This is a genomic window from Streptomyces sp. NPDC006516 (assembly GCF_040611875.1).
Lineage (GTDB): Bacteria > Actinomycetota > Actinomycetes > Streptomycetales > Streptomycetaceae > Streptomyces.
Genome location: NZ_JBEXPD010000017.1, coordinates 57,672 through 139,488, shown reverse-complemented (window position 1 = coordinate 139,488; position 81,817 = coordinate 57,672). Strand labels below are relative to the sequence as shown.

Annotated in this window: 63 protein-coding genes (1 of these 63 running past the window's edge); 27 read left to right on the top strand and 36 right to left on the bottom strand. The window is 68.3% G+C overall.

What is annotated here, in order from left to right:
• Positions 1-189: 189 nt before the first annotated feature.
• The 3 genes from ABZY45_RS31830 to ngcE are packed head-to-tail and all read right to left on the bottom strand — an operon-like array spanning position 190 to position 3,528.
• On the bottom strand, positions 190-1,062 hold the full coding sequence (locus tag ABZY45_RS31830; protein WP_356745651.1) for a carbohydrate ABC transporter permease: 873 nt from the start codon (positions 1,060-1,062) through the stop codon (positions 190-192).
• Positions 1,059-2,114 carry a sugar ABC transporter permease gene (locus tag ABZY45_RS31825; RefSeq protein WP_356745649.1) on the bottom strand — a complete coding sequence of 352 codons (1,056 nt, stop codon included), beginning with the start codon at positions 2,112-2,114 and terminating at the stop codon, positions 1,059-1,061. Before ABZY45_RS31825 ends, ABZY45_RS31830 begins: the two co-directional genes overlap by 4 nt.
• A 7-nt stretch (positions 2,115-2,121) precedes the next feature.
• Positions 2,122-3,528 carry an N-acetylglucosamine/diacetylchitobiose ABC transporter substrate-binding protein gene (gene ngcE, locus ABZY45_RS31820; protein WP_356745647.1) on the bottom strand — a complete coding sequence of 469 codons (1,407 nt, stop codon included), beginning with the start codon at positions 3,526-3,528 and terminating at the stop codon, positions 2,122-2,124.
• Positions 3,529-4,319: 791 nt separating this feature from the next.
• Here ngcE and ABZY45_RS31815 point away from each other — a divergent pair.
• From ABZY45_RS31815 to ABZY45_RS31790, 6 genes are all read left to right on the top strand, one after another.
• Positions 4,320-8,168 (top strand): GH92 family glycosyl hydrolase, encoded by a 3,849-nt coding sequence (locus ABZY45_RS31815; protein WP_356745645.1) that lies wholly within the window; start codon positions 4,320-4,322, stop codon positions 8,166-8,168.
• Positions 8,169-8,363: 195 nt separating this feature from the next.
• Positions 8,364-8,648 (top strand): hypothetical protein, encoded by a 285-nt coding sequence (locus ABZY45_RS31810; protein ID WP_356745643.1) that lies wholly within the window; start codon positions 8,364-8,366, stop codon positions 8,646-8,648.
• A 239-nt stretch (positions 8,649-8,887) separates the two neighbouring features.
• Positions 8,888-9,601, top strand: coding sequence for a hypothetical protein (locus tag ABZY45_RS31805; RefSeq protein WP_356745641.1), 714 nt, complete (start codon positions 8,888-8,890; stop codon positions 9,599-9,601).
• A gap of 70 nt (positions 9,602-9,671) precedes the next feature.
• On the top strand, positions 9,672-10,310 hold the full coding sequence (locus ABZY45_RS31800; RefSeq protein WP_356745639.1) for a class F sortase: 639 nt from the start codon (positions 9,672-9,674) through the stop codon (positions 10,308-10,310).
• A gap of 139 nt (positions 10,311-10,449) precedes the next feature.
• Complete coding sequence (locus tag ABZY45_RS31795) at positions 10,450-11,295, top strand: helix-turn-helix transcriptional regulator (protein ID WP_356745637.1); 846 nt, start codon at positions 10,450-10,452, stop codon at positions 11,293-11,295.
• On the top strand, positions 11,279-11,485 hold the full coding sequence (locus tag ABZY45_RS31790) for a DUF397 domain-containing protein (RefSeq protein WP_356745635.1): 207 nt from the start codon (positions 11,279-11,281) through the stop codon (positions 11,483-11,485). The genes ABZY45_RS31795 and ABZY45_RS31790 overlap by 17 nt, the downstream gene beginning before the upstream one ends.
• Positions 11,486-11,491: 6 nt before the next feature.
• On the opposite strand, the gene ABZY45_RS31785 is transcribed toward ABZY45_RS31790, so the two are convergent.
• Entirely contained in the window at positions 11,492-12,115 is a 624-nt protein-coding gene (locus ABZY45_RS31785) for a histidine phosphatase family protein (protein WP_356745633.1), read from the bottom strand.
• 446 nt (positions 12,116-12,561) lie between these two features.
• Positions 12,562-14,796: an alpha-xylosidase gene (yicI, locus tag ABZY45_RS31780; protein ID WP_356745630.1), complete on the bottom strand. Its 2,235-nt coding sequence runs from the start codon at positions 14,794-14,796 to the stop codon at positions 12,562-12,564.
• A gap of 269 nt (positions 14,797-15,065) precedes the next feature.
• Here yicI and xylA point away from each other — a divergent pair, with 269 nt between their 5' ends.
• The 5 genes from xylA (at position 15,066) to ABZY45_RS31755 (ending at position 20,880) form a co-directional block, all read left to right on the top strand.
• Positions 15,066-16,235, top strand: coding sequence for a xylose isomerase (gene xylA / locus ABZY45_RS31775; RefSeq protein ID WP_356745628.1), 1,170 nt, complete (start codon positions 15,066-15,068; stop codon positions 16,233-16,235).
• Between the two features lie 148 nt (positions 16,236-16,383).
• On the top strand, positions 16,384-17,646 hold the full coding sequence (locus ABZY45_RS31770) for a sugar ABC transporter substrate-binding protein (protein WP_356745626.1): 1,263 nt from the start codon (positions 16,384-16,386) through the stop codon (positions 17,644-17,646).
• 11 nt (positions 17,647-17,657) lie between these two features.
• Positions 17,658-18,629 carry a sugar ABC transporter permease gene (locus ABZY45_RS31765; RefSeq protein ID WP_356745624.1) on the top strand — a complete coding sequence of 324 codons (972 nt, stop codon included), beginning with the start codon at positions 17,658-17,660 and terminating at the stop codon, positions 18,627-18,629.
• A gap of 5 nt (positions 18,630-18,634) precedes the next feature.
• A complete protein-coding gene (locus ABZY45_RS31760; RefSeq protein ID WP_356745622.1) occupies positions 18,635-19,492 on the top strand; it encodes a carbohydrate ABC transporter permease in 858 nt (285 codons plus the stop codon).
• Between the two features lie 8 nt (positions 19,493-19,500).
• Positions 19,501-20,880 (top strand): GH1 family beta-glucosidase, encoded by a 1,380-nt coding sequence (locus ABZY45_RS31755; RefSeq protein WP_356745620.1) that lies wholly within the window; start codon positions 19,501-19,503, stop codon positions 20,878-20,880.
• A 477-nt stretch (positions 20,881-21,357) separates the two neighbouring features.
• Here ABZY45_RS31755 and ABZY45_RS31750 read toward each other — a convergent pair whose 3' ends face one another.
• The 3 genes from ABZY45_RS31750 to acnA all read right to left on the bottom strand — a co-directional run bounded on the left by ABZY45_RS31750 (position 21,358) and on the right by acnA (position 26,925).
• Positions 21,358-22,752, bottom strand: a complete 1,395-nt coding sequence (locus tag ABZY45_RS31750; protein WP_356745618.1) for an alpha/beta hydrolase domain-containing protein — start codon at positions 22,750-22,752, stop codon at positions 21,358-21,360.
• Positions 22,753-22,909: 157 nt separating this feature from the next.
• Positions 22,910-24,139 (bottom strand): ROK family protein, encoded by a 1,230-nt coding sequence (locus ABZY45_RS31745; protein WP_356745616.1) that lies wholly within the window; start codon positions 24,137-24,139, stop codon positions 22,910-22,912.
• Positions 24,140-24,207: 68 nt separating this feature from the next.
• Positions 24,208-26,925 (bottom strand): aconitate hydratase AcnA, encoded by a 2,718-nt coding sequence (gene acnA, locus ABZY45_RS31740; protein WP_356745614.1) that lies wholly within the window; start codon positions 26,923-26,925, stop codon positions 24,208-24,210.
• Positions 26,926-27,327: 402 nt separating this feature from the next.
• Between acnA and ABZY45_RS31735 the strand changes: the two genes are divergently transcribed.
• The 5 genes from ABZY45_RS31735 (at position 27,328) to ABZY45_RS31715 (ending at position 31,986) form a co-directional block, all read left to right on the top strand.
• Positions 27,328-27,993: a GNAT family N-acetyltransferase gene (locus ABZY45_RS31735; protein ID WP_356745661.1), complete on the top strand. Its 666-nt coding sequence runs from the start codon at positions 27,328-27,330 to the stop codon at positions 27,991-27,993.
• A 180-nt stretch (positions 27,994-28,173) separates the two neighbouring features.
• Complete coding sequence (locus ABZY45_RS31730; RefSeq protein ID WP_327113347.1) at positions 28,174-28,374, top strand: DUF4236 domain-containing protein; 201 nt, start codon at positions 28,174-28,176, stop codon at positions 28,372-28,374.
• 150 nt (positions 28,375-28,524) lie between these two features.
• Positions 28,525-30,054 carry a UDP-N-acetylglucosamine 1-carboxyvinyltransferase gene (locus ABZY45_RS31725; RefSeq protein ID WP_356745612.1) on the top strand — a complete coding sequence of 510 codons (1,530 nt, stop codon included), beginning with the start codon at positions 28,525-28,527 and terminating at the stop codon, positions 30,052-30,054.
• 334 nt (positions 30,055-30,388) lie between these two features.
• Entirely contained in the window at positions 30,389-31,123 is a 735-nt protein-coding gene (locus tag ABZY45_RS31720) for a hypothetical protein (protein ID WP_356745610.1), read from the top strand.
• Between the two features lie 128 nt (positions 31,124-31,251).
• The gene (locus ABZY45_RS31715) at positions 31,252-31,986 is read left to right on the top strand and encodes an aminoglycoside phosphotransferase family protein (RefSeq protein ID WP_356745608.1); all 735 of its coding nucleotides are present in this window, start codon (positions 31,252-31,254) and stop codon (positions 31,984-31,986) included.
• A gap of 356 nt (positions 31,987-32,342) precedes the next feature.
• Here the strand turns inward: ABZY45_RS31715 and ABZY45_RS31710 are convergent, their stop codons facing one another.
• The 4 genes from ABZY45_RS31710 to ABZY45_RS31695 form a co-directional block, all read right to left on the bottom strand.
• Positions 32,343-33,614 carry an MFS transporter gene (locus ABZY45_RS31710; protein ID WP_356745606.1) on the bottom strand — a complete coding sequence of 424 codons (1,272 nt, stop codon included), beginning with the start codon at positions 33,612-33,614 and terminating at the stop codon, positions 32,343-32,345.
• Between the two features lie 168 nt (positions 33,615-33,782).
• The gene (locus ABZY45_RS31705; protein ID WP_356745659.1) at positions 33,783-34,124 is read right to left on the bottom strand and encodes a WhiB family transcriptional regulator; all 342 of its coding nucleotides are present in this window, start codon (positions 34,122-34,124) and stop codon (positions 33,783-33,785) included.
• A gap of 17 nt (positions 34,125-34,141) precedes the next feature.
• On the bottom strand, positions 34,142-34,642 hold the full coding sequence (locus ABZY45_RS31700) for a MaoC family dehydratase (protein WP_356745604.1): 501 nt from the start codon (positions 34,640-34,642) through the stop codon (positions 34,142-34,144).
• A gap of 1,008 nt (positions 34,643-35,650) precedes the next feature.
• The gene (locus tag ABZY45_RS31695) at positions 35,651-36,136 is read right to left on the bottom strand and encodes a DUF1269 domain-containing protein (protein ID WP_356745602.1); all 486 of its coding nucleotides are present in this window, start codon (positions 36,134-36,136) and stop codon (positions 35,651-35,653) included.
• Between the two features lie 676 nt (positions 36,137-36,812).
• On the opposite strand from ABZY45_RS31695, the gene ABZY45_RS31690 reads away from it, so the two are divergent.
• Entirely contained in the window at positions 36,813-38,555 is a 1,743-nt protein-coding gene (locus ABZY45_RS31690) for a pyruvate dehydrogenase (protein WP_356745600.1), read from the top strand.
• 346 nt (positions 38,556-38,901) lie between these two features.
• Positions 38,902-40,299, top strand: a complete 1,398-nt coding sequence (locus tag ABZY45_RS31685; RefSeq protein WP_356745598.1) for a CHASE3 domain-containing protein — start codon at positions 38,902-38,904, stop codon at positions 40,297-40,299.
• A gap of 140 nt (positions 40,300-40,439) precedes the next feature.
• Here ABZY45_RS31685 and ABZY45_RS31680 read toward each other — a convergent pair whose 3' ends face one another.
• Both ABZY45_RS31680 and ABZY45_RS31675 read right to left on the bottom strand, forming a co-directional pair.
• Positions 40,440-41,360, bottom strand: coding sequence for a transposase family protein (locus ABZY45_RS31680; protein ID WP_356745596.1), 921 nt, complete (start codon positions 41,358-41,360; stop codon positions 40,440-40,442).
• A 129-nt stretch (positions 41,361-41,489) separates the two neighbouring features.
• A complete protein-coding gene (locus ABZY45_RS31675; protein ID WP_356745594.1) occupies positions 41,490-42,260 on the bottom strand; it encodes a transposase in 771 nt (256 codons plus the stop codon).
• 471 nt (positions 42,261-42,731) lie between these two features.
• Here ABZY45_RS31675 and ABZY45_RS31670 point away from each other — a divergent pair, with 471 nt between their 5' ends.
• Positions 42,732-43,841 (top strand): helix-turn-helix domain-containing protein, encoded by a 1,110-nt coding sequence (locus ABZY45_RS31670; protein ID WP_356745592.1) that lies wholly within the window; start codon positions 42,732-42,734, stop codon positions 43,839-43,841.
• A gap of 316 nt (positions 43,842-44,157) precedes the next feature.
• Positions 44,158-44,538 carry a response regulator gene (locus ABZY45_RS31665; protein ID WP_356745590.1) on the top strand — a complete coding sequence of 127 codons (381 nt, stop codon included), beginning with the start codon at positions 44,158-44,160 and terminating at the stop codon, positions 44,536-44,538.
• Between the two features lie 55 nt (positions 44,539-44,593).
• Here ABZY45_RS31665 and ABZY45_RS31660 read toward each other — a convergent pair whose 3' ends face one another.
• The 11 genes from ABZY45_RS31660 to ABZY45_RS31610 form a co-directional block, all read right to left on the bottom strand.
• On the bottom strand, positions 44,594-45,259 hold the full coding sequence (locus tag ABZY45_RS31660; protein WP_356745588.1) for a response regulator transcription factor: 666 nt from the start codon (positions 45,257-45,259) through the stop codon (positions 44,594-44,596).
• A gap of 461 nt (positions 45,260-45,720) precedes the next feature.
• A complete protein-coding gene (locus ABZY45_RS31655) occupies positions 45,721-46,299 on the bottom strand; it encodes a DNA starvation/stationary phase protection protein (protein WP_356745586.1) in 579 nt (192 codons plus the stop codon).
• 277 nt (positions 46,300-46,576) lie between these two features.
• Complete coding sequence (locus ABZY45_RS31650) at positions 46,577-47,425, bottom strand: fumarylacetoacetate hydrolase family protein (protein ID WP_356745584.1); 849 nt, start codon at positions 47,423-47,425, stop codon at positions 46,577-46,579.
• Between the two features lie 48 nt (positions 47,426-47,473).
• A complete protein-coding gene (locus ABZY45_RS31645) occupies positions 47,474-50,401 on the bottom strand; it encodes an FAD-binding and (Fe-S)-binding domain-containing protein (RefSeq protein ID WP_356745582.1) in 2,928 nt (975 codons plus the stop codon).
• Between the two features lie 212 nt (positions 50,402-50,613).
• The gene (locus ABZY45_RS31640) at positions 50,614-51,465 is read right to left on the bottom strand and encodes an alpha/beta hydrolase (RefSeq protein ID WP_356745580.1); all 852 of its coding nucleotides are present in this window, start codon (positions 51,463-51,465) and stop codon (positions 50,614-50,616) included.
• A gap of 121 nt (positions 51,466-51,586) precedes the next feature.
• Complete coding sequence (locus ABZY45_RS31635) at positions 51,587-52,312, bottom strand: alpha/beta hydrolase (protein WP_356745657.1); 726 nt, start codon at positions 52,310-52,312, stop codon at positions 51,587-51,589.
• Positions 52,313-52,740: 428 nt separating this feature from the next.
• Positions 52,741-53,616, bottom strand: coding sequence for an alpha/beta hydrolase (locus ABZY45_RS31630; RefSeq protein ID WP_356745578.1), 876 nt, complete (start codon positions 53,614-53,616; stop codon positions 52,741-52,743).
• Positions 53,617-53,657: 41 nt separating this feature from the next.
• Positions 53,658-54,383 carry an alpha/beta hydrolase gene (locus tag ABZY45_RS31625; protein ID WP_356745576.1) on the bottom strand — a complete coding sequence of 242 codons (726 nt, stop codon included), beginning with the start codon at positions 54,381-54,383 and terminating at the stop codon, positions 53,658-53,660.
• Between the two features lie 250 nt (positions 54,384-54,633).
• Entirely contained in the window at positions 54,634-56,952 is a 2,319-nt protein-coding gene (locus tag ABZY45_RS31620) for a tetratricopeptide repeat protein (protein ID WP_356745574.1), read from the bottom strand.
• Between the two features lie 322 nt (positions 56,953-57,274).
• Complete coding sequence (locus tag ABZY45_RS31615; RefSeq protein WP_356745572.1) at positions 57,275-57,664, bottom strand: SsgA family sporulation/cell division regulator; 390 nt, start codon at positions 57,662-57,664, stop codon at positions 57,275-57,277.
• Between the two features lie 96 nt (positions 57,665-57,760).
• Complete coding sequence (locus tag ABZY45_RS31610) at positions 57,761-57,886, bottom strand: hypothetical protein (protein ID WP_356745570.1); 126 nt, start codon at positions 57,884-57,886, stop codon at positions 57,761-57,763.
• 254 nt (positions 57,887-58,140) lie between these two features.
• Between ABZY45_RS31610 and ABZY45_RS31605 the strand changes: the two genes are divergently transcribed.
• A complete protein-coding gene (locus ABZY45_RS31605; protein WP_356745568.1) occupies positions 58,141-59,136 on the top strand; it encodes a helix-turn-helix domain-containing protein in 996 nt (331 codons plus the stop codon).
• A 188-nt stretch (positions 59,137-59,324) separates the two neighbouring features.
• Here the strand turns inward: ABZY45_RS31605 and ABZY45_RS31600 are convergent, their stop codons facing one another.
• From ABZY45_RS31600 to ABZY45_RS31590, 3 genes are all read right to left on the bottom strand, one after another.
• A complete protein-coding gene (locus ABZY45_RS31600) occupies positions 59,325-59,678 on the bottom strand; it encodes a UBP-type zinc finger domain-containing protein (protein ID WP_356745566.1) in 354 nt (117 codons plus the stop codon).
• Positions 59,679-60,347: 669 nt separating this feature from the next.
• On the bottom strand, positions 60,348-62,693 hold the full coding sequence (locus tag ABZY45_RS31595) for a helix-turn-helix domain-containing protein (RefSeq protein WP_356745564.1): 2,346 nt from the start codon (positions 62,691-62,693) through the stop codon (positions 60,348-60,350).
• Positions 62,694-63,270: 577 nt separating this feature from the next.
• Positions 63,271-64,143 carry an alpha/beta hydrolase gene (locus tag ABZY45_RS31590; protein ID WP_356745562.1) on the bottom strand — a complete coding sequence of 291 codons (873 nt, stop codon included), beginning with the start codon at positions 64,141-64,143 and terminating at the stop codon, positions 63,271-63,273.
• Positions 64,144-64,929: 786 nt separating this feature from the next.
• On the opposite strand from ABZY45_RS31590, the gene ABZY45_RS31585 reads away from it, so the two are divergent.
• Positions 64,930-65,901 (top strand): alpha/beta hydrolase, encoded by a 972-nt coding sequence (locus ABZY45_RS31585; protein ID WP_356745560.1) that lies wholly within the window; start codon positions 64,930-64,932, stop codon positions 65,899-65,901.
• A gap of 406 nt (positions 65,902-66,307) precedes the next feature.
• Here the strand turns inward: ABZY45_RS31585 and ABZY45_RS31580 are convergent, their stop codons facing one another.
• The gene (locus ABZY45_RS31580) at positions 66,308-67,957 is read right to left on the bottom strand and encodes an MFS transporter (protein ID WP_356745558.1); all 1,650 of its coding nucleotides are present in this window, start codon (positions 67,955-67,957) and stop codon (positions 66,308-66,310) included.
• Positions 67,958-69,143: 1,186 nt separating this feature from the next.
• Positions 69,144-69,314, bottom strand: a complete 171-nt coding sequence (locus ABZY45_RS31575; protein ID WP_356745556.1) for a helix-turn-helix domain-containing protein — start codon at positions 69,312-69,314, stop codon at positions 69,144-69,146.
• Positions 69,315-69,998: 684 nt separating this feature from the next.
• Here ABZY45_RS31575 and ABZY45_RS31570 point away from each other — a divergent pair.
• Positions 69,999-71,072, top strand: coding sequence for a site-specific integrase (locus ABZY45_RS31570; protein WP_356745554.1), 1,074 nt, complete (start codon positions 69,999-70,001; stop codon positions 71,070-71,072).
• Between the two features lie 249 nt (positions 71,073-71,321).
• Here the strand turns inward: ABZY45_RS31570 and ABZY45_RS31565 are convergent, their stop codons facing one another.
• Genes ABZY45_RS31565 through ABZY45_RS31555 form a run of 3 tightly spaced genes read right to left on the bottom strand, consistent with a single transcriptional unit; the run spans position 71,322 to position 74,138 of the window.
• Positions 71,322-71,585 (bottom strand): acyl carrier protein, encoded by a 264-nt coding sequence (locus tag ABZY45_RS31565; RefSeq protein WP_356745552.1) that lies wholly within the window; start codon positions 71,583-71,585, stop codon positions 71,322-71,324.
• Between the two features lie 40 nt (positions 71,586-71,625).
• Positions 71,626-72,849: a ketosynthase chain-length factor gene (locus tag ABZY45_RS31560; RefSeq protein WP_356745550.1), complete on the bottom strand. Its 1,224-nt coding sequence runs from the start codon at positions 72,847-72,849 to the stop codon at positions 71,626-71,628.
• Positions 72,846-74,138, bottom strand: coding sequence for a beta-ketoacyl-[acyl-carrier-protein] synthase family protein (locus ABZY45_RS31555; RefSeq protein WP_356745548.1), 1,293 nt, complete (start codon positions 74,136-74,138; stop codon positions 72,846-72,848). Before ABZY45_RS31555 ends, ABZY45_RS31560 begins: the two co-directional genes overlap by 4 nt.
• Positions 74,139-74,903: 765 nt before the next feature.
• Here ABZY45_RS31555 and ABZY45_RS31550 point away from each other — a divergent pair.
• Both ABZY45_RS31550 and ABZY45_RS31545 read left to right on the top strand, forming a co-directional pair.
• Positions 74,904-76,970 carry a BTAD domain-containing putative transcriptional regulator gene (locus ABZY45_RS31550; RefSeq protein WP_356745546.1) on the top strand — a complete coding sequence of 689 codons (2,067 nt, stop codon included), beginning with the start codon at positions 74,904-74,906 and terminating at the stop codon, positions 76,968-76,970.
• A 120-nt stretch (positions 76,971-77,090) separates the two neighbouring features.
• Positions 77,091-77,465 (top strand): antibiotic biosynthesis monooxygenase family protein, encoded by a 375-nt coding sequence (locus ABZY45_RS31545; protein ID WP_356745655.1) that lies wholly within the window; start codon positions 77,091-77,093, stop codon positions 77,463-77,465.
• Positions 77,466-77,510: 45 nt separating this feature from the next.
• Here the strand turns inward: ABZY45_RS31545 and ABZY45_RS31540 are convergent, their stop codons facing one another.
• Positions 77,511-78,620, bottom strand: coding sequence for a DegT/DnrJ/EryC1/StrS family aminotransferase (locus ABZY45_RS31540; RefSeq protein ID WP_356745544.1), 1,110 nt, complete (start codon positions 78,618-78,620; stop codon positions 77,511-77,513).
• Between the two features lie 129 nt (positions 78,621-78,749).
• Between ABZY45_RS31540 and rfbA the strand changes: the two genes are divergently transcribed.
• Positions 78,750-79,631, top strand: coding sequence for a glucose-1-phosphate thymidylyltransferase RfbA (gene rfbA, locus ABZY45_RS31535; protein ID WP_356745542.1), 882 nt, complete (start codon positions 78,750-78,752; stop codon positions 79,629-79,631).
• Between the two features lie 30 nt (positions 79,632-79,661).
• On the opposite strand, the gene ABZY45_RS31530 is transcribed toward rfbA, so the two are convergent.
• Both ABZY45_RS31530 and ABZY45_RS31525 read right to left on the bottom strand, forming a co-directional pair.
• A complete protein-coding gene (locus ABZY45_RS31530; RefSeq protein WP_356745540.1) occupies positions 79,662-80,372 on the bottom strand; it encodes a class I SAM-dependent methyltransferase in 711 nt (236 codons plus the stop codon).
• 59 nt (positions 80,373-80,431) lie between these two features.
• The gene (locus tag ABZY45_RS31525; RefSeq protein ID WP_356745538.1) at positions 80,432-81,208 is read right to left on the bottom strand and encodes a cyclase family protein; all 777 of its coding nucleotides are present in this window, start codon (positions 81,206-81,208) and stop codon (positions 80,432-80,434) included.
• A gap of 177 nt (positions 81,209-81,385) precedes the next feature.
• Here ABZY45_RS31525 and ABZY45_RS31520 point away from each other — a divergent pair, with 177 nt between their 5' ends.
• A protein-coding gene (locus ABZY45_RS31520) for a nuclear transport factor 2 family protein (protein ID WP_356745536.1) crosses the window boundary here: on the top strand, positions 81,386-81,817 show its 5' portion. It continues 6 nt past the right edge of the window; the window shows 432 of its 438 coding nt (coding positions 1-432); it begins with the start codon at positions 81,386-81,388; its stop codon lies beyond the right edge, outside the window.

Genomic DNA, 81,817 nt, shown 5'->3' with positions numbered 1-81,817 from the left:
TTTGTTTTTCATTCGTGTGCTCTTCCGATATTAAAATCTGCTCCTGCCCCTTACACAGGGGTCGGGCCCCGGAGAGACGTCTCTCCGGGGCCCGACCCCTGTGTAAGCGGTGAAGCAGCGGTTACGTGATGGCGCCGGCCGGCGAACCGGCGAAGCGATCCGGCCGGCCGTACGGCGCGACGGTGGGCGTCAGCGGAAGGTGCCCTGTGACACCGAACCGGCAATCCGGCGCTGGAAGATGACGTACACGACCAGTACAGGCACCACCGTGACCACGATCGCCGCGAACAGCGCGCCGTAGTCGACGTCGTAGACCTGCGAGGACGCGTACGCGGCCATCCCCTGGGTCAGGACCCACATGTCCTGGTCGGTGTTGAGCGCCACCGGCAGCAGGAACTGGTTCCACAGCCCCAGGAAGTTGAAGATCGCCACCGCGGCCATGCCCGGACTGGCCATCGGCAGCATGACCTGGAAGAACGCCCGCCAGTCACCGGCACCGTCGATCAACGCGGCCTCGTAGACGTCATGCGGCAGTGACCGGAAGAACGAATAGAGGAAGAACATCGTAAACGGCAGCGCGAACGCGACGTAGGTGAGGATCAATCCCACACGCGTGTTCAGCAACCCGAAGTTCTGCAACTGGAAGAACAGCGGCACGATCGCCAGGAAGACCGGGAACGTCAGTCCGGCCAGCATCGTGTAGTAGATCAGCCGGCGCCCGGGGAACTGGAACCTGGCCAGGATGTAGGCGCACATCGCACCCAGCAACATCACCAGGAACAACGCAGAGACAACGACGATCACCGAATTCAGGAAATACTTCCCGATGTTCGCGTCGGTCCACGCGTTCGCGTAGTTCTCGACCCTCCAGTGGTCCGGGAGCGAGAACGGCGACGACAGGATCTCGCCGGTCGACTTGAACGACGACATCAGTACCCACAGCATGGGCACGATCACGACCACGGACCATATGACCAGCAAGACGTGCGAGATCGTGGCGAACCAGCGGTCGCTGCCTGCGGTGGCTCTGACCAGTTTCCGGTCGGCGGCTATGGCGCTCACTGAGCGGCTCCCTTGGCTCCAGCACGCCGAGCCTTGAACCCACGCGCATTCTCTTTGCCCTCGCCACCGCCGGTCAGGCGGAAGACGGTGAACACCAGCGCCGCGAACACCAGGGTGACGCCGGCGAGGACGACACCCATCGCGGTGGCGTATCCGAACTGCTGCTTCGCGAAGGCGACGTTGAACAGCCGCTGGCTGATCGTCAGGGTCGAGTTGGCCGGCCCGCCGTTCGGCAACAGTGCCTGTACGTAGACGAACGCGTCCAGCGCGGCGATGCCGAGATAGATGTACGCCGTCTGCACACTGTCCCGGATCGCCGGCAGGGTGATCGAGATCGTGGTCCGGAACCGTCCGGCCCCGTCGATCCTGGCCGCCTCGTACAGCTCGGCGGGAACTCCCTTGATCGCGGCGATGAAGAGCACCGCGTAGAACCCGACGAGTCCCCAGACGAAGACGAACATCAGGGACGGCATGGCGGTCGCGACCTCGCCCAGCCAGGCGAACGCCACGAAGCCGTCAAGACCGATCTTGGTGAGGAAGCCGTTGACCAGGCCGGCGTTCGGGTCGAACATCTGCGCCCAGATCAGGCCGACGATGATCGCTGGCACGACGTAGGGGAAGAACGAGATGACCCGGTAGAACGACGCACCCCGGATCCCCCGGACGGGGCCCTTACTGGGCCCGCCCAGCGTGATGGCCACCGCGACCCCGAGGGCGAGCGTCAACGTCACCAGCGGTACGACGGCCGCCAGCAGCACCACGTTGCGCAACGCCTTCAGGAAGATGTCGTCCTCGAACATCTTGATGAAGTTGTCCAGCCCGACGAAGTTGTAGTCCGGGCTGAAGCCGCGCCAGTCCGTCATCGCCCAATAGATCGCCTGGACGAACGGCATCAGGACGAAAAGGATGAAGACGGTCAGCGGGATACCGAGGAACGCGAGGAAGAACGTCACCCGGTCGAAGGTGAGTTTGCGGCGCCCGGGACGCCCGCCGCGAGCGGCCGACTTGAGCCGGCCGCTCGTGGGTTCGGGTTTGGTGATCGTGTCACTCATCGCGCTACTAGCTGACCTTGATCTTCTCGATGGAGTCGTCTTCCCGGATCTTGTCGGAGATCTTCTGCAGAGCGGAGGTCAGACCCTTGCCGTTGATGTCGCCGGCGAGGAACGAGTTCCACGGCACCAGCTGGTCGGTGTTCATGCCGTAGGCCTCGACGAACGTGTAGTTGAAGATGTTCTCGCCCGCGGCCTCGAGCATCGTCGTCTGCGAGACGAGGGCCGTGGAGCCGTAACCGTCGGCGGGCACGGTGCCCTTGACGATCGTCGGGGCCAGCTTCGTCTTGGAGAAGTTGGCGGCCGCCTTCTCGGACAGCATCGCCCGCAGGACCTCCTTGCCGCCGGCCGGGTTCTTGCCCTGCTTGGGAACGATGAACGGCTCGCCCGCGGCCGCACGGAGCGCCTCGTAGGGGATCTTCGGCTTGTCCGTGAGCGTCATCGCCGGAACACCGGTCATCTGGAAGTCGGCCTTGGTGGCATCCTTCATCTCGTTCTCGATCCAGCCACCGGACGGGTAGAGCAGCGCCTTCTGGTCGTTGCTCCAGATCGCCTGCGCCTTCTGGAACTGGGTGCCGGAGCCGCCGGGGACGAACATCTTCTCCTTGACCATGGTCTCCATGATCTTGATGACGCCCTGGACCGCCGGGTGCGACCAGCAGCCCTTCTCCAGGTTCCCCAGCGCGATCCGGACCTCGTCGCCGCCCTCCTTGATCGCCGAGTCGATCAGGAGCGTCCTGTAGTAGGTCGCCGCTTCCTTGCCGTGGACGAAGAGGTACTTGCCCTTCTTCTTCGCCGCCTGGCCGAGGTCGAGCGCCTCGTCCCACGTCTTCGGCGGGGTCCAGCCGTTCGCCTCGAACAGCGTCTTGGAGTACCAGACGCCGTACACCGTCATCACGTAGTTGAGCGCGACGAACTTGTCCTTGAACGTGCCGGGGTCCTTGACGCCGGGGTAGACGATGTCGGCGATCTTCTTGCCCTCGTAGGTGTTGGCCTCGAGGACATCGTCGAGCTCCTCGAGCTGGTCGACAATGCCCAGGAAGCCGATCTGGTCCTCACCGGAGTTGTCGATGAGGTCCGGCGGGTTGCCACCGACGAAGCGGGGCTGCAGCTCCGGGCCGATGTCGACGACCGGCTTGACGTCGACCTTGGTGCCGGCGATCTGGGCCCCGATGACCGTGTTGACGAACTCGACGTAGTCGGTGCCGTAGCCGCCGTCGAAGATGGCCGCCTCGACCTTGGAGTTCTTGGCGACACCGAACGGATTCTTGGCACCCTTCTTGCCCTTCGGGCCGCCGCCACCGTTGTCGTTGCTGGAGGGAGAGCCACACGCAACCGCGAACGAACCCATGGCTGCCGTCGCGATCGCCCCGCGCAGGAGCGTTCGCCTGTCAAGAGAGCCGGCACGAATGGTCATCTCTGCATCCTCACTGATCGATTGGATCTATACGGTTTTGCTGCGTGTTCGGCTGCCGGGCCGGGTTGGCCCCGTGCTTGCCGCACTTCTCTTTGAGCGCGTCCTGATGTGGGTCTCCGCCTGCGATGTCGGCGGAGATGCACATCGGGTCGTTCAGCCGTCGTCTCGGAGCCGCTCAGTGGCACCGATGGTGATCACCTGAGCGATGTCGGAAAAGCGGTCGCCGCAGCCGCGGTCCGAGCGACAGTCGCGCTCCGCTTGATCAGATCGCAATGGCCTACGCCGGGGGTGGATCCCATGCTCAAGTCCTCGCCTTCTCCAGGACTCAGGCGGTGTACCGGTCACCCGTCTTGAATTCGCCTAGACGAAGGGTCCCGCCACCGCAGTCGTTGCGCTTGAGTTGTGCGGATTGCTGGATTTCCAGATGCAGTGGGGAAGTTCCGGGCCCTGCGGCAGCGACCGCTTCTCGCGCCCGCAGATGTGCCCCTCCCCCGCGCCCGCGTGCCGTTGTGAAACGTTGGTGCAGACGCCGACAGGTATAGTCCACTCGCCGCCAACTGAGCAAGATCGAACGCATGGTTGAGCGGCAGTCTTTCCCGAGTTGAGACCTCACGAACACCTCGGCACGGAGTGCCTTCTCACGGAAACGCCGCTTTCCGCAATACGGTCGAATCACCAGGACCACCCCATGCAACACCCTTGACACATCCGGCCACTTGCCTCCCTACTGGAACCCGTATCCCACGATGACAACGTTGTCCTCAGCATGCCCCCCGGGAGGAATGGCTCGTATGCAGCCCCCACGTGGTCCCCAGCAAGGCTCGCGCCCCAGACACAGCCGGTCGGCCGCGGTGCTCGCGGCCTCTCTCGTGCTGGCCCTCGCAGCCCCCGCCACGGCAGTCGCCCAGTCCGCCGGTGCCCCGCAGAAGCCGTCCGGCGACACGTCGTTCAGCTCCTCCTTCGAGGCCGACGAGAAGCAGCCGGACTGGCGCAACACCGTCGAGGAAGGCCCTGACGGGAAGAAGCGGGCATCGGGTGTCGACGGCGGATTCTCCGCCGGAATTCCGGGCAATGTCACCGATCAGGTCACAGATGTCCGCGCCAGCGGCGAGAACACCGGCGGCGGCGAGGTCAAGGAGAACCTGGTCGACGTGGAGTCCGGCACCAAGTGGCTGGCCTTCGAGTCCTCCGGCTGGGTCGAGTTCGACCTCGCCGCGCCCGTCAAGGTCGTGACCTACGCCCTCACTTCGGCCAACGACCACGACGAACGGGACCCCAAGGACTGGACGCTGAAGGGGTCCACCGACGGGAAGTCCTGGACCGATCTGGACACGCGCACCGGCCAGACGTTCTCCGAGCGCTTCCAGACCAAGTCGTACGACTTCACGGCGGACACCGCCTACCAGCACTTCCGGCTGGAGATCACGAAGAACAACGGGGCGTCCGACGCGATCCAGCTCGCCGACGTCCAGTTCTCCGACGGTGACACCTCCACCCCCGCCCCGGACGACATGCGCTCCCAGCCCGACCGCGGCCCCTCGGGCTCCCCGACCGCCAAGCAGGGCGCGGGGTTCACCGGCAAGAAGGCCCTGCGGTACGCGGGTACGCACAAGCCGGACGGCCGGGCCTACTCGTACAACAAGGTCTTCGACGTCGACACCGCCGTCACCAAGGACACCCAGCTGTCCTACCTGGTCTACCCGCAGATGACCGAGACCGATCTGGACTACCCCGCGACGCACGTGGCGGTGGACCTGGCCTTCACCGACGGCACCTACCTGAGTCAGCTGAAGGCGACCGACAGCCACGGCGGGCTGCTGACCCCGCAGGGCCAGGCCGACGCCAAGCGGCTGTACGTGAACCAGTGGAACAAGGTCGCCTCCCGCATCGGGACGGTCGCGGCCGGCAAGACGGTCGACCGGATCCTGGTGGCGTACGACTCCCCCAAGGGCTCCTCGAAGTTCCAGGGGTGGATCGACGACGTCACGATCGCCCCGAAGGCCCCGGAGAAGCGCAAGGCGCACCTCTCGGACTACGCGTCCACGGTACGCGGCACGAACTCCAGCGGCGGTTTCTCCCGCGGCAACAACTTCCCCGCCACCGCGGTCCCGCACGGCTTCAACTTCTGGACGCCGGTGACCAACGCCGGTTCCACGAGCTGGATATACGACTACGCGCGCGGCAACAACGAGGACAACCTGCCCACGCTGCAGGCCTTCAGCGCCAGTCATGAGCCGAGCCCCTGGATGGGCGACCGCCAGACGTTCCAGATGATGCCGTCGGCTGCCTCCGGCACACCCGACGCCTCCCGCACGGCGCGTGCGCTGCCCTTCCGCCACGACAACGAGACGGCGACCCCGCACTACTACGGGGTGACGTTCGAGAACGGCCTGAAGGCCGAGATGACGCCCACCGACCACGCGGCGCGGATGCGGTTCGCCTATCCCGGTGACGACGCGAGCCTGGTCTTCGACAACGTCGACAACAGGGGCGGTCTCACCCTCGACCCGGAGACCGGTTCCTTCACCGGCTTCTCCGACGTGAAGAGCGGCGGCTCGACCGGAGCCACCCGGCTGTTCGTATACGGCGTCTTCGACGCTCCCGTCACCGACAGCGGAAAGCTGAAGGGCGGCGGCGGTGACGACGTGACCGGCTTCTTCCGCTTCGACGCGGGCAAGGACCGCACGGTGAACCTGCGGCTGGCCACCTCGCTCATCAGCGTCGACCAGGCGAAGAAGAACCTGGCGATGGAACTGCCGGAGAAGGCCTCCTTCGACAAGGTGCGGAAGAACGCGCAGAAGGCCTGGGACAAGATCCTCGGCAAGGTGGAGGTCGAGGGTGCGAACGCCGACCAGCTGACCACGCTCTACTCCAGCCTGTACCGGCTCTACCTCTACCCGAACTCGGGCTTCGAGCAGGTCGACGGGAAGAGCACCTACGCGAGCCCCTTCTCGGCCCAGACCGGGACCGACACCCCGACCCACACGGGCTCGAAGATCGTCCAGGGCGAGGTCTACGTCAACAACGGCTTCTGGGACACCTACCGGACGACCTGGCCGGCGTACTCCTTCCTCAGCCCGAAGCAGGCCGGGAGGATGGTGGACGGCTTCGTCCAGCAGTACAAGGACGGCGGCTGGATCTCCCGCTGGTCCTCCCCGGGCTACTCCGACCTGATGACCGGCACCAGCTCCGACGTGGCCTTCGCCGACGCGTACGTCAAGGGCGTCGACTTCGACGCCGAGGCGGCCTACGACGCGGCGGTGAAGAACGCCACGGTGGCCCCGCCGTCCTCCGGGGTCGGGCGCAAGGGCATGGAGACCTCGGTCTTCACCGGATATGCGAACACCTCGACCCACGAGGGTCTCTCCTGGTCGCTGGAGGGCTACCTCAACGACTACGGCATCGCGCAGATGGGCCAGGCCCTCTACGAGAAGACGAAGAAGCAGCGCTACAAGGAGGAGTCCGCGTACTTCCTCAACCGGGCGCAGAACTACGTCAAGCTCTTCGACGAGAAGGCCGGCTTCTTCCAGGGCAGGAAGGCGAACGGCGACTGGCGTCTTCCCTCCGGCCAGTACGACCCCCGTGTCTGGGGATACGACTACACGGAGACCAACGGCTGGGGCTACGCCTTCACCGCCCCGCAGGACAGCCGCGGCCTGGCCAACCTCTACGGCGGGCGTGACGGCCTGGCGAAGAAACTGGACACGTACTTCTCGACGCCGGAGACCGCCGGACCCGAGTTCGTGGGCTCCTACGGCGGCGTGATCCACGAGATGACCGAGGCGCGCGACGTGCGGATGGGCCAGTACGGCCACAGCAACCAGGTCGCGCACCACGCCACGTACATGTACGACGCCGCCTCGCAGCCCTGGAAGACCCAGGAGAAGGTCCGCGAGGTCCTCGGCCGGCTGTACACCGGCAGCGAGATCGGCCAGGGCTACCACGGCGACGAGGACAACGGCGAGCAGTCGGCCTGGTTCCTCTTCTCCTCGCTCGGCTTCTACCCGCTGGTCATGGGCAGCGGTGAGTACGCGATCGGCTCGCCGCTCTTCACGAAGACCACCGTGCACCTGGAGAACGGCCGCGACCTGGTCGTCAAGGCGCCGAAGAACAGCGCCACGAACATCTATGTCCAGGGCCTGAAGGTCAACGGCAAGAAGTGGGCGTCCACTTCGCTGCCGCACGACCTGCTCGCCAAGGGCGGCGTGCTGGAGTTCGACATGGGCTCCGAGCCCTCCTCGTGGGGCACCGGCAGGAACGCGGCCCCGGTCTCCATCACGCAGGACGACAAGGTGCCCGCACCGAAGGGCGACGTGCTCAAGGGTGACGGCGCGCTGTACGACAACACCTCCGCCACCTCGGCCGCGGTCGAGTCGGTGGACCTGCCGGCCGCCGAGGGCTCGAAGGCGGTCCAGTACACCCTGACCTCCGCCACGGCGGCGAAGGCTCCCACGGGCTGGGTGCTCCAGGGATCGGCGGACGGGAAGACCTGGAAGGACCTCGACAAGCGGTCCGGGCAGACGTTCGCCTGGGACAAGCAGACCCGGGTGTTCTCGGTGGCCGCACCGGGGGCGTACGCGCAGTACAGGCTGGTGAGCACGGAGGCGGCGACGCTGGCGGAGATCGAGTTGATCTCCTGACCGCCTGATCGAGTCACGGCGCCGGGGGCGGCCACCCGCATCAGCGGGGGCCGCCCCCGGTGGCGTAGTGCCCCGCATGCTCCATCGGACCCGGACGCGCATCACCGCCCGCGCGACGGGAGCGGCCGTGGCCCTGGCCGCCCTTCTCGCTCTCGCCACCGTCCTCGCGCCGGCCGGAAGCCCGCCGGCCACGCGGTGCGCGGTACGGGGGCGCCCCTCACCCTGGTCCGCACCGCGGACGGGAGCTTCGACGGGATCAACGGACGCATCGACCGCCAGGTTCCGGGCGCAGGGGGAACCGTGCGGACGTACAGCCCCTACGACCGGACCCCCGGCAACGACACCGCCGTGATTCCGGTCGACACCTCGCCCGCCGCGCTGTGGCGCGCCCTCTCCGGCCCGGTCGCCCGGACCGCGATCGCCGCAGCCGTGGCCGTGGCGGTCGTGCACCGGAGCCGTCGGCGGCGGCGCTCCGGCTGAGTCCCGCCCCTGCCCGGGGGCCGGGAAACGGGACGGACAGGCCCCGCCCCGCGCGCCACGTCTCACACGGTGGGCCATTCGTACGGTTCCCACCGGGGAATTGCCTGTCCGCTATGGGCTAGTCAGGGTACTTTTGCGGCCTTTTGCGGTGTCCCGGCACATCTTGGCGTGGATTCATGTCATCTCTTAGGCGATCAGGTGATCAGTACGACAATCATCTCGGCTTGAAGGAGCCCTTCATGCGCATTTCCGCTTCCCTCCGCTCCCGCAGTGTCCGCGTGGGCACCACGACGGCCGCTGTGGTCGCGGTCGCCGGTGCCACCCTGGCCGGGGCCCCCGCCGCCTACGCCCTGCCCGGTGACAGCGGCGACATCGAGATCAGCTCGGTCGGCTGGCACTCGCGCGGTGACCGCGACGGCGTCGAGGTCTGCAAGTTCGTGCTCAAGGCGAGCAACTTCGAGTCCTTCCCCTCCGTCCCCTGGACGATCACCGAGCAGCCCCCGACCGTTCCCCCGGGTGACACGCTGCTGGGCACCCTCCCCCTGGTGAACGGCCAGGCCCGCAGCCAGCAGTACCTGCTCCCGGAGGGCACGTACCAGCTGGTGTGGACCGTCCCGGCGGGCCCGAAGCAGCGGAGCTTCGAGGTCGACTGCTCCCCGAGGCCGGGCCAGGGCGGCAGCCGCGGTGACAGCAACGACCGTGGTGACAGCAACGACCGTGGTTCGGAGTCGGGTACCGAGAAGAGCAGTGAGAAGAAGTCCGACGCGATCTACGAGAAGCCGTCCGGAGCGGTGCCTGCGGGCGGCGGCGGCGTCCCGGACATGGAGAGCGTCAGCTCCGAGAGCGGCTCGAACATCGGGACCTCGGCCGCGCTGGTCGCCGGAGCCGCCGGTATCGCCGGCCTGATCATGGTCCGTCGCACCGCGCGCCGCCGTGCCCGCAACGAGGTATGACGCGCGCGGCCGACGGCGGCGACGGCGACGAGGACCCAGTCGCGCCTGCCGGCTCACGATCACCCTGTGCGTGACCTTCTCGCTGGTGACCGGCGTCGTGTGGGCGGTCTCGGACTCGTCCGAGGACGCCTCGTCGGTCGCCGCCGCCCGCGGCAGCGATGCCGCGGGCGGCGGGGCGCCCCCCTTCCGGAGAGCTCCGCACGCGCCGCAGAAGAAGGTGCCGGCCTCGCACGCACCGCTGGTGCACTCCCGTCCGCTGAAGGTAGCCATCCCGGCGATCTTCATCGAGGCTCCCGTCACCGGCCTCGCCCTCGACGGGAAGGGCCGGCTGGGCGCCCCGCCGCTGAGCAAGCCCAAACTGGTGGGGTGGTACCGCAAGGGCCCTTCCCCCGGGGAGGCGGGAACCTCGCTGCTCGTCGGGCACCGGGACACGGCGACGGGGCCGGCGATCTTCCTCAATCTCAACGCCCTGCGCCGCGGTGACACCGTGAAGGTCACCCGGGCGGACAAGCGGACCGCTGTCTTCACCGTCGACGAGGTGAAGACGTACACGAAGGACAAGTTCCCGGACGACAAGGTGTACGGGGCGACCGGCCGTCCTGAGCTCCGGCTCCTGACCTGTGGTGGACGCTTCGACAAGAAGGGCGGCTACTCGGCCAACGTCGTCGTCTTCGCCCATCTCACCTCGCTGAAGAAGAAGGCTGCCTGAACCGCACGACGCCGCACGAAGCCGCACGGAACCGGCCGGTACCTCGGGGGCGAGGTACCGGCCGTCCGCGTCGGCCCCGTGCGGGTGACTTCGGCGCAATCGCGGTATACGGGGGCGGGGTAACCACTACGTTCGGCCCATGCCACTTCCGAAGGACTTGGACCCGTACGCGAACCCGCGCGCCTTCTACGGTGCGGAGCTGCGCCGGCTGCGGGAGGCGGCGGGGCTGTCGCAGAACGAGCTGGGTGAGCGGGTGTTCTGCTCGGGCACGTACATCGGGCTCTTCGAGGCGGCCGAGCGACGCCCGCAGATGGAGATCTCACGGGCGTTGGACGAGTTGCTGGACAGCGGGGAACACCTCCAACGGCTGTGCCGGCTGGCCCGGACGTCGAAGGTGGCGGGGTACTTCGCGGACGCGGCCGAGCTCCAGCAACGCGCCGCCTCCATCGCGGAGTACTCGACCATGGTCGTTCCGGGCCTGCTCCAGACTGAGTCGTATGCGCGAGCGCTGACGCGTGCGGCTCATCCCTACGCCTCGCACGACGTCATCGACAGCCACGTGGGGACCAGGATGGAACGGGGAAAGCTGCTCGACTCCCCGAGCGCACCGGTTCTCTGGGTGATCCTTCACGAAGCGGCGCTCCGCGTCCCAGTGGGCGGGCCGGGCGTCATCGCCGAGCAGCTCGAACACCTTCGAACGCAGGGCAGCACCCGCCCGCGCGTGGTCGTTCAGGTGCTGCCGTTCTCGGCCGGGGCGAATCCCCTGTTGGACACGGCCGTGACACTGATGCACTTCTCCGACGCACCGCCCGTCGTCTACACAGAGGCGGCTTACAGCGGCCAACTCCTCGAAGAACCCGGGCTGGTGGAGCAAATCTCTTCCGCATACGATCTGGCCAGGGCTTCCGCTCTTTCTCCGGAAGCATCGCTGTCCCTCATCAAGTCGGCTGCGAAGGGCCATACGACAGATGCTCACCTCACGTGACCTGTGTTCGGTAACGTGGCGCAAGTCGTCCCACAGCAACGGCGACGGGGGAAACTGCGTCGAGATCGCCGACGGCTTCCCCGGCCTCGTCCCCGTGCGCGACAGCAAGACCCCAGGCGGCCCCGCGCTCACCTTCGCCACCGCCCACTGGACGCGGTTCGTCGAAGCGCTCAGGCAGGGCTCGCTCTGAGGTCCGTCAGGCGATGGCATCGAACAGCCTCTGCGGCAAGGCCATGTTGAGCGCCGTCACGACCGGCTTGTCGTGTTCCGTGCCGAGGCGGGAGACGGCGCCCGTGGCGAGCTGGAACAGTTCTCCGCTCGCGGGGGTCAGCCGCAGGTAGCGGGCGGTGAGTACGCGCAGGAAGTGCGAGTGGGCCACCAGGGCGATGTCCGCCTCCCCGAGGCGCGAGGCCGCCGCCCTTACCTCCGCGAGGATCCGGTCCGCGCGCGCACCCACCTCCTCCGGGCTCTCCCCCGGGTGCTCCTCGGGACCGGGCGCGACTCCGTCGGTCCAGAGGTTCCAGTCGGGACGGGTGCGGCGGATCTCGACGGTGGTCACGCCCTCGTACGCTCCGTAGTCCCACTCCCGCAGGTCAGGTGTCTCGCGGGGCGCGGTCAGGCCGGCCAGCTCGGCGGTGCGGCGGGCGCGGAGGTAGGGGCTGACGAGGGTGAGCCCGATCTCCCGCTCCGCGAGCAGCGGCACGAGAGCCCGGGCCTGACGCTCGCCCAGCTCGGTCAGGGGCAGGTCGGTCCAACTCGTGTGCTGCCCGGACCGGGACCACTCGGTCTCGCCGTGCCGGATCAGGATCAACTCGCCCATGGGTGCTTCCGCTCTGTGCGCCGTACTCGTACGTATGTGCCGCTGGTGCCAACCCGACGGCCCACGATCGCATTCCACCGGGCCCGGCACGGAGCGGCTCGCCCCGGGGTGGACTCCGTACGGCGGAGCGTCCTCCTGCCCCCCGTCGGTGCTGTACCGCGTGGTGCGGGCCCAGGCGACCGCGCGTCCTCCGCCGGCCCGCGACCTCGCGTCCGCCTCCTCCTTGGCCCGGGTGGCACCGTGGCCGCCCCCGTAGCGGTTGGTCGAGGAGTTGTACACGACGGCGCCGCAGCTGTTGCTGAAGGACGCGAGGATACGGCCCGGAGCGGCCCGGAGCCGAGGAGGGCGGCGGGGAACCGGACGACCCGGTACCGGACCGCCGCGGGGGGGCCGCGGGGGGGGCGGGTCCGGATGCCGGGCCGGGAGGGTCGGTGTGCGGGCCGCCGTCAGGCGGAGTCGCCGACGACCGTGACCGTGTACGGCCGGTCCGTGTCCGTCGTGACACGGACTTCTCCGCCCTCGCGGACCACCTCGTACGTCGCCGCCACCGCGCCCGTGTGGTCGGGGACGGTCACCGTGCGGGTGAAGTCACCGGTGCCCGCCGGTGCGAACACGCGGAGTTCGAGGCCGTCGAGCCACTCGCCGTCCGGGCGGGACTCGTCCGCGCCCAGCGCCAGGACCGCGCCCTGACGGACCAGCAGGGGCAGGCTGTCGAAGCCGTGGGTCTCGCGGCGCCAGGCGGGGCCCGTGACGGTATCGCCGGTCAGCAGGTGGGTCCAGGTGCCCTCGGGGACGTAGTACTCGACCTGGCCGTCCTCCGTGAAGACGGGGGCGACGAGGACGTCCGGGCCGAGCAGGTACTCGCGGTCCACCGTGCGGGCCGTCGGGTCCTGGGGGAACTCCAGCAGCAGCGGGCGCATCGTCGGGACGCCCGTGCGGTGGGCCTCGACGGCGGCGCCGTAGATGTACGGCATGAGGCGGTGCTTGAGCCGGGTGAACTGCCGGGCCACGTCGACCGCTTCGTCGCCGAACTCCCACGGCACGCGGTAGGACGAGGAGCCGTGCAGCCTGCTGTGCGAGGACAGCAGGCCGAAGGCCAGCCAGCGCTTGAAGACGGCTGGGTCGGGGGTGCCCTCGAAGCCGCCGATGTCGTGGCTCCAGAAGCCGAAGCCGGACAGGCTCAGCGACAGCCCGCCGCGCAGGGACTCCGCCATGGCTTCGAAGGAGGACCAGCAGTCGCCGCCCCAGTGGACCGGGTACTGCTGTCCGCCGGCCGTGGCCGAGCGGGCGAAGAGGACGGCCTCGCCCGCGCCGCGCTCCTTCTCCAGGAGCTCGAAGACGGCCTTGTTGTAGAGGTGCGTGTAGTAGTTGTGCATGCGCTCCGTGTCGGAGCCGTCGTGCCAGACGACCTCGGTCGGGATACGCTCGCCGAAGTCGGTCTTGAAGCCATCGACGCCCTGGTCCAGGAGCACCTTGAGCTTGCTCTGGAACCACGCCGTGGCCTCGGGGTCGGTGAAGTCGACCAGCGCCATGCCGGCCTGCCACTTGTCCCACTGCCAGACGTCGCCGTCCGGCGTCCGGACGAAGTACCCCTTCTCCGCGCCCTCTTCGTACAGCGGGCTCTTCTGCCCGATGTACGGGTTGATCCAGACGCAGATCTTCAGGCCCTTGGCCTTGAGCCTGGCGATCATGTCCTCCGGGTCGGGGAAGACCGCCGGGTCCCACTCGAAGTCGCACCACTGGTACTCGCGCATCCAGAAGCAGTCGAAGTGGAAGACGCTGAGGGGGATGCCGCGCTCGGCCATGCCGTCGACGAAGGAGTTGACCGTCGCCTCGTCGTAGGAAGTGGTGAACGAGGTGGTGAGCCAGAGGCCGAACGACCAGGCCGGCGGGAGTGCCGGGAGGCCGGTGAGGGAGGCGTACCGGGTCAGGACGTCCTTGGGCGTGGGGCCCGCGACGACGAAGTACTCGAGGGTCTGGTCCTCGACGCTGAACTGCACCTGGCCGACGGCCTCGGAGCCCACCTCGAAGGAGACCTTGCCGGGGTGGTTGACGAAGACGCCGTAGCCACGCGAGGAGAGGTAGAAGGGGACGTTCTTGTAGGCCTGTTCGCTGCTGGTGCCGCCGTCGGCCTGCCACATGTCGACGACCTGGCCGTTCTTCACGTACGGCGTGAAGCGCTCGCCGAGGCCGTGGACGGTCTCGCCGACGCCGAGGGCGAGCTGGGCGAACATGTGGTGGCTGCCGTCGACGGTGGCGAAGGCGCTGCCCTTGCGCCCGGCGGAGGTCAGGACCTGGCCGTCCGCGTCGAGGAATTCCAGCCCGAACGCGCCCTCGGTGGGCAGCCGCAGGGTGAGCGGGCCGCTGGTCAGTTCCGCGGCGGTGCCCTCCGTGCGGGTGGTGGCGGCGGACCGCGCGGAGGCGCCCGGCATCTCGAAGTCGGGACCCTTGCGGCGCTTGCCCGCGAGGTGCGTGAGGCGCACCGCGATGACGCCCTCGGCCGGGGCGTAGGCGTCAACGGTGATCAGCGGGGCGTTCAGCGTGTCGCCGCGACGCTCGACCCGCTTGACGGAGGCGTAGGCGGCGAGTCGGTCGTCGTCGAGGCGGACATCGCGGACTTCGGTGGCGTACGAGGCGTGCACACCTTCGCGCATCTGCCAGAAGCCGTCGGTGAACTTCATGGGGGTCCGTTCCTGTGGGTTCCTGATTTTGATCGTACACAAAACAAATATTTTTTCGAAGCGCTTCGACGATGCCTTCCGGGCCCGGAGTGCCGCCCCGCCAGGGCCGTCCGGACCCCTGCGAGAGGGGCGTGATGCCCCTATGTGACGTTGATGTCACAGGGATGGTCTAGAAAGAAACGCCAGGATGCCGTATTAGTACTGCCAGCCAACAAATCGGTCGGACGGCAGCGCAGCCGGCCCGGCCCATGTCGACAAGAGGCAACCCCATGTCGAACCGCTTCACCCCCACCCCCGCGGACAGGTTCACCTTCGGTCTGTGGACCGTGGGCTGGCGTGGCAACGACCCGTTCGGTGACGCGACGCGTCCCGCGCTGGACCCGGTCGAGTCGGTGGAGCGGCTCGCCGAGCTCGGTGCCCACGGTGTCACCTTCCACGACGACGACCTGATCCCCTTCGGGTCCGACGACGCCGAGCGGGCCCGGCTGATCGGCCGGTTCAAGGACGCCCTGGACCGCACCGGGATGAAGGTCCCGATGGCCACCACCAACCTGTTCACCCACCCGGTGTTCAAGGACGGCGGCTTCACCTCCAACGACCGCGACGTACGCCGCTTCGCGCTGCGCAAGGTCATCCGCAACATCGACCTGGCCGCCGAACTCGGCGCGAAGACCTACGTCGCCTGGGGCGGCCGCGAAGGAGCCGAGTCCGGCGGCGCCAAGGACGTCCGCGTCGCCCTGGACCGCATGAAGGAAGCCTTCGACCTGCTCGGCGACTACGTCACCGAACAGGGCTACGACCTGCGCTTCGCCATCGAGCCCAAGCCCAACGAGCCCCGCGGCGACATCCTCCTGCCCACCATCGGCCACGCCCTCGCCTTCATCGAGCGCCTGGAGCGCCCCGAGATGGTCGGCGTGAACCCGGAGACCGGCCACGAGCAGATGGCCGGACTCAACTTCCCCCACGGCATCGCCCAGGCCCTGTGGGCCGGCAAGCTCTTCCACATCGACCTCAACGGCCAGTCCGGCATCAAGTACGACCAGGACTTCCGCTTCGGCGCCGGAGACCTGCGCCAGGCGTTCTGGCTGGTGGACCTCCTGGAGTCCTCCGACTACGAAGGCTCCCTGCACTTCGACTTCAAGCCCGTACGCACCGACGGCATCGACGGCGTCTGGGAATCCGCGAAGAACTGCATGCGCAACTACCTCATCCTCAAGGAGCGCGCCCTCGCCTTCCGCGCCGACCCCGCCGTCCAGGAGGCCCTGACCGCCTCCCGCCTCGACGAACTCGCCCAGCCCACCGCCGACGACGGCCTCAAGGCCCTCCTCGCCGACAAGTCCGCCTACGAGGACTTCGACGCCACCGCCGCCGCCGAACGCTCCATGGCCTTCGAAGCCCTCGACCAGCTCGCCATGGAACACCTCCTCGGCGTCCGCTGACCCACCCCCCGGGGTGTCCGACGGCCCACCGCCGGACACCCCCGCACCGCCCCGCCGTGACACCGCCGGATCCGCGCAGGGGCTTGACGAGAACCCCGTGGGAGCGTTCCCATGGGCCCGGCCACCCTCTCACCGCAAGGGCACCACCGTGACAGAACCCTCCCCGGACGGGCGGATCCGACGCCGCAGCCGCCGCACCAGGCGGATCGTCGTCCCCCTCACCGTCGTCTCCGCGATCGTCGCAGGCACCGTGCTCTCGGGGTGCGGCCAGCAGCGGGACGAGGACGTCTACACCGTCATGAACTCCTCGACCGACGAGTCGTACCACCGCTGGGACGGCGACACGCTCGCGCGCTGCAGCAAGCAGCTCGGGGTCACCATCGAGCAGCAGAGCGTGCCCGCCGCACAGCTCATGACGAAGGCGCTGCGCATGGCCTCGTCGAAGTCGCTGCCGGACGTCCTCCAGCTGGACGCGTCGGAGATGCCGACGTTCGCCGAGGCCGGCGGGCTGATCCCGCTGAAGGACCTCGGTCTGACCACGACGGACATCCCCGAGGGGATCGTCGACTTCGGGTCGTTCGACGGGAAGTACTACGGGGCCGCGCGCACGGTGAACACCCTGGCGCTGTTCTACAACAAGGACACCCTCGACAAGGCCGGCCTGAAGGTGCCCACCACGTGGGCCGAGATGCAGTCGACCGCGAAGAAGCTGACCAAGGGCAAGCAGTACGGGCTGGCCCTGAGCGCGGGTGGCGCGGAGGACGGCGTCTTCCAGTTCACCCCGTTCATGTGGTCCAACGGTGGTGACGAATCCAAGCTCGACACCCCCGAGGTCGCCGAGGCCCTGGACTACTGGAAGGCCCTCCTCAAGGACGGCTCGCTCTCCAAGTCCACGGTCAACTGGACGCAGGCCGACGTGAACGACCAGTTCATGGCCGGCAACGCGGCCATGATGATCAACGGCCCGTGGCAGGTCGAGACCCTGAACGCCAAGAAGGGGCTCAACTGGGGCATCGCCGAGATCCCCGTGCCCGAGGCTGGCGACGACTCGGTCGGTCCGCTGGGCGGCGGTGTGCTGACCGTGCCCAACACCGGCGACACCGAGCGCGAGAAGATGGCCGCCAAGATCATCGGCTGCATGGCGGGCGAGCAGGAGCAGATCACCTACGCTCTGAACAGCTGGATGGTCCCCGCGAACACCAAGGCCGCCGCCGTGTGGCGCACGAAGGCCCCGGAGCTGGCGGCCCTGGCCGGACAGGTCTCGACGGCCCGCTCCCGCACCGCGAAGGTCGGCGCGCAGTGGTCGTCCGTGTCCCTGGCCCTGCAGAGCGCCTTCCAGTCCGCGCTCACCGGCGAGTCCAGCGAGGCCGCTCTGAAGCGTGCACAGCAGCAGGTCACGAGCGGGAACTGAGGTAACGAACCATGTCATCCACCACAGCCTCGGCCACCGCGCTGCCGGCCGACCCGACGGCCCCCGCGGCCGGCGCGGTCAAGAAGCCCGTGAACCCGCGGAGCGCCAAGCGGCGCAGGGTGCTCGCCCAGTGGGGGTTCATCGCCCCCGCCGTGATCTTCATGGCGCTGTTCTTCGGCTACCCGCTCGTCCGCAACATCGTCATGAGCTTCCAGGACTACTCGCCGTCCACCTTCTTCACCGGCGAGGCGCCGTTCAACGGCACGGACAACTGGAGCAACGTCTTCGAGGACGGGCTGTTCGGCAAGGCCCTGTGGCAGACGATCCTCTTCACCATCGGGTCGCTCGTCGGTCAGTTTTGCATCGGCCTGGCGCTCGCCGTCTTCTTCACCCGCCGCTTCCCGCTGAACGGCATCCTGCGCTCGCTGATCCTGCTGCCGTGGCTGGTCCCGATGGTCGTCTCCGGCATCGTGTGGCGGCGCATCTTCGACCAGGACACCGGTGTCCTCAACTCCTTCCTGGGCACCATCGGCCTCCCCGGTGACACGCCCTGGCTCACCAGCACGAGCATGGCGCTGATCTCGGTGATCCTGGTGAACATCTGGATCGGCATCCCGTTCAACATGGTGATCCTCTACGGCGGCCTCCAGGAGGTCCCCAAGGAGCTGAACGAGGCCGCGGCCCTCGACGGCGCGTCAGCCTGGCGTACGTTCCGCTCGGTCACCCTGCCCATGCTCAAGCCCGTCATCACCGTGGTGCTGGTGCTCGGCTTCATGTCGACGGTCAAGATCCTCGACCTGGTCCTCGCCCTCACCGACGGCGGCCCCGCCGACTCCACCCAGACGCTCGGCACGCTCACGTACCAGAACTCCTTCGTCCAGATGGACTTCGGGGCCGGTGCCGTGGTCGGCAACATCCTGATCCTGATCTCCGCCGTCTTCGCGGTGTTCTACCTGCGGGTCAACCGCAACGAGGGGAAGTGACCGGCATGGCGACCACCACCCAGATCCCCGCCGCCCCGGCTCCCGCAACCGTCCACCGGCCCAAGCGCCGCTGGGGTGCGACCGTCTTCGGCGTCGTCATCCTCGCGGTCATGCTGTTCCCGCTGTACTGGATGATCAACACCGCGCTGCAGCCCGACGCCAGCCTGGTGGACGTGGGACCGGTTCCGACCGGTATCGACTTCTCCGGCTTCACCTCGGCCATCACCGAGCAGGGCGGCAATCTGCTGACCTCGCTGGCCGTGGCGCTCGGCGCCGTGGCCATCTGCCTGGCGATCTCCGCGCCGGCGGCGTACGGCCTGGCGCAGTTCAAGCTGCGCGGCAGCAAGACGATCGTCTTCGGCACGCTGATCACCCAGATGGTGCCGGGCATCGTCATCGCGAACGCCCTGTACAGCGCGTACGTGGACCTCGGCCTGGTCAACTCCTACTTCGGCCTGATGCTGGCGGACGCGTCCCTGGGTATCCCGTTCGCGATCGTGCTGATGCGTTCGTTCATGGTGTCGATCCCCCGCGAGGTCATCGAGGCGGCCGAGGTCGACGGCGCGGGGCGCATCCGTACGTTCCTCCAGGTCGTCCTGCCGATGAGCCGCAACTCGCTGATCACCGCGGGCCTGTTCTCGTTCCTGTACGCGTGGAGCGACTTCATGTTCGCGCTCACGCTGAACACGACCGACGACGTCAAGCCGATCACCCTGGGCATCTACCAGTACATCGGCGCGCACGTCGGCGACTGGGGCTCGGTCATGGCCGCCTCGGTGCTGTCGGCGGTGCCGGCCGCCGTCCTTCTCGTCCTGTCCCAGAAGTACATCGCCGCCGGCATCACCGGTGGCTCGGTCAAGTAAGGGTTTCCATGAGTGACTTCCCCGTCTTCCCGCCCGGGTTCGTCTTCGGCGCGGCCACGGCGTCGTACCAGATCGAGGGCGCCGTCGAGGAGGACGGCCGCGGCCCGTCCATCTGGGACACCTACAGCCACCAGCCCGGCAGGACGGACGGCGGCGACACGGGTGACGTCGCCTGCGACCACTACCACCGCTACCCGGAGGACGTGGCCCTGCTGCGCGACCTGGGCGTGGAGTCCTACCGCTTCTCGATCGCCTGGTCCCGGATCCAGGCGACGGGCAGCGGGGCGGTCAACCCCAAGGGGCTCGACTTCTACTCCCGGCTCGTCGACTCGCTGCTGGAGGCGGGCATCGAGCCGGCCGCCACGCTCTACCACTGGGACCTGCCGCAGGCCCTGGAGGACAAGGGCGGCTGGCGTTCGCGTGAGACCGCCGAGCGCTTCGGCGAGTACACCGCCATCGTCGCGGAGCACCTGGGCGACCGTGTGCCGCGCTGGATCACCCTGAACGAGCCCTGGTGCAGCGCGTTCCTCGGCTACTCCGTGGGCCGGCACGCGCCCGGCGCGCAGGAGGGGCGCGGGGCGCTGGCCGCCGCCCACCACCTGCTGGTCGGTCACGGCCACGCGATGAACGCGCTGCGCGCGGCGGGCGTCCGCGAGGCGGGGATCACCCTCAACCTGGACCGCAACGTCCCGGCCACCGAGTCGGACGCCGACCTCGCCGCGGTCGTCCGCGCGGACACCCAGCACAACCTGGTGTGGACCGAGCCTCTCCTCGCGGGCCGCTACCCGGCCACCGAGGAGGAGACCTGGGGCGAGCTGATCACCGGCCAGGACTTCCGCCGCGAGGGCGACCTGGAACTGATCTCCCAGCCGATGGATTTCCTGGGCATCAACTACTACCGGCCGATCGTGGTCGCCGCCGCCCCGCACCGCGAGGCGGACCCGGCGCTGCGCGTGGCCACGGACAACCGGTACGCGGAGGGGAACTACCCCGACGTCCGCAAGACGGCGATGGGCTGGCCGGTCGTCCCGGAGTCCTTCACCGATCTGCTGACCGCGCTGAAGCAGACGTACGGCGATGCCCTGCCGCCGGTGCACATCACGGAGAACGGCTCGGCGGAGTTCGACAGCGTCGAGGCCGACGGTTCCATCCACGACGCGGACCGGGTGGAGTACCTGCGCACCCACCTGACGGCGCTGCGTGCGGCGATGGACGCGGGCGTGGACGTGCGCGGCTACTACGTGTGGTCGCTGCTGGACAACTTCGAGTGGGCGCTGGGTTATGCGAAGCGGTTCGGGATCATCCGGGTCGACTACGACACCCTGGAGCGCACCCCGAAGGACAGCTACCGCTGGTATCAGCAGCTGATCGCGGCCCACAAGGCCTGACCGGATCCGACGACGACCGGGGGCGTACGCGCGCAGGACGGCGCGTACGCCCCCGGTCGTGTGTGTACCGGCGGATCCGGTCCACCGGTCCGCCGTCCCGTTCGCGGCGATCCAGCCGAGACTCCTACCCTCGCGCCGTGCCGCCGAGTTCCTCCACCGCTACGGGGGGCGAACTGGTCTACGCAGGAGACGGGGACACTCCCCTGGTCGCCGCCGAGGGCGAGGCTCGGGACGCCGGACCGCTCGTCCGCCAGCCCAGCCGTGAGGCGTTCAGCCGCATGGTCGCCGACCCGGAGTACCAGGAGATCACTGAGCTGCGAACCCGGAGCCTGGGCGAGGCCGTCCTCCAGCCCGCCCTTCCCCGGGACCCGGCACAGCCGAGCCCCGGGCGGAGGCGGCGGACGGCCGCACGGCCCGATCGGCATGCTGTGTGCCCGGCCGGGGTCACGCGCTCCCACGGCCGGACGGACAGCAGCATCAGTCCCGGCCCACGTCCGAGGACACCGCGTCCCGCAGGTTCACGATCGCGTCGGCAGGCAGGAGGTGGCCCTCCCGCACGGCACGGGCGTCGGCTGCCGCGACCCGGGCCGCGTAGCCGGCGTGCGTCGGATACAGCTGGTCCAGCTGTGCCCCGCTGAAGGGCACATGGGTCCCGAACAACACGCAGAACGTCTCTCCCGTGTTGTCCCCGGTGTTCAGTGCGATGGGAACCCCGACCTGCGAGAGCCTGATTCCGCCCCGGGCCAGTCCGAGGGCGTCCCGGGCCTTGGTGCCGTCGGGGGCGAACTCCAGGGGCGGCGCGGCCGGCGGGAGCACACCGTGTTCGACCCAGCGCTCCAGGTGCGTGTAGGCGGCGGCGATCACGTGGTGCAACGGCACCTCGCTGTACGGCGGCCGGGCGCAGGAGAACGTCGGCGCCGCTCCCAGGTCACGGGTGAGCAGCGGTTCCCGGTAGGCCTGCCCGTACCGGCCGGAGTGCGCGGCCCCGGACACCTCCCAGCGTCGGTAGCCGTTGTCGTCCGCCCGCCGCAGGGGGGTGCGTACGTCGGTCTCCGAGAGCACGTGGAACACCGGCTCGCCACCCTTGCGGGTGGGTGCGGAGCCGACGACGAAGCCGTAGCCGTCGAACACCGGCGCTGTCCGGGGCAGCACCCTGTCGTAGTAGACCGTCATCCGGCCCGCCGACTGCGACGCCCCGATGCCGAGCAGCGTGCGTGCCCGGAGGGGGCCGAGTACCTTGCCGGTCCCCGCGCGCAGCGCTGCGGCCGCCTGCGCGTACACGTCGTAGGACATCTCGTCGGCCGTGAAGCGCCCCTGTCCCGTCACGTCGAGATGTCCGTAGCGGGCGGGGCTCCACCCGCGTAGGTGGTCCACGCCGACGCGCTGGGCAGACACGCCGACCCAGACGTATCCGGCGCGGGTGATCTGGTCAGGCGCCCAGAGGGCGTCCAGGTCGTAACCGCCGCTGACGTTCTGCCACTCCGTCAGCACCGTGCCGTTGAAACGCGCCGGGTTGCCCGGCCGCCGCACGATGATGCGGGTCGTGTACGGCACGTCGTCCGCGGCCTTTTCCCCGTCGGGGCCGTAGGCGTCCGCCCGCCCGGACAGGTAGAACTCCTCCTCCACGTAACCGGCCTCGGCGAGGCCTGGCGCGGAGAGCCAGGGATAGGTGCCGGCGATGTCGTCCGCCTTCGGGTCACCGGGCACGGAACCGGCGACCGGTCCGCTCACCCCCGGGACCGCCGTGCTGTCGCGGTGGGCCGCCGGGTCCGCCGCCCGGGCGGGGAGGGCCGTAGCCGTCGCGCCCGTGCCCAGAAGAATGGTGGCCAGGGAGACCACCGCCAGCCTTAAGGTTGTGCGCCACTTGGTCAAGAGCACGCCTCTCTGCCGCCGGCAGGCCGTCCGCCCGCCTCCCCACGACGGTGCCGGGGGGACCCGCGAGCGCGCACCGGCGAAACCACCGGCCTCGTGAATCGGCGCGGGAGACCTACGCGGCCGGGCCGGGTACGCGGGTAGGCGGTTCCACCGGTCAACGCACCGCGTGCGCCGCCGGGTTCTCCAGAACCTCGTGGACCACCCGGGCCGCCGCGCCGCGGGCCGCGTCGCCGGAGAGGGACGAGGCGCGCAGGCGGCTGCCGTTCTCGTGCCATCGGCCGGAGACGACCCGCGCGGTGAGCTGGGCGTCGGCGGACTCCTCCAGCCACGGCATCAGGGTGCGGTAGATCCCGCCGAGGACGACCGCCTCCGGGTCGAACAGGTTCACCGCGCCGGCCAGCACCACACCCAGCCGGTCCCCCGCGTCGCGCAGCGCCGTGACGGCCCGCCTGTCGCCGGACGCGGCCCGCTGCTCCAGCTCGGCGATGCCGCGTACGCCCGTGGCCGGGTCCATCCCGGCCGCACGCAGCAGGGCCGCGCGGCCCGCGTACTGCTCCAGGCAGCCGTGCGCCCCGCAGCGGCAGAGCGGGCCCTGGGGGTCGACGACCATGTGCCCGATCTCGCCCGCGAAACCGTGCGCTCCGCGCAGCATCTCGCCGTTCACGACGAGCGCGCCGCCGACGCCGATCTCACCGGTGAGATAGAGGAAGGTGCGTACGCCACCGAGCCCGCCGAACCAGAGCTCGGCCAGGGCTGCCAGGTTGGCTTCGTTGTCGGAGCCGACGGCCAGGGCACGCCCCGCCGGGCGGAGGGTGCTGAGTGCCTGCCCGAAGATCCCTTCGGCCGCGACCCTGCTCCAGCCGAGGTTCGGGGCCTGCCGGACGACACCACCGGAGACGAGGCCGGGCAGCGCCAGTTCGACTCCGACCACCCGGAGTTCCTGTTCCCGGGTGGAGGCGATGACGCGGTTGGTGAGCCGGGCGGCGTGGGCCAGCACCTCGGCGGCCGGGACGCCCCGGTGGTCGGTGTGCTCGGTGACCCGGACCCGGTCGGTGCCGGTGAGGTCGACGGCGCACACCGACACGTAGTCGATGTTGATCTCCACCCCGAGGCCCGCCGGCCCGGTCCGGGACAGCTTCAGCACGGTTCCGGGGCGCCCGGCCGAGCCGCTGGAGGTCTTGCCGGACTCGCTGAGGCAGTCCAGCGCGAGCAGCTCCTCCACGAGCGAGGAGACGGCGGCCCTGGTGAGGCCCACGAGGCTCGCCACCCGCGCACGGGTGACCTCGCCCTCGTCCCGGACGGTCCGCAGGACGAGGCTCAGGTTGTGACGCCGCACGGACTCGTGTCCGGCCTTGGCCGCCGGCGAGGCGAGGTTGTTCTTCATCTGACCTTCGAGCCTAACGGCGAAGGGCCGCACCCCGGGGGTGCGGCCCTCGCTCACTTCCTGGGTCCTTACTTGCGGATCAGGCTGCGGAGCACGTACTGCAGGATGCCGCCGTTGCGGTAGTAGTCCGCCTCACCGGGGGTGTCGATGCGGACGACGCCGTCGAACTCCACACCGGTGTCGGTGGTGACCTTGACGGTGCGCGGCGTGGTGCCGTCGTTCAGCTGGGTCACGCCGGAGAAGGAGAAGGTCTCCTCACCGGTCAGGCCGAGGGACTCGGCGGTCTGCCCCTCCGGGAACTGCAGCGGCAGGACGCCCATGCCGATGAGGTTCGAGCGGTGGATGCGCTCGTACGACTCGGCGATGACGGCCTTGACGCCCAGGAGCGCGGTGCCCTTGGCCGCCCAGTCACGGGACGAGCCGGAGCCGTACTCCTTGCCGGCCAGGATGACGAGCGGGGTGCCCGCGGCCTGGTAGTTCTGCGAGGCGTCGTAGATGAACGACACCGGGCCGTCCTGCTGCGTGAAGTCGCGGGTGTAGCCGCCCTCGGTGCCCGGCGCGATCTGGTTGCGCAGGCGGATGTTGGCGAACGTGCCGCGGATCATGACCTCGTGGTTACCACGGCGCGAGCCGTAGGAGTTGAAGTCACGGCGCTCGATGCCGTGCTCCGTGAGGTACTTGCCGGCCGGGGTGTCGCCCTTGATCGCACCGGCCGGGGAGATGTGGTCGGTGGTGACCGAGTCGCCGAGCTTGGCGAGCACCCGGGCGCCGGTGATGTCCTCGACCGGGGTCGTCTCCATCGTCATGCCCTCGAAGTACGGGGGCTTGCGCACGTAGGTGGACTCGGAGTCCCACTCGAAGGTGTTGCCGGTCGGGATCGACAGCGCCTGCCACTGGGCGTCGCCCGCGAAGACGTCCTGGTAGGACTTGTTGAACATGTCCTCGCCGATGGAGTTGGCGACGACGTCGTTGACCTCGGCCTCGGTCGGCCAGATGTCCTCGAGGTGGACGGGCTTGCCGTCCTGGTCGACGCCGAGGGCGTCCTTGGTGATGTCGACCTTCATCGAACCAGCGATGGCGTACGCGACGACCAGCGGCGGCGACGCCAGGTAGTTCATCTTGACGTCGGGGTTGATCCGGCCCTCGAAGTTACGGTTGCCGGAGAGCACCGAGGTGACGGCCAGGTCGTGGTCGTTGACGGCCTTGGAGACCTCGTCCGGCAGCGGGCCGGAGTTGCCGATGCAGGTGGTGCAGCCGTAGCCGACGAGGTTGAAGCCGACCTTGTCGAGGTAGGGGGTCAGGCCCGCCTTGTCGAAGTAGTCGGTGACGACCTTCGAGCCCGGGGCGAGGGTGGTCTTGACCCACGGCTTGCGGGTCAGGCCCTTCTCGACGGCCTTCTTCGCCACGAGCGCCGCGGCGACCATGACGTACGGGTTCGAGGTGTTGGTGCAGGAGGTGATCGCGGCGACCGTGACGGCGCCGTGGTCCAGCTCGTAGGTGGTGCCGTCCGGGGCGGTCACGGTGACCGGGTTCGACGGGACGCCGTTGGGCGAGACGGCCGGCGAGTCGGAGGCCGGGAAGGACTCCTTGCTCGCCTCCATGTCGTCGGTGACGTAGTTGCGTACGTCCTCGGCGAACTTCGCCTTGGCGTTCGCCAGGACGATGCGGTCCTGCGGGCGCTTGGGGCCGGCGATGGAGGGGACGACCGTGGAGAGGTCGAGCTCCAGCTTCTCGGAGAAGTCGGGCTCGGCGGCCGGGTCGAGCCAGAGGCCCTGCTCCTTGGCGTACGCCTCGACGAGCGCGACCTGCTGTGCGTCACGGCCGGTCAGGCGGAGGTACTTCAGCGTCTCGTCGTCGATCGGGAAGATCGCGGCGGTGGAGCCGAACTCGGGCGACATGTTGCCGATGGTGGCGCGGTTCGCGAGGGAGGTGGCGGCGACGCCCTCACCGTAGAACTCGACGAACTTGCCGACGACGCCGTGCTTGCGGAGCATCTCGGTGATGGTCAGCACGAGGTCGGTGGCGGTGGTGCCGGCCGGAAGCTCGCCGGTCAGCTTGAAGCCGACGACGCGCGGGATGAGCATGGAGACCGGCTGGCCGAGCATCGCGGCCTCGGCCTCGATGCCGCCGACGCCCCAGCCCAGCACGCCGAGGCCGTTGACCATGGTGGTGTGCGAGTCGGTGCCGACGAGGGTGTCGGGGTACGCCTGGCCGTTGCGGACCATGACCGTGCGGGCCAGGTGCTCGATGTTCACCTGGTGGACGATGCCGGTGCCCGGGGGGACGACCTTGAACTCGTCGAAGGCGGTCTGGCCCCAGCGCAGGAACTGGTAGCGCTCCTTGTTGCGGCCGTACTCCAGCTCGACGTTCTGGGCGAACGCGTCGTTGGTGCCGAACTTGTCGGCGATGACGGAGTGGTCGATGACCAGCTCGGCCGGGGCCAGCGGGTTGATCTTCGCCGGGTCGCCGCCGAGCTCCTTGACGGCCTCACGCATGGTGGCGAGGTCCACGACACAGGGAACGCCGGTGAAGTCCTGCATGATCACGCGGGCCGGCGTGAACTGGATCTCCTGGCTGGGCTGGGCCTGCGAGTCCCATCCGCCCAGCGCCCTGATGTGGTCGGCGGTGATGTTCGCGCCGTCCTCGGTGCGGAGCAGGTTCTCCAGCAGCACCTTCAGGCTGTAAGGGAGGCGCGCGGAGCCCTCGACCTTGTCCAGCTTGAAGATCTCGTACGACTCGTCGCCCACGCGCAGCGTGCTGCGGGCGTCGAAGCTGTTCGCCGACACGACAGTCTCCTTCTTCAATGTGCGCGTTCAACCGCGCCGCGCCTCATGTGCGGCCGGCGCCGCCTGCGGCCCCCACCATCCGCTAAGGTAAGGGTTAGTTAGGTAACCCTTACTGAGCGGCGGCTGCGGTGCGCCTCGGCAGATATCTCGATGTCGAGATAACTCTAGTACATCGCCGCCGCGCGGTCATGCCCGGGCGCCCGTGTCCGGCGCCACTCCGTGATGACGCACGGCCGCCCCCCCCCGGGCCGGACCGATCCGCCCGGCGACCGGGAGCCGGCGTATCGGTGGAGGCGCAGGACGCGTACGCGACCGAGCGTGACGAAAGGTCACCGCGCGCAGCGCTCCACGCCCGGTGCGGCAGCACAGACCGACGACGACCACCTCGCCCGGGAAGGCATCGTGCACTTCACCAACACCTCTGAGGCCGTACACGCGTGGGTCCACGGGTGGGCCCTCTCACGCGGCGCCGCCGAGCCGGTGCGGCAGCCGTGGGGCTTCACCGTGCGCCTCGGCCACCCCAGGCACACCACGAGTCACATCCTGCCCACCGCCGACGAGGCGACCGTGCGCGAGCTGACCGAGAGCACCACCGGGCCCGGCGTCCGGCTGAAGGCCTTCGTACCGGTGGAGTCCCTGGCGTCCTGGACGGCGCCCGGCTGGTCGCTCCCGGACCCGCCCGGCTTCCTCATGTCCACGACGCTGCACGCCCCTCGCACCCACACCCCGCCTCCCCTTCCCGGCGGCTACCGGCTCCGCACGTGGACCAGCTCCGGCGTCGTCCACGCGCGGGTGCACGCGTCCGACGGCACCACCGCCGCGCGCGGCCAGACCGCGGTCACCAGCGCCACCGCCGTCGTCGACAAGGTGGAGACCCACCCCGCACACCGGCGCCGCGGGCTCGGCCGGGTGATCATGCACACCCTTGCCGAAGCCGCCGCCACACGGGGCGCCACGGCGGGCCTCCTGGCGTCCACGACGGAGGGCCGCGCCTTGTACGCGTCGACGGGATGGCACGTGGCGGCGCCCCTGGCCAACGCACTGCGGGGACCGGACCCGGTCGGCTGACGCGCGGTCAGCGAGGCCCGGCGCACCGGCGAGCGCGTCCGTACGCGTTCCCGCGCACGCCCCCGCCGCTTCGGGATACCGCGGATTCCCGCGCACGCCCCGCCGCTTCGGACCACCACAAATTGCCGCGCATGCGCTCGCCGGTTCGGGATACCCGTACTTCTGACAGAGGAGGCACAGATGCCGCTCACATTCCGCAAGAGCTTTCAGATTCTCCCGGGCGTCCGGCTGAACATCAACCGACGCTCGTGGTCCGTCACGACGGGTGGACGGCACGGCCCGAAGCGGACCCACAGCAGCACCGGTCGACGCACCACGTCGATGGACCTGCCCGGCCCCTTCGGCTGGCGGAAGACGACGAAGCGCAGCCGCCGCAGCTGACTCACCCGATCGGCGGAACACCGCACGCCGGGCCGCCGGGTGCGCCTGATCCTCGAATCAGGCCTCCACCCGCGGCCCGGCACAGTGCTGTTACCCGACTCGCACACCCCCGGCACGATCTTCATCTCATATCTGAGATAGCGTGCAGGCATGGAAGACGACTACCTCGCACGTATCGGCAAGCTCATCCGTGACGCCCGTCAGCATCGTGGCTGGACACAGAGTCAGCTCGCCGAGGCGCTCGCCACGAGTCAGAGCGCCGTCAACCGTATCGAGCGCGGCAACCAGAACATCAGCCTTGAGATGATCGCCCGTATCGGTGAAGCCCTCGACAGCGAGATCGTGTCTCTCGGCTACTCCGGCCCCATGCATCTGCGGGTCGTCGGGGGACGCCGGCTCTCCGGCTCCATCGACGTCAAGACGAGCAAGAACGCCTGCGTCGCACTGCTCTGCGGCTCGCTGCTCAACAAGGGCCGTACCGTGCTGCGCCGGGTGGCGCGCATCGAGGAGGTCTTCCGTCTCCTGGAGGTCCTCAACTCCATCGGCGTGCGTACCCGCTGGATCAACGACGGCGTGGACCTGGAGATCCTGCCGCCCGCCGAGCTGGAGCTGGCAGCCATCGACGCGGACGCCGCACGCCGGACCCGCTCGATCATCATGTTCCTCGGCCCGCTGCTCCACCGCACGGACCGCTTCACCCTGCCGTACGCCGGCGGCTGCGACCTCGGCACGCGCACCATCGAGCCGCACATGATCGCGCTGCGCCGCTTCGGCCTGGAGATCGCCGCCACCGACGGGCTCTACCACGCGCAGGTCGACCGCCAGGTCCGCCCGGGGCGCCCCATCGTGCTGACCGAGCGCGGCGACACGGTGACCGAGAACGCCCTGCTGGCCGCCGCCCGGCACGACGGCACCACCGTCATCCGTAACGCCTCCTCCAACTACATGGTCCAGGACCTGTGCTTCTTCCTGGAGGCGCTCGGCGTTCGCGTCGACGGCGTGGGCACGACGACGCTCACGGTGCACGGCGTGCCGGAGATCGACGTGGACGTCGACTACTCCCCCTCCGAGGACCCGGTCGAGGCGATGAGCCTGCTCGCCGCCGCCGTGGTGACGGAGTCCGAGCTGACGATCCGCCGGGTCCCGATCGAGTTTCTGGAGATCGAGCTCGCGGTCCTGGAGGAGATGGGCGTCGACTGCGACCGCACGGCGGAGTACGCCGCGGACAACGGCCGCACCAGGCTGGTGGACCTGACGGTCCGTCCCTCCAAGCTCGAGGCGCCCATCGACAAGATCCACCCGATGCCCTTCCCGGGCCTGAACATCGACAACGTGCCGTTCTTCGCGGCGATCGCGGCCTCCGCGCACGGCCAGACCCTGATCCACGACTGGGTCTACGACAACCGCGCGATCTACCTCACCGACCTCAACCGCCTGGGCGGCCGGCTCCAGCTCCTGGACCCGCACCGCGTCCTGGTCGAGGGCCCCACCCGCTGGCGCGCCGCCGAGATGATGTGCCCGCCCGCGCTGCGGCCGGCGGTGGTGGTGCTGCTGGCCATGATGGCGGCGGAGGGCACGTCCGTGCTCCGCAACGTGTACGTGATCAACCGGGGGTACGAGGAGCTGGCGGAACGGCTGAACTCGGTGGGGGCGCAGATCGAGATCTTCCGGGACATCTGACGGTGGGGTGTTGTGCCCCTTGGAGCTAAGGGGCACAACACCGCACCATGCCATCTGACCTGCGAATACTTACCTTCACGGCCCTTCACTGATCACTGTTGCTTTTCAGCACCTTGTGCAACGCGTGTGCAAGGTGATCTTGCATGGTTGACGGTACGTCAGTTAAACCTGAGCGCCCGTCAGCCTTCACTGAAGGGTCTCCCCCGAAGTGGCCCCGCAACGTCCGAGGTCGGTCGTGTAACGCTGACCGCGTCCGGTCGGCCATCGGCACCCACATCGAGAACCCGGCAAGCCACCCGATCATGCAGCAGTCCCAACCGACCTGTTCGCCGCCGTGTCACGGCTGGGCATCGTGGTCGGCGCCTCTGCCTTCGACGCCTATCACCACGATGAAGCCTCAAAGACGTTCCGGTTCGCAGCAGACTGCGCCGAGGAGGCCGGCGAATGGCATCTGCGGGCCAAGACGTACTCGTTCCTCGCACGGCAAGCCGTGTGGATCGGGGCCCCCGACGACGGCCTTACGTACGCCGAGAAGGGGCTTGTGCGCTCCGACCGCCTGACGGCGTCCGAGCAGGCGATGCTTCACACGGCAAGGGCCAGGGCCTTCGGGAAGATGGGCAACGTCCGGAACACGATGGCGGCCGTCGGTGCCGCAGACGAGGCGTTCACTCGAACCCGGCCCAGCGAAGAATCGCCGTGGATGGCCTACTACGACGAGGCGCAGCACAACGGGGACACGGCTCACGCCCTCTTCGATCTCGCGATCCTCGCCGGGCAGGACCCGGGCCGGGCAGCGCGCCGATTCAACACAGCAGTGAAAGGACACACGGCCGCCTACAAGCGGTCACGTGCGATCTCGCGGACGAAGCTGGCCTCCCTGCTCATGGCCAAGGGAGACCCTCGCCAGGCGGCGGCGCTCGGCCACGACGCCTTGAACGAGGTAGGCCGACTCACCTCCCGGCGAGCCGCCGACGATCTGCGGCAGCTCGGCCAATTCGCCTCCAAGCATCGGACTGTCCAGGAGGCTTCAGCGTTGCGAGATCGGATCGCCGCTACGGTTTCCGCATGACTCCTTCGGCATCCGAATCTGCACGTCATGTCCTGAAGCAGGCTTGTTCGGCGGTCGGGTTGGACTCGCACGGAGCGGAGCCTCTCCGTCTGGCCGAGAACCAGATATGGCGGCTGCCTCGTCAGCGGGTGATCGTACGGATCGCCCGGGAGGGACCGAGCGCTGCGGCGGCCCGCGAGGTGCGCGTCGCACGCTGGCTCGCCCAGGAGAACGTCCCGGCCGTTCGCCTAGCCGACGTGGAGCAGCCGGTAGAGGCAGACGGGAGACCCGTCACCTTCTGGGCGGAACTGCCGCCGCAGCAGCACGGCTCGGTTGAGGATGTCGCTGAACTCCTCACGAGGCTCCACTCCCTGCCCCCGCCGGCGATCGAGCTGGGGTACCTCGATCCCTTCGTCCGGGTCGGCGAACGGCTGCACGCGGCCACCACGATCCGCGACGACGACAAGCCGTGGTTGCACGCCCTTCACCGCGACCTCCTAGCGGCCTGGGCCGAGCGGCCGGCCGGTCTCCCTGATCGGGCCGTGCACGGTGACGCCTGGCCCGGCAACATCGTCCGCACTGCCGATGGGGTCCTGATGATGGACCTGGAGCGCTTTTCTGTCGGGCCCCCGGAGTGGGACCTCGTGTCCACTGCAGTGCGCGCGAAGACCACGGGCGCCGTCAGCGCACGCGAGTACGACCGCTTCTGTGCGGTGCACGGGTACGACGTGACGGCGTGGGAGGGCTATCCCGTCCTCGCGCGCGCCCGTGAGCTGCGCATGGTGACGTACGCAGCGCAGCACGCAGCCAGCAACGCGGAGTGGAGAAGCCAGGCGCAGTACCAGATCGACTGTCTCCGCGGTCGATCCGGCCCGCGGCCGTAGCCGTGGAAGGGAATCCTCTGAGACGCCCATCCCCACGTCCAGGCCAGATCGAACACCGCGGCCGCCCCACACCCGACGGTCGGGACGGCGCTCCACCACAGACCACAGGCGCCGTCCGCGCCCACGAGCTTGCGCATCTGCTGGGTGCCTTGGACTGCGCGTGCTCAGAGCGTGGTGCGCGTCGCCGCTCGCTTCCTTGGCCACTGGCTGTCGGCGTTGCAGATACGACCGATTCAGCGGGCCACACCCCGTGAACCTCACGCCTCGCAGAAGGGTCTGATGCAGCGTTGGTGACAGGTTCAGTCACGCGGCCTGGAGAGCCGGTGCGGTCATGACGGTCTCGTATTCGACCGGGGTCACCCTGCCACCGTGTCCTGACTCACGACGCGCCGTTCGGACAGCAGACCGACCAGGGCCAGCAGAGCGAGAGCGATAACGCCGGCACCGTACTCCCGCGCCGTGATCAGCAGACCCCCGGCATGAACGACCAGGTAGCCGGCCACCACGGATGGCACTCCCATGCCGAGATAACACACGACGTACAACAGCGACAGGACACCTGAGCGTTCATGGGCGGCGGCCAGTGGCATCACCGTGCGGATACCGCCTTGGAATCCACTGCCGAAGCCGATACCGGCGACGGCCGAACCGAAGAAGAACAGCGCCGGGGAACCGCCCTCTATGGCGACCAGGGTTGTCGCGACGCCGACGACAAGAGTGCCGATCCCGATAAACATAACTGTGCGCGGCGGCGCCGAGTGCAGCACGAGAGTCGCAGCGGCGGCGACCCCGGCCAACACGAACAGAGCCAGCCCTCCGTAGACGGCTGATGTGGAGTGGGTCAAAGCGCGCACCAGGGACGGGCCCAGCGAAGCGTAGAACCCCGCCAGGGCCCAGACGGAGAACAAGATTGGTGCTGCGTTCAGGACGGCGCGCCGAACAGTCCTGGGCAACTTGATGACGGGCACCAGCGAAGCCAGCGCTCCAGGCTCGGGCGTCAATGTCTCATGCATCAGGACCACACCCACCGCCTGCACCGCCATGACGACCACCAGTGCGAGGTAGACCAGGTGCGTGGGTGCCGGCACGTACTGCACCAGGAAGGCTGAGGCCAGAGACCCGGTGGCCGTGCCCAGCCCAGGCGTGAAGGAGTTGGCGATGGCCCCGCGGGACCGGTCGATGTCCAGCATCCCGGCACCGACGGCACCCAGCGCGGCTCCTGCCGAGAGGCCTTGGACGATGCGGCCGATCAACAGTTCTGGCACACCGGGCGCGGTAGCGAAAAGCACCATCGCCCCCGCTTGCGCCGCGAGTGCCGCCAGCAGTACCGGTCGACGGCCGAGGTGGTCGGACAACCGCCCGAGCGTGAGCAGCGCGACCAGGACGGCAATCGCGTACACACCGAACACCACGGTGGTGGTCAGTGGGCTGAAATCCCATTGCGCCTGGTAGACGGCGTACAACGGTGTAGGAGCACTGGAGGCGGCCAGGAACGACACGACGATCGAGGCCAGCAGGTAGAACGCCACACGCGGGGGCAGCGCACTGAACCTCCCGGTGCCGTGCCGGGCAAGACCGGCCCCTCGCCCTGCCATGTCGTGATCCTGCTTGGTGGACTGTTTCCGCATGTGGCTTCCCGCATTAAGTAGACCGGTCTGTTTAATTCTGTGCCGCTCCAACACCGCCGTGGCCACGTTCCTTCCCTCGGCGGTACGCCCGCCATCGGTAGCTGGCGTGGGCTGCTCGTGACGGCGCCTCTGCTTCAGGAAGCGCGCCACCACGGCTTGCCTGCTGCTCTACTTTTGGTCCCGGCGCTCCCGCTCGGTGGTACCACCCCACACGCCGTACTGTTGGCGGAACGTTTCAGCGAAGGCCTGGCAGTCCGATCTCACCGGACAGGCAATGCACACAGCACGCGCACCGTCCTCCCTCCGCCTGCGCGCGTTTCCACGCTCTCGCGGAGGAGAGAAGAAGACTGAGCTCTTCATGCCTCGACAAGCCGCTTCGACTTGCCACTCCCAGGCGCGGAGAAGCGGTTTGGTCTGGGGTTTCACGATTCTCCCGTCCGGCCGCTCCCCGATCGAGGAGACGATAACCGAGTTCTGAACATGCGCCGCACATAATGGGGCACCGACCATGAAACAGCGCGTCGGCGTCAACGCTGCAAATAATATTTATACTGACCAGAGAGGACCAATTCCCCGTTCTGCTTGTGCATCGTTGCCCGCGCAGTGACAACGTTCTCCTCATTCTGCGATCGGAGATCAGTCACTATGAGCATCGGATGGAGGACGTCCCCCGCCCGCACCTCAGCCATGAATCTGAAAGACATCTCCAGGAAGCGGACGGCACCTTTTCCGAGGAGGTCTGGGAACAGGTCGGCTTCGGATACGCCGAACACCGGATCCTGCATGCCTGGAGATACCGGCATGGAGTCCGCGCGGCACCCGCCTCCTCCGCCGCCGCAGTGGGCCGAGTGACCGTCCGGAGGTGCCGCTGGGAAGAACTCGGCGTGAGAGCACGTCAGCCTGCGGCTTGGAGCTCTCAGAATGTCACCCACCCGGACATCGCCGAGTGCGTGAAGCAAAGTGGTCGGTTGGGCGTCGGCACCGAAGAGAACGTAAGACGGGGAACCGGATTTACTGTCGATCTTCATTCGATCCCTTTCAGCTTCGATGGCGGGCACGGACCGTTTTGAGTCTGGACCAGCGCCGCATCCCTCTTTCCCTCGCACAGCATCGCATTGCGTTTCTGCTCCACAAGTCGATACGTCGCACCCATCGCTCCTCGGCAGGACCACCAGAGACTCATGAGAGAAGTCGGAGAGGCCGGAATATGGCACGGTTTCGGGTCGATCCACCAGGAGATCGATTCCCATTCACCATGCAGCCTACCGACAGACCACTTTTTATTGTTGCCCGGAATGCACACCTCTTGCCCCTAGGGGAACTCAACCGGCTCGCACGCCAGGACCCCCCGCACTTTTCCGGCGGATCAGCACGCGGCGTCAGATGAAAATGGGCCGTTCCGCGCCCACAACGCCGAACGCCCCGTCCACGCCATCAGCGCTGTTCCTCCACCACGATCGCTATGAGGTTGTCTCACGTAGCGAGCTTCGCGAGTCTCTTGTCGCAGGTGAAGGTCCGCCGCGAGGCTGAGGAAGGCAAGGAAGTGGCTGCCTTTCTTCGCTGGCACGGGACGGTGAGGGGGCGGTAGTCGACAAGCCAGGAGATCGACCGCTCGATTTTCCAGCGGTGCCGGCCGAGGCGTTCGCCGGACTCGTTACCCGGCTGGGCGATGCGTGGGACGAGGTTGCGGCCGCGCAGCCGCCGCGCACCGCCGGTTCACCGTGTGGACCGAGTCGAGACCGTGGCGGCGGTTGTACCGGGGCGCTGACCGGGCCGAATCCGGTCGGTCGGGCCCCGGTCCTCGGACAGCACATGCAGTTGCTGCCTTTATTGCGCCCGCCGCTGGCCGTCGCGGTGTCCGGTGCAAACATGCACGACAGCCAGGCACTCACGATCCGCGCGGACAAGGCGTATCCTCCGCCGAATGCCTCCACTATGGGCAGGTGGCGACCATGCCTCTGACGAGGTCAGCACCTCCGGTCGACCGGCAGCCTCACCGCTGAGTGATCCGACCGGTCGGCTGGTCTGTCGGCGTGTCACCCTTCGAATAGTTCCCGCAGAGTGGCCTCCTGCTCCCTGTCGAGATTCGATCGGATCAACTCCGCGTGCTCCTCGGGCATGGCCTCCTTCACACGGTCCACCACCTCGCCCTCGGACAGCAGGAAGAGCGCTGACGTGCCCGGTGTCACTTGGGAGGTGACCGATTCGATGAAGTCGTCGTCGATGCCCACATCGGCCAACCTGCCACCCAGAGCACCGGCAGCGGCGCCGACGGCGGCTCCCAGAAGTGGCATGAGGAAGAGCAGACCGAAGAGCAGACCCCAGAAGGAGCCCGACAGAGCACCCATCCCTGTCAGGTCAGTGAGCTGCTTCGTCCTCGGTTTCCTGGCCCCTGCCGGCCAACTGACAGTGGCGGCGTCCACCACCTTGATCAGCTCCTGCTTCTGCAGGTCGAGCAATGCCCGTTCCACCTGCTGTGCGCTTTCGGGCGCGTTGAACTTCCAGACCGTCAACGTGGCCATGAGTGTGCCTTTCCGAAGTGTGGATTCAGACACCCAGTAAAGGCCCGGCGGAGCCCGTCCTGAGCCGCAGATCGCACACTGTGCAGTCTCGTGACACGCCTATGCACGGGAAGGAAAGAATCCCCCGCCACGACACGGAACCCGAGGGCCGGTCCACACCTCTGCACGGCCGCCCCTGAGGCGTCGCCGTCGTGATGCACCGGCTGTGTGAAAACCGGATCACCGTCTTCCCTCACTCTTCCATGAGGGAGTCATGCTTGACGATGCCCAAACCCTGGAGCTCTTCCGCTTCGCTGATCGGTGTAGGGACCGAATGGTGATGTTGATGATCTGCCCCCAACGAGATGAACATGCGGCATCTGGTGTGACCACGGCGTCGAGGCCTTCTGGACAGCCCCGCTCCCTCCGCCGGAGGAGCGCGTGCTGCGCGTGGCGATCCGCTGGCGGACGAACTTGACGCTCCACCGAGTCCGCCCTCGTTCGGCATCCCGCAGTCCGCGGCCGACCGCACCCCCGGCCGTCTCGGCCCGGGCTTCAGCGTCAAGCGGGCTCGATCGTCGCCAGGCTTGCAAGGTTGGTGCGTTCTGGGTTCTGAAGAAGTGCACTGACGGGACAGGCCCCTTGTGACCGCTCACTAATCTGACCCTTTCCATGGCCAATCAGCTGGAGGAAAGCAGTGACCAAGCAGAGCGTCGCCGCGCAGTATGTCGATCTTCTGGCCCGTGCGGGCGTGCGTCGCATGTACGGCGTGGTGGGGGACAGCCTGAACCCCGTGGTGGATGCCATGAGGCGGCATCGGTCTCTGGAGTGGGTACAGGTACGTCACGAGGAAGTGGCGGCGTTCGCCGCCGGCGCCGAAGCACAACTCACCGGGCGGCTTGCGGCCTGCGCCGGCTCCTGCGGGCCGGGCAACCTGCATCTGATCAACGGCCTGTACGACGCCCATCGGTCGATGGCGCCGGTCCTCGCCCTGGCCGCGCAGATACCCAGCGGTGAGATCGGTACCGGCTACTTCCAGGAGACCCACCCCGACCGGCTGTTCGCGGAATGCAGCCACTACTCGGAACTGATCTCCTCCCCCCGGCAGATGCCTCGTGTGGTGCAGACGGCGATCCAGCACGCGGTGGGCCGGCGCGGGGTGTCAGTGGTGGCCCTGTCCGGGGATGTCGCGGAGGATGACGCCCCTCCCGGCGGAGCCGAACTGACCGTGCAGACGGACCGGCCCTCGATCCGGCCTGCCGACCACGACCTGGCCCGGCTGAGGGAGATGGTGGACGCCGCCGGGAAGGTCACGCTGTTCTGCGGCCGGGGGGTGGCTGGTGCACACGCCGAGGTGATGGCCTTTGCGGAAAAGGTCAAGGCGCCTGTGGGTCACGCGCTCCGCGGGAAGGATCACATCCAGTACGACAACCCGTTCGACGTCGGCATGTCCGGTCTGCTGGGGTACGGCGCCGCCTACGAGGCAATGCATGAGTGTGACCTCCTGATCCTTCTGGGCACCGACTTTCCGTACTCGCATTTCCTTCCGCGGAACGTGAAGACGGTGCAGGTGGACATCCAGCCCGAACGACTCGGCCGACGGACGCAGTTGGAACTCGCCGTCTGGGGAGATGTACGCGAGACGCTGAGGTCCCTGACGCCGGTCGTGCAGGAGAAGCCGTCGCGGCGCTTCCTGGACCGGATGCTGCACAAGCACGCCCACGCTCTGGAGAAGGCGGTCGGCGCCTATACGCACAGCGTCGAGTCACTCACACCCGTCCACCCCGAGTACGTAGCATCGGTACTGGATGAGGAGGCCGCCGATGACGCGGTCTTCACCGTGGACACCGGTATGTGCTGTGTCTGGGCAGCCCGCTACCTCACCCCGAACGGCCGGCGCCGTGTACTGGGCTCCTTCGTACACGGTTCGATGGCGAACGCCATGCCGCAGGCGATCGGTGCCCAGTTCCTCGACCGGGGTCGGCAGGTCGTGTCCCTCTCGGGGGACGGCGGCTTCTCCATGCTGATGGGTGACTTCCTCACCGCGGTCCAGTACGACCTCCCCGTGAATGTCGTCGTCTTCAACAACTCTTCCCTGGGCATGGTCGATCTGGAGATGATGGTCGACGGCCTGCCCCCGCACGGTACCGGCTACCCCCACACCGACTACGCCGCCATCGCCATCGCCGCCGGAGCGCGCGGCATCCGCGTGGAGACTCCGGCCGAGGTACGCGGCGCTCTGCGCGAGGCGTTCGCTCACGACGGGCCGGCCCTTGTCGACGTGGTCACCGATCCGGACGCACTGGCCATCCCGCCCAGGACGACTGCCGGCCAGGTCAGCGGCTTCGCCCTGTCCGCAGGTCGCACCATACTCACAGGCGGAGTCGGGCGCATGGTTCACCTCGCTCGCACAAACCTTCGCAACATCCCTCGCCCCTGAGCACGATCCAGCACGATCTGTTCAGCCGGTACACGCACAGGAGGCCCCCGGGCCGGTCGCACCCGTGCACCGGTACGGAGGTGTCGTGCACATCGCACCGGGTCCCGACGGCCCCGGTACCGGTGTACTTCTCCATGGGGTGGGTGCGGCCCGCACCGTCTTCGTCAGCGATGGTCCTCGGACTACCGGGAGTGCGACAAACGGCAAAAGGTTATGAGCACTGCCATATCGGTTGATTAATCCCCGAAGGCCGCCCCACAGGGACACTATTCGGACATGTTTTCTTTCGTCCGCAGATGCGTTGCACACTCTGAGTGTCTCAATTCTTTCCATCGGCAGGCGGACCATGCGCGCAGGGCGGGAACACAGAGGTCGACTACTGGGGCTGACAAGCCTCACCATCGCGGCGAGTGGTCTGCTCGCTTTGCTCATCGGTGTCGGCTTCGCCGTACTCATGTGGGCCATCGCCGACTCGAACAGCTCCACCGCGGCCAGGCGCGCCTCCCGGTCCGCCCTGGTGGAAGCAGGATCCATGGAACAGCTACTCGTCGACCTGGAGACGGGGCAGCGTGGTTACGTCATCACCGAGCACGAAGATTTCCTCGCCCCATGGGTCGCGGCGCGCCACGCGCTGCCGGAGGAGAAGCGGCGGTTCACCGAGAACACCACCTCCGTCGAACAACGGCGTGCCGCCGAACAGATCGCCCAGGGGGTGCAGTCCTTTCTCGACAGCTACTCGATCCCCCTGGTCGACATGGTCCGGCGTGGCGACCCTGCCGCCTCCGGCCTGAAGGAGGCCTCCGAGGGCGAGGAGAGGGTCGTTGCACTGCGAGCAGAGTTCGATCGCTACGTCAAGGATGAGCGTGTTCAGTTGGCACAGCGTGAGGATGCCGCAGAAGCCAACAGCCAGCAGGCCGTGGTCGCCGCCGCCCTGGGGCTTGCAGTATCGATCGCGCTCGTAACCGTCTTTACGGTGCTCCAGCACCGCGCGGTAGTGCGGCCGGTGCGTGGGGCTGCGGCAGCGGCACGGGAACTGGCCGGCGGTGACCTGAGCGTGCGGGTGGCACCCAGCAAGGTGGCAGAGATCAGGACACTGGGCGCCTCCTTCAACCACATGGCCTCCTCCCTCCAGGACAGCCGCCGCCGCATCATGGAGAGCACCGAAGCCGTACACCGCCGGACCGCCAGGGATCTGCACGACGGGGCGCAGCAGCGCCTGGTGAGCCTGATAATCGGGCTCCGGCTGGCGCGGGAGCTGATACCCGCCACGGAAACTTCCGCGGTCGACCTGCTGGACCAGTCGATCGACAACGCCCAGACTGCGATCAACGAGCTGAGGGAACTCGCCTCGGGGATCTACCCGCTCGTGCTGACGGTGAAGGGCCTGGTCGCGGCTGTTCGGGATCTAGCGGCCCGGTGCCCGGTGGCGGTCGTTGTCGAGAGCAAGGATGAACGCAGGATCTCCCGGACGGTCGAGTCGAACGCGTACTTCGTAGTAGCCGAGGCTGTCACCAACGCGGTCAAGCACGCCCAGGCGTCCAGGATCGACATCTCCCTCGAGTTCGTCGACACGTTGAGGATCACCGTCTCCGACGATGGCATCGGCGGTGTGGACATGGTCAACGCAGGCAGCGGAATGATCGGCCTGGCAGACCGAGTGGCAGCCTTCGACGGCAAGCTGGCCATCGACTCTCCCCCCGGCGTCGGCAGTACTCTCCGGATCCGCATCCCGATTCCGGACTGACCGCCTCCCTGGCGGCGGCCGCTTGGGCCGGGGGCTGGACCGGACGTGACCGACCTCGTTCCAGAAGTTCGCCTTCCTGTCCTTGCCGGTCGGGCTCTTCGAGCGGTGAGACGTCGAAGAGGTCGGTGGGGCCTCGGTGCTCACGTCCGAGCCGAGATCAGGTCTGCGGTCTGCTGATGGGAGAGCAGGCCGGCGATGGCTTGGACGGTGTCGTCCATGTGCTCGCGGCGGCCGAGATGGCGGGCGAGGGCTCGCCAGTTCTTCAGGTGCGCGATGCCGTGCTCGACCCGGATGCGGCGTGAGCAGTGTGCTTTGCGCTGTCGCTCATGCATCTCCTCATACCAGTCAGGGGCGTTCTTCTTGAACTTGCGGTGAGGTGGTGTCACCACCCGGCCACCGGTCTGAGCGCCGAGCCCCTGGTAGCCAGCGTCGGCGAGAATCTCGACCGCCGGACCGTCGGCCAGGAGCTTGACCAGCCCTAACTCTCTAGCGTGGGTGATGTCCGCGCAGCTTCCGGGCGTGGTCGGGCTGCAGTACAGCAGCCGCCCCTCCTCGTCGGTGAAGACCATGGCCTTCACGGCGTTCTGCTTGTTCTTGCCGGAGATGAACTTGTCCCGGTCCTTGTGGCCGACGGCCGGGCGGCGGACTCGGATCTCGGTGCCGTCGATGATGCAGGCTTTCCCGGCTTGGCCTAGGTGGCCGACGACCTCGGCCAGGGTTCGCAGCCGCACGTCGGGGCTGATGGTGCATCCTCGCTCGGCAAGCAGGGGCCGCACCTCGCCGATGGCCCGGGTGACAGTCGAGCGGTCCACGCCGAACCAGCAGGCCAGCACATCATGAGTGACCCCGTGACGAAGGTGCACGAGCGTGGCCAGGAGCCGATCGACGAAGACCATACGGTACTTCGCACCAGCGCCCACAGCACGCTTCCGCGGCCGGGACGCAAGCCTGGCCTGGTGTCGCTCATGCCACAACGGCCCCACCTCGGCAACGAGTTCCGCGATCACAACGGCCGACAGGCCCGTGATCCTCCGGTCACTGATGATCGCTGTGCGCGACACGTTCCCCACCACACAACCATGATCGACGACCCAGAGGCCGACGTCCCACCGCTTACCGTGCACGACCTCGTAAAGGTTGTTGCAAAAGGGTGGGTGTGGGCAGGTCAGGGTGGCGGTTGACCTGCTGGTTCAGCCTGTCATGGCGAGGTTGTGCATGCTGGCGACGGCTTGGACCGCGTGGTGAAGGCCATCTCCTTTCTGGCGGCAGTCGCGGAGGATTTTCCAGTTCTTCATGCGGGCGAAGGTGTGCTCGACGCGGGCACGGACGCGTCGGTGTTCGGCGTTGTCCTTCTCCTGGCCGCGCAGGAGTGGGCGTCCGGCTCTTCTGCGGTGCGGGACGACCAGTCCGGTTCCCGGGTAGGCGCCGTCTGCGATGACCGTTGTCCCGGTCGCGATGGCGGGCAGGTCCGATTCTCGCCAGGCGTGGGCGTCAGCCTCGTTTTCGGGGACGGGGCGGGCCGAGGCGATCACCAAGCGGCTGTCCGCATCGATGATGACCTGCACGTTCGCCGAGAACCGATAGTTACGAGAGGACGCGGCGACCCTGCGGTCGCGGACCGGGACCAAGGTTCCGTCCAGGATCCACAACCGTTCGACATCCGCGACAGGCCGCGGCGCCGGCTCCAGCGCGAGAAGCGGCCGCAGGCGATGGATGACCCGGCAGACGGTGGCCGGTGAGCAGCCGAACAGCGGGGCGAGCTGGCGCATCGTGAGGTTGGTCCGGTAGTAGACGGCCACCAGGAGCACCCGGTCCGCCAGCGTCAGGCACCACGGGCGCCCTCCACCGGGACCGTTTCCTCCCCGCTCCCGTACCACCTTCACCAACTTCTCGAACCGGCCCATGCGCAAGCCGGTGAACGTCTCCACCCACAAAGGCTCAGCCCGCAACACCCCACCCATACAAGAGGAATGCCCTATCCCAGGCGTTCTGCAACAGCCTTTAGGGTGACGGCAGCCTCCGCCCACACCCGGCCGAGCCCGTCACGCGGCACACGTAAACCTAGGGTTGTCCCTACAGTCCCCGTAAGGCGCGCCCCGGACTCATCTCAGGTGAGCTTGACAGCCATCGGTCCCGGTGATGACAGATCCTGAGTCACGACCGAGGAAACCACACGTGCAGAAGCCGATGGCCAGGCCCCGGGAAGCCAGTTGCTTCCTTCCGCCCAAGCGCAGCTCGCTGACCGCAGCGTACGGCGCTCGGCCCGCCCCGGCCGCACGGTCCACGCTTCACTGGAGGCTGCCATGATCCGCGCCACTGACCTTCCGCCGGCCACGAACCCCACGCGGAAGCCGGGTATCCATGAAAACCACGCACCCGCACCGACAGCTCTGCGGGGGACCCGAAGACACACCGGCCGAGGAGCAGGAAACATGGCGTCGGAGGCCATGCCGCCAGGGACGGGGAGCGAGCTGAGGGGTCTTCTCTGCTCCACTGAGGCGGTGCCAGGGCACCGGAGAGCGGCCTACTGGCACGACGCCGTGTCGCGTGTGTTCCCCTCGGCCGACATCTCCGTCCCCGACGGTGAGTACCGGGGGGCCCTCAGACTGTCCCAGCTGGGTCCGGTGCTGGCCGTCACCGTGCAGGGCGACGCCATGCGCGTACGCCGGCCCGGTCGACCGGTTGCTTCCCACCGCGACGAGCCCCTGGTGGTCGTGGCCCCGGCCAAGGGCATCGTCGTCGTGGACCAAGGCGATGGAGGCACCCAAGTGCATCCCGGAGCGGCGGCATTCTGCGACATGGCCCGCCCGGTAGGCATCGACTTCTCCGACTCCCATCACGTGAGATTCCTCGTCGTGCCGCGCTGGCTCCTGAGCTTGACGGAAGACGAGCTACGGCGGCTCACCACGGCTCCCATCCATGCGGACACCCCGTCGGGTGCTCTCCTGTCGCCGCTGCTGACTCAACTGGTGGATGTCGCACCCGCCCTGCCCGCAAACACCGGTGCGACACTGGTGCACCATGTCGTCGACCTCATCGCCGTGTTGGCGGGCGAGCGGCTGCACCGGGCGGCGGATGAGATGCCGGAGGCCACGCGGCAGTTGCTGCCACGAATCCAGGAGCACATCTACCAGCACCTCGGGGACCCGGACCTGACTCCCGAATCGATAGCCCAGGCCCACCACATCTCCGTCCGCTACCTGCACAAGCTCTTCGAGCACGAGGACATCTCAGTCAGCCGATGGATCCAGCGCCGACGACTCCACGAGTGCCGCCGAGAACTGGCCCGCCGGACAACAGCGAGCCGGACCATCTCCGCGGTGGCCAGGCGATGGGGATTCACGAGCGCCGCCCACTTCAGCCGCGCGTTTCGAATGATGTACGGCATGTCCCCGGCCGAGTGGCGGCGGCTTGCCTGTCAGAACACGCCTGCGCGGTCCGCGCCCCGGACGTCTGCGGCGCACCGGGCCGGCGCCGGGCCGCTGTCCCGCAGTTCGGACCTCCGCCCGGCAGCGCTGCGCCCCGGCGCCACGGCAGCATGATCCGCGAGGCTGTTTTCCCCCGGCCCGGCCGGAGTGTCTCGGGGCGTCGATGATCACGACAAGAAGCAGCACTGTCCCGCACGGCCTGGGCGGCCGGCGTCGTAGGAGCACACCGGCCGCCGCCTCTTCCGCCACGCGCCCCCAAAAGGTGATCGGTGTGCCGCTGTACGTCACCTGCCCGTCGACGCTCGACGCAACTGAGCCTGAAGGGGTCCGGCAACGGCCATCCGATGCCTGCGGGCACCCACGACGAGGCCCCGTGCGCGGTGCTGGACAAAGTGTAGGGATCGCCCTATGGTCCGGCCACGGTAACGCTATGCATGCTGGGCTGATGTGCATCAACATCGTCATCGTCGACGACGACCCCGGGTTCCGGCGCATCGCCACGACACTGCTGATGGCGCGTGGCCTGCGCGTCGTGGCAGCGTCCGGCGACGGCGCCTCGGCCCTGGCCGCGGTGCGGGCGCATCGCCCACACGGTGTGCTGCTCGACCTGCACCTGCCTGACCTGGACGGTCTCAGTGTGGCTCGACAGCTGGCGGAGGAGGACGACCGGCCACGGGTGGTACTCACCTCCACCGACGACCTGCTCTGGTCATCGGAGGAGCTGGTGAGCGCGGGAATCGAGTCGTTCGTCGCCAAAGACAGGTTGTTCGATGCAGATCTGCGGGGGCTGTTCGCCTCCTCTGCGCCCTGACGCCCGGCCGAGGCAGTGACCTCGTCGGCACTCCCCCGCTGCGCTGCGTCCTTCGCTACTGCCCGAGGTAGCGCAGCACGGCCTGCACCCGCCGGTGCTGGCCGTCCCCCGCGGCAGTCTGGCTCAGCCCCAGCTTGAGAAAGATGCCGGTCACGTGCCGCTCCACGGCCGCGACGCTCACGAAGAGCTGCTTCGATATCCCCGTGTTCGAGTGACCTTCGGCCATCAACGCCAGGACCTGCCGCTCCTTGGGTGTCAGCGCGGCCAGCGGATCCTGTGGCCGTTTACGCCCCAGAAGTGCCGAGATCACATCCGGGTCGAGTGCCGAGTCCCGGGCCACCACCCGCTCGACGGCGTCGATGATGATCTGCGGGCTGGCCACCTTCTCCTTCAACAGGTAGCCAATCCCGCTCGGGTCGTCCCCGACCAGGTCAAGCGCGTAGGAAGCTTCAAGAAACTGGGACAGGACGATGACAGCGGTCTCCGGTCGCTCGGCGCGAATCTTCCGGACGGCCTCCAGACCGTCCGCTTCCAGATTCGGTGGCATCCGGATGTCGGTGATCACCACGTCAGGGAGGTGCTTCTGCGTGACGTGCACGAGGTCCACCGCGTTGTCGACGGCTGCCACCACGTCGATGCCCGCCTTGCGCAGGATGGTCGCGATACCTTCGCGCATGATCGGCTGGTCTTCTCCCAGCACCGCCCGCAGTGGTTGGCTCATGGCCGCATCTTAACTTGCGGACGGGTCCGGCCTGCCGACGAAACGAACGCGCGTACGAGCACGTCGGCGGTATCCGGGAGGACGTGCTCAGCCTTTCGCCGGCCCGGCGAAGGGGGTAGGCCCCGCGGGAACGCGGGCGTCGCGAGTTCGATGTCCCTGGGAATGCGGGATGTGCAGAAGGTGCCGTCGGGAGCATGGCTAACAGGACGCCGATGCGTTGGCGGGTGAGGCGAAGAAGAGCGAAAGCTCGCTCGGGCCAGGACAAAGCCGACCGCACAACCTGCAGTCAACCGTGCCTCGGCTGTGAGGTGCCCTTCTCGGCCACCGCCACGACGACCTCTCTCTGCCGGGAACCGCCGACCGCTCCTGACCGTGGGCTATGCCGTCGGTACAGGAGCGGTCGGCGGCCCCGCCGGGTGACAGCGGAGGTGGCTGTGGCCGTGGCGGGGCCACTCGTATGCTCAGACGCGCACCAGCGGAGTGTCGACCAGATGCTCGGCGAGGAACCATGCCTGGAGTTCACCGGTCCGGATGATCTGCGAAACCAGCAGGTCGTTGGTGCCGTCGTCACCCATCTCGTTGGCGCGAACGGCGGCATCGTGGGCCTCGATGAGGATCGTCTCGTGGGCCTCCAACAGACGGGAGAGCATCGCCGGGACCTCCTCGACGCCGTCCGGGGGCCGCGGGATCGACGTGATCTCAGCGACGTGCCGGGGGTCGCCCACCGCGACGCCGCCCAGGGACTGCACGCGCTCGGCGATGGTATCGATCAGCTCGAGCTGCTCGCCGGCGTGCTTGTCCAGCAGGAGGTGGAGCTGGTAGAAGGTCGCTCCGCGCATCAGCCAGTGGCTCTTCTTGTACAGGCCGTACAAGATCGAGGTGTCCGCCAAAGCCTTGTTCAGTCGCTGGCAGGAGTACATCCTGGCGTCATGGGACAAGCCGATGGGATACTGCCTGACCGTCCCGAACTCCTGGATCACCGTGCCCTTCTGGTGCAGCCTCGGCTGACTGCTGAGTGTGCGTTCTGTGCTGGTGGTCATGATGTGCCTCCTCCTGTGGTGCGGTTGTTCTGTGCTGACGCTAATCCGGGACGGTCCTCCCGGATTGCCCCGCGGTGCACGCTCATCGGTCCGTCAGCGCACACCCCGCCGCGGTGCGGGAAGACACACCTGGCGAAGACCTTCGCGATGCAGCTCCTGTCGAGAACAGGGACCGCTACCCGGACCCAGGCCGTAGAGGCGTGCTGGCCGAGGAGCTCATGTGTGTGAAGCCGGCTCGACGGACTTGGCGCGCCCTGCCCTCACCCGCACCGTGGGCTCATGCCGCAACAAACCGCTGTCGCAGTTCGCCGATGCCCTGGATCGCGCTGATGAGTTCGTCGCCGGGCCGCAGCCAGCGTGGCGGCGTGCGGCCGAAGCCGACACCTGCGGGCGTACCCGTGTAGATGACGTCGCCGGGCAGGAGCGTGAGCACCTCCGACAGTTTCGCGATGAGCTGTGGGACGGAGAAGATGAGCTGCCGGGTGGAGCCCCGCTGTACCTCTGCGCCGTTGACGCTGCAGGTGAGTTCGAGGGCGTCGGGGTCGACGAAGTCGTCCGGGGTGACGAGGAACGGGCCCATGGGCGAGAAGCCCGGGTAGGACTTGGCGAGGCCGAACTGGGGCGCCGGGCCACTCATCTGAAGGACTCGCTCCGACAAATCCTGTCCGACGGTCAGGCCGGCGACGTGGTCCCAGGCGTCGGCCTCTCGCACTCGGCGGGCCGCCTTGCCGATGACGGTGACCAGCTCCACCTCCCAGTCGGTGTGGCCACCCTCCGGCAGCACCACGTCGGAGAGCGGGCCGGTGATACTGCTGCAGAACTTGGTGAAGACCGGCGGCATGTCCTCGGGCTGGGTGAACCCCGCCTCGTCGACGTGCTCGCGGTAGTTCAGTCCGATGGCGAGGAGCTGGCGCGGAGCCGGGGCCGGGGCGCCGAGGTCGGCAGCGTCGTAGGGCCGGCCGGCATCCTTGAGATCGGCCTCCGAGGCCCAGGCCTTGAACTCTTCCCACTGCTCGTAGATCGCCTGCGGGTCGGCTGGGAAGCGATGATCGCTGGCATCGTGAACATCCACGGCACGCTCGCCCAGGACAAGCGTCAGTCGTCCGGACAGATTGGCGATTCGCATGAGGTTTCTCCTGTGCTGGCTTGTTACGGCAGGCGGGTGGCGCTGTGCTCAGTCGGGCCGGGTGACCCTTTCGAGGAGCAGCAGTACCGACTCGTAGGGGCGGCCCGTGACGTGCTCCATGCCGATTTCGCAGGTTCGGTTCGCCGAGAGGTAGGCGTCGTGGTCGCCCGCCAGGACCTCTTTGGCCTCATGTGCCGTGGCCGACTCCGCCAGCTCCTTGTGGAGCATGCCGCGGTCGCCGGCGAAGCCGCAGCATTCCGCGTAGACCGGGACAGTCACCTCGTGGGCCACGAAACGGGCCAGCTCGTCGAGCTGTTCCACGTCGCCGAGGTGTCGCATGGAACACGTCGGGTGGATGACCGCACTGTTGACCTTGCGAGCGGCGGTGAGATGAGGCAGGAGTTCACCGGCAGCCCAAACCAGTGAGTCGATCACGTCGAGCTTCTCGTGCTTGCGTCTGTTCTCCGGCGTCAGGTACGGGATGATCTCCTGTCCGATGCCAAGAGTGCAGGATGAGGCGTCGACCACGAGGGGCAGCCTGCCGCCGTCCGTCCATTCCCACGCCCGTTCGACGGTCTGGTTGGCCATGAACCTGTTGCCGTCGTCGTAGCCCTTGGAGTGCCAGATCGTGGCACAGCAGGAGCCGACGATGTCGGAGGGGACCCAGACGGGGCGGCCGGCCCGCGCGGAGAGCTTCACCACGGCGTCGGGCAGGGAGAGATGCTCTCCGCCCTCGGGTCCGGCGAATATCCGGTTGACGCAAGCTACGAAGTAAACGGCCACGGCTCCCTGTCGCCGGGTCAGCGGCAGGCCGGAAGAGGCGGGTCCGGGGATCGCGCTGATCCACTCCGGCACCAGGTCAGGGGTGACCGCCTTACGGGCCATGGTGGTAACACGGCTGAGTACGCCGTCCTTGACGTGTCCGGCGACGCCGAGCGCGGCGCGGACGGCCTTCTCCACGATCGCGAAGTGCTCGGCGACTCGCTCGGCGTTCCGCTCGGCGACGTCACCGTGCCTCTGTTGCCGGAACTGCTTCATCATGGCACCGGTGTCGATGCCCACCGGGCAGGCGATCTTGCACGTCGAGTCGCCGGCGCAGGTGTCGACGGCGTCGTAGCCGTACGACTCCAGCAGGCCGTCGGTGACGGGCGAGACGGCGGGCTGGCGCATCATCTCCCGTCGGAGCACGATGCGCTGCCGGGGCGTCGTCGTCAGATCACGGCTGGGACACACCGGTTCACAGAAGCCGCACTCGATGCAGGGATCGGCGACGGCTTCGATAGTCGGGATCGTCTTGAGGTGCTTCAGGTGAGCCCGAGGGTCCCGGTTCAGCACCACCCCCGGCGCGAGCACTCCGTGCGGGTCGAGGGCCTGCTTGACGCGCCACATGATCTCGGTGGCCTGGGGTCCCCACTCCGACTCAAGGAAGGGCGTCATGTTACGACCGGTGGCGTGCTCCGCCTTGAGGGAGCCGTCGAACCGGTCGACGACCATGGCACAGAACTCGTCCATGAACGCCGCGTAGCGCTCGACGTCTTCGGGCCGGGCCGCGTCGAAGGCGAGCAGGAAGTGCAGATTGCCGTGCGCCGCATGTCCGGCCACCGCTGCGTCGTAGCCGTAGCGCCGCTGCATCTCCAGCAGCGCCTCGCACGCCTCGGCCAGATGGGTGGGAGGAACGGCGAAGTCCTCGGTGATCAGCGTCGTCCCCGTAGGCCGGGCCTTGCCCACGGCTGTCATGAACGCTTCTCGGGCGTGCCAGTAGGTGCGCACGGTGCGTGGGTCGGAGACGAAGGCGTTCGAAACCGACGGTACCGGGGTCACCAGGTTGAGCCCCTCCGCCACTTCGGCGGCGGCGCACCGTTGGGCGAGGTGGTCCTCCTCGGCCGCGGCACGAAACTCGACCAGGAGCGCGGTGTTCTCCTGCGGAATGTCCCGCCAGTCCTCGGGTACGCCGTCCACCTCGGCACAGGCACGCAGGGTGTTGCCGTCCATCAGCTCGACGGCGCGCGCCCCCGCCCGGTTGAACTGCTGCACGGCGGCGGCAGCGGCAGGCAGGTCGGGGAAGAACAGCAGCGCCGTGTAGGTCTTCCGGTCCAGCGGGACAGTGTCGAAGACGGTCTCGGCGATGAAGCCCAGAGTGCCCTCGGAACCGACCATGAGACCCCGGAGGATGTCCACGGCGGTTGTACCGTCGAGGAAGGCGTCCAGCCGGTAGCCGCTGGTGTTCTTCAGCTCGTACTTGGCCCGTATGCGCTCGGCCAGCTCGGCGTCGCCCTCGATCTCCTCCTTGAGCGCGAGCAGAGTCGCGTGCAGCTCCGGTTCGGCGGCCCGCAAGCGCGTCTCGGCGTCCGGGCCGGCCGTGTCGATGACCGTTCCGGAGGGCAGGACCGCGGTCAGCGAGGACAGCAGGCGGTAGGAGTTGCGGGTGGTGCCGGCGGTCATGCCGGAGGCGTTGTTGGCCACGACGCCGCCGATGGAAGCCGCGATGGAGCTGGCGGGGTCGGGGCCCATGAGCCGACCATGCCGGGAAAGCGCGATGTTGGCCCGGCCGATGGTGGTGCCCGGTTTGATCCGCGCCTTGACACCGCCATCAATGACTTCCACTCCGGTCCAGTGACGGCGGACATCTACCAGGATGTCGTCTCCCTGTGCCTGTCCGTTCAGGGAAGTGCCGGCCGCGCGGAAGACCACGTGCCGACGGTTCTCCCGGGCGTAACGCAGCACGGTGGAGACATCGTCGATGTTCTCGGCGATGACCACGACACGGGGCACCAGGCGGTACGGGCTGGCGTCGGACGCATAACGCACCAGGTCGGAAATCTTGTGCAGGACCTTGTCCGTGCCCAGTTCTGCGAGCAGCGCGTCCCTCAACCCATCCGGCGTACCAGCCGCCTGGTCGTCGGCCACCCGGTCGACGGACGGTCCCTGCGCGGTGTGAGGGCGCAGCATTCCAGGCTTCGGTTCGAGCAGCGGCATGGATGTCCTCTTCCTCCCGGTTTCGTTGACTGGTGTTGTGGCCCCGGGCCGGTCGCGGCCCGGCGGGCGGCGCGGCCGGCCCGCGCGGAGCCGCCCGGGTGGCCGAAGCGGACTTCTCTGCACACCCGGATGCGGCGCGGCTCAAAACGGACGGTGCAGGCGCGGTGCCGCCGCCAGAGGGCACGTGCCGCTCCGGTCCCTCCGGTGGGTGGTCAGTGACCGACGGAAACGGCATACGCGGCCTTGTCCAGCAGGTCGGCGACGTCGCGCGGGTCGCTCACCGTGGCCGCGTGCGGTGCGTGAACGGTGACCGTGTGCGCCTTGGCGCGCGCGGCCATCCAGCGCTGCGCCTTCGGCGGGATGTTCCGGTCCTCGGTGGCGATGAGGTACCAGGTGGGCACCCTCTTCCAGGCCGCCGCGGTAGCCGGTTCGTTCAGCGCCGCCACGGTGATCGGGCGCTGCCCGACGGCCATCGTCCGAGCGGTGGCCTTATCGACGCCGGCCGCGAACTGCTGGGGGAACAGGTCCTGCCTGATGACCAGCTCTTCGCCCTGCCCGCCGCCGGGCAGGGGGTACTTCTGGACGACGGTGGTGTCGGCGAGCGAACTGCCCGGGTACTTGCCGCTCAGCTCGGCGGCGCTCTCGCCGACGTCCGGGACGAAGGCGGCGATGTACACCAGCCCCTTGACCTGGGCGGAACCGACCGCAGCTCGGCTGATGACGGAACCGCCGTAGGAGTGGCCCGCCAGCAGGACCGGACCTTCGATGCTGTCCAGGACGCTGCGCACGTAGGCGGCGTCGCCTGCCACGCTACGGAGCGGGTTCGGCGGAACCACGACGCGGTGGCCCTGACGCAGGAGTCGCTGGACTACGGGAGTCCAGCTGGAGGCATCGACGAAGGCGCCGTGCACCAGCACGATGGTGGGCAGTTTCTGCCTCTGCCCGGCCGCCTTGGAGGCCGAGGTCTCGGCGGAGGCCGAGTGGCCGATGCCCGTGATTCCGAAGGCGGCGGCGCCTGCCACCACGGACCGGGTCACGGTGCGACGCGAGATCGATGTGCTCATCGTTGTCTTTCTGCTCGGGGATGGCTCGCCCGCAAGCCATGCGGGCCGCTGTGGCACGGCTTGCGGGACACAGCGGACAGCTCGGGTTGTGGCAGGGAGCCGGGAGAGTCGCGGAAGGGAACTATGCGGAGATGGCCTTGATGGCTTCTTCGATGAAGGCGACGACCTTCTCGGGGTGGGCGAGCATGACGAGGTGGGAGGAGTCGACCTCGATGGTGGTCATACCGGCGCGCTCGTAACCGAAGCGCTCGACGTCAGGGTTGATGGTGTGGTCCGAGGACGACACCAGACCGAAGGACGGCTTCGTCCTCCAAGCCGCGACCGGAGCGACATCCGCGAACGCCTGCGCCGCCAGCGGACGCTGCGAGACCGCCAGCACCCTCGCCAACTCCGGATCGACATCCGCCGCGAAGATCGCCGGGAACCTGCCGACGTCCACCGACACATCCGTACCCGACGCATCCGCCCCCTCGACAGGGAACGGCGAATACACCAGCGCCGCCGCCAGATCCGAGTCCGGGAACCGCCCCTGCAGCTCCCCCAGACTCTCGCCCACCTCAAGGGCGTAACCCGACAGGTAGACCAACGCCTCGACGTTGTCCTCCACCCCCGCCACCGTGATCACGGCGCCACCGTACGAGTGACCCACCAGCACCACCGGGCCATCGATCTGACGCACCACCGAAGCCACATACGCCGCATCCCCGATCAGACTGCGATTAGGAACAGCCGGAGCGACAACCCTCAACCCACGGTTCAGCAACTCGGGAATGACAGCGGAAAAACTCGACGCGTCCGCAAACGCACCATGCACCAGAACAACGGTCGGCTTCTCAGAACGCGACATCATGGGGCTCATCTCTTTTGCTGTGTGGTGGACTTCAAAGAAACCGGAGGGCTTACTGAGGCACCAACGGCTCGGAAGTACTGATGACTTCCAGAGCGCCGGTCAGTCCGGAGCGGGCCCGGTCACCGGAGAGCGGCCCGCTGGTTGGTCAGTGTGGGCCCCTGTTCTCAGCTCCCGAGCCGCCTCCGGCAGCGGTCTCGGGGAGGTCAGCCCGTGGGTACGGAAAAGAACGTACTGGCCCCGCCGAAGGGCAACTTGCCTCTGGGCGTCCCGGACCTTGTCCGTGAGCGTTACGCCTCCCGGCGTTCGGATGGGAGGGCTGTGCGGGCATAGGAAAGGCGGCAGGGGGCGATACCGCCACCACTGCCGCCTTCCGGCGTTCCACGCCTGCTGATCCGGACCGACGGACAAGGAAACGTAACAGCCGATCAGCCGTTCCAGCCGTCCAGGAAAGCCAGGATCTCCGCGTTGACGACCTCGGGTTTCTCCTCCTGGCACAGATGCCCGCACTCAGGGATTGCCAGACCCCGGACATCACGGGCGATGCCCTTCCACACCTCCAGGACGTCGTAGGCCTTGCCGACCGCGCTGAAGTCCTTCCCCCACAGCGTCAGCACGGGACAGTCGATGAGCTGATCCTCGTCCGCACGGTCCTGGGCGACGTCCTGGCCGGCCGCACGGTAGTCCATGCACGAACCGCGGACCGCGCCCGGCTGTTGGTAGGCGCGCACGTAGACGTCGATCTCCTCGGCCGACAGCATGTCCGGGTCGTAGGACCAGCTCCGGTAGAAGTACGTGAGCCACGCTTCCTCGTTGCCCGCGATCAGCGCCTCGGGGAGGTCGGGAACCTGAAGGAAGGTGAAGAACCAGTAACCGGCACGAGCCATGGCGACGTCGTAGGTGTCCGCGATGACTCGCGTCGGGATGTTGTCCATCGCGATGAACCGGTCGATGCGGTCGCGATGGTCCTTCGCGAACCGCGTCCCCACACGCGCTCCCCGGTCATGACCGATCAACGCCACCTTGTCATGACCAAGATGGTCCATCAGGGCGACGATGTCCTGGGCCATGGTGCGCTTGTCGTAGCCCGACGCAGGCTTCTCCGTGTCACCGTAACCGCGAAGGTCCGGCGCGATGACCGTGTACTCCTGCGCCAGTACGGGGATCTGCTTCCGCCAGCCGTACCAGGTCTGCGGAAAACCGTGCAGCAGGTAGACCGGTGGCCCCTGGCCCGCACTGACCCAATGTTGGTTGATTCCGTTGAGCACCGCGGTGTGGTGCGTGACATCTATCGAAACAGTCATGCCGACTCTCACGTTCTGGAGAAAGGGGAGGCTGCCGGCCCTCAGGCGTCGATGGCCTTGATGGCTTGCTCGATGAAGGCGACGACCTTCTCGGGGTGGGCGAGCATGACGAGGTGGGAGGAGTCGACCTCGATGGTGGTCATACCGGCGCGCTCGTAACCGAAGCGCTCGACGTCAGGGTTGATGGTGTGGTCCGAGGACGACACCAGACCGAAGGACGGCTTCGTCCTCCAAGCCGCGACCGGAGCGACATCCGCGAACGCCTGCGCCGCCAGCGGACGCTGCGAGACCGCCAGCACCCTCGCCAACTCCGGATCGACATCCGCCGCGAAGATCGCCGGGAACCTGCCGACGTCCACCGACACATCCGTACCCGACGCATCCGCCCCCTCGACAGGGAACGGCGAATACACCAGCGCCGCCGCCAGATCCGAGTCCGGGAACCGCCCCTGCAGCTCCCCCAGACTCTCGCCCACCTCAAGGGCGTAACCCGACAGGTAGACCAACGCCTCGACGTTGTCCTCCACCCCCGCCACCGTGATCACGGCGCCACCGTACGAGTGACCCACCAGCACCACCGGGCCATCGATCTGACGCACCACCGAAGCCACATACGCCGCATCCCCGATCAGACTGCGATTAGGAACAGCCGGAGCGACAACCCTCAACCCACGGTTCAGCAACTCGGGAATGACAGCGGAAAAACTCGACGCGTCCGCAAACGCACCATGCACCAGAACAACGGTCGGCTTCTCAGAACGCGACATGACGATCCTTCGGTAAGAGCTCAGTAGCGGCATGCGGCCCGGTCGGGCTGAGGAGGGCAACGGCCGTCAGCCGGCTTCGCAGGGAAGGCCGGCGATACGGCAACGCAACCTCGTACGCGGCGATTCGAGCACGCTGCCCTAAGTCTGTGCACGATTTCGGGCTCGACTTGCCTTGGTGTGCATGCTCTCTGTTCCCTCCGCGCCCTCACCGCACCGCGTTCGCCACGGATCGCCCGGGTGAGGGGGAGCCTCAATCACCCCGCTCGTAGCGGTGCCGCACCGCCTTTGTGTTGAGGCGGGCGAGCCGCGCGCTCGCTTCGGCGAGACGTACCGGGTCCGCGTCGGAGCCGAGTGCGACGCATGCGCGGAATGCCTCATGCGCCTCCTCCTCGCGGCCCTGGGACAAAAGGACCTCGCCCAGGTGGAGAAGGTGAATGCTGCGGAGCGAAAGGTTCCCGAGAGCGTCGGAGAGACGCACTGCGCGCCGGATGTGCGTGACAGCGTCGTCCCACTTCTCCAACAGCGCATAACTTCTGCCGATCCCGGATTCGATGCTGATGCGTGCCGCCGCGGCGATGTGCGTTTCGATGAGATCGCCGGCGTCCTCCAGCATCGTGAGAGTCTGCTGATAGGCAGCAAGGGCGGCGGCTCCCTCGCCCTGCGACAGAAGGTTGCTGCAGCAGCCGTGCCGGGCCCAGAGGCTGCCGTGGTGATCGCCGGTCGAGGCGAACAGCGGCGTGGCACGGCCGTACTGTTCGGCGGCCTCCGCGAATCGTTCCATGCTCCGGTGCGCCCACCCCTGGTAGTAGTGAGCCCACGCCTGTTGCGGTACGTCGCCCTCCCGAAGCGCCGCCGCCAGCGCCTGGGAGGCCACGGGAAGACCAGCCTCGGGGCGGCTCTCGCACACGATGAGTGCCCAGGCGTAGTAGTTGAGATGAGTGGCACGCATGACCTCGTCGCCCAGGAGACCTGCGCTCCGGGCAGCCATGTCGTACACCTCGGGCCAATGGCCCCAGAAGACCCACTGGTCCGAGAACCAGTGCAGGGACTCCGCCACCTCCACCACCAGCGGGTGCTCGCCGGCCTGCGCCGCGGCGCGCAGAGCTGCCAGCCAGTTGGCCCCCTGGATCTGCAGCCATTGCCGGGCCAGTGCGGCGGAGGACAGGTCCACAAGCCCGCGCCAGTGGGCTGGTGGCGCCCCGTGGCCGGGCTCGAACCACCGGCCGGCAACAATGGTGGTCTCCAGCAGCCAGCGGTACAGGCCGCCCCTTACCCGCTCCGCCTCCTCATGCCCTTCCTCCGCTTCGAGGCGGCCGCTCGCGTACAGACGCAACAGATCGTGCAAGCGGAACCGGTCGCCTCGGGGGCCGAGCAGCCCGGCCTCGACCAGCTCCTCGAGGGTGTCCTCCGCCGACGGGAGGTCCTGTCCGAGAAGCTGCGCGGCGCAGGCCACCCCGGCATCCGGACCTGGCACGACGGACAGCCTTCTGAACAGCCGAGCCGCATCGGGAGTGAGCTGCCGGTACGACAGGTCGAAAGCGGCCGACACCTTCCTGCCTCCAGCGACCGGCGAGTCGAGGCGGTGCTCGTCCGAGGCGAGCCGGTCGGCCAGGCGGCGTACCGTCCAGCCGGTCCGGGTCGCCAGCCAGCTTCCGGCCACCCGCAGGGCCAGTGGTAGGTAGCCGCACAGGTGAGCCACCTCGCGCAGCGCGGACGCCTCCCGTGTGGCGCGCTCCTCGCCGATCGCGGTGGTGAGGAAGGCTACGGCCTCGTGCTGGGCCAACTCGCTCAGGCAGATCCGGTGCACGTTTCGCAGCCCGATGAGCACTCTCCGGCTCGTCACCACCACCATGCTCCGGCCGCGCTCCGGCAGCAATGGCTCCACTTGTTCTTCGTCACAGCCGTTGTCGAAGATCAGCAGGCAACGCCGCTCGGCAAGGAGGTCCTGGTAGAGCGCCGCGTGTCCCGTCGGGCCGGCCTTCACGAGCTCGCCGTCGGCGACGCGGAATGCCTTGAGGACACTTAGCATGAGTTCCGTCGCCGAGGCAGGGGTCTCGTCCATGCCACGTAGGTCCAGCACCATCTGGCCGTCGGGAAAGTGAGGTACCAACTTCGTGGCGGCGTGCAGAGCCAGGGCTGTCTTCCCCATGCCGGGTGGTCCGGCTACGGTGACCACCACTGGCTGCGACCCGTCGCGCGCCGAGCCGCCCCCTCCGGCGGGCGAAACCTCTTCCGCCGCCAATGCCGTCAGCGAGACCAGCTCGGGCAGACGTCCTACGAAGTCGTCGGTCCGCCGGGGAAAACTGTGGACGGGCATGGCCGAGGAGGCGGGTCCGCGTCCCCTGCGCGCCACCGTGAGAAGGCGGCCGCATTGTTCCGTGTCCAGGCCAAGGCCGGCGGCCAGAGCCGCCACCGTGCGCCGCCGCGGGGCGGCGCGCCGTCCGCGCTCCAAATCCCCAATGCCCCGGGCGCTCACTCCCGACAGGTCGGCAAGACCCTGGATGGTCAGGTGCGCGTCGAGCCGAAGCTGTCGCAGCAGCGCCCCGAATACCTCCCTCTCGCTGTTCACTTTGGCCGTTCCCTTCGTGGTCGGCCGTGGTCCGGCCTTCGAAGGACGATCTCAGTGGCACCGCGAGCGCTGATTCGAAGTACGCCGTAGACAGGGACCAGCGGCTTCGTCCCCCATTTTAGCTCTCCTGTTCTCCTCCTGTATCACGCGCGACGGTCAGCGTCTGGATCGGTCGGCCTCTCCCCCCGAAGGGGAAGAGCTGAGCGAAATACACCAGCTTGCTGACCGCGGCAATATCATCGCGACGAAAAAGTCGAGCACACAGCGGCGGAGAGACCGGTCGCGGTCTGTCTCCGCCCGAGCCTGGTCCTGCCGGGGCAGGTCAGTCGCTGCGGCCTGTGAGCTGCGCGAGTCCACTGTCGATGTCGACGTACGCGCCTTCCGTCCCTGGAGGCACCAACTCGCCGGTGGTCCGCAGGAAACGCGTGACCTCGGACGCCGGGAGCTCGACCAGAGCGGCACCGGCGCGGGTCCGCAGGACTATGCGCATGGTGTCCGGAAGGCAGCGGTGCCGGGGAAAGACGAGCACGTCTCCGACGCCGGCCGGCCGGCGCAGCCCCTCGGCCAGCAACTCACGCGCGAACACCCAGACCACCGGCCCGGCCATGGGCGCTCCCAAAGAGAGGTGGACGGCGTAAGGATCTGTCGGGTCGTAGCGCAGTTGGCTGGGCAGGGGAACCCTCCGGTCTTCCGAGGCACTGACGAAGGCCATGACATCGCACGTGACCGATGTAAGCGGTTGACTCATTGGGTCTCCCGAGAAGCAACTGATTGGTTATGTGCACTTCAGCCTAGAAACATGTGCACATCACTCCTTGTCGCTCAGCGCATCCACCATTGCTTCTAGAAGTACGGGCTTCGGCCACTTCGTCGGGGGAGCGAAGGTCGGCACCACGGTGACCCGACCGCCGTCGAGCGCCTTCATCTCCGCCACCGGCCGACGGGAAGACGACTACATTCCGGATTTCCCGCGCGCGCGTGCACCTTTCTGCCTATTAACTGCCTGGAGTCGGACATCTTGGCCAGCTTTGCTGGTCAGGGCGGAGAACCGGAGCACAAGCTGCTGTCCGGCTCCCTCAGCGGGGATCCTGTTCCCCGCTCCTGACACGTGGTGGTCATCCGCCCGGTCCGTGCGCAAGGCGGCTCGGCGGGCGGCCTTCCCCATGGCAGCGGTTCGAAAGGAGCCGGATGAGCCCGGTGCTGTTGACTTCCCAGATTCCCGAGGAACAGAGGCTCACTTCATGGCACAACGCGGTGGGCCGAGGGCTCGTGCCCGTGACGGTCGTGCCGCACAGTGCGGGGCCGTTCACCGGGCGGCTTTTCACCGATCATGTGGGTGCCTTGCGGGTCTCCACCGTCGAAGCTGACGCCCATCGCATCAGACGGACCAAGACCCATATCGCGCGGTCGCCGGAACCGCTGGTTGCCGTCGGCGCCCAGGTGACGGGCCGGACGGTACTTGTCCAGGCAGGACGCGAGGTCACGGCCGACCCAGGTGACCTCTTCGTCTACGACACTTCACGGCCGTATTTCCTCGAACGCCCGGAACGCTTCCGCGCCCACGTGATCCTCATCCCACGCCGCGCGCTGGACCTGTCGGACGAGTCGCTCGACAGTGCCATCGGCACCGCATTCGGCACCGAACAAGGGTGCGCCGCAGTCCTGCAGCCTGTCCTGACGACCGTGGTCTCCGCCGCTCACCAGTACTCGGCCACGGCTACAGGCGGGCTGGTCAACGGTCTTGTCGATCTCTTCTCCACCATGGTCACGGAACGACACGAGGGGCTGATCGAGGGCGATGGGACCACGCGCGATCATCTCGTGCGGCGCGTCCGGGAACACATCGACCAGAATCTGGGCGACCCCGCGCTGTCGCCGGAGTCCGTGGCGCGGGCGCAGGGGATCTCTGTGCGGTATCTGCACCGGCTCTTCGAGGACGAAGGCGTCACCGTCGGCCGGTTGATCCAACGGTGCCGACTGGAGAGGTGCGCGCTTGAGCTGGCCCATCGCAGCAGGACGGTGCCCACCGTGGCGGCCATCGCCCAACGCTGGGGCTTCGTCAATCCAGCTCACTTCAGTCGGGTGTTCCGGGGTGCCTACGGCCTCTCGCCCCGCGAATGGCGCAGCATGGGTCCGGAAGGCGGCGTGACAGCGGCCGCGGCAGGGAGACACGCGGGCGATTGACCGGGGCTCCCCCGCGCTGCGCGAGCGCCCTCCCGGCCCTCACCTTCTCCGGCGACGGAGAAGGCCGGTGCATACGCCCGGCACAGGTACAGCCGGCCAGCGGCCTCCCGCTGCACCTGTGCCGGGCGTGCGGCCTGCACGCCCGGGCGGTCGGCTCGCGTCCGCCGCTCAGCGCCGTGTGGGTGAGGTCAACCCCTCAGGCGTGTGGCCCAGTCAGCCGGTACGCGTCCGGCGGGACCGGGCACGGGCTGGTCGGCGGAGTGACTGTGCGGCGGGGCCAGCTGCGGCCCCTTCTCGTACAAGATGGACGTTTCGTAGTCCCAGAACCAGCTCTCCCCAGGTTCGAAGCTCTGGATGACCGGGTGGCCGCTCGTCCGGGCGTGCGCGGTCGCGTGCTGAGAAGGCGAGTCGTCACAGCAGCCGATGTGACCGCAGTTCGCGCAGCGCCGCAGGTGGAACCACCAGGATCCCGAGTCCTCGCACTCGACGCAGCCCGTGCCGCTGGGCGGGGCGTCCGTGTCGATCGCGTTCGGCTTGTTCATGGGGGCTCCGTAAGTTGTTGGCCGGCCCGGGAGAGCCGGGTCCGGCTGGTGGGGTCTGGCCTTCAGCGGCTGACAAGGAGTGGCCGCCCGGCTCTTGCGGTGCGTGGCTGCTGATTGAAATGTGCGCGCTTCGCGCGGTCGCTGATTGCCGAGATGGCAGCGAGGTGTTCCTCGGGCAAACGGCATGCTGTCGGGACCGAGGAGAGCGAATGCGCAAGCGACTGGCGAGGATCGACAATGACGAGTCGGCGATCCCTGACCGCGCTCGGCGAGCCACTTGCCCGTCATCGCTCTTGCCTGTCGGCAGGCGGCAGTGTTGTGGGCGCTACTGCGTGACGGACGGATCTTCACCTCCGCCCCTACGGTCACTCAAGCGGCTTGACTTCATCATGAGATTCCCTGTCTCGTCGGGCGGGGTGCCTTGGCATGGGCGGCGGGGGGCGCTGCTCAGGGTCGGCAGCCCGACCTCGCACCGCCGAGGGAGGTCACGGCAGGGCGCAGCGTCCGCTGCCCAAAGTCGCCAGCGGCGACGGTCTCGCGGGCCCCTTCGCCTCGGCACGGCCAAATGTAGGCACGGCCTGGCACGAGAGTTGCCTCGGAGCGCATCCGCTCATGACGTTCAGTGCAGAGTGACCGCAGCCGTATCTCTCAGGCGTCCCGCACAGAGGTCTAGAGCGGAACGGACTGCTCGGCCGGGAGGTGCTCCCTTTCCGCGTCGACTGCACCGATGGAGCCGAGATGCGCGGTGGCCTCGCGGACGACCTGCGGGTCGGCGTAGGGCCCCAGCGAGACAACGCGTGCGAATAGCTCCCGCGCTTCTGCCGTACGCCCCACGTCGAGCAGAATTCTGCCCATCGACGTGAGGTGGCGACTTTCGAGTCCTGTATTGCCGTTCTTCCGGCTCAGGTCCACCGACTTCCGCAGGGAGGAAATCGCCTCGCCTTTCCTCCCCAGTTCCTCGAATGCCACCGCCATACCCCCGTGGATTCCTGCCAGATAAGCCAGAACCGAATTCTCCTCCAGGCGGTCACCTTCTACATCGATGAAGGCGAGGGCATCTTGAAAAGCACGCAAGGATTCCTCGGCCCGACCGGATACCGAAAGGGCCTGTCCCATGCTGTTGAGGGTGGTCAGACTGCCCTGTATGTCACCGTCTTCCGCGAAGAGGTGGCTTGCCAAGGACAACTGGTCGACCGCTATGGCGTATTCGCCGAGCATTCTGTGGGCCCCTGCCTGGTAGACATACGCCCATGCTTGTTGGCTGACGTCACCTGCTCGTTCCGCGAGGGCGAGGGCCTGAGCGGAATGGACCAGGCTGTCCCGGCAGCGGCCTTCGCACGTCAGGCGCGCCCATGCCGAGTAATTGAGCTGGGTTGCCTGCTGGACGGCATTGCCCAGGGCTTTCGCACTGGAGGCGGCGGTGGCGAATATCTCGGGCCAATGGCCCCAGAATATCCACTGGTCCGAGAACCAGTGCAGGGACTCGGCAACCTCCACCACGACAGCGTGATCACCCGCCTTGGCGGCCCCGCGAAACGCGGCCAGCCAGTTTGCCCCCTCCGCCTGCAGCCACTCGCGTGCTTTCTCCGCAGATGACAGATCGACATCCTCACGCGATGTGCTGGACGGAGCCCCGTAGCCGGGCTCGAACCATCGACCGGCCACCACCGTGGTCCGAAGCAGCCACTCACACAGAGCAGTCCGGGCGTACTCGATGTCACCCGGGGCCTCCTCGGCCTGCAGTCTCTTCCCGGCGTAGAGCCGCAGCAGGTCGTGCAGGCGGTACCGGTCGCCCGCGACGCCCAGCAAGCCCGTTTCCACCAACTCCTCCAGGATGTCCTCCGCGTCGAAGAGATGCTGCCCCGACAACCGGGCGGCCCCGGCCGACGAGACGTCCGGGCCCGGGGTCACGGCGAGCAGCCGGAACAGGCGGGCGGCTTCGGCGGTGAGCTGCCGGTAGGAGAGGTCGAACGCCGTGGACACACGTGTGTCCCCGGCGGCGAGAACCTGCAGGCGGCCGTCGACGGGAGCGAGCCGCTCCGCCAGCCGCCGCACCGGCCATGTCCTGTGCGCGGCGAGCCAACTACCGGCCAGGCGAAGCGCTAGCGGCAGGTAACCGCAGTACTGGGCGACCTTCTCGAGTTCGCCGGCCTCGGTGGACGCGCGTTCTTCGTCGAGGAAGGTACTCAGCAGCGCCGTGGCCTCGCCCGGTTCGAACCCATCGAGGGGCAGACGGTGCACGCCCTCAAGGTCGGTCAGCATGCGCCTGCTCGTGACCACCACGATGCCGGTGCCCGAGCTCGGCAGCAGCGGACGCACCTGCGCCTCGTCGCGCGCATTGTCGAGTACAAGTACGAAACGTCGTTCCGCCAGGGTCTGCCGGTACAGCTCGATGTGGCCCTGTGCTCCGACGCGCACCAGTTCCTTGTCCGGGACCCGGAGGGCTCGCAGCACACCGGTCATCAGCTCGGCCGCGTGAGGTGCTTCCGCGTTCAGTCCCTGCATGTCGACCACTACCTGATCATCAGGGAAATGGTCCGCCATCCGACGGGCCGCGTGGAGCGCCAGGGTCGTTTTGCCCGCACCAGGAAGCCCGGAGACCGCCGCGATCACCGGCTGGGCACCCAGGCCGTCCGTCACCTGACCGCTGGACATCTCCTCCGCAAGCTGCACAAGCCGCGCCAGCTCCCGCTCTCTGCCGACGAACTCGGGCATGCGTCGCGGAACGGCCTGCACGCCGATGGGTGTGTACCCGTCGACACGGCCCTCGCGGGCCGCGGCGAAGAGAGGTCGGCTGTCGGGGCCGGATAGCCCCAGTCCTCCGGCGAGCGCGGCAAGGGTACGCGGTCGTGGTACCACCCGTCTTCCCCGCTCGAGGTCACCGATGGCACGGACACTCACGCCTGACGCCTCGGCCAGGCCCTCGATGGTGAGCGAAGCCTCCAGCCGCAGCCTGCGGAGCGTGGAGCCGAATTCCGGTTCGCCCCCAGCCTTCACCGACTCCTCGGCCACCATGCTCCACCGCGCCTCGCCCTGGTCCGACCTGCCTGTGTCCCCTGAAAGTCGGACCTCGCCAGCCAGGCACGGAGAGATTCGTACTGCAAAACCCTGCGCCCGACCTGCGGGGGCACGGTATGCCGGAAGCATAGCGAGACGACACGCCCGGAACGCGCCTGGGCCGCATCAGTACGCTGAGCGACAAGATCCGATGCGCTTCCGGTCAACCACTCCGCCGCTCCCGCCCTGCAGCAGTGGCCCCCATCGGCATCAGCGGTGAGGGCAGTCGGTCGTACGCGGGACCGATGGGGGTGCTCCTCCCACGGAGGGTGGACGCCGACACCTCGGACACCACAGTGAGACACGAAGATCCCCGTGTGCGGCGAGCGCTGTATCGCCACAGCTGTATCGCCACACACGGGGGTCTTCATCTTCCGTCGAAGCTCGCTTCGGCCATCCACGTGATCAACGCGGGTGCCCATGCCTGCCCCGCGATCTGCGCCGGGACCGGCGACCGCCGGAAGGAGCCCTAAGCTCCCGAGGACGGAGTGCGCGTCACAACACGTTCAGGCGAACACGCGGCAGGGGGAGCTGGTCAGCCGGTGGCTCGTGCAGCTGCTATGACCGTGGCCGCGACCGTGCTCGGACGGGTGATCAAGGACAGGTGACCGGCCGGCACCTTGACGATGTGGGAGCCGGCTCGCTTGGCCATGGCGAGCTGTTCCGCAGGAGGAATGACGTGGTCCTGGGTGCCGACGACGACCCAGGAAGGCAGCGTCTTCCACGCCGGGTCGCCGGAAGGCTCCGAGCCCGCACTCACGGCGAACGGACGCTGGCCGGCCGCGAGGAGTTTCGCCTGAGCGCTGGGGACTCCATTGGCGAAGCACTTGTCGAACCCCTGGTAGGCACCGTTGGGCGCGGTCTTGAGATAGGCGTCGGCATCGCCGGGGGCGGCCCCGGGATAGGGGACCAGATTGAGGAACGCCGAAGGGTCGACGCCGACACAGGACCCGGGCTTGGCCGCGTTGATCTGGAACACGGTCTCGTTCTGAGCGGGTATGTAGGCGTCGTCGTAGACGAGCGCCTTGACGTTGGGCAGCGAGGTGGCGGCATTGGTGATGACCATGCCGCCGTAGGAGTGGCCGACCAGGACGACCGGGCTGGGGATGGTGGCCACGAAGTCAGCGATGGTCTCCGCGTCGGAGGCGACGCCGCGGAGCGGATTCGGCGGTGCGTAGACGGTGTAGCCGGCGTGCTGCAGACGGGACATGACCGGGTTCCAGCTGGAGGCGTCGGCCCAGGCACCATGGACCAGCACGATCGTCGGCTTGGCCACGGAACTGTGCTGGGTGGCATCGGCCGCCACGGAGGTGCGCGGTGCGGCCGTGGTGGGGGCGGCGAACGCGAGCGTTCCGGCTGTGACAGCCGTGAACGCCGCAGCGATGACGCGGCGAGAAAGACGAGGCATGGTGTGTCTCCTGCAGAAGGGTGGTGGATGCGAGTCGAGGCTCGCGGAGTCAGGACTTGTGGTCGGTTCGATGAGGTGACGCCACACGCTGAGGCCTGGGTGACCTTCGGGGCGGCAGTACGCATCGCGGTGCTTGGACGGCAGGTGGAGGATGCCCCGGCGTGGCATGCGCACATGTGGCGCGGACGCCTCGCTCATCGGCCGGCCGGTCCGTGCAAGGTCATGAAGCACTGCTGATGAGGCGTATTCGGCTGGGCAACCGGCGGTGGCCTCGGTCGCGAACCAAGAAGGGGCTAACTCGAAGAGGTGCCGCTCACTTGTGTGTCCCCGATGCCGGGCGTTCCGTCGACTCCTGAACGCTAGAACGCGACGAGGGGGACGAATAGCCTGATCGTGCACACCCTCTTGCTCTTCGAGGAACTACGCGCCGGCGCAGAGGCAGCCGACGGGACACATGGTTGGAATGCCGGCCAGGTGCGCCGTGAGTTCGTAGTCATGGCAGACAGCGCCCTCGCGGTCGCGGCCATGCGGGGCGTAGTCATCGCGAACCCTGCGCCTGGTTGACTGCCGGCTTCCGCGTAAGCGGCGGGGAGCAGCGAGCGGGCCCTTGAGAACCGCCGCCCCATCTGCGGACGCACTCTGCTTCGTGGGCGCGCTCCCTGCGCTCGGTGTGCGCGGGCGCTCCGTGCGCTTTGTGGACAGAACGTGTGCGCGTGCAGAACATGTCCCGCCTCAGGACGGTTTTAGCGTGCAGGGACAGCACAACGCACAGCAACAGGAGACATCATGTCCGACAACTTCGAGCCGGTTCCGCCGGTGCTGGAAGCCGCCGCCCAGGCGTTTGCCGGGGCTACCGCCAACCCGCCTTACCTCTTCGACCTCGGTCCCGTCGAGGGGCGCAAGGCCGTCGACGAGGTGCAGTCCGGGGACATTGCCAAGCCGGACGTCGACGAGGAGTGGATCACCGTCTCAGGCGGTCCCACCGGCAGCGTCCGTGCCCGGATCGTCAAGCCGGCCGGCGCCCAAGGCACCCTCCCGGTGATCCTCTACATACACGGCGCCGGCTGGGTGTTCGGCAACGCACACACCCACGACCGCCTCGTACGCGAGCTCGCCGTCGGCGCCCGCGCTGCGGTTGTCTTCCCCGAGTACGACCTCTCGCCCGAGGCACGCTACCCCGTCGCCATCGAGCAGAATTACACTGTCGCCCGGTGGATCGTCGAGCAGGGCGCCACCAAGAACCTGGACGCCGCACGGCTCGCCGTGGTCGGCGACTCGGTCGGCGGCAACATGGCGGCCGCCCTTACCCTGATGGCCAAGCAGCGCGGCGACCTCCCCCTGGTCCAGCAGGTGCTGTTCTACCCCGTCACCGATGCGAACTTCGACACAGCTTCGTACCACCAGTTCGCGACCGGCTACTTCCTGCGTCGCGACGGCATGCAGTGGTTCTGGGACCAGTACACGACCGACGAGTCCGAACGCGCCCAGATCACGGCCTCGCCGCTGCGCGCCACCACCGAGCAGCTCACCGGCCTGCCCGCGGCCCTGGTCATCACCGGTGAGGCCGATGTCCTGCGCGACGAGGGCGAGGCCTACGCCAACAAGCTCCGCGAAGCCGGTGTCCCGGTGACTGCGGTCCGCCTCCAGGGCGTCATCCACGACTTCGTGATGCTCAACGCCCTGCGCGAGACCCACGCTGCCCAGGCCGCCATCACCCTCGCCGTCGCCACCCTGCGCACGGCGCTCGGCACCGACTGACCCGAGCACCTCAGTATGCCCGAGCGACGATGCGTCGGCGTCGTTCCGGCGATCGCGTGCTATCGCGTGCTGAGGACGACGGTCGTCATGGCGATCACCGGCAGAAGGCGGCACCACCGATTCGTGCGGTGGTGCCGCCTTTTAGCGCGGGCGGGTCCGTCCGGCCCATAACGCGGCGAACCGGGGCGACGGGTCGCGCACGTGCAGGGTCCGCACCGGCGGGTCGCCTCCAGCCACGAGCCTTTCTCGACGACGGTATGACCGACGGTGCCGCCTTCAACATCCTCGAAGACGGCGCTCCGTCCTCGTCCGCGATGAGCTCGCTCGTGCCGCCCGATCTGCGGCGGCACGCACCTGTGCTCCGCACGTATGCGGAGCTCCTGGCGACGGGGCAGAGGCTGGCTGCCTACGCTTCTTCGGCAGTCACCCGTTCCCGGTCTGCGATGGCTGTGACCGCGGGGCCGGCCGACGCGTCGAAGGCATGCCTCACCTCTGGGCGTGTCCCCGGTACGAGAAGTCGGTGGACACGCTCCTCGATGTGGCGGTCGGTGGCGGTGAGACGGCCGTGATGCTGAGCCAGATGCTCCGACCAGGACGCGACCAGATAGTGCTCGGTGAACCGGTCAGGATGGCGACCGTCCTGGTACAGACCCCAGGTGAGTGCGCCCGTGCGGCGCCTCGAACGGGCGAGGTCCTGCATGCGGCGTGTGAAGGCGGCCTGATCACCGGAGGCGACCCGGTAGGTGAGGGAGACGAGCACGGGGCCGTCGGCCGGTCCTGGTGCAAACACCAGGGGCGGGGTGGGCCAGTGGTCGGAGAGCTGCGGATCGATGCCGGCAGTCGTGTGCAGCGGCCACCATCGCACGCTCACGGCCGCCACGAGCAACAGGCCCGCGCCGGTGAGCAGGGAGGCCGTCAGCCCCAGTCCGTCAGCAAGCGCGCCCCACAGCGGTGCCGTCAGCGCCTGCCCCCCTTGGAAGACCACCAGATAGAAGGCGAGCCCGCGAGCCCTGACCCACCCGGGCAACCGCTGCTGGATTGCCGCGTTGAGGGTGGACAGGACGCTGATCCAGGCGAGGCCCGCGGGCAGCAGCGAGCCCGCCGCGATCCACGGGGAGCGGGTTACGGCCAACACAGCGAGGGAGACCGAGAACACGACTGCTCCCCCAGCCAAGACGCCGTTGGCGCCCAGCATTCGACGGAGGCGGGGCAACACGAAGGCTCCGCTCACAGCGCCGATCCCGACCGCCCCGAGCAAGAGTCCGTAGCCTCCGGAACCCAACCCCAGGGAACGGCTTGCCACAAGCGGGAGAAGTGACCACAGTGCTGCCCCACCAGGAATGAACAAGACCGTACGCACGAGGACCCGACGTACGCCGGGTGCGTGCCAGACATAGCGACGTCCTGCGAGCACGGCTGCCAACAGACCCGGCTTTCCTGAAGGTGGCCGTGTCGTCCGGGGGCGTTTCCACAGCAGCAGGACGGTGGCGATACCGAGGTAGGAGAGCGCGTTGAACGCGAAGACCCAGCCCGCGCCGGCTGCAGCGACCAAGACGCCGCCGAGGGCCGGCCCGACCGCGCGAGCAAGATTCATGTTCACGGCACCCAGTGCGGCGGCTTGCCCCAACTGGTCCCGTTCGACCAATTCCGGCTGGATGGCCTGCCAGGCCGGTCCCATGAGGGCCGTTCCACATCCCAGGAGGAAGGTGAGGCCAAGCAACAGCGGTGGGGTGAGCGCGTCCCGGAAGGCCAGCACCGCCAGTGCGGTGGAGACCGTGAGCATGGTGAACTGGGCCGCCAGGATCACCGACCGGCGATCGTAGCGATCGGCCAGCACACCAGAAGGCAGGGCGAACAGAACGATCGGGAGGCTCGCCGCTGTCTGCACGAGCGTCACCAGCGCCGCGCTGTGGCCGACGAGCAGCCATTGCGCGCCGACCGTCTGCATCCAGCTGCCGGTGTTGGAGACCAGTTGCGCGATCCACAGAGCGCGAAAGACCCGGACGGCCAGCGGAGCCCAGGCTGAGACTTCGGCGCGCTTCACGACCGTGGCCATATCCGGGCGGTGTCGGTCGCGAGGAGCCGCTGTGTGGCCGGTGCCGTGGCGGTTATCAGGGCCGGCGCCAGGACAAGAGAAGGGAGGAGGCCGGTGTACTGCAGGATTACACCGCCTGCGAGGTCGAGACCGGTGACCTCCCTCGGCACCAGCGGTGGCCGGGGGCCAGGAGGGTCTTCCCCGGGCGAGACCGGGGTGCGGATGGATTCACTCAGCAGCCGGTGCATGGAGGTCCTTTCGTCTGTACGCGCGCCGCGGGCCGACGGGTTCCGCAGTACCCCGCGAGCGAGCGGCCTCCGCGTGCGGGCGCATCACCACACCGTCGGCAAGGTCTGCTGAAGCAGGAGCGCCAATCCGGGCACGGGTAGACCCGACGCAGGCTGTCCCGGTGCGCGCGAGATGTACGGAGGTGGTGGGCGACAGCGGTGTCTGCTTGCGAGGTGCGGTGCCAGGGAAGCGCTGCAACGCCAACCTAGGGCGGCCTGCCGACTCAGCTTTCCGCTCAGCGAACCAGGCCGATACCGACAGCGCACTGTTCGGCATCGCTCACGACCGGATCGCGCCCGAGCCGACATGAAGGCTGTCCTGTCGGCGCCCTGCCCGCCTCCGGCCCCAGGCGGAGCCGCTCCGTGTCCGTCGGCGTGAGGTCACGGAAGTACGGCCGTACGGTGGGGTGGGCCTGCGAAAGGCTTCTCGTCCTCGCCTGCTGGCCTTCGAGCCTCCGGCCGACTTGGGTTCGCCCTCGCCTGCCTGGCCGCCGATTCCACAGAGGCCGCACAATGCGGCGGGTGGCGGTTCATCAACCCGCAAACCGTCCGGCCGTACCGGATCGCCCTTCGGGTACGTCGCCCCCGCACCCTGGTCCTTCCCCGACTCCGCCCAACTGGCCGCACTACGGTCCGGTACGCAAACGCGGCGCACTGGCAGGACACCTTCCGTTCGCACCGGCCCCGCTCTGAACCTCGGTTTCCCAGGGACTTTTCAGGGACTTTCAGCGCTGTCCGAGGGACTTTCGAGAGGCTTTTTGTCGCCTAAAACAGCAAGCCACTGAAAGCCCGGAAAGGGCCTCCGACGCAGGTCAGAGGCCCCTACTCAGGCAAAGCCGCTGGTGGCGGCAGACGAGTCGGGCTGTACGCCGGGTTCTGTCGCCCGACCAAGGACAAGAGCACCAGCCAATCTTGGCCGATCAGGTCGCGCGATTCACTGCTTGAGCTTCCAGCCATGCCTCTACCTCCGACCAGCGGTAGCGCAAATAGCGGCCGACCTTGTGGGCTCGCGGACCCTGGTCTCGGTGATTCCATATGTAGACCGTGTTCAGAGGTACGCCCAGGAAGTCGGCCAGCTCCTCCGCGCTCATCAAGGGACAACGGTCCCCCGCGCCAGCGGCTTCTTCCGCGCGGGCAGTGGTTCGACGCATGGGCACTCCAGAACGGTTCGAAGCGAGCAGGAAAGAACCACGTGAGCGGTATTCCGCCGTGGTGGTGCACGGAACGTTTGCATTAAATTCCGGCCGGACCAAACAGAGGGCCTTACGACGAAACGCCTACGACTCTTGCGAACCCTCGAAGGACACCGGCGAATCTTCGCTGAGGGTTCGGCGAGCCCTCGTCGAATCCTCAGCGAGCATTCGCCTAGGTAAAATCTTCTCTGCACTCTGCACCCTTTGTCGCGAAGACCCCAAGAATGAATTTGACATCTTCAGCTCGCCTGGATCAACATCCAATTCACTCAGGGCGCGATGAACGGGCAGACAACCTCGCTCGCCGTCGACGATGGTCCTGTTGATTAAAAAGAGTCCAAAAATAGACTCAAAGGGCCGTTGAAAACTAGGAGTTGAGTCGATGCCGTACGACCGCTGGCACAAGTCGCGCCCGAAAGGCGGGGAGTCGACCTGCAAGGAACACGGCAAAGTCCCGACGCGGGATCACGGGACGGGAAGCGGTGGCAGGCCCGATGGCGCAACCGGGAAGATGTCCAGCAGACGGAGCTGTTCCGTACCGAGGTCGAAGCCCGCAGGCACGAGACCAAGATGCGGTCCGGAGTGGACGACGGCTCGTACATCAACCCTCGCGCCGGTGAGGTCAGGGTCGGTGAACTCGCCCTCACGTGGCTCAAGGGGCACGAACACAAGAATTTACGGACTTACCGACGTCACAAGGAGCGGATTCTCCTGCACGTCGTTCCTACCGCAGTTGGGAAGATGCGCGTAAAGGACGTGAACGCCTCATCTTTGCTGGACTGGCTGCACGACCGTCGCAGGCTGCTCGAAAGTTCCACGCTGCGCCTGGTCTTCGACAATCTTCGGGCCGTCTTTGACCTGGCCGTGGACGACAGCCTGATACACAAAAATCCGTGCCTCGCCAAATCGGTGCAGGACGCCAAGCCGAAGCGAGGAGGTGGCGGCCGGGCAGAGCTGACCCTGACATGGGAGGACACTGAGAAGATCCGTGCCGAACTTCCCGACCGCTATAAAGCACTCGTCGACTGTGGTCGCGGCCTGGGTCTTCGGCAAGGAGAGATATTCGGCCTGTCGCCAGAGGATATCGACTGGGCACATCCGGACGGCGCCATGGTGCACGTGCAACGGCAAGTAGTCCACGACGGCTCGTTCCTCGTATACGCCCTCCCCAAGGGCGGAGGCGACGAGGACCCGAAGGACCGGTGGGTCGAGCTGACCGATGACGTGGCCATCCCCCTGCGCGAGCACATGCAGAAGTACCCGCCGGTCGAGGTGACCCGTCCGTGGGGCAGCAGCGGTGGCGACCCGGTCACGGTGCGGCTGATCTTCTACACCCGGGAGAAGACCGCCATTCAGTCGAATTGGTTCAACTCCTACCGCTGGAAGCCCGCCCTGGCGTCGGCCGGCCTCATCAAGCCCCTTGAGCCCGATGCGAAGGGACGACGCTGGGAGAAGTCCCGCGACGTAATGATGCACGCGCTCCGACACCTGTACGCGTCGATGATGATCAACGGCGGGGTAGACGTGTACACGCTTGCGGACCGCCTCGGACACGCCGATCCCGCGTTTACCCTGCGTAAATACGTGCACCGGGTCGTGGGAGCCGGTTCCAAGGTCCGCATCGCGGTCCGGAGCGCCTACACCAGGGCCGCGTGACTCCTGCACCGTTCGGCTTGTGCAACAACCGTGCAAGATGATCTTCGGGAGAGGGCGTTTGCACAGGTCAGGAGCTTTGTCCATGAGTTCCGGGACATCTGACAGCCCGCAGAAGAAGCACCGTCACACCCCTCCCGACCCGCACACATGCGAGGTGAGGTGGGGCGTGACGGACTCTCGTCGAAGCCGGTAGGGAACTGGCCGAGGGGAGGGGCACCGGCCGGTGGTGGCCACCTGGGCTCCCCCGGGTCAGACCGCCGCGGCCAGGACGCGGTTCACCAGGGTGGTCAGTTCGGCCGGGGTCGTCACTCCGGCGAACTCCTCCTCGTCGATCGCCACACCGTACTCGCGCTCCAGCCTGCTCAGCGTCTCCAGCATGGCCAGTGAGTCGTACCCGAGCGAGGCGAACTCGATGTCCTCGGGATGCCGGTCGGTCTCGACCTCGTCGCCGTCACCGGCGCACTCGCGCATGATCTCCATGAGCCTGTCGGTGGTCAGTCGGTCCTTGATCACGGTGTCTCCTGTCGGGGTGAGGGTGCGGGGGCGGGTCGGATCAGCCCGGGCCCGTCACGACCAGGGCCGAGTTGAACCCCCCTTGCCCCCGGGCAAGGATCAGCGCGGTGGCGAGCGGGACCCGGCGCGGACTGGTCACGAGGTCGAGGGTGTGGTCCGGCAAGGGCCGGGAGACGTGGACGGTCGGCGGGATGACCCCTGCCCGCAGGCTCATGAGTGCCGTCGCCACGTCGACGGCCGGGCCGCCGGCACTCAGCCGGCCGGTCATCGTCTTGGGCGCGGTGACCGGGACGCCTCCGGAGCCGAAGAGGCACCGCAGTGCGTCGGCCTCGGCGGCGTCCTCCTCAGGGGTGCCCGCCGCGTCCGCGAAGACCACGTCGACCTCCCCCGGGGTGAGGTCCGCGTCGTCGAGGGCGGCCCGCGCGGCGCGTGCGAGGTTCGTGGGGCGGCCCGAGCCGGGGGGCGGGTCGAAGGTGGCCGCGTAGCCCGCGATCCGGCCGTACCGGTTGCGCGCGCCGCGGGTCCGCGCGGCCTCCTCGCTCTCCAGGACGAGCAGGGCGCCGCCCTCTCCGGGCACGTACCCGGCGGCGTCGGTGTCGAAGGGCCGGTAGGCACGGGCGGGGTCGGACTCCCTGCTCATCCGGGAGCCGCTCAGCCGGGCGACCCAGCCCCAGGGGCAGGGGGAGCCGTCGACAGCTCCGGCGAGCACCATCGGCTGTCCGCCGCGCAGTTGACGGCGAGCCTGTCCGAGGGCGTCGAGTCCGCCGGCCTGTTCGGTGACCATCGCTCCGGCGGGGCCGCGCAGCCCGTGCCGGATGGAGATCTGGCCGGTGTTGACGGCGTAGAACCAGGCGAAGGACTGGTAGGCGCTGACGTACTCGGGCCCCCGGTCCCACAGGTTCTGCAGCTCCCGGTGGCCGAACTCGAAGCCGCCCGCGGACGCCGCGGTGACGACACCCACCCCGTACTCCGGCATCTGTCCGGGTTCGACCCCTGCGTCGGCGAGCGCCCAGTCGGAGGCGACGAGGGCCATCCGCGTCATGTGGTCGGTCTGGGGCAGGAGCCGGCTGGGCAGGTGCTCCTCGGCGACGAAGTCCGCGATCTCGCCCGCGAGGCGGCTGGGGTAGGGACCGGCGTCGAAGCGGGTGACGGGGCCGATGGCCGAGGCGCCGCGCAGGGTGTTCTCCCAGTGGGCGTCGTGGCCGAGGCCGGTGGGGGCGAGCACCCCCATCCCGGTGACGACCGTGTCCGTGCCCGTGCTCATGCCGCCGCCCGGCCCGCTGCGTCGGGTCCCGCCAGCACCATGGCGCTCTGGAAGCCGCCGAATCCGCTGCCGACCGTGAGGACGTTCTCGACCGGCAGAGAACGTGCCTCCAGGGGGACGTAGTCCAGGTCGCAGTCGGGGTCGGGCTCGTGCAGATTGGCGGTGGGCGGGACCGTGCCGTGACGAATGGCGAGGGCGCAGGCGGCGATCTCCAGGGAGCCGATGGCGCCGAGCGAGTGGCCGATCATCGACTTGATGCTGCTGACGGGGGTCTGGTAGGCGTGCTCCCCCAGGCTCGTCTTGAAGGCCGCGGTCTCGTGACGGTCGTTCTGCCGGGTTCCCGAGCCGTGGGCGTTGACATAGTCGATCGCGGACGGGCCGATACGGGCGGCGGCGAGCGCGACCCGGATCGCCTCCGCCATCTCCTTGCCGTCCGGACGCAGCCCGGTCATGTGGAAGGCGTTGCTGCGGGAGGCGAAGCCGGTGATCTCGGCGTACACCTCGGCGCCCCTGCGGCGGGCGTGCTCCCGCTCCTCCAGGACGAAGACGGCGGCGCCCTCGCCGAGGACGAAGCCCCGGCGGGTGCGGTCGAAGGGCCGGGAGGCCTCGGACGGCCGGTCGTTGTCGGGACTTGTGGCCTTGATCGCGTCGAAGCAGGCCACGGTGATCGGGGAGATGGGCGCTTCGGTGGCGCCCCCGACCATGACGTCGGCGGCGCCCTCGGCGATCAGGTCGGCGGCCCGGCCCACCGCGTCGAGGCCGGAGGTGCAGCCGGTGGACACCAGGGAGACGGGCCCCTCCGCCGCGATGCGGTCGTGGGCCACCTCGGCGGCGATGGAACTGGGCACGAAGTAGTCGAAGAGGTGGGGCACGGCGTAGGTGTGGTCGACGAGCCAGCGGCTGCCGCTGTCGCTGACGACGGCGTACTCGTTCTCCAGGCTCGTGGTGCAGCCGACGGCACTACCGATCACCACGCCGATCCGGGCTCCGTCGAGGACCTCACGGTCGATTCCGCTGTCCTCGATCCCCTCCCGTGCGGCGACGACCGCGAATTGCGCGGCCCGGTCCATCCGGCGTATCTGCCGAGGGGTGAGCCCTTCCGCCGCGGCGTCGAAATCACATTCCGCTGCGATACGGGAACGAAAGGGGGCAGCATCGAAAGTGGTGATGGCGCGGGTGGCGGTCCTGCCCGCCGTCAGGAGGTCCCAGAACGGCTTCACGCCGATGGCACCGGGAGCCACGATTCCGATTCCCGTGATAACCACACGGCGATTCGTCGCTGTATTCATCCGTGCCCCTCTCCAGCGGTTCCCTTTTTCCTGCCCATTGCACAGCAGGGAACTGTGTCGCCCACATCAGAACTGTCCACGGAGCGATAGTGCGCCGAATAACTCGCATTCAACTCAATGGCGATTGGAGGGGCGCGGAGAGGCTTGACAGGGGCGCCGGGAGCGTGTCGGACGGATGGGACGAGGACGCCGCCGTGACGGCGCTCCGGCGCTCGACTCACGCTCGAGGAATGCTGGAGCCGGGTGGACGGGCGGGGCGCGGACCGGCCGATCCGCCATGATCACCGGCACCTCCGGGGGCCGCGGGTGGCGCCGGGAGACAGCGACCACACGCGACGCAAACGCCATCCGTGGCGAAAAGGGATGCCCTCACGCATCCGCGCGCGGCCTATGCCGGAGGCAGCAACCCACCAGTTGAACCCGCCGAATAAGAGCCAGGCGGCCAGTGCGGCCGGGATCGAATCTCCGCCAGTTCTCGACGGGGTCAGCTTTACGGGAACTTTCCCTGGACCACGAGTCAAGGTACGGCAAAGTGGACATTCTTTCGGCCCTCGAGGATTCTACGGCCGGCTCGGAGGCCGTCGGCCGGACATTGACCAGTCGATTTCAAGGATCTAACGTGAAGTCGAGGTGATCGGCCGACGGCGAGGCGCGCGCAGGGTGCGGGGACGAACCAGACAGCGCGACCCGGCGGAAACGGGAGGAGACATCTTGGAGTTCCGACTTTTGGGTCCCGTCGAAATCCGCTGGGGAGGCCGGAACATCATGCCGACCGCACCCAAGCCGCGTCAGGTCATCTCCCTGCTGATGCTGCGGCACAACACCGTGGTGCAGGCGTCCGAATTCATCGACGAGTTATGGCCCGAGCTGCCACCCCCGAGCGCGGTGACCACTCTGCAGACCTACATCTACAAGTTCCGCAAGCTCCTTCTCAAGCAGGGACTCGGGAACCTGCTTCAGACTCAGCCGGGCGGGTACAGCCTTGCCATTCCGTCGTCGAGTCTGGACGTAAGCCTGTTCGAGCGACTGGCGGAGGAAGGGCAGGAGCATTTCCAGCGGGGCGATTCCGCAGCGGCTCTGGCATGTTTCGAGCGGGCCCTGGCCCTGTGGCGCGGGCCCGCACTCGCCGACGTCGAGACCGGGGGGCGGCTCTTCTCGTACGTGACCCGGCTGGAGGAACTTCGCTTCCGCATCCTCGAACTGCGGATCGAGTCCGACCTGGAGAACGGCCGGCACCGCGAACTGATCAGCGAACTCAAGGCGCTGGTACTCACGCATCCCTTGCACGAGCACCTCCACGGCCTGCTCATGGTCGCCCTCCACCGGTCGGGCCGACGGCACGAGGCGCTGGAGGTCTACCAGAGCCTGCGGCAGAAGATGATCGACGAACTGGGTATGGAACCCGGCAAGGAACTCGCCGGCCTCCAGCACACCTTGCTGTCCGACTCACCCCGGGAACCTCAGGAGCCACCGCGGCGGCCGAGACCCGCGCCCGCGTCGGCACCCGTCGCCCCGCCCGCTCCCGCCCTCGCGCCCTCCCCCGCCCGTGATCCCGTTCCGGCAGCTCCCGGCCTCACGCACACGGCTCCCCCGGCCGGGGGAGCCGCCGCGCACCTCGCTCCCCCGCCGGAGCACCCTGGCCCGGCGGCCCCCGCGCCAGGCTCGCTGCTCCCGGCCGCCCCCGCTCCGACCGCCCTCCTCCCCTCGGGTGGCGGTGGCATCGCGCCCCAGGTCCCCGCCCAGCTCCCCTCACCGCTCGCCGCCCGTGAGTCCGTCGGTATACCGGCCCAACTCCCGGCGGGGCTGGCGGGGTTCGTCGGCCGGGAGGACGCCCTCAAGGAGCTGGAGGCGGCGCTGCGCGAGCCCGGCCGGCCTCTCGGCGACGGTACGGCGGCCCACATCGGGGTCGTCACCGGCCCGCCGGGCGTCGGCAAGAGCGCGGTGGCGGTCCATCTGGCGCACACCCTGCGCCCGTACTTTCCCGACGGGCAGCTCTACGCCGACCTGCGTGGCTCCTCCGCCGAGCCGCGTGACCCCGCCGAGGTGCTCCTGGGCTTCCTGCGGGCCCTGGAGGTCCCGCCCTCACGCATCCCGGAGGGCCTGGAGGAGTGCGGTGCGCTGTTCCGGTCCCGTACGGCCGGGCGCCGGGTGCTGGTGCTCCTCGACGACGTGGCGTCCTCGGCCCAGATCCGCCACCTGCTGCCTGCGGACCCGCGCTGCGCGCTGCTCGTCACAGGGCGCAGGCGGATGACCGCCCTGGTGGAGGCCGAGCGGGTGGAGCTGAGCGCGCCGTCCCCCGAGGAGGCCCTGGAGATCCTCGCGGTCCTCGCAGGCAGGCAGCGGGTGGACCGGGAGCCGGAGGCGGCACACCGGATCGTGGAACTGCTGGGCCGTCACCCGCTCGCCCTGCGCTGTGTGGGCGGCCGGCTCGCGGCCGGGCCGGGGCTCTCGCTGGCGGCGCTCGCCGACCGGCTGGAGGCCACCCCCCGGATCCTCGACGTGGCCAGGCTCGGCGAGCTGGAAGTACGCTCTCGGTTCGCAGCGAGCTACGAGGGCCTCGGCCCCCAGGAGCAGGGGACGTTCCGGCTGCTCAGCATGCTGGGCGAGACGCCTTTCACCGCCGCGCAGGCGGCGGAGCTGCTCAGTCGTCCGGTCCGGGACCTGGAGTCCGTCCTGGAGGTCCTGGTCGACAACCACCTGCTGGCCACGGATCGTCGCGCGGATGGCATCGGCCGCTACGTCTTCGACCGGCTGACGCGGGCGTACGCCAAGGAGCGCCTGGAGGACACGCTGGCGGTACCTGCGGTTGCCGAGGACGCGGGCGCCCGGTAACAGGTTCACGTGCGGGCGGTCAGCCGGAGTCGAGACGTTCTCCACGGGTCGCTGCCAGGCTCCCGTGCACGCGTCCGCAGGTGGCGGACGGAGACGACGAGCGGAGGGGTGGCCTTGTCCATGCGGAGCGGCGAGCAGCGGGAGCCCGACGTGGTCACCGGGGACGGGCACGCCGGGCCGGAGCCCGAGGTGACCTTCGTCAACCGGTTCACCGTGCACGGGCTTCCCGAGGAGTTCGAGGAGGCATTCGCCCGGACCTCGGCGTTCATGGCCCGGCAGCCGGGGTTCGTCCGGCACAGCCTGCTGCGGGAGGTGAACGATCCGGCCGGCTACGTGAACCTTGCGGTGTGGACTGACCAGGCCTCGTTCCGGCGGGCGGTGCGGCAGCCGGGCTTCGGTCCCCACGCCGCCGCGCTGCGGGCGCTGAGCCGGAGCGAGAACGGCCTGTTCACCGCCCGCCTCTCGGTGACGGCGGCCGAGGCGCGCGAGGCCTGAGCCGCCGTCCCGCGTGGTGAGGGGTCGCCCGCGAGGCGGTCCCGTTCAGGACAGGGTCTTGAGGACCTCCCGGAGGGCTTCGACGACCCTGTCCTGCGTGTCCGGGGTCAGCGAGGGGTACATCGGGAGCGAGAAGATCTCACGGGCCAGGCGTTCGGTGACGGGCAGCGAGCCTTGCCGGTGGCCGAGGTGCGCGAAGCCGGTCATGGTGTGGATCGGCCAGGGGTAGCTGATGTTCAGCTCGATGTCCCGTGCCTTGAGCGCAGCGATGATCTCGTCCCGGCGAGGGTGCCGCACCACGTACACGTAGTACACGTGCTCGTTGCCCGGGACGGTCTCGGGGAGGACGAGTCCGGTGTCACCGAGACCGTCGGCGTACCTCCGGGCGATCTCCTGACGGGCCGCCACGTAGTGGTCGAGCCTCCGGAGTTTGCGGCGCAGGATCTCGGCCTGCACCTCGTCGAGGCGGCTGTTGTGGGCGGGCAGGCCGGTGACGTAGTACCGCTCCTCCATGCCGTAGTAGCGCAGCCGGCGGAGCCTGCGGTCGATCTCCTCGTCGGAGGTGAGGACCGCGCCACCGTCGCCGTACGCGCCGAGGACCTTCGTCGGGTAGAAGGAGAAGGCGGCGGCCGTGCCCATGGTCCCGGCGGGGCGGCCGTGGTGGCGGGCGCCGTGGGCCTGGGCGCAGTCCTCCAGGACGGACAGCCCGTGGCGCGCGGCCAGTTCCTCCAGGGGGGCCATGTCGACGCTCTGTCCGTAGAGGTGGACCGGGAGCAGGCAGCGGGTGCGCGGGGTGAGGGCCGCCTCGACCTGGGAGACGTCCATGAGGTAATCCTCGCGCACGTCGACGAAGACCGGGGTCGCGCCTGCGCCGACGATGGCGACGGCGGTGGGAGCAGCGGTGTTCGAGACGGTGATCACCTCGTCCCCGGGGCCCACACCGAGGGCCTCCAGGCCGAGCTTGACCGCGTTGGTGCCGTTGTCGACGCCGGCGCAGTGACTGGCCCCGTGCCAGGCGGCGAACTCCTCCTCGAACGACCGGACGCTGTCGGCGAGGACCAGCCGACCGGAGCCGAAGACGGTGTCCACCGCGTCAAGAATCTCCTCGCGCTCTGCCGCGTACTCGTCCAGATATCCCCATACACGAATGGTCACAGGCATTCTCCATTTCCGCTCGGATGAGCCCCGATCTCAGCGGAGCCGACTCGCGTACGGCTCGATTGCACCTCGATCCCGGGTCCTTGTCCTTGTGGCCCCCGATAAACCGCGGATAGCATCGCCTCCATGAAAGGAATCATTCTGGCCGGAGGCACGGGAAGCCGTTTGTATCCGATTACACTGGCCGTTTCGAAACAACTTCTGCCGGTCGGCGACAAACCGATGATCTACTATCCGCTCTCGGTGCTGATGCTTGCGGACATCCGGGACATCCTCATCATCTCCACCCCTCATGACCTGCCACTTTTCCGGCGTCTACTCGGTGACGGAAGCCATCTGGGGCTCCGTGTCGCGTACGCGGAGCAGCAGGATCCGAACGGGATAGCGGAGGCCTTCATCATCGGCGCGGAGCACATAGGGGACGATTCTGTGGCCCTGGTGCTCGGCGACAACATTTTCCATGGGCATTCCTTCTCCGAGGTACTCAGACAGGAGCGGGAGAATTTTGAAGGATGCCTGCTTTTCGGCTACGAGGTACACGATCCGGAGCGTTACGGGGTCGGCGAGACCGACGGGAACGGAATACTCGTGTCGATCGAGGAGAAACCGGAGAAGCCCCGCTCGAACCGGGCGATCACCGGTCTCTACTTCTATGACAACGACGTGGTCGCACGGGCCGCCGCTCTGCGCCCGTCGGCGCGCGGCGAGCTGGAGATCACCGATCTCAACCGGATGTACATGGAGCACGGGCGGGCCCGGCTGCGGGAGCTGGGCCGGGGCTTCGCCTGGCTCGACACCGGGACGCCCGAGTCGCTCCTCCAGGCGTCCCAGTACGTGCGGACGCTGGAGGAGCGGCAGGGGGTGCGGATCGCCTGCGTCGAGGAGGTGGCGCTCCGGCGGGGGTTCATCGGCCCCGAGGAGTGCCACCGGCTCGGCGCGCGGCTCGGGAACTCGGACTACGGCCGGTACGTCATGGCCATAGCCGGCGAGCACCCGCTCGCCGGCTGATGCCTTCGTGCGGGGTGCTCACCGGCCGTCTCAGGGGCGGCGCGCGACGAAGAGCCCCCGTGCCGTCCAGTCGGGCCGGATGTACTCGGCGGGACATCCGGCGTCGGCGAAGGCGGCCAGGTACTCGTCCAGGGTGAACAGGGTGAGGAGGTCGACCTCGGTGAACTCCCTGATTCCGCCGGCCTCGCCGATGACGAACCGGACCTCCATCCGGGTGGTCCGGCCCTCCCGGGTGGAGTGCGAGATCCGGGCGACGGTCCGGTGCTCGTCGCTCGCCAGGTCCCCGGCCACGTAACCGTCGAGGAACCGCTCGGGGAACCACCAGGGTTCGACGACCATCACCCCACCGGGCCTCAGATGGCGGGCCATGGCGGCGACGGCAGACCTCAGATCGGGGACGCTCCGCAGATAGCCGATGGCGGTGAACAGGCAGACCACCGCGTCGAAGGTGCGTTCCAGGTCGAAGGCGCGCATGTCGCCCTGGTGCAGCGGCACTCCGGGCAGCCGCTCTGCGGCGCGTTCCAGCATGGCCTGGGACAGTTCCAGGCCCTCGGTGTGGGTGAAGAGGCCGTCGAAAGCCTCCAGATGGGCGCCGGTGCCGCACGCCACGTCGAGCAGGGACTCCGCGGCGGGCAGCTGGTTCCTGATCAGGCGGGTGGTCTCGGCGGCCTCGGCCGCCCAGTCCTTGCCCCGCGCGCGATAGACCAACTCGTAGACGTCCGCCAGATCGTGGCCGAACATCGGCCTCCTTCGGGTAGGGGCCCGGGGCCGGGCACAGGTGGGCCGGAAGGCCGTCCGGTTCAGTCCTGGACGAGGGCGACCGCGCGGGTCCAGCCCGCGCCCGCGCCGGTGATCTTGACGGGGAAGCAGGACACCTGGAAGCCGTACGGCGGCAGCGCCTCCAGGTTGGCGAGGCGTTCGATCTGGCAGTACTCGCGGTCCCTGCCGATCATGTGCGCGGGCCACAGCACGTCACGGTCGCCGGTGGCCCGGTAGCGGGCGATGATGTCGCCGAACGGGGCGTCGAGGCTGAACGCGTCGGTGCCGATGACCCGGACGCCGAGGTCGAGGAGCAGATGGACGGCGGGTCCGTCGAGGCCGGCGAACTCGGTGAAGTACCGCTCGGTCCCCCGGTGGCGCTGTGCCCCGGTGTGCAGCAGGACGATGTCCATCGGTTCCGGGGTGTGCCCGGCACGGGCGAACTCCTTCTCCAGCCGCTCCGCGCCGATGACGCCGGTGGGCGCGTCCGTGAGGTCCAGCACCATGCCGGGGCGCAGGAACCAGTCCAGCGGCATCCGGTCGATGTGCCGGGGTACGCCGTCGCCGTAGCCCGCGCGCGAGCCGTAGTGGGAGGGCGCGTCCACATGGGTGCCGGTGTGGGTGGTGAGGGTGACGCGGTCCAGGGAGAGGAACTCGCCGTCGGGAAGCTCCTCGGGAGCGAAGGAGATGCCGAAGTGGGTGCGCATCTCCTCGCTCATGTGCAGGGCGCCCTCGCGGGGCGTGAGGACGTGGTGCTCCACGGGGTCGGGTTCCCAGAGCGCCGCGTCCACCGCCGAGGACAGGTCGATGAGCCTCACGGCGCACCTCCATGGGTCGGGGCCGGGTTCGAGGTCGGCATGCTTCCGGCCGGGACCGGAGGCGCGGTGGAGGCGGGCTGGAGTCCCGGGCCCGCTCGCGTACGAGTCCGGTTCCATGGGGCCACGCGAGCATCGGCGGCAAGCGGCCCGCGACCCGGCGGGCAAGGAGGGAGATCCGTGAGCGAGACCATCAGCCCGGCGTACGCGTCGCTGTGCGCCGACATCCAGTGGTTCTACGCCCGGCAGATGCACCTGCTGGACTCGGGCGACGCCGAGGCATGGGCCGCCACCTTCACCGAGGACGGCCTCTTCGCGCCGCCGTCGGTGCCCGAACCCGTCCGGGGGCGCGCCGCCCTGGCGGCGGGGGTCCGGTCGGCGCACGCGGCGCTCGCCGCCGACGGCGAGGTGCGCAGGCATCTGCTGACCACGGCCGCGATGGAGAATCCGGAGCCGGACGGTTCGGTGCGGGTGCGCTCGTACGTGCAGGTGGTGGCGACCCGGCGGGACGAGGCGCCGCGGCTGCTCCTGATGTGCGTGTGCGACGACGTCCTGACCGTCGAGGACGGCCGGTGGCGCGTGCGGGAGCGGTACGTGACCCGCGACGACCGG

Bases quoted from the DNA above. Each gene is read 5' to 3' on its own strand.
- ABZY45_RS31530 (WP_356745540.1), bottom strand. From the start codon at position 80,372: ATGTTCGGCCACGATCTGGCGGACGTCTACGAGTTGGTCTATCGCGCG.
- ABZY45_RS31605 (WP_356745568.1), top strand. From the start codon at position 58,141: ATGAGCCCGGTGCTGTTGACTTCCCAGATTCCCGAGGAACAGAGGCTC.
- ABZY45_RS31705 (WP_356745659.1), bottom strand. From the start codon at position 34,124: ATGGTCGGTGCCCCATTATGTGCGGCGCATGTTCAGAACTCGGTTATC.
- ABZY45_RS31790 (WP_356745635.1), top strand. From the start codon at position 11,279: ATGCTCACCTCACGTGACCTGTGTTCGGTAACGTGGCGCAAGTCGTCC.
- ABZY45_RS31755 (WP_356745620.1), top strand. From the start codon at position 19,501: ATGAGTGACTTCCCCGTCTTCCCGCCCGGGTTCGTCTTCGGCGCGGCC.
- ABZY45_RS31630 (WP_356745578.1), bottom strand. From the start codon at position 53,616: ATGACTGTTTCGATAGATGTCACGCACCACACCGCGGTGCTCAACGGA.
- ABZY45_RS31825 (WP_356745649.1), bottom strand. From the start codon at position 2,114: ATGAGTGACACGATCACCAAACCCGAACCCACGAGCGGCCGGCTCAAG.
- ABZY45_RS31815 (WP_356745645.1), top strand. From the start codon at position 4,320: ATGCAGCCCCCACGTGGTCCCCAGCAAGGCTCGCGCCCCAGACACAGC.
- ABZY45_RS31785 (WP_356745633.1), bottom strand. From the start codon at position 12,115: ATGGGCGAGTTGATCCTGATCCGGCACGGCGAGACCGAGTGGTCCCGG.
- ngcE (WP_356745647.1), bottom strand. From the start codon at position 3,528: ATGACCATTCGTGCCGGCTCTCTTGACAGGCGAACGCTCCTGCGCGGG.
- ABZY45_RS31640 (WP_356745580.1), bottom strand. From the start codon at position 51,465: ATGAGCACATCGATCTCGCGTCGCACCGTGACCCGGTCCGTGGTGGCA.
- ABZY45_RS31675 (WP_356745594.1), bottom strand. From the start codon at position 42,260: ATGGGTGGGGTGTTGCGGGCTGAGCCTTTGTGGGTGGAGACGTTCACC.
- yicI (WP_356745630.1), bottom strand. From the start codon at position 14,796: ATGAAGTTCACCGACGGCTTCTGGCAGATGCGCGAAGGTGTGCACGCC.
- ABZY45_RS31650 (WP_356745584.1), bottom strand. From the start codon at position 47,425: ATGCGAATCGCCAATCTGTCCGGACGACTGACGCTTGTCCTGGGCGAG.
- ABZY45_RS31550 (WP_356745546.1), top strand. From the start codon at position 74,904: ATGCCGACCGCACCCAAGCCGCGTCAGGTCATCTCCCTGCTGATGCTG.
- ABZY45_RS31805 (WP_356745641.1), top strand. From the start codon at position 8,888: ATGCGCATTTCCGCTTCCCTCCGCTCCCGCAGTGTCCGCGTGGGCACC.
- ABZY45_RS31660 (WP_356745588.1), bottom strand. From the start codon at position 45,259: ATGAGCCAACCACTGCGGGCGGTGCTGGGAGAAGACCAGCCGATCATG.
- ABZY45_RS31545 (WP_356745655.1), top strand. From the start codon at position 77,091: ATGCGGAGCGGCGAGCAGCGGGAGCCCGACGTGGTCACCGGGGACGGG.
- ABZY45_RS31765 (WP_356745624.1), top strand. From the start codon at position 17,658: ATGTCATCCACCACAGCCTCGGCCACCGCGCTGCCGGCCGACCCGACG.
- ABZY45_RS31725 (WP_356745612.1), top strand. From the start codon at position 28,525: ATGGAAGACGACTACCTCGCACGTATCGGCAAGCTCATCCGTGACGCC.
- ABZY45_RS31745 (WP_356745616.1), bottom strand. From the start codon at position 24,139: ATGAAGAACAACCTCGCCTCGCCGGCGGCCAAGGCCGGACACGAGTCC.
- ABZY45_RS31645 (WP_356745582.1), bottom strand. From the start codon at position 50,401: ATGCCGCTGCTCGAACCGAAGCCTGGAATGCTGCGCCCTCACACCGCG.
- ABZY45_RS31560 (WP_356745550.1), bottom strand. From the start codon at position 72,849: ATGAGCACGGGCACGGACACGGTCGTCACCGGGATGGGGGTGCTCGCC.
- ABZY45_RS31730 (WP_327113347.1), top strand. From the start codon at position 28,174: ATGCCGCTCACATTCCGCAAGAGCTTTCAGATTCTCCCGGGCGTCCGG.
- ABZY45_RS31635 (WP_356745657.1), bottom strand. From the start codon at position 52,312: ATGTCGCGTTCTGAGAAGCCGACCGTTGTTCTGGTGCATGGTGCGTTT.
- ABZY45_RS31795 (WP_356745637.1), top strand. From the start codon at position 10,450: ATGCCACTTCCGAAGGACTTGGACCCGTACGCGAACCCGCGCGCCTTC.
- ABZY45_RS31655 (WP_356745586.1), bottom strand. From the start codon at position 46,299: ATGACCACCAGCACAGAACGCACACTCAGCAGTCAGCCGAGGCTGCAC.
- ABZY45_RS31600 (WP_356745566.1), bottom strand. From the start codon at position 59,678: ATGAACAAGCCGAACGCGATCGACACGGACGCCCCGCCCAGCGGCACG.
- ABZY45_RS31695 (WP_356745602.1), bottom strand. From the start codon at position 36,136: ATGGCCACGTTGACGGTCTGGAAGTTCAACGCGCCCGAAAGCGCACAG.
- ABZY45_RS31710 (WP_356745606.1), bottom strand. From the start codon at position 33,614: ATGCGGAAACAGTCCACCAAGCAGGATCACGACATGGCAGGGCGAGGG.
- ABZY45_RS31555 (WP_356745548.1), bottom strand. From the start codon at position 74,138: ATGAATACAGCGACGAATCGCCGTGTGGTTATCACGGGAATCGGAATC.
- ABZY45_RS31670 (WP_356745592.1), top strand. From the start codon at position 42,732: ATGGCGTCGGAGGCCATGCCGCCAGGGACGGGGAGCGAGCTGAGGGGT.
- rfbA (WP_356745542.1), top strand. From the start codon at position 78,750: ATGAAAGGAATCATTCTGGCCGGAGGCACGGGAAGCCGTTTGTATCCG.
- xylA (WP_356745628.1), top strand. From the start codon at position 15,066: ATGTCGAACCGCTTCACCCCCACCCCCGCGGACAGGTTCACCTTCGGT.
- ABZY45_RS31595 (WP_356745564.1), bottom strand. From the start codon at position 62,693: ATGGTGGCCGAGGAGTCGGTGAAGGCTGGGGGCGAACCGGAATTCGGC.
- ABZY45_RS31700 (WP_356745604.1), bottom strand. From the start codon at position 34,642: ATGAAGATCGACAGTAAATCCGGTTCCCCGTCTTACGTTCTCTTCGGT.
- ABZY45_RS31580 (WP_356745558.1), bottom strand. From the start codon at position 67,957: ATGGCCACGGTCGTGAAGCGCGCCGAAGTCTCAGCCTGGGCTCCGCTG.
- ABZY45_RS31590 (WP_356745562.1), bottom strand. From the start codon at position 64,143: ATGCCTCGTCTTTCTCGCCGCGTCATCGCTGCGGCGTTCACGGCTGTC.
- ABZY45_RS31615 (WP_356745572.1), bottom strand. From the start codon at position 57,664: ATGGCCTTCGTCAGTGCCTCGGAAGACCGGAGGGTTCCCCTGCCCAGC.
- ABZY45_RS31585 (WP_356745560.1), top strand. From the start codon at position 64,930: ATGTCCGACAACTTCGAGCCGGTTCCGCCGGTGCTGGAAGCCGCCGCC.
- ABZY45_RS31760 (WP_356745622.1), top strand. From the start codon at position 18,635: ATGGCGACCACCACCCAGATCCCCGCCGCCCCGGCTCCCGCAACCGTC.
- ABZY45_RS31575 (WP_356745556.1), bottom strand. From the start codon at position 69,314: ATGAGCGCGGAGGAGCTGGCCGACTTCCTGGGCGTACCTCTGAACACG.
- ABZY45_RS31625 (WP_356745576.1), bottom strand. From the start codon at position 54,383: ATGTCGCGTTCTGAGAAGCCGACCGTTGTTCTGGTGCATGGTGCGTTT.
- ABZY45_RS31665 (WP_356745590.1), top strand. From the start codon at position 44,158: ATGCATGCTGGGCTGATGTGCATCAACATCGTCATCGTCGACGACGAC.
- ABZY45_RS31685 (WP_356745598.1), top strand. From the start codon at position 38,902: ATGCGCGCAGGGCGGGAACACAGAGGTCGACTACTGGGGCTGACAAGC.